101 protein-coding genes and 8 pseudogenes (2 of these 109 running past the window's edge) are annotated in these 114,835 nt (G+C 59.7%); 68 read left to right on the top strand and 41 right to left on the bottom strand.

What is annotated here, in order from left to right; all coding sequences use genetic code 11:
• The 5 genes and pseudogenes from ATY80_RS02165 to ATY80_RS02135 all read left to right on the top strand — a co-directional run.
• On the top strand, positions 1-446 hold the 3' portion of the coding sequence (locus ATY80_RS02165) for a LacI family DNA-binding transcriptional regulator (RefSeq protein ID WP_088690838.1). The gene continues 580 nt to the left of window position 1, outside the view; the window shows 446 of its 1,026 coding nt (coding positions 581-1,026); the start codon falls outside the window, past its left edge; it ends in the stop codon at positions 444-446.
• Between the two features lie 45 nt (positions 447-491).
• Positions 492-953: an RbsD/FucU domain-containing protein gene (locus ATY80_RS02160; protein ID WP_088690837.1), complete on the top strand. Its 462-nt coding sequence runs from the start codon at positions 492-494 to the stop codon at positions 951-953.
• A complete protein-coding gene (locus ATY80_RS02155) occupies positions 950-1,879 on the top strand; it encodes a ribokinase (RefSeq protein ID WP_088690836.1) in 930 nt (309 codons plus the stop codon). Before ATY80_RS02160 ends, ATY80_RS02155 begins: the two co-directional genes overlap by 4 nt.
• Before the next feature lie 679 nt (positions 1,880-2,558).
• Positions 2,559-3,419, top strand: a complete 861-nt coding sequence (locus tag ATY80_RS29370) for a hypothetical protein (RefSeq protein WP_245306739.1) — start codon at positions 2,559-2,561, stop codon at positions 3,417-3,419.
• A 750-nt stretch (positions 3,420-4,169) separates the two neighbouring features.
• Positions 4,170-4,367, top strand: a pseudogene (locus ATY80_RS02135) (L-idonate 5-dehydrogenase); the annotation flags it as partial.
• A gap of 46 nt (positions 4,368-4,413) precedes the next feature.
• Here ATY80_RS02135 and ATY80_RS02130 read toward each other — a convergent pair.
• Positions 4,414-5,295, bottom strand: coding sequence for a LysR family transcriptional regulator (locus ATY80_RS02130; protein ID WP_088690835.1), 882 nt, complete (start codon positions 5,293-5,295; stop codon positions 4,414-4,416).
• Between the two features lie 95 nt (positions 5,296-5,390).
• On the opposite strand from ATY80_RS02130, the gene ATY80_RS02125 reads away from it, so the two are divergent.
• From ATY80_RS02125 to ATY80_RS02115, 3 genes are all read left to right on the top strand, one after another.
• Positions 5,391-6,059, top strand: coding sequence for a DsbA family protein (locus ATY80_RS02125; protein ID WP_088690834.1), 669 nt, complete (start codon positions 5,391-5,393; stop codon positions 6,057-6,059).
• Positions 6,060-6,087: 28 nt separating this feature from the next.
• Positions 6,088-6,693, top strand: a complete 606-nt coding sequence (locus tag ATY80_RS02120) for an NAD(P)-dependent oxidoreductase (protein WP_088690833.1) — start codon at positions 6,088-6,090, stop codon at positions 6,691-6,693.
• A gap of 118 nt (positions 6,694-6,811) precedes the next feature.
• Positions 6,812-7,717 carry an MBL fold metallo-hydrolase gene (locus ATY80_RS02115; protein WP_088690832.1) on the top strand — a complete coding sequence of 302 codons (906 nt, stop codon included), beginning with the start codon at positions 6,812-6,814 and terminating at the stop codon, positions 7,715-7,717.
• Positions 7,718-8,445: 728 nt separating this feature from the next.
• Here ATY80_RS02115 and ATY80_RS02110 read toward each other — a convergent pair.
• Positions 8,446-9,474, bottom strand: coding sequence for a LacI family DNA-binding transcriptional regulator (locus ATY80_RS02110; RefSeq protein WP_088690831.1), 1,029 nt, complete (start codon positions 9,472-9,474; stop codon positions 8,446-8,448).
• Positions 9,475-9,684: 210 nt separating this feature from the next.
• Here ATY80_RS02110 and ATY80_RS02105 point away from each other — a divergent pair, with 210 nt between their 5' ends.
• The 6 genes from ATY80_RS02105 to ATY80_RS29360 all read left to right on the top strand — a co-directional run bounded on the left by ATY80_RS02105 (position 9,685) and on the right by ATY80_RS29360 (position 14,865).
• On the top strand, positions 9,685-10,824 hold the full coding sequence (locus tag ATY80_RS02105; RefSeq protein ID WP_088690830.1) for a sugar ABC transporter substrate-binding protein: 1,140 nt from the start codon (positions 9,685-9,687) through the stop codon (positions 10,822-10,824).
• Positions 10,825-10,904: 80 nt separating this feature from the next.
• Positions 10,905-12,443 (top strand): sugar ABC transporter ATP-binding protein, encoded by a 1,539-nt coding sequence (locus ATY80_RS02100; RefSeq protein ID WP_088690829.1) that lies wholly within the window; start codon positions 10,905-10,907, stop codon positions 12,441-12,443.
• Complete coding sequence (locus ATY80_RS02095; protein WP_088690828.1) at positions 12,440-13,435, top strand: ABC transporter permease; 996 nt, start codon at positions 12,440-12,442, stop codon at positions 13,433-13,435. The genes ATY80_RS02100 and ATY80_RS02095 overlap by 4 nt, the downstream gene beginning before the upstream one ends.
• Positions 13,432-14,412 (top strand): ABC transporter permease, encoded by a 981-nt coding sequence (locus tag ATY80_RS02090; RefSeq protein ID WP_088690827.1) that lies wholly within the window; start codon positions 13,432-13,434, stop codon positions 14,410-14,412. The genes ATY80_RS02095 and ATY80_RS02090 overlap by 4 nt, the downstream gene beginning before the upstream one ends.
• Before the next feature lie 43 nt (positions 14,413-14,455).
• On the top strand, positions 14,456-14,725 hold the full coding sequence (locus ATY80_RS29365) for a DUF1275 family protein (RefSeq protein WP_245306738.1): 270 nt from the start codon (positions 14,456-14,458) through the stop codon (positions 14,723-14,725).
• A complete protein-coding gene (locus ATY80_RS29360; RefSeq protein ID WP_245306737.1) occupies positions 14,722-14,865 on the top strand; it encodes a hypothetical protein in 144 nt (47 codons plus the stop codon). The genes ATY80_RS29365 and ATY80_RS29360 overlap by 4 nt, the downstream gene beginning before the upstream one ends.
• Before the next feature lie 570 nt (positions 14,866-15,435).
• Here the strand turns inward: ATY80_RS29360 and ATY80_RS02080 are convergent.
• The gene (locus ATY80_RS02080) at positions 15,436-15,741 is read right to left on the bottom strand and encodes a hypothetical protein (protein ID WP_088690826.1); all 306 of its coding nucleotides are present in this window, start codon (positions 15,739-15,741) and stop codon (positions 15,436-15,438) included.
• Between the two features lie 539 nt (positions 15,742-16,280).
• On the opposite strand from ATY80_RS02080, the gene ATY80_RS02075 reads away from it, so the two are divergent.
• The 3 genes from ATY80_RS02075 (at position 16,281) to ATY80_RS02065 (ending at position 20,003) form a co-directional block, all read left to right on the top strand.
• Entirely contained in the window at positions 16,281-18,389 is a 2,109-nt protein-coding gene (locus ATY80_RS02075; RefSeq protein WP_088690825.1) for a carboxy terminal-processing peptidase, read from the top strand.
• Between the two features lie 23 nt (positions 18,390-18,412).
• A complete protein-coding gene (locus tag ATY80_RS02070) occupies positions 18,413-19,312 on the top strand; it encodes a transcriptional regulator (protein ID WP_245306736.1) in 900 nt (299 codons plus the stop codon).
• Between the two features lie 190 nt (positions 19,313-19,502).
• Positions 19,503-20,003: a hypothetical protein gene (locus ATY80_RS02065; RefSeq protein ID WP_141105532.1), complete on the top strand. Its 501-nt coding sequence runs from the start codon at positions 19,503-19,505 to the stop codon at positions 20,001-20,003.
• Positions 20,004-20,106: 103 nt separating this feature from the next.
• Here the strand turns inward: ATY80_RS02065 and ATY80_RS02060 are convergent, their stop codons facing one another.
• From ATY80_RS02060 to ATY80_RS02050, 3 genes are all read right to left on the bottom strand, one after another.
• Positions 20,107-20,343, bottom strand: coding sequence for a hypothetical protein (locus ATY80_RS02060; RefSeq protein ID WP_088690822.1), 237 nt, complete (start codon positions 20,341-20,343; stop codon positions 20,107-20,109).
• A 61-nt stretch (positions 20,344-20,404) separates the two neighbouring features.
• On the bottom strand, positions 20,405-22,033 hold the full coding sequence (groL, locus tag ATY80_RS02055; protein ID WP_088690821.1) for a chaperonin GroEL: 1,629 nt from the start codon (positions 22,031-22,033) through the stop codon (positions 20,405-20,407).
• Between the two features lie 43 nt (positions 22,034-22,076).
• Complete coding sequence (locus tag ATY80_RS02050) at positions 22,077-22,391, bottom strand: co-chaperone GroES (protein ID WP_088690820.1); 315 nt, start codon at positions 22,389-22,391, stop codon at positions 22,077-22,079.
• A 480-nt stretch (positions 22,392-22,871) separates the two neighbouring features.
• Here ATY80_RS02050 and ATY80_RS02045 point away from each other — a divergent pair, with 480 nt between their 5' ends.
• The gene (locus ATY80_RS02045; RefSeq protein ID WP_088690819.1) at positions 22,872-23,327 is read left to right on the top strand and encodes a hypothetical protein; all 456 of its coding nucleotides are present in this window, start codon (positions 22,872-22,874) and stop codon (positions 23,325-23,327) included.
• Positions 23,328-23,604: 277 nt separating this feature from the next.
• Here ATY80_RS02045 and ATY80_RS02040 read toward each other — a convergent pair whose 3' ends face one another.
• Positions 23,605-24,570 (bottom strand): DUF6328 family protein, encoded by a 966-nt coding sequence (locus ATY80_RS02040; protein WP_280950661.1) that lies wholly within the window; start codon positions 24,568-24,570, stop codon positions 23,605-23,607.
• A 615-nt stretch (positions 24,571-25,185) separates the two neighbouring features.
• Positions 25,186-25,389, bottom strand: coding sequence for a hypothetical protein (locus tag ATY80_RS02035; protein ID WP_088690817.1), 204 nt, complete (start codon positions 25,387-25,389; stop codon positions 25,186-25,188).
• Between the two features lie 378 nt (positions 25,390-25,767).
• On the opposite strand from ATY80_RS02035, the gene ATY80_RS02030 reads away from it, so the two are divergent.
• From ATY80_RS02030 to ATY80_RS02010, 5 genes are all read left to right on the top strand, one after another.
• Positions 25,768-26,856 (top strand): dienelactone hydrolase, encoded by a 1,089-nt coding sequence (locus ATY80_RS02030; RefSeq protein ID WP_088690816.1) that lies wholly within the window; start codon positions 25,768-25,770, stop codon positions 26,854-26,856.
• 77 nt (positions 26,857-26,933) lie between these two features.
• Positions 26,934-28,022: an IS5 family transposase gene (locus tag ATY80_RS02025; RefSeq protein ID WP_088690815.1), complete on the top strand. Its 1,089-nt coding sequence runs from the start codon at positions 26,934-26,936 to the stop codon at positions 28,020-28,022.
• A complete protein-coding gene (locus tag ATY80_RS02020; protein WP_088690814.1) occupies positions 28,022-28,366 on the top strand; it encodes a hypothetical protein in 345 nt (114 codons plus the stop codon). The genes ATY80_RS02025 and ATY80_RS02020 overlap by 1 nt, the downstream gene beginning before the upstream one ends.
• Positions 28,367-28,760: 394 nt before the next feature.
• Positions 28,761-29,717 (top strand): SDR family oxidoreductase, encoded by a 957-nt coding sequence (locus tag ATY80_RS02015; protein ID WP_088690813.1) that lies wholly within the window; start codon positions 28,761-28,763, stop codon positions 29,715-29,717.
• A gap of 181 nt (positions 29,718-29,898) precedes the next feature.
• Positions 29,899-30,084: a DUF3008 family protein gene (locus ATY80_RS02010; protein WP_088690812.1), complete on the top strand. Its 186-nt coding sequence runs from the start codon at positions 29,899-29,901 to the stop codon at positions 30,082-30,084.
• A 170-nt stretch (positions 30,085-30,254) separates the two neighbouring features.
• Here ATY80_RS02010 and ATY80_RS02005 read toward each other — a convergent pair whose 3' ends face one another.
• Positions 30,255-30,458 (bottom strand): DUF2735 domain-containing protein, encoded by a 204-nt coding sequence (locus tag ATY80_RS02005; protein ID WP_088690811.1) that lies wholly within the window; start codon positions 30,456-30,458, stop codon positions 30,255-30,257.
• Positions 30,459-30,948: 490 nt separating this feature from the next.
• On the opposite strand from ATY80_RS02005, the gene ATY80_RS02000 reads away from it, so the two are divergent.
• The 6 genes from ATY80_RS02000 to ATY80_RS01980 all read left to right on the top strand — a co-directional run bounded on the left by ATY80_RS02000 (position 30,949) and on the right by ATY80_RS01980 (position 36,778).
• Positions 30,949-31,989 carry a glutamine synthetase beta-grasp domain-containing protein gene (locus tag ATY80_RS02000; RefSeq protein WP_088690810.1) on the top strand — a complete coding sequence of 347 codons (1,041 nt, stop codon included), beginning with the start codon at positions 30,949-30,951 and terminating at the stop codon, positions 31,987-31,989.
• A gap of 236 nt (positions 31,990-32,225) precedes the next feature.
• On the top strand, positions 32,226-34,172 hold the full coding sequence (locus ATY80_RS01995; protein WP_088690809.1) for a tetratricopeptide repeat protein: 1,947 nt from the start codon (positions 32,226-32,228) through the stop codon (positions 34,170-34,172).
• Positions 34,173-34,297: 125 nt separating this feature from the next.
• Complete coding sequence (locus ATY80_RS29960) at positions 34,298-34,429, top strand: hypothetical protein (RefSeq protein WP_280950660.1); 132 nt, start codon at positions 34,298-34,300, stop codon at positions 34,427-34,429.
• 11 nt (positions 34,430-34,440) lie between these two features.
• Positions 34,441-35,700 carry a YcaO-like family protein gene (locus ATY80_RS01990; protein WP_088690808.1) on the top strand — a complete coding sequence of 420 codons (1,260 nt, stop codon included), beginning with the start codon at positions 34,441-34,443 and terminating at the stop codon, positions 35,698-35,700.
• Positions 35,697-36,443, top strand: a complete 747-nt coding sequence (locus tag ATY80_RS01985; RefSeq protein ID WP_088690807.1) for a TfuA-like protein — start codon at positions 35,697-35,699, stop codon at positions 36,441-36,443. Before ATY80_RS01990 ends, ATY80_RS01985 begins: the two co-directional genes overlap by 4 nt.
• A gap of 65 nt (positions 36,444-36,508) precedes the next feature.
• Positions 36,509-36,778, top strand: coding sequence for a hypothetical protein (locus ATY80_RS01980; protein ID WP_088690806.1), 270 nt, complete (start codon positions 36,509-36,511; stop codon positions 36,776-36,778).
• Between the two features lie 30 nt (positions 36,779-36,808).
• Here the strand turns inward: ATY80_RS01980 and ATY80_RS01975 are convergent, their stop codons facing one another.
• Entirely contained in the window at positions 36,809-37,201 is a 393-nt protein-coding gene (locus ATY80_RS01975; RefSeq protein WP_088690805.1) for a helix-turn-helix transcriptional regulator, read from the bottom strand.
• 238 nt (positions 37,202-37,439) lie between these two features.
• On the opposite strand from ATY80_RS01975, the gene ATY80_RS01970 reads away from it, so the two are divergent.
• The 5 genes from ATY80_RS01970 (at position 37,440) to ATY80_RS01950 (ending at position 45,303) form a co-directional block, all read left to right on the top strand.
• Positions 37,440-38,507, top strand: coding sequence for an HlyD family efflux transporter periplasmic adaptor subunit (locus ATY80_RS01970; protein WP_088690804.1), 1,068 nt, complete (start codon positions 37,440-37,442; stop codon positions 38,505-38,507).
• A complete protein-coding gene (gene rbbA, locus ATY80_RS01965; protein WP_088690803.1) occupies positions 38,504-41,275 on the top strand; it encodes a ribosome-associated ATPase/putative transporter RbbA in 2,772 nt (923 codons plus the stop codon). Before ATY80_RS01970 ends, rbbA begins: the two co-directional genes overlap by 4 nt.
• Positions 41,276-41,277: 2 nt before the next feature.
• The gene (locus ATY80_RS01960; RefSeq protein ID WP_088690802.1) at positions 41,278-42,390 is read left to right on the top strand and encodes an ABC transporter permease; all 1,113 of its coding nucleotides are present in this window, start codon (positions 41,278-41,280) and stop codon (positions 42,388-42,390) included.
• A 109-nt stretch (positions 42,391-42,499) separates the two neighbouring features.
• Positions 42,500-43,375: a hypothetical protein gene (locus ATY80_RS01955; RefSeq protein WP_088690801.1), complete on the top strand. Its 876-nt coding sequence runs from the start codon at positions 42,500-42,502 to the stop codon at positions 43,373-43,375.
• A 248-nt stretch (positions 43,376-43,623) separates the two neighbouring features.
• On the top strand, positions 43,624-45,303 hold the full coding sequence (locus ATY80_RS01950; RefSeq protein WP_088690800.1) for a glycoside hydrolase family 3 N-terminal domain-containing protein: 1,680 nt from the start codon (positions 43,624-43,626) through the stop codon (positions 45,301-45,303).
• A 293-nt stretch (positions 45,304-45,596) separates the two neighbouring features.
• On the opposite strand, the gene ATY80_RS01945 is transcribed toward ATY80_RS01950, so the two are convergent.
• The 5 genes from ATY80_RS01945 to ATY80_RS01925 all read right to left on the bottom strand — a co-directional run bounded on the left by ATY80_RS01945 (position 45,597) and on the right by ATY80_RS01925 (position 51,764).
• Positions 45,597-46,667 carry an LLM class flavin-dependent oxidoreductase gene (locus tag ATY80_RS01945; RefSeq protein ID WP_088690799.1) on the bottom strand — a complete coding sequence of 357 codons (1,071 nt, stop codon included), beginning with the start codon at positions 46,665-46,667 and terminating at the stop codon, positions 45,597-45,599.
• 66 nt (positions 46,668-46,733) lie between these two features.
• Complete coding sequence (locus tag ATY80_RS01940; RefSeq protein WP_088690798.1) at positions 46,734-47,888, bottom strand: acyl-CoA dehydrogenase family protein; 1,155 nt, start codon at positions 47,886-47,888, stop codon at positions 46,734-46,736.
• Between the two features lie 19 nt (positions 47,889-47,907).
• A complete protein-coding gene (locus ATY80_RS01935) occupies positions 47,908-48,945 on the bottom strand; it encodes an ABC transporter substrate-binding protein (RefSeq protein WP_088690797.1) in 1,038 nt (345 codons plus the stop codon).
• A 9-nt stretch (positions 48,946-48,954) separates the two neighbouring features.
• The gene (locus ATY80_RS01930) at positions 48,955-50,133 is read right to left on the bottom strand and encodes an LLM class flavin-dependent oxidoreductase (protein ID WP_088690796.1); all 1,179 of its coding nucleotides are present in this window, start codon (positions 50,131-50,133) and stop codon (positions 48,955-48,957) included.
• Positions 50,134-50,156: 23 nt separating this feature from the next.
• A complete protein-coding gene (locus ATY80_RS01925; RefSeq protein WP_088690795.1) occupies positions 50,157-51,764 on the bottom strand; it encodes an ABC transporter substrate-binding protein in 1,608 nt (535 codons plus the stop codon).
• Between the two features lie 274 nt (positions 51,765-52,038).
• On the opposite strand from ATY80_RS01925, the gene ATY80_RS01920 reads away from it, so the two are divergent.
• From ATY80_RS01920 to ATY80_RS29350, 9 genes are all read left to right on the top strand, one after another.
• Positions 52,039-53,028, top strand: coding sequence for an ABC transporter permease (locus ATY80_RS01920; RefSeq protein WP_088690794.1), 990 nt, complete (start codon positions 52,039-52,041; stop codon positions 53,026-53,028).
• Positions 53,025-54,029, top strand: a complete 1,005-nt coding sequence (locus ATY80_RS01915; RefSeq protein ID WP_088690793.1) for an ABC transporter permease — start codon at positions 53,025-53,027, stop codon at positions 54,027-54,029. Before ATY80_RS01920 ends, ATY80_RS01915 begins: the two co-directional genes overlap by 4 nt.
• Positions 54,029-55,021, top strand: coding sequence for an ABC transporter ATP-binding protein (locus tag ATY80_RS01910; protein WP_088690792.1), 993 nt, complete (start codon positions 54,029-54,031; stop codon positions 55,019-55,021). The genes ATY80_RS01915 and ATY80_RS01910 overlap by 1 nt, the downstream gene beginning before the upstream one ends.
• Positions 55,002-55,937 carry an oligopeptide/dipeptide ABC transporter ATP-binding protein gene (locus tag ATY80_RS01905; protein ID WP_088690791.1) on the top strand — a complete coding sequence of 312 codons (936 nt, stop codon included), beginning with the start codon at positions 55,002-55,004 and terminating at the stop codon, positions 55,935-55,937. The genes ATY80_RS01910 and ATY80_RS01905 overlap by 20 nt, the downstream gene beginning before the upstream one ends.
• 14 nt (positions 55,938-55,951) lie before the next feature.
• Positions 55,952-57,010 (top strand): aldo/keto reductase, encoded by a 1,059-nt coding sequence (locus ATY80_RS01900; protein WP_088690790.1) that lies wholly within the window; start codon positions 55,952-55,954, stop codon positions 57,008-57,010.
• Between the two features lie 80 nt (positions 57,011-57,090).
• Positions 57,091-58,332 carry an acyl-CoA dehydrogenase family protein gene (locus ATY80_RS01895; RefSeq protein ID WP_088690789.1) on the top strand — a complete coding sequence of 414 codons (1,242 nt, stop codon included), beginning with the start codon at positions 57,091-57,093 and terminating at the stop codon, positions 58,330-58,332.
• A gap of 33 nt (positions 58,333-58,365) precedes the next feature.
• Positions 58,366-59,160 carry an amidohydrolase family protein gene (locus ATY80_RS01890; RefSeq protein WP_245306735.1) on the top strand — a complete coding sequence of 265 codons (795 nt, stop codon included), beginning with the start codon at positions 58,366-58,368 and terminating at the stop codon, positions 59,158-59,160.
• Positions 59,161-59,392: 232 nt separating this feature from the next.
• Entirely contained in the window at positions 59,393-60,214 is an 822-nt protein-coding gene (locus tag ATY80_RS29355) for an FAD/NAD(P)-binding protein (RefSeq protein WP_245306734.1), read from the top strand.
• Complete coding sequence (locus ATY80_RS29350; protein WP_245306733.1) at positions 60,157-60,807, top strand: hypothetical protein; 651 nt, start codon at positions 60,157-60,159, stop codon at positions 60,805-60,807. The genes ATY80_RS29355 and ATY80_RS29350 overlap by 58 nt, the downstream gene beginning before the upstream one ends.
• A gap of 68 nt (positions 60,808-60,875) precedes the next feature.
• Here the strand turns inward: ATY80_RS29350 and ATY80_RS01880 are convergent, their stop codons facing one another.
• Positions 60,876-62,492 carry an ABC transporter substrate-binding protein gene (locus ATY80_RS01880; RefSeq protein WP_088690788.1) on the bottom strand — a complete coding sequence of 539 codons (1,617 nt, stop codon included), beginning with the start codon at positions 62,490-62,492 and terminating at the stop codon, positions 60,876-60,878.
• A 295-nt stretch (positions 62,493-62,787) separates the two neighbouring features.
• On the opposite strand from ATY80_RS01880, the gene ATY80_RS01875 reads away from it, so the two are divergent.
• Positions 62,788-63,798, top strand: coding sequence for a LysR substrate-binding domain-containing protein (locus ATY80_RS01875; protein WP_088690787.1), 1,011 nt, complete (start codon positions 62,788-62,790; stop codon positions 63,796-63,798).
• Positions 63,799-63,822: 24 nt separating this feature from the next.
• On the opposite strand, the pseudogene ATY80_RS01870 reads toward ATY80_RS01875, so the two are convergent.
• The 6 genes and pseudogenes from ATY80_RS01870 to ATY80_RS01845 all read right to left on the bottom strand — a co-directional run bounded on the left by ATY80_RS01870 (position 63,823) and on the right by ATY80_RS01845 (position 70,149).
• Positions 63,823-64,670, bottom strand: a pseudogene (locus ATY80_RS01870) (NADPH-dependent oxidoreductase).
• Positions 64,671-64,691: 21 nt separating this feature from the next.
• The gene (locus ATY80_RS01865; protein ID WP_088690786.1) at positions 64,692-66,017 is read right to left on the bottom strand and encodes an LLM class flavin-dependent oxidoreductase; all 1,326 of its coding nucleotides are present in this window, start codon (positions 66,015-66,017) and stop codon (positions 64,692-64,694) included.
• Positions 66,014-67,234: an acyl-CoA dehydrogenase family protein gene (locus ATY80_RS01860; RefSeq protein ID WP_088690785.1), complete on the bottom strand. Its 1,221-nt coding sequence runs from the start codon at positions 67,232-67,234 to the stop codon at positions 66,014-66,016. The genes ATY80_RS01865 and ATY80_RS01860 overlap by 4 nt, the downstream gene beginning before the upstream one ends.
• A 13-nt stretch (positions 67,235-67,247) precedes the next feature.
• On the bottom strand, positions 67,248-67,589 hold the full coding sequence (locus ATY80_RS01855) for a DUF3088 domain-containing protein (RefSeq protein WP_088690784.1): 342 nt from the start codon (positions 67,587-67,589) through the stop codon (positions 67,248-67,250).
• A 10-nt stretch (positions 67,590-67,599) separates the two neighbouring features.
• Positions 67,600-68,958, bottom strand: a complete 1,359-nt coding sequence (locus tag ATY80_RS01850; RefSeq protein WP_088690783.1) for an LLM class flavin-dependent oxidoreductase — start codon at positions 68,956-68,958, stop codon at positions 67,600-67,602.
• Between the two features lie 12 nt (positions 68,959-68,970).
• Positions 68,971-70,149: an acyl-CoA dehydrogenase family protein gene (locus ATY80_RS01845; protein WP_088690782.1), complete on the bottom strand. Its 1,179-nt coding sequence runs from the start codon at positions 70,147-70,149 to the stop codon at positions 68,971-68,973.
• Between the two features lie 350 nt (positions 70,150-70,499).
• Between ATY80_RS01845 and ATY80_RS01840 the strand changes: the two genes are divergently transcribed.
• From ATY80_RS01840 to ATY80_RS01830, 4 genes and pseudogenes are all read left to right on the top strand, one after another.
• Positions 70,500-72,098, top strand: coding sequence for an ABC transporter substrate-binding protein (locus tag ATY80_RS01840; RefSeq protein ID WP_088690781.1), 1,599 nt, complete (start codon positions 70,500-70,502; stop codon positions 72,096-72,098).
• A gap of 18 nt (positions 72,099-72,116) precedes the next feature.
• Positions 72,117-72,236, top strand: a pseudogene (locus tag ATY80_RS29955) (thiosulfate sulfurtransferase); the annotation flags it as partial.
• Between the two features lie 404 nt (positions 72,237-72,640).
• On the top strand, positions 72,641-72,895 hold the full coding sequence (locus tag ATY80_RS01835; RefSeq protein WP_088690780.1) for a plasmid stabilization protein: 255 nt from the start codon (positions 72,641-72,643) through the stop codon (positions 72,893-72,895).
• The gene (locus ATY80_RS01830) at positions 72,892-73,311 is read left to right on the top strand and encodes a type II toxin-antitoxin system VapC family toxin (protein WP_088690779.1); all 420 of its coding nucleotides are present in this window, start codon (positions 72,892-72,894) and stop codon (positions 73,309-73,311) included. The genes ATY80_RS01835 and ATY80_RS01830 overlap by 4 nt, the downstream gene beginning before the upstream one ends.
• A 565-nt stretch (positions 73,312-73,876) precedes the next feature.
• Here ATY80_RS01830 and ugpC (ATY80_RS29950) read toward each other — a convergent pair.
• Positions 73,877-74,945 (bottom strand): annotated as a pseudogene (gene ugpC, locus ATY80_RS29950) (sn-glycerol-3-phosphate ABC transporter ATP-binding protein UgpC).
• Here ugpC (ATY80_RS29950) and ATY80_RS01820 point away from each other — a divergent pair.
• Positions 74,886-75,875: a type IV toxin-antitoxin system AbiEi family antitoxin gene (locus ATY80_RS01820; protein WP_245306732.1), complete on the top strand. Its 990-nt coding sequence runs from the start codon at positions 74,886-74,888 to the stop codon at positions 75,873-75,875. The pseudogene ugpC (ATY80_RS29950) and the gene ATY80_RS01820 overlap by 60 nt on opposite strands.
• Positions 75,872-76,738: a nucleotidyl transferase AbiEii/AbiGii toxin family protein gene (locus ATY80_RS01815; protein WP_088690777.1), complete on the top strand. Its 867-nt coding sequence runs from the start codon at positions 75,872-75,874 to the stop codon at positions 76,736-76,738. Before ATY80_RS01820 ends, ATY80_RS01815 begins: the two co-directional genes overlap by 4 nt.
• Positions 76,739-77,515: 777 nt before the next feature.
• Here ATY80_RS01815 and ATY80_RS29335 read toward each other — a convergent pair.
• Positions 77,516-77,710 (bottom strand): annotated as a pseudogene (locus tag ATY80_RS29335) (N-acetyltransferase); the annotation flags it as partial.
• A gap of 699 nt (positions 77,711-78,409) precedes the next feature.
• Between ATY80_RS29335 and nadA the strand changes: the two are divergent.
• The 4 genes from nadA (at position 78,410) to ATY80_RS01785 (ending at position 82,649) form a co-directional block, all read left to right on the top strand.
• A complete protein-coding gene (nadA, locus tag ATY80_RS01800) occupies positions 78,410-79,381 on the top strand; it encodes a quinolinate synthase NadA (RefSeq protein ID WP_088691461.1) in 972 nt (323 codons plus the stop codon).
• Positions 79,378-80,916 carry an L-aspartate oxidase gene (locus tag ATY80_RS01795; RefSeq protein ID WP_088690775.1) on the top strand — a complete coding sequence of 513 codons (1,539 nt, stop codon included), beginning with the start codon at positions 79,378-79,380 and terminating at the stop codon, positions 80,914-80,916. The genes nadA and ATY80_RS01795 overlap by 4 nt, the downstream gene beginning before the upstream one ends.
• A gap of 1 nt (position 80,917) precedes the next feature.
• A complete protein-coding gene (nadC, locus tag ATY80_RS01790; protein WP_189637062.1) occupies positions 80,918-81,769 on the top strand; it encodes a carboxylating nicotinate-nucleotide diphosphorylase in 852 nt (283 codons plus the stop codon).
• Between the two features lie 67 nt (positions 81,770-81,836).
• Positions 81,837-82,649 carry a PhnD/SsuA/transferrin family substrate-binding protein gene (locus tag ATY80_RS01785; RefSeq protein ID WP_088690774.1) on the top strand — a complete coding sequence of 271 codons (813 nt, stop codon included), beginning with the start codon at positions 81,837-81,839 and terminating at the stop codon, positions 82,647-82,649.
• Positions 82,650-82,690: 41 nt separating this feature from the next.
• On the opposite strand, the gene hutC is transcribed toward ATY80_RS01785, so the two are convergent.
• Positions 82,691-83,437, bottom strand: coding sequence for a histidine utilization repressor (hutC, locus tag ATY80_RS01780; protein ID WP_088690773.1), 747 nt, complete (start codon positions 83,435-83,437; stop codon positions 82,691-82,693).
• Between the two features lie 190 nt (positions 83,438-83,627).
• On the opposite strand from hutC, the gene ATY80_RS01775 reads away from it, so the two are divergent.
• From ATY80_RS01775 to solA, 6 genes are all read left to right on the top strand, one after another.
• The gene (locus ATY80_RS01775; protein WP_088690772.1) at positions 83,628-84,470 is read left to right on the top strand and encodes a transporter substrate-binding domain-containing protein; all 843 of its coding nucleotides are present in this window, start codon (positions 83,628-83,630) and stop codon (positions 84,468-84,470) included.
• A gap of 99 nt (positions 84,471-84,569) precedes the next feature.
• A complete protein-coding gene (locus tag ATY80_RS01770; protein ID WP_088690771.1) occupies positions 84,570-85,295 on the top strand; it encodes an ABC transporter permease subunit in 726 nt (241 codons plus the stop codon).
• A 10-nt stretch (positions 85,296-85,305) separates the two neighbouring features.
• Complete coding sequence (locus ATY80_RS01765; RefSeq protein ID WP_088690770.1) at positions 85,306-86,010, top strand: ABC transporter permease subunit; 705 nt, start codon at positions 85,306-85,308, stop codon at positions 86,008-86,010.
• A gap of 28 nt (positions 86,011-86,038) precedes the next feature.
• Positions 86,039-86,815, top strand: coding sequence for an ATP-binding cassette domain-containing protein (locus ATY80_RS01760; protein WP_088690769.1), 777 nt, complete (start codon positions 86,039-86,041; stop codon positions 86,813-86,815).
• Positions 86,812-88,305, top strand: a complete 1,494-nt coding sequence (hutH, locus tag ATY80_RS01755; protein ID WP_088690768.1) for a histidine ammonia-lyase — start codon at positions 86,812-86,814, stop codon at positions 88,303-88,305. The genes ATY80_RS01760 and hutH overlap by 4 nt, the downstream gene beginning before the upstream one ends.
• Before the next feature lie 9 nt (positions 88,306-88,314).
• On the top strand, positions 88,315-89,502 hold the full coding sequence (solA, locus tag ATY80_RS01750; protein ID WP_088690767.1) for an N-methyl-L-tryptophan oxidase: 1,188 nt from the start codon (positions 88,315-88,317) through the stop codon (positions 89,500-89,502).
• Here solA and ugpC (ATY80_RS01745) read toward each other — a convergent pair.
• The 6 genes from ugpC (ATY80_RS01745) to ATY80_RS01720 form a co-directional block, all read right to left on the bottom strand.
• Positions 89,480-90,547, bottom strand: a complete 1,068-nt coding sequence (gene ugpC, locus ATY80_RS01745; RefSeq protein ID WP_088690766.1) for a sn-glycerol-3-phosphate ABC transporter ATP-binding protein UgpC — start codon at positions 90,545-90,547, stop codon at positions 89,480-89,482. The genes solA and ugpC (ATY80_RS01745) overlap by 23 nt on opposite strands.
• The gene (locus ATY80_RS01740; RefSeq protein WP_088690765.1) at positions 90,544-91,473 is read right to left on the bottom strand and encodes a PfkB family carbohydrate kinase; all 930 of its coding nucleotides are present in this window, start codon (positions 91,471-91,473) and stop codon (positions 90,544-90,546) included. The genes ugpC (ATY80_RS01745) and ATY80_RS01740 overlap by 4 nt, the downstream gene beginning before the upstream one ends.
• Positions 91,473-92,495, bottom strand: a complete 1,023-nt coding sequence (locus tag ATY80_RS01735) for an SIS domain-containing protein (RefSeq protein ID WP_088690764.1) — start codon at positions 92,493-92,495, stop codon at positions 91,473-91,475. Before ATY80_RS01735 ends, ATY80_RS01740 begins: the two co-directional genes overlap by 1 nt.
• Complete coding sequence (locus ATY80_RS01730) at positions 92,492-93,337, bottom strand: carbohydrate ABC transporter permease (protein WP_088690763.1); 846 nt, start codon at positions 93,335-93,337, stop codon at positions 92,492-92,494. Before ATY80_RS01730 ends, ATY80_RS01735 begins: the two co-directional genes overlap by 4 nt.
• Positions 93,337-94,221 carry a sugar ABC transporter permease gene (locus ATY80_RS01725; RefSeq protein ID WP_088690762.1) on the bottom strand — a complete coding sequence of 295 codons (885 nt, stop codon included), beginning with the start codon at positions 94,219-94,221 and terminating at the stop codon, positions 93,337-93,339. Before ATY80_RS01725 ends, ATY80_RS01730 begins: the two co-directional genes overlap by 1 nt.
• Positions 94,222-94,294: 73 nt before the next feature.
• Complete coding sequence (locus ATY80_RS01720) at positions 94,295-95,533, bottom strand: extracellular solute-binding protein (protein ID WP_088690761.1); 1,239 nt, start codon at positions 95,531-95,533, stop codon at positions 94,295-94,297.
• A gap of 221 nt (positions 95,534-95,754) precedes the next feature.
• Here ATY80_RS01720 and ATY80_RS01715 point away from each other — a divergent pair, with 221 nt between their 5' ends.
• Positions 95,755-96,960 carry an ROK family transcriptional regulator gene (locus ATY80_RS01715; RefSeq protein WP_088690760.1) on the top strand — a complete coding sequence of 402 codons (1,206 nt, stop codon included), beginning with the start codon at positions 95,755-95,757 and terminating at the stop codon, positions 96,958-96,960.
• A 6-nt stretch (positions 96,961-96,966) separates the two neighbouring features.
• On the opposite strand, the gene ATY80_RS01710 is transcribed toward ATY80_RS01715, so the two are convergent.
• The 4 genes from ATY80_RS01710 to ATY80_RS01695 form a co-directional block, all read right to left on the bottom strand.
• Positions 96,967-97,455 carry a cupin domain-containing protein gene (locus tag ATY80_RS01710; protein WP_088690759.1) on the bottom strand — a complete coding sequence of 163 codons (489 nt, stop codon included), beginning with the start codon at positions 97,453-97,455 and terminating at the stop codon, positions 96,967-96,969.
• Between the two features lie 52 nt (positions 97,456-97,507).
• Positions 97,508-97,840, bottom strand: coding sequence for a chaperone modulator CbpM (locus tag ATY80_RS01705; protein WP_088690758.1), 333 nt, complete (start codon positions 97,838-97,840; stop codon positions 97,508-97,510).
• Between the two features lie 2 nt (positions 97,841-97,842).
• Positions 97,843-98,757, bottom strand: coding sequence for a DnaJ C-terminal domain-containing protein (locus tag ATY80_RS01700; protein ID WP_088690757.1), 915 nt, complete (start codon positions 98,755-98,757; stop codon positions 97,843-97,845).
• Between the two features lie 333 nt (positions 98,758-99,090).
• Positions 99,091-99,597: a hypothetical protein gene (locus tag ATY80_RS01695; protein ID WP_088690756.1), complete on the bottom strand. Its 507-nt coding sequence runs from the start codon at positions 99,595-99,597 to the stop codon at positions 99,091-99,093.
• A 400-nt stretch (positions 99,598-99,997) separates the two neighbouring features.
• Between ATY80_RS01695 and ATY80_RS01690 the strand changes: the two genes are divergently transcribed.
• The 3 genes from ATY80_RS01690 (at position 99,998) to ATY80_RS01680 (ending at position 103,607) form a co-directional block, all read left to right on the top strand.
• A complete protein-coding gene (locus tag ATY80_RS01690) occupies positions 99,998-101,140 on the top strand; it encodes a TRAP transporter substrate-binding protein (protein ID WP_088690755.1) in 1,143 nt (380 codons plus the stop codon).
• A gap of 122 nt (positions 101,141-101,262) precedes the next feature.
• Entirely contained in the window at positions 101,263-101,871 is a 609-nt protein-coding gene (locus tag ATY80_RS01685) for a TRAP transporter small permease subunit (RefSeq protein ID WP_245306762.1), read from the top strand.
• Positions 101,868-103,607: a TRAP transporter large permease subunit gene (locus tag ATY80_RS01680; protein ID WP_088690753.1), complete on the top strand. Its 1,740-nt coding sequence runs from the start codon at positions 101,868-101,870 to the stop codon at positions 103,605-103,607. The genes ATY80_RS01685 and ATY80_RS01680 overlap by 4 nt, the downstream gene beginning before the upstream one ends.
• 107 nt (positions 103,608-103,714) lie before the next feature.
• Here the strand turns inward: ATY80_RS01680 and ATY80_RS01675 are convergent, their stop codons facing one another.
• Positions 103,715-105,652, bottom strand: coding sequence for a mechanosensitive ion channel family protein (locus tag ATY80_RS01675; RefSeq protein WP_088690752.1), 1,938 nt, complete (start codon positions 105,650-105,652; stop codon positions 103,715-103,717).
• Between the two features lie 62 nt (positions 105,653-105,714).
• Positions 105,715-106,002, bottom strand: a pseudogene (locus ATY80_RS01670) (alpha/beta hydrolase); the annotation flags it as partial.
• Between the two features lie 946 nt (positions 106,003-106,948).
• Between ATY80_RS01670 and ATY80_RS01660 the strand changes: the two are divergent.
• The gene (locus tag ATY80_RS01660) at positions 106,949-107,794 is read left to right on the top strand and encodes a methyltransferase domain-containing protein (RefSeq protein WP_088690750.1); all 846 of its coding nucleotides are present in this window, start codon (positions 106,949-106,951) and stop codon (positions 107,792-107,794) included.
• A 387-nt stretch (positions 107,795-108,181) separates the two neighbouring features.
• Positions 108,182-109,165: a L,D-transpeptidase gene (locus ATY80_RS01655; protein ID WP_088690749.1), complete on the top strand. Its 984-nt coding sequence runs from the start codon at positions 108,182-108,184 to the stop codon at positions 109,163-109,165.
• A gap of 153 nt (positions 109,166-109,318) precedes the next feature.
• On the opposite strand, the gene ATY80_RS01650 is transcribed toward ATY80_RS01655, so the two are convergent.
• Complete coding sequence (locus ATY80_RS01650; protein WP_088690748.1) at positions 109,319-109,543, bottom strand: hypothetical protein; 225 nt, start codon at positions 109,541-109,543, stop codon at positions 109,319-109,321.
• A gap of 324 nt (positions 109,544-109,867) precedes the next feature.
• Between ATY80_RS01650 and ATY80_RS01645 the strand changes: the two genes are divergently transcribed.
• Complete coding sequence (locus tag ATY80_RS01645; protein ID WP_088690747.1) at positions 109,868-111,274, top strand: adenylate/guanylate cyclase domain-containing protein; 1,407 nt, start codon at positions 109,868-109,870, stop codon at positions 111,272-111,274.
• Positions 111,275-111,393: 119 nt separating this feature from the next.
• Here ATY80_RS01645 and ATY80_RS01640 read toward each other — a convergent pair whose 3' ends face one another.
• Positions 111,394-111,546, bottom strand: a complete 153-nt coding sequence (locus ATY80_RS01640) for a hypothetical protein (protein WP_088690746.1) — start codon at positions 111,544-111,546, stop codon at positions 111,394-111,396.
• An 830-nt stretch (positions 111,547-112,376) separates the two neighbouring features.
• Here ATY80_RS01640 and ATY80_RS01635 point away from each other — a divergent pair.
• Positions 112,377-113,147 carry a glucose 1-dehydrogenase gene (locus ATY80_RS01635; RefSeq protein WP_088691459.1) on the top strand — a complete coding sequence of 257 codons (771 nt, stop codon included), beginning with the start codon at positions 112,377-112,379 and terminating at the stop codon, positions 113,145-113,147.
• A gap of 461 nt (positions 113,148-113,608) precedes the next feature.
• Here ATY80_RS01635 and ATY80_RS01630 read toward each other — a convergent pair.
• Positions 113,609-113,791 (bottom strand): annotated as a pseudogene (locus ATY80_RS01630) (transposase); the annotation flags it as partial.
• Between the two features lie 311 nt (positions 113,792-114,102).
• Positions 114,103-114,835 (bottom strand): annotated as a pseudogene (locus ATY80_RS01625) (IS110 family transposase) (it continues 428 nt past the right edge of the window).

Genomic DNA, 114,835 nt, shown 5'->3' with positions numbered 1-114,835 from the left:
AGGGCTTCGTGAGCAAAATCGCGCGCTTTGGCAAGATTGGCGAACCCGTTGAACTCGAAATCGTTCATGGCAAATTCGATTACGATTCCGGTGAACGAATTGCTCGCGAGCTGCTCTCGCGCCCGACGCTCGGTCGTCCAACGGCGATTGCGGCTGCCAGCGACCAGCAGGCTATCGGCGCGCTACGCGCTGCCCGGGACCTGAAGATTGACGTGCCGCGAAAGCTCTCGGTTACGGGTTTTGACGACATCTCGCTCGCCAATCTTGTCGTGCCGCGGCTGACGACAATACGCCAGCCGGCCGATATGCTGGCACGCCGTGCGGTTGGTCTGCTCCTTGATGAACCCCCGGGCAGCGGAGACGAAATGGTTGACGGTTCACTGATTGTACGCGGTTCGAGCGGGCCATGCCCCCAACTGAAGACTGTTGTCAGCCATACAAATTGAAGCACACAGCCGGTTTTCCGGCTATCAGGAAAGGATGGAAAATCAATGCTTAAGGGAATTCGGGCCGAACTCAACGGCGACATTCTTCAAGCGCTTTGCAAGATGGGACACGGCGACTATCTCGTCATTTCCGACATGAACTTTCCATCGGAATCGATAGCCCGCGAGACCCGCCTGGGTAAGCTGCTGACCATGGAAAACATCCCCGCGCCTCAGGCGGTTGATGCGATCCTTTCCGTCTTGCCCCTCGACACGCCGATCCAGCCTTCGGTGGGGCGCATGGAAGTGATCGGCAAGCCGCATGAAATTCCGTCGATCCAACAGGAGGTCCAAGCCATTGTCGACCGTGTGGAAGCCAAGCCTTCGCCCATGTATCCAATCGAACGGATGGCATTTTATGACATCGCCAAGAAGGCCTATTGCGTCATTGCAACGGGCGAGCTGCGGTTCTACGGATGCTTCCTCCTAACCAAAGGCGTCATTCCAGCGGAGGAGGTCGTCAGATGAGCGAAAAAAGCGGAATTGTCATTCTGGGCATTTTTGCCGCTGACACTGCCTACAAGGCCAAGCGCCTGCCCCACATCGCCGAGACGCTGATGGGATCTGGTTTCACACTCGGCCCGGGAGGCAAGGGCTCCAACCAAGCGATTGCCGCGGCCAGGGCCGGCGGCAAGGTGACGTTCATTTCGCGTGTCGGCAATGACCCGTTCGGTGAGATGGCCCTTGCTGCTTATAAGGCGGCGGGCCTCAAAGCGAATGTTGTGAAAATGGAGGGCGTTTCCACGGGCGCCGCTTTCATCTTTGTCGACGAAGTGAGCGGCGATAATGCAATCATTGTCGTGCCTGGTGCGGCGGGGCTGATCGGCATCGAAGATGTCGACGCGAGCCGGGGCGAGATCGAAGGTGCGGCCATTTTCATGACGCAGCTCGAACAGCCGCTCGATGCGGCCATGCATGGCCTGTCGATAGCAAAAAAGGCAGGTGTCACGACGATTTTCAACCCAGCACCCGCCCACACCATTCCGGACAGCATCTATGGCTTATGCGATTTCATCGTACCGAACGAGGTGGAAGCAGCCGAACTGGTGGGCCATGCGATCGAAAGCGATGAACAAGCGCGCGCGGCCGCCGACATCCTTGTAAAGCGTGGCGCGCGTGCAGCTATCATCACGCTCGGCGCACGCGGCGCGCTCTATCACACGGCGGGACAGAGCGAATTCGTACCTGCATTCTCGGCGGGCAATCCCATCGACACAACTGGCGCCGGAGACGCGTTTCTGGGCGGCTTTGCGACGGCGACCTCAGAAGGACATGCGGCGGTCGCGGCCATCCGTTTCGGCTGCGCGACTGCAGCGATCGCCGTAACCCGGCAGGGCACAGCCCCCGCCATGCCGTCGCGCGCGGAGATCGAGGCTTTGCTGCGCTACGCATGAATGAACCTAGCAGGCCTGATCGATCGCTGTCCAATCGATGCGGCCATTCAGGATCGGTGGCGGCTTACAGTAGATGAGCAAGCGGGCGCGGACGTTGTCCAGCACCCGCTTCGATGTGATCGGCATGCAGCTCGCCGAATTCCGGGTTTTTTTGATGAAGTGGCGTGATGAAAGGTCTTGTTTGGGCACGTTCCATTGTTTCTGCACCAGAGCGAGCGGGAATAGGGCCGGCTTTAACAAGTCATGTATCGAAGAGAAAAATTTACCGGAATGCTCCTTCGCCGGCCATGGCGCGTTAAGGAGGTCTGGAAACAGATCATATCTCTTAGAAAGATCTGCTGGGGTATCAATTTGTTTGACTAAATCGACATCTGAAGATACGGATGCGCGAACTGAAGGTCGGCACGATCGTGAGGACGGACGGCGTTCAAGGCCACCGAAGCGGGCGTCCTGCGTGCTCCGGTTCTTGTTACCGGGCAGACCGAAGCGGTACTTATCGACTCGAGCTTCAGCTTTTTAGACGGTAAGCTTGTCGTTCATGCCATCAGGGCCAGCGGCAAGCACCTGACCACAATCTATATCACCACGAACGATCCCGACTACTACTTCGGCCTCGCCACCCGTCCATCAGGCCTTTCCGGATGCTCGCATCCTTGCTGCTTCCGACACCGTCGCACTGATGAGGAAGAAGGCTGAAGGCAAGATCAAGACCTGGTCGCCTGTTCTGGGCGACAACGGTCCGAAGTCGGTCTCCGATCTCATTTTCCCGGAAGCGAGCGACATCAACACGCTGTCAGTTGATGGCGAGAAGCTGGAAATCATCACCGCGCCCGGCCTCAAGGATCGCGGTCGCTATATCTGGGTTCCATCGCTCCACGCCGTGTTCGGCGGTGTGGCGGTCTTCGGCGGCATGTATCCCTGGGTCGTCGATCTTCCGACAGTCGAGGAACGAAACGCTTGGCGCGCGGCGCTTGACGACATCCTCGCTCGCAAGCCCAAGATCGTTGTCCCGGGTCACACCACGTCCACATGGCCGACGGATGCTTCCAGCGTCAGCTACACCCGTGATTACCTGATCGCATTTGACGCCGAGGCAGCCAAGGCCGCAGCCTCAAAGGCATTGATCGCCGCTATGGAGAAACTTTATCCAAACGCTGCCCATGCCGATTTCGCTGGAACTGGGTGCGAAAGTCGCCAAGGGCGAAATGACCTGGGGTCAGTGAAAAGAGCGGCGAACGGCGTGGCCGCGAGGTTGGCTCGCTCGGCGGCCGGCGGCCGGAAGATATTCTGCCGCCGAACACAGATCGGAGCGGCATCGAATTACTCGGGAGTGCCCGAGCAATTCGATTGGACGTCGCTACAGATCGCTTCGGCGTCGCCTCTTCTTAGGCGATTTCAGGCTTTTCAAGTGTCGGGACGCTCTCCAACATCTGAAAGCCGGCGCACTCTAACACGCGCGCTCAAGGGCAGTTTCGATAGAAGGGCGAGGTCATCATTACCGCAAATCATAAATCAGAGTTGCGAATTACGGCCAATATGACTCTGCCGAAAATGATTGTGGCTCGTCCTCCGGCTGCCCATCTGACGGCGTCGAGGACGCCTTCACTCGCGGAACTCCATTGAAACGGCTGGGGAAAATAAACATCGCAGGTGCTGCTGCGCTAATGATAACGGTGCTCCCGGACAGTTGACCAGGTTTGCGCCGGCTGCAGCTGGCGGCAAAGTCATCAGATGCAAAAGCTGTGATCTTCAATGACCCGCTATTCCTATGATGTCCGAAGTCGTTGATGTTAAGAAGATTCTTGCCCGCCGAACGGCGGTTCGTATCCCTCAACTGCTCAGACAGATTGGATTGATACGAAACGCTTTGCGATCAACGCGCGCGCCAAAGTACGGCAGTCTCAAGATCGCCTTCCGTCATTTCGTTCGGAGCGGCGTCGGCATCCGATTGCGCCATGTACCCTCATTGCGGACACGCTCGATGAGCCGGACGGACCTGCAATTGAGTTGTCCTTTCAGCTGTTCATGTTGAGCAAGATTGGCTCCAGTGATTTTCCCAGCGACGTCAATTCGTACACGACCCGCGGAGAAGTCTCAGCGTATGCCGTGCGTGTCACGATGCCGTTTTCTTCAAACCGCTTCAGCCGGTGCGTAAGCGTATGAGCGCTGACGCTTTTCAAACTCCTCATTCCCGTGAAACGCAGCGGGCGCGCAGAAGCTCTCGAATTATGAGGGTGGCCCAAGGGCCGTCCAAGAGAAGTAGAAAACGAATATTGCAAGCCGATTGACCGTGTTCGTCAAGGAAATCGAGATGAAGGGCACCTTCCGCTTCCACGAGGAATTCGGCCTCGCCGTCGACCTGATCGTCAAGCGCCGCGTCGACCTCATACCGCTGCTCACAGCCATCTTCCCCATCAACGACGCCCTCAAGGCCTTCGAAACTGCAGCCGACAGAGCAAAATCAATGAAGGTACAATTGGCTTTCTGATGAGATCATCCTGCGACCTGGCGGGCGCAATCTGAGCTCGAAGGTCCTATTCGTCCGGTAGCCGCGCTTCCAAGAAATCGATAAGCGCCCGTGCTGCCATCGGGAGATGCCTTCGGGAAACATAGAGAGCATAGATTCCAAGGGTGCTCGGCTCCCACTCCGGCAAGACAACCGCCAGCCTACCCGCATCAACCTCCTGATCGGCGGCGAAACATGGAAGCATCGCGATGCCCAGGCCGGACAGCGCGGCACGTCGGAGCGCGACGGCGTCGTTGGTCTGGAAAGCTCCCCCCACAGCAACGACGAGCTGCGTCCCGAGATTCTTCAGCGACCATTCCGCTCCGCCAAGGCGGGTGTAGGTGAGACACCTATGGCCGTCGAGATCCTCCGGTCCTGATGGAGTTCCGAATTCCTTAAGATAACCTGGTGACGCGTAGAGCCGCGACGGGCACTGTCCCAGCCTTTTCGCGATCAGGGATGGGTCGAGGTGGTTGGCGATCCGTATCGCCACATCGATGCGATCCTGCACCAGGTCGACCGCCCGATCGGAAACCTGCAAATCGACTTTGATGCGCGGATAGACGTCCGCAAATTCGGAAAGAAGCGGGACGAGCTGTGCTTCGGCGAGGATGCTCGGTGCCGTCACCCGAAGGGGACCGTGCGGAGTATCGGCATGCTTGGCGACCTCCGTCACCGCGTCGGCAACGCGGACGATTTCCTTACACAACTCGAGAACGCGTTCACCGGCGGACGTCAAGCTGAGCTGTCGCGTGGTGCGGTGGAGAAGCCGGGTTCCCGACCAGTCTTCGATGCACGCTATATAACGCGACGCCATCGCTCGAGACATGCCGAGCTCCTCGGCCGCGCCGGAAGCGCTTCCGCGCTCGATGGTCTTCAACAGAACTTTTGAAGCGATTATCCGGTCCATCTATTTGCTCGATCCATGCAACATTGTGTGGACCATAGTGACGTTTATCTTTGAACTCTGCAACATTACATTCTCCTCAACACAAGGAGATCGCAGTGACCACCGACATCGAACTTCAATATTTTTTCGACCCTTTCTGCGGCTGGTGCTACGCAAGCGCACCAGCACTCGCTGGCCTCGCCGATAAGTTCGCAGACAAGCTCAAGATGCGCCCGTCCGGATTGTTCGTCGGCGGGCGGCCGATCTCGTCGATCGCTGACCACGCCTGGCGCAACGACCAGCGGATCCAGAGCCTGACGGGGCAGCGTTTTTCCGAAGAATACCTTCGGAACGTCCTGCTGGCCCCAAACGGGATCTTCGATTCAGGGCCTGCCACGCTTGCGCTCACCGCCCTTGGCGAAAGTGATATGACGATCGAGCCTCGTTTCCTGCATGCCGTTCAGATTGCTCGCTATGTCGAAGGGCGTGACACGTCCAATCCGCATGAGGTCGCGAAGGTTACTGCTCGGGTAGCCGCAGAGCACGGCATCGAACTGACCGCCGAGACGTTCGACGAAAGGCTTCGGAGCGACGCCGATCTGAGGGAGCGCACGCTGAAGCGCATGGAAGATAGCCAGCGTCAAATGAACATCCTCGGCATTCGCGGAGTTCCGCAACTCGTCGCGATCGTCAACGGCAAGCCCCATGTCCTCAATGGCGAGGATCTCTATCACGGTCCGGCGCGCGTCGTTGCAACGCTCGACGAGCTCTCTGCAGCCGCCTGAACCATCCATCCCAACTAGGAGTACCATCATGAAAATTGCTCTTGTCGGAGCTTCCGGCCAGGCCGGCTCCCGCATCCTGTCCGAATTGTCCGCTCGCGGCCACATCGTCACGGCAATTGCCCGAGATCCGTCCAGGGTCGCATCGCTGCCGAACGTTGCCGCCGCCGCAGGCGATATCGGTGCACCTGAAGCTCTAGCAGAGATTCTCAATGGTCATGACGCGGTCATCAGTTCGGTGCATTTCTCCGCCAGTCCGGACAAGCTGATCGGCGCCGTCAAGGCCTCCGGCGTTCGTCGCTACTATGTGGTGGGTGGGGCAGGCAGCCTTGAAGTCGCTCCGGGCGTCCTCCTCGTGAACACGCCGCAATTCCCCGAAATCTACAAATCCGAAGCGCAGGGCGGCGTCGACTATCTTAACAAGCTCAAGGGCGAAAACGATCTCGACTGGACCTTCCTGTCGCCTTCGGCCGCATTCGTCCCCGGCGATCGGAGCGGCACCTTCCGCCTCGGCAAGGACGAACTGCTGACGAACCAACACGGCAGCAGCATTTCCTTCGAGGACTTCGCCGTTGCACTGGTTGACGAGATCGAAGCTCCGGCCCACGTCAGGCAGCGGTTCACCGTCGGTTACTAATTCAATCTTCCAAAAATGAATCTTCAGCTCCAGCGGTGCCGACATCATTCGGGTGTCGGCTGCGCCTCTCTGCCTTAAGCCCAGAGTTGCCCCTTTCCACAAACCTCGGAAATCTACGATGATCAACAGACGCACCACGCTCAAAACGATCGCCACAGCAGCCGCTATCCTGATCCCTCTCGCCACATCCGGTGTCGCGGAAGAGAAGTCTCCCCTGTCATGGACGGCGTTCAAGGCCACCGAAGCGGGCTTCCTGCGCGCTCCGGTTCTTGTTACCGGGCAGACCGAAGCGGTACTCATCGACTCGAGCTTCAGCTTTTTAGACGGTAAGCTTGTCGCTGATGCCATCAGGGCCAGCGGCAAGCACCTGACCACAATCTATATCACCACGAACGATCCCGACTACTACTTCGGCCTCGCACCCGTCCATCAGGCCTTTCCGGATGCTCGCATCCTTGCTGCTTCCGACACCGTCGCACTGATGAGGAAGAAGGCTGAAGGGAAGATCGAGACCTGGTCGCCTGTTCTGGGCGACAACGGTCCGAAGTCGGTCTCCGATCTCATTTTCCCGGAAGCGAGCGACATCAACACGCTGTCAGTTGATGGCGAGAAGCTCGAAATCGTTACGGCGCCGGGTGTCAAGGATCGCGGTCGCTATATCTGGGTTCCATCGCTCCACGCCGTGTTCGGCGGTGTGGCGGTCTTCGGCGGGATGTATCCCTGGGTCGCCGATCTTCCGACAGTCGAGGAACGAAAGGCTTGGCGCGCGGCGCTTGACGACATCCTCGCTCGCAAGCCCAAGATCGTTGTCCCGGGTCACACCACGTCCACATGGCCGACGGATGCTTCCGGCGTCAGCTACACGCGCGATTACCTGATCGCATTTGACGCCGAGGCAGCCAAGGCCGCAGACTCAAAGGCATTGATCGCCGCTATGGAGAAACTTTATCCAAACGCTGCCATGCCGATTTCGCTGGAACTGGGTGCGAAAGTCGCCAAGGGCGAAATGACCTGGGGTCAGTGAAGAGGGCGGTGAACTCGCGGCTGGGCGGCGCATCCGTGAGCAGGCAGGCCAATGCGCCGCCGCATGAGGCGGCGCAATCCGAGGCGCGCGCAGACCTCGCTCAATGGTTGGCAAAATGGGAGGGGTTGAGGAAACAATCGAGGAGACGCTGACCGTTGACCGGGCGAGTGCAAGCGCCGTCAGTCCGGAGAGTTCGTTCTGGCACGAGCCCAGAACCAAGTGGCGCAGCAGTTCGCTTTGTTTCTTGAGCGCATTCCCTGAGGAAGCATGCTCTATGTGCCGCACCTGTCGCCGCTTCGCTCGACCAGGCACCGCTCCACCGAACCCCGAAGCGGGTTTTGGCCCATGCGGTTACGATCACATTGCGCAGCTCGCCACGGCAGGCTTGGGTGAAATCGGCAGGGCCCGGCGCGCCCGTTTCTCCAAGGAGCGTCCTCATGGAGCGGTTGCGCTTCTCCTCCGTCACATTGCCGCTCTTGCGATAGGGCGCAGATCAGGCCAATGGACAAGCACGCGTAAGGGAGCTGTCGGCCGTTGAAACAATAGGCTTTCGCCGCTTCGCGCCGAACTTTCAGATTTTCTCCCTTCCGACTGATGACCGGATCTGCGTCCTATCGGGAGCGTCCTTGCGCCCCTCCCTTCATCCCGAGGACGTGCGGGCAGGTCCTTCGGGCCAAAGGAAGGCTGGGCCGGCGATCCTGGTTAAGCATCGAAGCGTCTCCTGACGATTAAGGCAGGTTCGGTCGACGGCCATCGACAGACGTGCTTTCGCGTGGAACGAGGGCAAATCCCAGGTTGATTTGGTGGACGCCCTGCCGCGTGGATGCATCGAGCGCCGTGAGAACCTTCTCAGCCGCCAGCATGCCGGTTTCATAGCGACGAGTGGCAATCGAGGAGAGGGAAGGGGCTGCACAAGCTGAGAACTCGAGGTCATGAAAGCCAATGATCGAAATGTCATCGGGCACGCGCAGGCGGCGCTTTCTGCACTCCTGCATAGCGCCGAGCGCCAGGTTGTCGTCTGTACAAAAAACTGCCTCGGGAAGATCTCCGCGCTCGTACATCCCAGCGAAAAGCTCGGATCCGAGTGCTACGGAGCTGTGGCGAGGTCTGCTGGCAATCATGTCCAGGCTTTTTAATCCAACCTCGTCCATTGCCTCGTGATAGCCATCAAGCCGCGACTGAGCACGGTGATCGAGATTGCCGGTCAGGAAGGCGATTTTTTGAAATCCTCGGTCGATGAGATGGCGGGTCGCAATGTGACCGGCGCGTTCCTGTGACATGCCAATGTTGAGATTGATTGGATCGTCGGACAATTCAAATGTCTCGACGATTGGAAGGTGGGCCTGCTTCAGAAGCTGGCGCGATAGCGGGGTATGGTGAATTCCCGCAATAACGATGGCTTCCACCCGCTGGCCAAGCAATGCCTTGATTGCGTTCTCCTCCTCGGCTTCCGAGTATCGGCTGTTGACGACAATGACTTGGAAGCCTGCGGGTATCAGAACCTCATGCAGAGCAAAGAGATACTCCGCAAAAATGACATTATAAAGCGTTGGCACAATCACGCCTATGGTGTGGGTGCGGGAGGACGCCAATCTGCTCGCCGCAACATTCGGCACATAGCCCAGAATTTCAATGGCGTTGTTGACACGCAGTCTCAACGCTTCCGAGACAGATCCGGGTTTTCGCAATACCCGCGACACTGTAATCGGGCTGACACCCGCCAGGCTTGCAACGTCGTCCAGCGTTATTCGGCGCATCGAAGCATTATCCAGTAAAGAAGAAAGAACAAATTCTGCAGTCGTATTAACAGATACTCTATAATTGACAGCGCTACCAAATAAACTTTGACAGCGCTATCATGTGTGTTAACTTTTCGGCTGTGCCGCAAAGGAGGGGAGCCTTTGGGACCGAGCATACCAATCAGAATATTGGAAGGCGGCTTGGACCGCCCGAGGAGGAGAGCATCCATGCTTAGAGATGTGAAACGGAAATCTGCGCGCATAGCTGCAGTTTCAGCGCCCATGCTTGCGCTTGCATGCAGTGCTGCCTATGCCGAACCGAAAATCGTTACAGGCCCCGCGGCAGATCCGGGCTGCATGACGCCCTGGGCCTCCGATACGCAGTTTCTGCAATATCCAAAGAAGGAAGGCCCATATCGCATTGCGCTGGCCAACGGCTACATCGCCAACACTTGGCGCATCCAGATGGTGCAGACGGCGAAGGCCTACGCGTCCCAGCCGGACGTCAAGGCAGTGCTGAAGGAGTTCAAAGTCGTCTCCACGGGCGAGGACGTCCCGGCGCAGATTTCAGCTATCAACAACTTCATAGACGCGGGCTACGATGCAATCGTCGTCAACGCTCAGAACCCGACGGCCTTCGGTCCCGTGATCAAACGCGCCAAGGAAGCCGGCGTTGTCCTGGTCGCATTCGACAATACCTTGGACACGAAGGACGCGATCAACGTCAACGTCGACCAAAAGGGCCTCGGCGTTACCTGGGCCGAGTGGCTCGTCAAACACCTGCCGAACGGCGGCAAGATTTTGGAAGTGAGAGGTGTCGCGGGCACATCTGTTGATACTGACCGTCATAACGGCATCAAGGAAACCCTTGCCGCCGCAGGCAAGAAATTCGACGTGACCGAGGTCGTTGGCAAATGGGACGATGGTGTTGCCCAAAAAGCGACCGCTGACGCTATCGCAACAAACGGTCCGTTTGACGGTATCACCGCACAAGGCGGTGATACCGGCGTAGTTCAGGCGATGATGGATGCGAAACATCCATTTGTGCCCTTTGGCGGCGAGACGGAAAATGGTTTCCGCAAGCTATGTGCTGCCCACGCAGCCGAGGGTCTGGTGTGCTCATCGGCGGGAACTGGTCCAGCCCAGGTCGCTGTTGCTATCAAGACGGCGATCGCTGCCCTCCAGGGGCAGGTGGTTCCTCAGGCCGTCAAGCTGCCGACGGCACTTGTATCGCACCCGGACTTCAAGAAGGATCAGGACTACTATCCGGATCAGTCAGACAATTTTTTCGTAGGCAACTCCTTCCCCACGTGCGGGATCAATTTCACCGCCCAGGAGATCATGGGGCAGACCAAGGAAAACCAATAGCGGCAAAGCGCCCGGGCATTGACTGTGGGGGTTGCGGCGCCCACAGTCTGAGGTTGAATGCACCTGATGGGAGGTTGGGCGTGATCTTGTCAGAACCGCTGTTGCGCATCGAGGGCATGGCCAAGCGCTATGACGGCGTCATCGCCCTCAAGGAAGCCAATATCGCTATCCGACCCGGCGCGATTCACGCCGTGCTCGGTGAAAACGGCGCCGGAAAATCGACACTTATCAAAATCATGGCAGGTGTCATTGCGCCCGACGAGGGTCGAATGTTTCTGGATGGGAAGGATGTGTCCTTCTCATCGCCTGCGGCGGCAACTGCGGCGGGGGTCGTATCGGTCTTTCAGGAATTGTCACTTATTCCTGACCTGTCGGTTGCCGACAACATCGTCATCAGCAATCCGCCGCAGCGTTTTGGCATGATCGACCGGCGTGCCCAAAGACGGATCGCCGAGGAGGCCCTGGCACGGGCCGGCGCTTCCGACATTCATCCGTCGTCGCTGGTCAAAGACCTTCCGCTTTCCCGTCGGCAGATGGTCGAGATTGCAAAGGGCCTCGCCCGCAGACCTCGGTTGATGATCCTGGACGAGGCGACATCCGCCCTGACGAAGTCCGACGTCGAGAAGATCTTCGGTGTTTTGAAGCGTCTGCGATCGGAGGGACTGGCGCTAGTCTACATCTCGCATCGCATGCACGAGATTGCAGAACTTGCAGACGATTGCACAGTGTTCCGCAACGGGCGCAGCATTGAATCCTATCCGGCAGGCACAAAGACCGACACACAAGTCGTCGAACTGATGATCGGACGGGAATATAAGAGCGTGTTTCCAGCCAAACCGGGTCTTGACGAAGCCATGGCTCCAATTCTTTCCTGCCGTGGCCTTTCCTGGAGCGACCGTTTGACTGACATCGCATTCGATGCCCGCGCGGGTGAAATAGTTGGCGTAGGCGGCCTGGACGGGCAGGGTCAGCGGGAACTCTTGCTGGCGCTGTTCGGCGTACTTCGCGATGTGAAGGGTGACGTGCGGATAAACGGTCGCAGCGTGCATTTGACCAGCCCCAAAAGGGCGAAATCCGGCTCCACTTCCATTGCACTCATTCCGGAGGATCGAAAGACCGAGGGGTTGATGCTGCCGATGACCGTGCGCGAGAACCTCTCGATTGCTGCACTCGGCAGCGTCTCACGCAACGGTATCATCGATCGCCGCGCGGAAACCGCTCGTATCGGCGAACTCCTCAAACTTCTTTCGATCAAGGCGGCGTCCGTCGACATGCCAGTCGCGAGCCTGTCCGGAGGGAACCAGCAGAAGGTCGTAATTGCGAAATGGCTGATGAACCGACCGCAGATCATTCTCCTGAACGATCCCACACGCGGCATCGACGTCGGCACCAAACAGGAAATCTACCAGTTGCTGCGAAATCTTGCTGATTGTGGCGCAGCTATCATCTTTTATTCCACCGACTACGACGAATTGATCGGCTGTTGCGATCGCGTGCTTGTCATGTACGACGGCACCGTCGTTCGCACGCTTGAGGGCGATGATATCAATGAACGCGAGCTGATCGGGAGTGCTTTGAATATCGCCGCCCAGCCGAATGGCCGGAGGATAGCGCAGTGACAACAGGGACTCGCGACGAATGGCACTTCTGGTATGAACGGCACAAGGGGACGCTGCTGGCCGCCGCACTCTTTGTTATCATGTTCGTGATCTATGTCGCCAACCATCCGGCGGGCTTTACTGCCAATGTCGTACAGACTGCATCCAATAAAGCGACTTTATTGGCATTCGTTGCAATGGCGCAGTGTCTTGTCGTCATCACTGCCGGGATCGACCTTTCGGCGGGCATGATCTTGGTGCTGTGCAACTGCCTCGCGTCCTGGTTGGTCGTCGGAACGCCGCTACAGACGGGTTTCGGCATTGGGGTCGTTCTTGCCGCAGGGCTGGCAAGTGGCACCTTGAACGGCCTGATAATCATATTCGGGAGACTTCAGCCAATCGTCACGACGATTGCTACGAGTGCAATCTTTTTTGGATTGGCGTTGCTGCTGCGCCCAACGCCAGGCGGCTCGATCAACGAGACGCTTGCTGACGTGTTTACCGCGAAGGCCTTTGGAATAATCCCTACGAGCTTGGTCGTTCTTGCCGCCACGATCCTTCTGATCTGGGTTCCATTCTCCAGATCGGTGTATGGTCGCGCTGCCTATGCGGCAGGCTCCGCAGAAAATGCGGCTTACATGTCCGGTATGCCGCTAAAACGGGCGAAGCTCGCCGCTTACGCACTTGCCGGGCTTCTTTCAGCCATGGGCGGGCTTTATCTCACTTTCTTCTCCTATACCGGCGAAGCGGCCTTCGCGAGTGGAAATGCCTACACGCTGTACTCGATTGCTGCGGTCGTCCTTGGCGGTGTGTCGCTGACGGGCGGCAAGGGCAGCGCTGTCGGAGCCGTGTTCGGGGCACTTGCGTTCCGCACCATCGGCGACCTGCTTTTCGTCTTCGATCTCGATCCTCTCTGGCAACCCTTGTTTCAGGGTGTCGTGCTTATGCTGGCGATTGGAGTCGGCGCTATCGGGCTGGCGCGGGTGCGCAACCGTCTGGAATGGTTCCAATGAACGAGGATGCGTCGAGCATGCGACAATCGATCGTTACCGTCCGTCTGCGGGGAAGGGATCCTGCTGTGGCAATCGCCTTCGGCTGCATTCTGCTCCTGCTGTTGGGCGGATCTGTCTATTCCTCAAATTTCTTGTCGCCGGACTATCTGTTGCAACAATTGAAGGTCGCATCGTTCCTTGGCGTGATCGCGACAGGTACGATGATGGTCATCTTGCTCGGGCAGATCGACCTTTCTATTCCATGGACAGTGACTGCCGGCGCCATGATGGCGTGCGCCGCGACAGCCTATGGAACCAGCGGCTCGCTTCTTGCCATTCCTTTTGGAATTGCCTGCGGCGCGGCAATTGGTCTCGTCAATGGAGTTGCCGTCGCCTATCTGCGCATTCCCTCAATGATCATCACGCTTGCGACCAATGCCGTCGTGCAAGGGCTGATGGTGATCTACACGGGCGGGTTCTCACCACAGGATTCGGCCTCTCCAGCGATGCGCCTCCTCGCAACGGGCTACACGATCCCATCTGTCCCCAACGGCGTCGCGGTTTGGCTCGTGGTCGGCATTCTCGCCGTGTTCCTGCTAACGAGAACAACCTTCGGCCGCTCGCTCTACGCGATTGGAAATCGGGAACGAGCCGCCTATATGTCGGGCATCGACACCCGGCGCATCACCTTGCTCGTCTTCGTGATTGCGGGATCGCTCAGCGCGCTTGGTGGCGTATTGCTGGCCGGTTATGCATCGAAGGCTTCCCAGTCAATGGGTGACGCGTATTTGCTGCCATCAATCGCAGCTGTTGTTTTGGGCGGAACCCATGTCCTCGGTGGAAAGGGATCCTACCTTGGAACAGTTGCGGGTGTGATCCTGATTACGCTGCTGCAGTCAATCCTCTCAGTCATGCAGATTGAAGAAGCCGGCCGCCAGTTGATCTACGGAGTAGTCATCATAAGCATGCTGCTACTCTACGGCCGACAGAAAACCTAAATGCAAGGCTGGTTTTGCATCGGCAATGCTGCCGGCGGTCAAGTTGCTATTGCTGGCCGCTGTTGCCGTCTATGCGCTCTACCATTGTCCGTTTGACGCAAGCGAGAGTCTCGTGACGCTGATCGTCGGTATGACGCTCGTCTCGGCAATGGCGATTCAGAACGCAGTTCTTGGGGCACACTTTCCGGAGGCGCCGCCCGCGACGCTGATGACGGGGACGACGACGCAGATCATGCTTGACCTGGCGGATCTCCTTGCAGGTGCGAAGGGCGAACAGTCTATGAGGCCGCATCCGCGTGCATCAAACGGATGATCGTCGCAGTCATCGCCTTCGCCACTGGCTGCGCGCTAGGGCCACTCGCCTTCGTCGTGGCGCCGACCGTGGCCTTGGTCGTGCCCGCTGTCGCCGCTGCGGCGGGACTATCCTTCACCCCGCCCGTGTCCGAGGGCTAAAGGACTAGGTGGCTGGGCTTCGACACAAACAAGGAGGAACGGAATCTACACGTTCATGGTCGGCGAGAGGAAAAGGATGCTCGCATTCGGTCGGAACCTTGCGTCTCCCGACAAGTTCTTCTTTGTGAAAAAACGTGAGCGCCGAGCCTATGATTGAGAAAGTTGCAACTCCCGGAAAGCGCGAGCCAAGAGCGCAGCCCGTCCGCCGTTCTTCCACAAAGGATCCGGCGCCGCAGTCCGATCAATGTGAGCATCCACCCCGGGACACAAGAGACGCGCCGGCACCAAACCCGAATGGCGAGCCCATCGATGCCCCTCGTCGCGCCGAAGCTACCCGGCTCTCCGTGCATCAAGCTTGAGCCGTGACTATCGACATTTGGAGGTTCCCGCTCGAGCCACATCACGGCGGCTCATCAGCATTCGGATCCTTGTCGGGGGGCCCGACCACTGTGTTACTACCGTTGACAACAACGCTTGTGGCAGCCATCGACATGCACTCGACGTGATCGCGGAAATCATAGTACCCAGTCGTGGCTGGATATCACCTCCGCGAAATGGCGAGGCGAGTTCTTAAATACCCGACCCGTCGAGTTCTTGGGCGTCATCACCCTCCCAGGGAGAGGGCATTGAGGTGCGATTGAGATTAGCCGAAGGCATCGGCATCCAGCACTTCAATTCCGCCTCGGCGTATTCGACAATGCGCCCGGGCGATGAGTCAGAAGCGCGCCAGCCTTCTGCACCGAACTGATCGCCGTTCGACCAATACGCCAGGTCAACTTCTGCCGCACCCTGTTCGGACGGACGGATCGTGACGAGGATCCGACTTCCGTCTTTCGGCGCGCTTCCCATATGGCGCCAGCGGTCTGGCTCGTCCATCATTTTCCTCCTGCCCATTTAACAGGGTTCAAGTGTCACCTCACCATCGAAAACGGTCAACCCAAACTTTGCTGGACCGATGCGCTGTCGATGAACCGCCCGAGACGAGCCGTTTGCGGGTCTGGCGGTGCATCCTTCCTTTTTTGTCGCGTATCGGCAGAGGGCAGGGGAGAACGCGACCGGCTCTGAACCTTCGGCATGACATTGCGGTTCGCCGCCCATCGAGCCTGTTAGTGATCATCAAGCAAGGCGATCGGCCCTGGCTTTGAGAGCATCGCACCACAGAGGTCATCTTTTTTGCTGCGGCATGTAACCAGGACAGCGAGAACGAAATCATCTTGTAATGATCGTTCGCGCGATGGCGTTCGACAGCCGTTCGGGCCGGGATGGCAGTCTTTGGGTTGGTCCTGCTTGTCGGACGAAACGAATTCTCATGCATAGGAATTGGCGCGCATGATCGATCCGGTTGCCAAAAAACCATAATTGCTTCACCAAGATCCTATATCGACACTCCGCATTAAGAATTGGATCAACACTGAATGCGCATACCATACGTCTTACTTGGTGCATTTCTTGCACTCGTACCGTCCGCACATGCTGAGGTCGCGTCGCCGCCGCTTTTGGCGCCGCAAAAGCAACAGGCACAAGCGGCTCAGTTGAGTGCACAATTTCTCACGCGGTTCAGCTATAAGCCCATTCCACTCGATGATGCCTTGTCGGCGAGGATCATGGATCGGTTCATCAAGTCGCTTGATCCGGACCGCGTGCTCTTTTTGCAGGCGGACATCGACAGGTTCATGGCGGACCGCAGCGCGATCGATGATGGGATCGCTCGAGAGGACCTGAAGATCCCGTTTGCGATCTTCAACGTTTATGAGAAGCGTGTTGCCGACCGTATGAAATACGCCCGCGACCTGCTTAAACAGGACGTCGATTTCGGGGTGCAGGAAACCTATTCCGTGCTGCGCGACAAAGCTCCTTGGCCACAATCGGAAGCGGAGAGCAATGAACTGTGGCGCAAGCGTGTCAAAAGCGACTGGCTGCGGTTGAAACTGGGCGGCAAAACCGACGCCGCCATCCGCGATACGCTCGACAAACGTTACGCAAATGCTCTCGAGCGCATTTACAAGTACAAAAGCGACGACGTTTTCCAGTCCTTCATGGATGCCTATACTAACTCGATCGACCCGCATACGGACTATTTCGGCGCGAATGCTTCGGCCGATTTCAATATCGCGATGAAACTTTCGCTGTTTGGCATCGGTGCGGTCCTGCAGGAGCGTGACGACTACACGACGATCCGTGAGCTCGTGCCTGGTGGACCGGCGCAGCTGTCCGGAAAGCTGTCGGTTGGAGACCGCATTACCGGCGTCGGACAGGGCAAGAATGGAGCAATCAAAGACGTGGTGGGCACGCGCCTGGATGAAGTCGTCCAATTGATTAGAGGAAAAAAAGGCTCTCTCGTGCGCTTGGACATCCTGCCGGCGGATGCTGGAGCAGATGGCACCCATCGCGTTATCAGCCTGGTGCGCGATAAGATCAGCCTCGAAAAACAGGCCGCCAGCAAGGTCGTGCTGCCCGTGAAACTCGGCGATGCGACCCGGAAAATCGGGGTGATTACCCTGCCGGCATTCTATGAGGATTTTGAAGCCAAGCACAGAGGAGACAAAGACTACAAAAGCGCAAGCAGCGATGTCGCCAGGCTTTTAAATGAGCTGAAGCAAGAAGGGGTGGACGGCGTTCTCATTGATCTGCGCAACAATGGCGGCGGTTCATTGGACGAGGCGATTGATATGACCGGCCTGTTCATCGGTCATGGCCCGGTCGTTCAGCAACGCGGCAGCGACGGTAAGGTGACCGTGAGAAGTGCTGATTTTTCAGCGCCTGTCTGGGCTGGTCCCCTTGGCGTTCTGATCAATCGCGGGTCGGCCTCGGCTTCGGAGATTTTTGCTGCAGCAATCCAGGATTACGGTCGAGGTGTGGTTGTCGGTGAACCCAGTTTCGGCAAGGGTACCGTTCAAACCGTCGTCGATCTTGATCAGATGGTTCGTAACAGCAAGCCCGAATTTGGCGAGCTGAAAGTGACCATCGCCCAATTTTTCAGAATCAATGGCGGTACGACGCAACTGCGCGGCGTGACCCCTGATATCAACTTGCCGGGACTTTCGGATCCGACACATTTTGGTGAGACAAGTTATGACAACGCTCTGCCCTGGGCACAGATCAAGCCGGCGAATTATGTGCCCGCTGGTACCGTAACGACGCTGCTGCCGGCACTGCAAAGCCGCCATGACTCGCGGGTTGCGAAAGACCCGGACTTCCAGCGTCTCGTAGATGACATTGCCGACCTGAAGGCGCGGCGTGAGAAGGGGGTTGTCTCTCTCAATGAAGCCGAACGTCGCAAGGAATTGACTGCTCGAGAAAATGAACTCAAGCAAGCAAGCGATGGCGAGAATGCTGATGAAGACGACGGTCTGGAGGCAAACGAGCGCAGCCTGAGCGCTGATCTTGCCATTGAAAGCGCCCGCAAGAAGGCAAAAGACGTTTTGCTGGATGAAGCCGGTGCAATTCTGGCCGATGAGGCGGACTTGTCCGAAGGAAGGCTAAAGGCAGCCACAAAACAAGTAGGCGGCTCGGAGGGAAAATAGTCGTATTCGAACCGCACGAGAGCTTGCGCAACTGCTTTTGCTATTTGTACCTGCGTGATTTTATCACAAACAGGGTGGCAATGGGGCATTCATGCAATTACGGGCCCTCCACTGCCAATATTCTCATCCAAGCGCCATCTCTGTGGCATCCCTCTCGACTGACCCCGCTGACAAGGCTATTGGCAAGGACAAGCAACAATGCGTCTGGTCGGCATCACCTCCCTCGGCAAGTTCAAGGTTCTGACAACATGAGAAAGCCACAACGAAACTTCGTTGTTGAATTGAAATCCGGTCGTCGGCGGCCGACATCGAAACCGATCTCGATCTGGGGCAATCTGGATCTCAAAGCTGTTTCGGCGGCGATCAGTGCTGACATCGGCGCTGGCGCGGGTGATCAGATTGCAGACAGTGCAATTTCTTCAGCGCCGGTGGGGCCCAAGCAAAAGCCCTTATTGACAACGCCACTCGAGCAGCCAACATCGGTGTTGGCACCACAGGAGGGATTTATGGCCAACGAAACCAATGCAACGGTCAATAGCGAGCCGGTGATCAGCGATACTGCAATAGTGGCGGAGCAAAAAAAGCAGCGTGCACCGCGCACCAAGAAGGCGGCGCCGGAGACGGCAACTGCCGATATCAAGGTCGAAACCCTGCCAGCCGCTGCACCACCAAAGCGGGGCAGGCCGGCGCGGACTGACAAAACCACGCCGATGGCCGCTGATGTCGCAGGCAAAGCGAAGCGGGTTGGCAAGACGCGCGCTGCAAAGACCACCCCTGCCGCTAAGACTGCACCGATCTCGGCTGCGGACGACATGGCAGAGCTGGTCCGCCTGGAGGAGGAAAACCAGATGCTGCGCAAGTCGCTTGCACAAAAGCTTCGCCAGGAAAACGCGGATCTGCGCAAGCGCCTCGGTCTTGGCTGACGATTTTGCCTGACTGGCAGCCTGCAAGCGGATCGGCTATCGGCGACCGTATTTAATCCTGCTCCCTGGGCTATAGACATCGGCGGCGATCGGAGCGCGGCCGATGCATTTCCAAGGGCTGTTCGACGGCAGGGAGCAAACGCGAGGTTGAGGAAAGATGGTGGCGTCCCCTTGGAAATTTCTCGTTGGGTTGACGAGGCGACATGGCAAGGACAATGATGGCGCAGCCATCACGGACACATCTGAAACGCCGATAGCCAATGATACGCGGGTGCCGGCTCCCCTGCAGCCGCGAGCCGCATCGTCGCCGGCCGCCGACGCCGCACGGGACGCCGCCGACCCGAGCAACCTGCATTCAAACACCTCTGACGATGGTTCCGATCTTGCTAAGGTCGTCGAAGAACCGGTTGGTGCGAACAAGATCGATGATCTCGCCCCGACGACGGGCCTCGGCTTGCAACCCGAGCCTGTCTCGGTTTCGGAGGCCACGAGGTCGCGCAAGGCGCGTGCGCTGCGTAAGAGAGATGCTTCTACCGAGATCCAATCGGCGACGCCCTCGACGGCTCCTGCCGTATCCAACGACTTTCTAACTCTCGATGACGAGATCCGGCAACTGCGCAGCCAGTTGGCGAAGAAAGTTCAACTTCAAAACGACCAGCTGCGAAAGATGCTGGAGCGATTTGAGCGTTAGCCAGCGAGAACAAACATCCAGGCGAAGATCGATCCGGTAAAGCAAGGAACGGCGAAGGCCTCGACAAGGGCACGCGCGCCAGACAACTCATACTGTGAAGCTATCACCGCTCGATCGGTTCGAAGAGGCCACGCGCTACCTCGACCATCGACTGCAGGTGCTTGGGGTCGCGAACACCTTGTCGGTAAAGCGAGATGATGAGGCTGGCTATCAATTCGGCTTCGTCGCTGTCCTTTGTCACCTGATGATCGGTTCTGATCTCGTCGAAAACGCGCTGGCAGGTTTCGAGATCGCGGGAGTCCAGCGGTACCTGCGATCGGTTCATGATCGTTGGAACCATCCTAATTTCCTCCGAAAAGGCCCGCCCGGGTCGGGGCGGGCCAGTATCGAACGATCTTAATTTAGAAGTCCATGCCGGGACTGGTTGGCATTGGCGAGGCACCATCCTTCTTGGGCTTCTCGGCGATCATTGCCTCCGTCGTGACAAGAAGACCAGCAATGGATGAAGCATCCTGAAGCGCGGTGCGAACGACCTTGGCCGGGTCGATAACGCCCTGTGCAAAGAGGTCACCATATTGACCTGTCTGAGCGTTCCAGCCGTAGGAGAATTCGCTTATCTCGCGCAGTTTGCCGACGATGACGGAGCCTTCCGCTCCAGCATTTTCGGCAATCTGGCGTACCGGCGCCTCGATCGCGCGACGAACGATATCGATGCCGACGCGCTGATCGCTATTGTCGGTCTTAAGGTCGTCGAGCGCCTTGATGGAGCGTAGCAGTGCCACGCCGCCACCGGGCAGGATGCCTTCCTCGACCGCTGCGCGGGTTGCATGAAGCGCGTCATCGACGCGGTCTTTCTTTTCCTTCACTTCGACTTCGGTCGAGCCGCCGACGCGGATGACGGCAACGCCACCAGCGAGCTTGGCAAGACGCTCCTGCAGCTTTTCGCGGTCGTAATCGGAGGTGGTCTCTTCGATCTGAGCCTTGATCTGCGCAACGCGACCGGAGATTTCGGATTTGGAGCCAGAACCGTCGACGATGGTGGTGTTCTCCTTCTCGACCGAAACCTTCTTGGCGCGACCAAGCATGTTGAGCGTGACATTTTCAAGCTTGATGCCGAGGTCTTCGGAGATGACCGTCCCCCCCGTGAGGATGGCGATGTCTTCAAGCATGGCCTTGCGGCGATCGCCGAAGCCCGGAGCCTTGACAGCAGCAATCTTCAAGCCGCCGCGCAGCTTGTTGACGACGAGCGTAGCAAGAGCTTCGCCTTCGACGTCTTCAGCGATGATGAGGAGCGGCTTGCCGGTCTGAACGACAGCTTCGAGAACCGGCAGCATAGCCTGCAGGTTCGAGAGCTTCTTCTCATGAATGAGGATATAAGGATCCTCGAACTCGACCCGCATCTTGTCCGCATTGGTGACGAAGTACGGGCTGAGATAGCCGCGGTCGAACTGCATGCCTTCGACGACTTCGAGTTCGGTTTCAGCGGTCTTGGCTTCTTCGACGGTGATAACGCCTTCATTGCCGACCTTTTCCATGGCTTCCGCTAGGAAACGGCCGATTTCGGCATCGCCATTGGCCGAGATCGTACCGACCTGCGCAATCTCGGAGTTGTTGGAGATCCTGCGGGCGTTAGCCTTCAGTTCGGCGACGATGGCGCCAACAGCGAGGTCGATACCGCGCTTCAGGTCCATCGGGTTCATGCCGGAGGCAACCGCCTTGGCGCCTTCCTTGACAATGGACTGAGCGAGGACCGTCGCTGTGGTTGTTCCATCGCCGGCAATGTCGCTGGTCTTCGAAGCAACTTCGCGGACCATCTGGGCGCCCATGTTTTCGAACTTGTCTTCCAGCTCGATTTCCTTGGCGACCGAAACGCCGTCCTTGGTGATGCGCGGAGCGCCGAAGGACTTGTCGATGATGACATTGCGGCCCTTGGGGCCGAGCGTTACCTTCACGGCGTTGGCGAGAATGTCGACGCCACGCAGCAGCTTTTCACGGGCTTCAGTATTGAATTTGACATCTTTCGCAGCCATTTTTCACTCCTGTTTGACGACTTGATTGATAGCGGAGAGCCACTCAGGCGGCTCTCTTTTGTTCTGTCGAGCCTTCGATAATGCCCATGACATCGCTTTCTTTCATGATCAGCAAATCCTCGCCGTTGATCTTGATCTCGGTGCCAGACCATTTTCCGAACAGAATGCGGTCGCCAACGTTGACATCGAGCGCCTGGATGTGGCCGGTGTCGTTGCGCGCGCCAGGGCCAACGGCAATCACCTGACCCTCCTGCGGCTTTTCCTTGGCTGTGTCGGGAATGATGATCCCGCCCCTGGTCTTTTCTTCGGAATCGATCCGGCGAACGAGAATGCGGTCGTGAAGCGGTCGGAACGACATGTTTCCTCCATGAACAAACAATGTTGACACCATCGCCCGAGCGGATCATCAGCCCGGGCGGCTGCAAGGCCTCGCGAGCGCCTCGCGCGAATGATCTGGTCTTGCGATTTTTCAATTTCAAGAGGATTGCAAGAAAAAATTAGCACTCACCTAGCTGGACTGCTAAAGCGCTGAAAATCAACATCAAATAAACGAACGCTGCCTCACAGACACTCCGAACATGGCCTCGTGGTCGGACGTGCAATGAAAAGACGCCGAGTTGCTCAGCTTTTTCATGGCAGTTGTTTCCGCCGGAGCTTGGAGCAGCGGTCTGGCAGCCCCGTGTGGCGATGCAGCACGCCTCCAAATTGCTTTCATCGTTCAGTCGATCCTTACCGCGCCAGCCGTCCTGGTCCACCCGAGAGTCTCGAGGCCGATCTGCTGGGATGACGTGGAACTGAACGGCCATCATGCAGTTATTCAACAAACGGAGGCAACGCGATGTCCAATGTTTCGAGAGCCGGCGGCGAGGACCCTAACAATGCTACGAGTGGGACAACCTTTGGCAGATCAGTTGAGAGCCAAGGCCAAAGGCATGACGCCGCGGCTGCGGCATTCGAAGGCTCTGAAGGGGAATTGCTGAATATCTACCGTCTTGAGCCGCTCGCGGCGCCGGATGATCCAAGATGGGGAAATGCTACCAACCATGGCATCGTCGTCGTTGCAGCCCGCACCGCCGGGGACGCTCGCATCGTCGCAGCAACTCGTGAGCTCGATTTCATGGAAGTGGACGCAGCGCCCGCAGAAGACGTTACGACGTCTAATGCCAGTGCCTTTCGCGACGATAAGCTATATTCGGTCGTGGAAATCGATAGAGGCAGGCGTGACGTCAAACGCAGCGTGCTCGAAGGAACCGTTTCGGTCAATACGATCCTGCCGGTCCAGACTGATTTTTAGCCCAAACCGCGTGATGTCTGTCGTGCGAAAAGGGATAACCGAGCGAAAGCCGGTCGAGCACTCCCGAAGCCGATCGCATCGACTGCTGCGCGAACAATTGCCGCAGAGACGGTTTTCTTTCGTTGCTGAGTGGCAAACCGCGAAATCTGCCGCTCGCGCTGGCAAAATCCATTCCCGTGAGGATGCGACTGTTTTCGAATTTGCAGATCATCGGGGCCTGCATGCGCGACGGTGCGGGAATTCGAAAAAGACGATCGCCGCGGCTGCAATGCGTCTCTCATTTCCATAGGGCGCCGTCACGTCGAACACGTGTCCACCAGGGCCAGAGATGCCAGAATCCGATCAGCATGAGAGCGCAGGCCGCTGCCACAATATTCGCAATGATAGGGCGTTGGGTAACCTTCCCGATCACGACGTGAATATCAGCTGCTAAACCCAAGGCTAGAAAAACGGTGGCGGCAAGCAGGAATCGGCTCGCGACATGATAAAACTCCGCCACCTCAGTGCCGTCGTAAACGATACGATGGTATGCTGCGGGTGTCACCAAAAGCATGGTCGCAAGCGCGACCGTACCAAGCGCGACGCAATGAAGCGCTTTCGCTGACGCGTTAAGGTCGGCAAACCCACTCGTCAGTACGATTGCAAGCTGGAAACCCAGCAATGCCTGGGCACCGGGCAATACCACGCGCGCTTCCGTTAACACATAATCGATCTTGGCGGCAGTCGATGTCTTTTCGTCGAAAGTAGCCATAGCGGAATCTCCATTGCCGTTGCGAAGCAGTCTTGGCCCGTACCACAACCCCACTGCTATCAGGCTCCCAAGCGTGCCGGCTGCAACCCCCGCCCTGATGCCAAGGCCGCGGCTTATGGCAACGCCAATGTCTAAACCGAGTGCAACGGCAAATGGGGCAAGCAGCAACAGCGACAGCCGTGTGACGAAACTGTTGAAATCCCGCGTCGCTTCTCCGCGCTCTACAATCCGATGACGCGCGCTCGGTGTAATCAGAAGCCCAATGATCACGACCATGACACATAAGACGATGACTTCGATCCCTTTCTCCAGCCGGCTCAGATTGGAAAACGCGTCTTGAAACGGCGCCTGGAACTGGAAGCCGAGCAGGATTTGCGCGCCGAGCATCAGCATTCGCAACTCGTCGAGAGCTGTCTTCGTTCTATCGGCCAGAGACACCTGCTCGACCTTTCTCTTAGCGCAAGCTGATCGACCGCTTCGTGCATTGTTCATGCATGGTAACCCGTCACTCCAAACGAAGGTTCCTTGCTAGCCTCGTATTCCAAGGCGAAACCTCGCGCGAGGCGTGGCGCCCCCATTGTCGAAATCAAACCGGTCCAGCGACGTGTATGTCTGCGCAATCGAACGCCAGCCAGCGGCGCTGTTTCAATGTGTGATGGCCTGGCTGGTGGGGCAGGGCAGCGAACGTCTGCCCAAGTCGCATGCCCGGAACGCGCTTGAGGAGGCGCTCGTGCCGAAGGGCACGCGATCAGCCTAAATTAAACCATTGGCAAGAGCGATGGACAGGCACTCCTGGACGACCCCAAACCATCTTCCATTCTTTCGATCGCAAGGGACCCGAGCGCGCTCGGGTCTATTTTGTTGCTAACAGAGGCGAGAATAGCGTCGCATCGCGGGCTACCATGGCGCAAATTTCGAGGCAATCCGCCTTTTGATCCCGAGATGACGCTGACGCCGCCCTTTCGTCTGGGGTATCCGGCTGGTTTGTGAAGGGTTCTTCCTTTAAAAGGGACGCGACAATGAGAACGTTTCCGACGGCCGCTTGCGGGTGCCGCAGCCGCGGCTTCAACACACCGGCTCTTGCCGGTCGTGGCTGCCCGCAACACGTCAATGCAAGGTCATCGCTCGCGCGGGCACTGCTATCTCCTCGGCTGCGAGGCCATCGAGTGCGACCACCACCTCATCAAGGGACCAACCGGCACTCAGGGCGTGATCGACCAACGTCTGAAATTCGCTTCCTAAATACGCTTTGCAGTCTTCAAGACGGTCTGACGAGATAACAATACCGCGCGGATCTAGCATTTTGTTCATCGCCTCATCCTTTCTCAAACATAACAGGAGTGTTAGGTCGATTGTTCCAGGTGAGCCTTTTGAGCGGATTTACAAGATTGCGGCCGCGCACGCGCCAGTATCAATGCAGAGAGGACAAGCTAACGACCCGGCGGTTAACACGACAAAATGCGAAAGCTTGGGGCAGTGCTGAGCAACATCAGACGATGTTGACGCAGGACTTTTGCCGTGCGTGGGCGGCCCACACGAGCGTCCATTTCAAACACAAACATTTTTTTAAACATTAATGCACGTAACGTTCTAAATCGTGATCCTGGACGTTCGAAATCACGATCTAGGGCGCGCATCGCTTTCCAGTTCGACACAGGTTCCAACACAACCCCGAGCGTGAGGAGCGTCATGCAAGTATTGGTCAAAATCGCTGCAACCTTCTGCGCCAGCGTTCTTTCACTCACCATAGCGCAGCATTCAGCCGCAGCAAGTGCATTCGTCGGCGTACGGCAGATCACAGCGCCCTCCAAGGAGCGAGGCACTGAACTTCCAGTGACCGTTTGGTATCCGGCCGAAGCTGGTGGCAGGCCTGTCACGCTCGGCGAGAGTCGGTTCTTTTACGGAACTGACGCCATGCTCGACGCCCCTATCGCGCACGGACGATATCCCATTATCTTGCTATCTCACGGCGCTGGTTTAGGGGGAACGCCCCTAGCGATGAGTTGGATTGCAACGCCCTTAGCAAAGCACGGGTTCATCGTGGCAGCACCTGTTCATTTCGGGAACGCAGGGGCTAACAAGTCGGCAGCCGAAACGATGAAACTTTGGCTACGGCCTGCCGATATCAGCGCAACGCTCGACGCGCTGGAAAAGCAGCCGCTTTTCGAAGATCACCTTGACGCGGGAAAGACCGGTGTGCTTGGGCTTTCGATGGGCGGCAATACAGCCTTGGCCTTGGCTGGTGGTCGTATCGATCCAATCCGTCTGGCGAGCTATTGTGACAACGACGCTCTCAATCCTTCACTTTGCGGATGGATAAAGCAAAGTGGCGTTGACCTTCATGCCATGGACATGAAACTTGCTGATCGCGACAACGAGGACAAGCGGATCGAGTTTGCTATGGCAATCGACCCCGCCCCAGTAGATGTTTTTAAGACAGGACCATTTTCTAAGGTTTCCATCCCCGTCGAGATCGTAAACCTGGGCCAACCTGGCGCGATCCCCCCGACCGTGCTCGCCTCAGGAATCGCAAGAGCCATCCCGGGGGGCATGTATTCGGCGATAAGGAATGCAAGCCATTACAGCATGTTCGGAGTGTGCAAGCCGGGTGTGTCGGAAATAGCCAAATCCGAAGATATCGACGAACCCATTTGTTCCGATGGCGATGGGCATTCGCGCCTCGAAATCCACGAGGAATTGATCAATTTGGCCATTGAGGCTTTTGACCATAGACTGAAGAACGGCGCGCTGGTGGCACGGTTTCCTCAAACGCCCTAGCCAGGCTGCTGAAAAAGACCCTGGCGCACAGACTCTTGTCGTGATTCACTCGCTTCATGGCGATTTGGAGCTGATGGATGCGCGGCGGCGATGTAAGGACGGAACTCTTCAGCTATGTCGATCTGGAGGATCGTGTTCGAAAAGATCATCCTCTACGGGCCATCCGGCAGATCGTCAACGAAGCGCTCGTTTCACTGGAACGAGATTTTGCGGCGCTTTATTCACCGATCGGACGGCCGTCGATCGCGCCTGAAAAGCTTCTACGTGCCATGCTTTTGCAGGCCTTCTATTCGATCCGTTCAGAGCGACTGCTGATGGAACGGTTGGAATACGATCTTCTCTTCCGCTGGTTCGTCGACATCGGCATTGACGATCGCTCTTGGGACCATTCGGTGTTTTCGAAGAACCGCGACCGGTTGCTTGAAGGTGACATCGCTGCAAAGTTCCTGGGTGCAATCCTATCTCAGCCCAAGGTAAAGCGGCTGCTGTCAACGGACCACTTCTCGGTCGATGGCACGCTGATCGAAGCCTGGGCGTCGATCAAGAGCTTCAAGCCGAAGGGAGGTTCGGGTGAATCACCGTCGGATGCCGGCGGTCGGAATGTGGAAGCCGACTTCCATGGCGAAAAGCGTTCCAACGAGACGCATGCTTCAACGACCGATCCGGATGCAAAGCTATATAGGAAGGGAAAAGGCAAGGAGGCCAAGCTGTGCTTCATGGGGCATGGGCTGATGGAAAACCGCCATGGCCTGCTAGTGAATGCCTATTTGACAGAGGCCAGCGGTTATGCCGAACGCATCGCGGCTCTTCACATGGTCGAACCTTTCTGCAGCCGGCCACAGGCAATCACGCTGGGTGCCGACAAGGCCTATGACACCAAAGACTTCGTCAAAGATTTGCGGTCGATGAAGGTGACGCCGCATGTGGCGCAGAACGTCAATGGTCGCCGCTCGGCCATTGATGGGCGCACGACGCGCCATTCGCGCTATGGGGTCAGTCTGCGCATCCGCAAGCGCATCGAGGAGGCGTTCGGCTGGATCAAGACCGTCGCGGGGCAGGACAAGACGAAGTTCCGCGGCCGCGACCGCGTCGGATGGGCCTTCACCTTCACGGCCGCCGCCTATAATCTGGTGCGGCTTCCGAAGCTCATGACGGAGACAGGCTGATGGCCAGAATATCTCCCTTCGCCAAGGCTTTCGCCGGTCGTTGGCGCATCGTCGAGACGGACAACTGGGACAACGACGTCCTCGATCTCGTCGAAGAGGCGCATCTGACATTCCACGGCGCGTCAGACGGCGAAATCGCCTTCGTCGCGCTCAAGGGCTTCCTCGATGTCCGCTACGGCACACGCGACGGATCAGCCTGTGCAGAGTTCTCATGGGAGGGACAAGACGAGAGCGACCCGGTTTGTGGTCGCGGATGGGCAGCTCTCGGCTCCGCCGGACGCCTTGTCGGGCACTTCTACGTCCACAACGGAGAAGATTCAGGCTTCGTCTGCGAACGCGACTGACTTCTTCAACAGCCTGCTAGTGAATGCAGTCGCTGTGCATTGTCTGAGGGGCGTGCTCGGGAAGCCGAGTTCGGGTTGCAAACCTCACTCTGCAGTCCGTTACGGCAATAGGTTCGTCCGCGAAGGACCTCCAAAATGTCTGGCGCTTCTGACGCCACTTAACGCCGATCACCTCAAACAGCAGTGGCTTGATCTTTCGAGAATGGTGACCGCGTCTGGTCTCCAGCAGCGATGATGCTTGGATTGTCACGTTCGTTACTCACGAGGAAGCGGTTCCATCACAAGAGCGGCTTTCCTCTTTACCTCCCTCTTGCGCCGCACATTCGCAAATGCTCGGGCGCGGCAAACTTTTCGCGCGGTTCGGAGTTCTACCTTCTCAACCAAGGAGGAAGACATGTCATCGAAAGCCACCGCTCAGAAGCAGCGAGAGATCCAGAAGGAAGTCGAACACGCCGACAGGAATGCAAAACCAAAGCCGTCCGGAGCAATGCAGGCCGGAGCCCGTCGCTATCCGGAGCCACCATTGCCGAAAATCCATCAAGACAAACCAGGCTCGCAAGCCGATCTTCCCTTAGCCCCAATGTGCGATGCGCCGTTCTATAAGGGATCGGAGAAGCTGATGAACAAGGTTGCACTCATCACCGGCGGAGATTCCGGCATTGGACGATCAGTGGCGATCCTGTTTGCCCGCGAGGGGGCTGATATTGCCATCGTGCACCTCGACGAAGCTGAAGACGCCGAACAAACCAGAGCTGCAATCGCAAAGGAGGGACGCAAGTGCTTGATTATCCGCGGCGACGTCAAGGATCCCGCCTTTTGCCGGACGGCCGTTGAGAAGACCGTGATGCAATTCGGGCATCTCGACATCCTCGTCAACAACGCCGCCTTTCAGGTTCATACCCAGAGCATCGAAAATCTTCGCGACGAGCACTTCGATGAGACCCTGAAGACGAACTTATATGGCTATTTCTACATGGCAAAAGCGGCCATCTCGCATCTCAAGAATGGCTCCGCGATCATCAACACGGGTTCGGTTACAGGTCTCGACGGATCCAAGGATTTGCTCGATTACGCCATGACAAAAGGCGGCATTCACGCGTTTACGCGATCACTTGCAGCCCAGCTTGTGCCGCGCGGTATTCGCGTCAACGCCGTCGCGCCAGGGCCGGTGTGGACGCCGCTCAATCCTTCAGACAAGGAGGCCGGGGATGTGGAGAAATTCGGATCTCAAACGGCAATGAAGCGCCCCGCGCAGCCTGAAGAGATCGCCCCGGCATACGTGTTTTTCGCATCACCACAAATGTCGAGTTACATCACCGGCGAGATCCTGCCAATCGTTGGCGGATATTGATGCCGCGCGCACGACGCGTCCACTGGTTGCTCTGATCCTGCCCTGGCCACAGGAGCTTGGAGGTAACGGCAGTCCTGGTCGGGCAGAAGGCACCTTTTGCGTGCTCGTGAGCCGGGCAGCCGAAGCAGGAACTTTGTCGCCTGCGAACCGTTTCCTGTTCCCGAGATGAGGAGAAGGCAAGATGCCAGCAAAATCCAAAGCGCAGCAAAAAGCCGCCGGAGCCGCCCTTGCGGCAAAGCGTGGTCAGATGTCAAAGAGCAGGCTGAAGGGAGCATCCAAGGAGATGGTCGACAGCATGAGTGAAAAACAGCTCGAGGAGTTTGCCTCGACAAAACGCAAGGGAAAGCCAGACCGGGCCTCAAGCTGACGTTCTGATTTTAAAGGCGGCCAAAGCCCTTGGCCATGCGCCGCCCACATTTTTCGCAATCCTGATCGATGAGCCAGCGATACAGCAGGCGCTGTGCGCCGCCGGTCGTGTGTTCCCTCGCATAGGACGTCCCAAGCCCCGCCATCAGGCAGCGGCAGCTTCACAAGACATCAATCAACGACGCGGGGCGTGAACTTTGGCAGTGTTGGCTCTGCGGTTTCATTGATCGCCTCGTCGTGGTACCAGCAGCTTTCATAGACTGAAGGGATCAAATCCCGTTCAATGTCGACTGCAGGACGTCGCTCCGTCGTGGAAAAGCGCTTTGCCGGAAACGCGTAAACTGTTGCGGTCTCATGGTTCACACCAATGGCCATGGAAAGCCTCCTTGCTCGTCGACGCCCGAGAACGTTGAAGCGACTATAGCAGACATGCACAGTTATTGCGCGATCTGATTGAAAAAAGTGCACGATTTGTTGGAATTGTGAGCATTCGAATCTGCTCGCATTTAAATCAGGCTTTCAAAATGTTGAAAGTGTAATCAATTGCATAGAAATCAGACAATTGTGTCGTGCTGCGAAAAAATGTTTGGATCGCCGCCACCCCTGAACGACAGCGGCAGAATGCACGCTGCGCCATTGTCGTCGGCATCTAACTGCTTGACTCCTCTGTCAGTTCGCTACGCGCTCTTCTCTCAAGAGGCAAGCTCGGTGGACCGGATTGCCGAGTGATCTCGATCGGCTTCACTCGCGGTACCCAAACTGGCACGCCGCGTGCATGTGATTAGGCATCCCTTCGCGGGCTGCTCGCCAAAACGGTCGGTTCGCTTGAGGATTTGCTCACGATTTATGTTTGAGAGACTCGCAAATGACCAAGTATAAGCTCGAGTACATCTGGCTCGATGGGTACACCCCGGTACCAAATCTCCGCGGCAAGACGCAGATCAAGGAATTCGACGCTTTTCCGACGCTCGAGCAGCTGCCGCTGTGGGGCTTCGACGGTTCCTCCACGATGCAGGCAGAAGGCCGCAGCTCTGACTGCGTGCTGAAGCCGGTCGCGATCTATCCGGATCCGGCGCGCACGAACGGCGTTCTTGTCATGTGCGAAGTCATGATGCCCGATGGCGTCACTCCGCATTCGTCGAACAGCCGCGCCACCATCCTTGACGACGAAGATGCCTGGTTTGGCTTCGAACAGGAATACTTTTTCTACGAGAACGGTCGTCCGCTTGGCTTCCCGGAAACCGGCTATCCGGCTCCGCAGGGCCCGTACTATACCGGCGTGGGCTACAAGAATGTCGGCTCGATCGCTCGCGAGATCGTCGAAGAGCACCTCGACCTGTGCCTTGCGGCCGGCATCAACCATGAAGGCATCAACGCCGAAGTGGCCAAGGGTCAGTGGGAGTTCCAGATTTTCGGCAAGGGTTCCAAGCGCGCGGCCGACCAGATCTGGATGGCTCGCTATCTGCTCCTGCGCCTCTGCGAAAAGTATGGAATCGACATCGAATTCCACTGCAAGCCGCTCGGTGACACCGACTGGAACGGCTCCGGAATGCACTGCAACTTCTCGACCAAGTTCATGCGCGAAGTTGGCGGCAAGGCCTATTTCGAGGCGCTGATGGCCCAGTTCGATAAGAACTTGCAGGCTCACATCGACGTCTATGGCCCTGACAACCACCTACGCCTGACAGGCAAGCATGAGACGGCCCCGTGGAACAAGTTCTCCTATGGTGTTGCTGACCGTGGTGCTTCGATCCGTGTACCGCACTCCTTCGTCAAGAACGACTATCGCGGTTACCTGGAAGATCGTCGCCCGAACTCACAGGGTTGCCCCTACCAGATCGCTTCCCAGGTTCTGAAGACGATCTCTGAAGTCCCGACCGCTGGATTTGCTTCGGCTGCTGCATAAGCGTCTGAGCTGCATTCTGCAAAATGGCGTCGATCGGAAGATCGGCGCCATTTGTTTTTTGGTGACTTCAGCAGAGGTGGATGGACCGGAAGAACATTTCCGGGCGGTGGCGTTTCGGTAAGTTCCTTGCGAAAATCATCTACCGGTTGATAAATTCAACCGAACACGCATAATCCTTTTGCGTTGCCATTGTTTGCCCCTATACTTGACTTGGATCTTATAATCGCGAGCTGCTCGTGACAGGCAAACAGAACCGTCTTCTCCGTCTACTTGGAACGCCCGCGCTTTTTGCCGAGGGCGGCGAGATCGTCTTGCCGGAGAAGGCTTACGGGTTACTTGCTTTCCTCGTAACTGCACCGCAATACACGATGGAGCGGGAGATCCTGCGGGCAATCCTGTGGCAGTCCGATCAATCCAAACAACGAGCCGGCAGCCTGCGCCAGCTTCTGGCGCGAATTGACCGCAGCGTCCCCGACAGCCTGCCACGTCTGGTCAAGGCGACGAATACCCACGTCATTTTCAACCATGATGACTGGGACGCAGACGTGCTGGTTCTTCACGATACTGCGCCGCCCCTGGCGCGACCAGAGTGGGCGCTGCTTCGCGGCGATCTTGTCGAGGGTTTCAAGGCTCCGACGATTGAGGCCGAAGAGAGGATTGTCGTCGAGCGTCAGCGCATCGAGCAACGCCGCGAGGCACATATCGTCGCGCTACTGGACACGCCGGAGAAACGGACGTCTGACGACATCCTGATGCTTGCAGGCTCGCTGCTTGAAGCCGACGCTGCGAACGAAGTCGCCTGCCGGGCGCTGATGCGACGACATGTGGATGCCGGCGATCTCGCCGCTGCTCGCCAGGTGTATTTGCGTTGCCGCAATGAGCTGAAAGCAGAATATGGCGCAGAGCCGGCTGCCCAGACCCTGGCTTTGGCGCAGGAACTCGGCATCATTTCACCTGCCTCGCTTCAAGGGCCGTTGAAGATCGTCCCGGGCAACATACCCACTGATCCGGTCGGTCAACCGCGGGTGCTCATTCTGCCGCCAGACACGATCTTGTCTGATCCGGTGCTGCAGCGCGTGGGAAGAGCACTTTTGGAAGAGGTCACGATCGGGTTGAGCCAGCAGCGCGGCTTCAAGGTGATTGCCGCGCACACGAGCCTGGAAATCGTCAATCGCAGTCTCACTGGCGATGCCATCGTGCCGACGCCCCCCGAGCTGCGGTTCGACTACACTGTCTATGTCACCATCCATGGTCGTGAGGACGACATCTACTCGACGTGCCGACTGACGAAGACCTCGACGGCGGAGGTGCTCTGGGCGATCGATCTGCCGCTTGCCATGCAGAAGGTCAATCAGTCCTTTGCTCAGCTTGCGCGACGTATTGTGATGACGCTTGCCGATACCATCGAGCGGCGCGAGCTTCTCGATATGACGCATGACGTCAATCCATCGGCCTATCGCTTGTACCTCGAGGGAAAGCGCCTGGTTTCGAAGACCGATCTGCAGCATCTGCGCCAGGCGCGCAAGTGGTTCAAATCGGCGCTCTCCCGCCACGACAGGTTTTCATCGGCTCACGCTGGAATGGCCCGCGTGCTCGGTATGGAGTGGCTCGTGCGCGGGATGAAGGATACGCAGTTGCTGGAGGAGGCGGACCGCTCCGCCTGGCTTGCACGCGACAGCGACCCCAACAGTGGCAGGGCAATGCGCGAACTGGGCTTCGTCGCTCTCTATCGCCGCCGCTTCGACGATAGTCTCGACTTTTTTGCCGAAGCGCAGATGCTGAACCCGAATGATGCCGACATTCTCGCCGATCATGCTGATGCCTTGCTGCATGATGGTCAAAGTGATCGGGCGCTGGAGTTGAGCCTGGCAGCGCTGAAGCTCAATCCTTTGCCTCCTGACTATTATTACTGGAACCTCGGTGGTATCCATTTCGTCCAGGAAAACTACGCAAAGGCGATCGAGGTCCTGGATCGCGTCAAGGATCGTCCTGCAACCTCTAGGCTTCTTGCTGCATCTCACGCGAAGAACGGTGACTTGAAAACTGCGTCCCGATACGCCTCAATCGTGCTTGAGAATTTTCCCGATTTCCGCACGGATGACGTCTGGCAATTCGTGCCGGACCGCAACCCCGACGACACGCGTCAGCTGATTGACGGTCTTCGGATGGCAGGATTGTCCTGAAGCGTTACACCTGCGGCGCTTTAAGGGCGCCCTTAGCACGGATCTTGGTCACGCCGAAATAACGCCCGTTGAGGCATGCTTCTCCTGTCCGCAGCATGACGCTGCTTCCAGCAGGAGATGACACAATGACGACCACCCAGATCAAGCCAGTCGCAGTCCGCCTTTCCGCTGCCGCCCAGGCCGTTCTTAAGCAGGAAGCCATCCAGCTTGACACGAACGCCACGGCAAACATCGTTCATGCGCTGAAGTTTCGTTGAGGCCGAAGCGAATGTCTGTTCAGACCGCACTCGAGCGCCTGGCGCAAGATCTCAGCTTGTCATCGGCCAGCATCAACAGCTATCACGACCGTTCACTGACGCCTGGACAGACATTCGCGGCCATCAAGCCCTATTTCAAGGAACTCGGCATTACGCGGGTGGGATTGCTCACCGCGCTCGACCTGATCGAGATCCCCGTTGCTTTCGCGACGCGTCCGAACAGCTACACGCTTTCCGTTTTTCAGGGAAAAGGCATCGACGAAGAGGCCGCAATGACCTCGGCCGCGATGGAAGCCGTCGAGACGCGCATTGCGGAAATCCAGCCAGGCGACCTGGTGATGTCGACGCTGGAGGGGATGAGGGCCGAGCATGCGCCGATCATCGACCTCGAGTCGGTCGCCCGATGTGTTCCCTCGGAGATCGGGTCGCAGCCGATCGCCTGGAGCGAGGGCCTTGACATCATGTCCGGGCGCCCTGTTTTCGTGCCGTGGCCGCTTGTCGGTCTTGATCATCGGGGCGTGCGCCCCTCCGGATTCGAGCAATCGAGCGATGGTCTTGCATCCGGAAATCGGCCGGCGGAAGCTGTGCTTCACGGACTTTGCGAGCTCGTCGAACGTGATGCCTGGGCGCTGACGCAATTGCGTCCATACGAGCAGCTGCGTGGCGCCCGGATCGACCCGGCCGCCTTCGGCGATGCCGTCGTGGATATCATCGTCGATCGCATCAAGCGCGCTGGAATGCGTCTCCTCCTGCTCGACATGACGACCGATATTGCCGTTCCCAGTTTTCTCGCCGTAATCATTCCCGATCACCTTGGGGAGCGCGTGGATGCTCGCTGGACCCATGTTTGCGGAGGATGCGGATGCCACCCCGATCCTGTCCGCGCAGCGCTGCGCGCCATCACCGAGGCAGCACAGAGCCGTTTGACCGCGATCGCCGGTAGCCGCGACGATTTTTCCCCGCGTTTATACCAGAGGCTCGACAAGGGAGGGCCGATGCAGGACCTCATCAATCTTTGCGACGAAGTGCCCGTCGCGCCCATGTTCTCTTTCGACGCGGCGCCGCGCAGCATCCAGGAAAATATCAGCAACGTCCTCGAACGCCTCAAGGCGAGAGGTGTCGATCAGGTGGTGGCTGTGCCGCTTGCCCATCCACGCCTGCCGGTTTCGGTCGTCCGCATGATCGTTCCGGGCCTCGAGGTAGATGTCAGTGGCGAGTTCATCCAACTCGGACTGCGCGCCGTCAACGCCATGCAGGGGAAAATGCAATGAAGGTCATATTTGCAGGCCCAAGCTTCGGCGCCGATATTGGCAGGCTTCGGCACGAGAACCCGTTTATCGCGTTTCGCAGCCCGGCAGCGCGCGGTGATATACTGCAGGCTGTGCAGCAGGGCGCTCGGGCGATCGGGATTGTCGATGGTTACTTTGGCGAAGTACCATCCGTATGGCACAAGGAAATCCTCTATGCATTGGAGCACAATGTCGTCGTTGCAGGCGGCGCCAGCATGGGCGCGCTGCGCGCTGCCGAATGCGCAGCGTTCGGGATGGTCGGCCTGGGTTCGATCTATGAGGACTATGCGGAAGGTCGCCTGATCGACGATGAAGCTGTGGCGCTTGTGCATGCGCCGGAAGAACTCGGCTGGTTGCCGTTGTCGATCCCTTGGGTCGACTTTCAGCCGACGGTCGATGGCCTGTACCGGCAGGGCGCCCTCTCGCTTGCTGAACACAAGATGCTGTTGCTTGCCGGTCGTGCGCTCCACTTTTCAGAGCGCACCTATCAAAGGGCCGTGGAGAGCTGTGCATTTGTCGGCGAGGGTCGCGCGAACACGATCCTGCGGCTGATCCGCGCCAGAAGGATCGAGCGCAAGCGTCAGGATGCCGAACGCGTCCTCGAGTATTTGCAGGAGGTGGAGTTTGCCGATCAAGAGCGTGACTGGGGCTTCGCCGCCACCTCTCATTGGGAGCACTTGCGGGCGGAAGTCACGACAGCCGTTACGCCTGTAACGCTCGAGTAACGCCCGACCCGAATGATGGGAATCGTTGAAGCTTGGAAGGCTCATCAACAGAGAAGGCGACGGCAATGAACATTCTGACGAGGGACGAGGGAACGGGTAGCGAGTACGCCAGGATCTTCCGGTTGCTCTCTGCCGCGAAAGATGAGGCCCAGAAGCTCAAGCTGCACAATCTGCTGCACTTGACCAATATGGCACTCCTGCAGGTGGTGATCGATTGGGACGGCATCGACCCTGAACGCGAGCTTGATGCCAACCTCGAAAAGCTGATCGGCAAGAAGACGCAGGTCGCAATGAAGGATGCCAGCGAGAACCTCGTGCTTCTCGACTGCCATTGACGCTCGGACCGCCGATCTGCGATCACGGAGCTATTCGGTTTCGCCCAATTCCATGCCGGCAATTGCCTGCACGAGCTTTACGATCTTCTTGCGAACCTGTTCATTTTTGATCGACAGGAATGCGGCGTTAAGCATTACGCCGTCGCGGGAAACAACGAATTCCTCGCTGGGCGTCGGATTGTCGTTGGCGATGCCGGGTTGGACGTCCTCGAAGAACGATCGGACATCGACATCGAGCGCGCCGGCGATCTCAACAAGCATGCTCGCGGAAACGCGGTTCGATCCCTTTTCGTATTTTTGAATCTGTTGAAACGTGACGCCGACCCGATCGCCAAGCTCGGTCTGCGATACCTTGCGCATCAAACGCTTTATGCGGATCGTCTTTCCGACGTGAACATCAACTGCATGGGGTCCATCTTTCATGGTTCTCTCCTTCCAAAGCGGGTTGTTGCGCGACTATTATGCTAGCGATCAACCTAACGGAGATAATTGAACGGATCAATTGTGTTGTTCCGTTTTTATTTTGTGTCGAGTGGATCGCTCAAGGTATTGAAGAAGCGGCCATCCACAAGATTCGTGATGATTTTAACGTCAAAACACTGTTATTGTTGTGATCAACCATAGATCGTGACTGCTATTCGAATAAATTTGAGAGGTCAGCATGTCGGCAAAGAAGAATTGGCTTTTCATTGCCTTGCTCGCCATTTTGGTCGTCGGTGGTTACTACGCATGGCAGACATTCTCGAACGGGGGCCTGCCTGATGGTATTGCCAGCGGCAATGGGCGCATTGAAGCGACCGAAATCGACATCTCGACAAAGACTGCAGGCCGCATTCAGGACATTGTCGTCAATGAGGGTGATTTCGTCGCAGCCGGCCAAGTGCTTGCCCGAATGGACACCGAGCAGCTCGAAGCGCGACGCCGTCAGGGCCAGGCGCAGTTGCGCCGGGCCGTCATCGGAGTTGACACCGCAAACAGTCTTGTCAAACAACGTGAAGCAGAGCACGCCGCGGCCATCGCCGTCGTTGCTCAGCGCGAGGCGGAGGCCGACGCGGCGCAGACCAAGCTCGCGCGGTCGGAGCAATTGCGCAAGAGCAACACGATTTCGCAGCAGATTCTGGATGACGATCGCGCCGCTGCCCAAGGAGCAAAGGCTGCGGTTGCGGCAGCCCAGGCGCAGCTTGCCGCCGCAGAGGCCGCCATCACTTCTGCGAAGGCGCAGGTGGTTGACGCGGAAGCTGCCGTCGATGCCACGGAGGCCGAGATCGAAAGCATCGAGGCCGACATCGCCGACAGCGTCCTGAAGTCGCCGCGTGAGGGCCGTGTGCAATATAAGGTGGCGCAGCCGGGCGAAGTCCTTGCAGCAGGTGGACGGGTGCTCAACATCGTCGACTTGAGTGATGTCTACATGACGTTCTTCTTGCCGACAGACCAAGCGGGGCGCGTGGCGATGGGGGCAGAGGTACGGCTGGTGCTTGATGCGGCACCGAAATATATCATACCGGCCAGCGTGACCTTTGTTGCAGACGTCGCCCAGTTCACGCCTAAGACCGTCGAGACGCAGGAAGAACGCACCAAGCTGATGTTCAGGATCAAGGCCCGGATCCCGCCGGACCTGCTGCGCAAATATGTTCAGTTCGTCAAGACGGGCCTCCCGGGCATGGCCTATGTCCAGCTTGACCCCAAGGCGGAGTGGCCCGACCATATTTCCGGGCCGGTGCTGCAATGAGTGGCGAGCCAACCGGCGCGACAGATCGCCCGGTCGCCCGCATCGCGGGCGTCAGCCTTGCCTACGGAAAAACAAAGGCGCTTGACAACATAACGCTCGAGTTGCCGGTGAACCGCATGATTGGCTTGATCGGTCCCGATGGCGTTGGCAAGTCGAGCCTTCTTTCTCTGATCGCAGGTGCGCGTGTTATCCAGACAGGGACGGTTGAGGTCCTCGGCGGCAATATTGCCGATGTGACACATCGCAGCATAACCGCCCCGAAGATCGCCTACATGCCGCAGGGGCTCGGCAAGAACCTTTACCCCACACTGTCGGTTTTCGAGAACGTCGACTTCTTTGCCAGGCTCTTTGGTCAGGCAAAGAAGGAGCGGGAGGCGCGCATTGCAGGACTACTGAAGGGGACAGAGCTCAGCTCCTTTGCCGATCGGCCGGCCGGCAAGTTGTCTGGGGGAATGAAGCAAAAACTCAGTCTTTGCTGTGCGCTGATCCATGACCCCGATTTGCTCATTCTCGATGAGCCGACGACCGGCGTCGATCCTCTGTCGCGGCGCCAGTTCTGGGAGCTGATCGACAGCATTCGGCAGGCTCGCCCGCACATGAGCGTCGTTGTTGCAACGGCCTATATGGAGGAAGCAGCGCGTTTTGACTGGCTGGTCGCGATGGATGGTGGCAGGATCCTGGCAACTGGAACGCCGGCCGAGCTCATGAAGGCCACCGCAACGGCTAATCTCGATGCGGCCTTCATCGCGCTTCTTCCCGAGGAGAAGCGCGCCGGACACAGCGCTGTTGAAATGCCACCGCGCGCGGTTGGCGCGCAAGACGAGATCGCGATAGAGGCCAGCCATCTGACGATGCGCTTTGGCAGCTTCACAGCCGTCGATGACGTCAGTTTTCGCATAGCGCGAGGCGAGATATTCGGGTTCCTGGGCTCGAACGGCTGCGGCAAGACGACGACGATGAAAATGCTGACGGGCCTTCTGCCGGCAAGCGAAGGAACGGCGCATCTCTTCGGTCGCGAGGTCGAACCACAAGATATCGAGATCCGTCGTCGCGTCGGCTATATGTCGCAGGCTTTTTCCCTCTATACCGAGTTGACGGTTCGCCAAAACCTCGACCTTCATGCGCGCCTGTTCAGCATGGACCCACAGATGATACCGGTTCGCATTGAGGAAACCATGCAGCGGTTCGATCTGAGCGATGTCATGGACGCCTTGCCCGATGCCCTGCCGCTCGGCATACGCCAGCGCCTGTCGCTGGCAGTGGCAATGATCCATTCCCCAGATATTCTGATCCTTGACGAGCCGACGTCAGGCGTCGACCCTGTCGCCCGTGACAATTTCTGGCAGATCCTGTCGGATCTGTCGCGAAACGAGAATGTTACGATTTTCGTCTCGACCCATTTCATGAACGAGGCGGCCCTGTGTGATCGGATATCGTTGATGCATGCCGGAAAGGTGCTTGTGAGCGATGCACCTGGCGCGCTTGTGAAAGCGCGTTTGGCGACCAGCCTCGAAGAGGCCTTCATCGCCTATCTCGAAGATGCGATCGCAGACAGGCAGTCAGCGCCTGCAAGCTTTGCTGCTGCGAATGTCAAAGCGGACGAAGCTGCGGAAAAGCAAGAGTCCGGTAGGCCAGGGCGGATCTTCGATTTTCGAAGGATGTTCGCCTACACTCGCCGTGAGGCGCTTGAACTGAGACGCGATCCCATTCGTGCGACGCTGGCGATCCTCGGGAGTGTCATCCTCATGTTCGTCATTGGCTACGGCATCAACATGGATGTCGAGAACCTCACCTTCGCCGTCCTTGACCGCGACGATACGACGATCAGCCAGGACTATATCCTGCAGATATCCGGTTCGCGCTACTTCGATGAACGGTCGCCGATCATCGACTATGCGGATATGGATCGCCGGATGAGGTCGGGGGAACTCAGCCTCGCCATCGAGATCCCGCCGGGCTTCGGCAGGGACGTCTCGCGTGGCCATAGCGTCGAGATCGGGGCCTGGATCGATGGCGCCATGCCGAGCCGGGCCGAAACAGTTCGCGGTTACGTCGAGGGAATGCACGCTGAATGGCTTGCACGCAAAGCGCGCGAGCGCGCCAGCGTGGCAGCGACCGCTGCAAATTTCCACCTGGATGTGCGCTACCGCTACAATCCCGACGTGCAAAGCCTTGTTGCCATGGTGCCCGGTGTCATTCCCCTCCTGCTGATGATGATCCCCGCAATGCTTGCCGGCGTTAGCGTCGTGCGTGAAAAGGAACTCGGCTCCATCATCAATTTTTACGTGACGCCGGTTACGCGCATCGAATTCCTGTTTGGCAAGCAATTGCCCTATATCGGGCTTGCGATGCTGAACTTCTTCATGTTGACAGCTTTCGCTGTGTTCATCTTTCGCGTCCCCTTCACGGGCAGCTTTTTGACTTTTGCCCTTGCCGCGCTGATCTATGTGACGATAACGACCGGTATGGGGTTGCTGATCTCAGCCTTCATGAACAGTCAGATAGCAGCGATTTTCGGGACTGCTCTGATAACCCTTATTCCCGCCGTGCAATACTCGGGCATGATCGATCCCGTATCATCGCTCCAAGGGCTCGGCGCCTTCATCGGTAAGATTTATCCTGCCGCCCATTTTGTCACAATTTCGCGTGGCACCTTTTCCAAGGCATTGGGCTTTGACGACCTGGTCGGCTCCTTCGTACCGTTGCTGATTGCCGCCCCGGTGGTGATGGGCCTGGGGGCAGTGCTTTTGAAAAAACAGGCGAATTAACCATGCGTCCAGCCAGTGTTTATCGACTGGGGATCAAGGAGCTCTGGGGCGTCGCACGCGATCCGATGCTCCTCGTTCTGATTATCTATTCCTTCACCCTATCAATTTACACGGCGTCGAACTCTCTGCCTGAAACGCTGAACCGGGCTGCCATCGCCATTGTGGATGAAGATCAGTCGCCACTTTCCGCTCGCATCATAACAGCATTCTATCCGCCCTACTTCGTTGTTCCGAATGTCATTGCGCTCTCGCAGGTCGATCGCCGCATGGATGCCGGGCTGGATACATTCGCACTTGTCATTCCACCGAATTTCCAAAGGGATGTCCTTGCCGGCAGATCGCCGAGTATTCAGCTGAACATCGATGCGACACGGATATCCCAGGCCTTTACGGGGGGAGGCTACGTTCAGTCGATCGTCTCGGGCGAGGTTAACGAGTTCGTCAACCGACATCGCGGCGGTGATCCGGTACCGGTGGCATTGACGCTGCGATCGCGGTTCAATCCCGAGTTGGACAAGAGCTGGTTCGGCTCGATCAACAATGTCATTTCTTCAATCACGATGCTTTCGATCATCCTGACCGGTGCGGCGCTGATCCGCGAGCGTGAACATGGCACGATCGAGCATCTGCTCGTCATGCCCATCACGCCGCTGGAGATCATGCTGAGCAAGATATGGTCGATGGGCCTGATTGTCGTTGCCGCCTCCACTTTTTCTCTAATTGTTATCGTTCAGGGGCTGCTCGAAGTGCCGATCGAAGGCTCCTTTGTGCTCTTTGTGATCGGGACCACGCTTGTCGTGTTTGCCACCAATTGTCTCGGCATTTTCCTTGCAACGGTCGCAGGCTCGATGCCGCAGTTCGGCCTGCTCCTGATGTTGGTGCTGATCCCCCTTCAGTTGCTCTCCGGTGGAACGACGCCGCGCGAAAGCATGCCGGAGATAATCCAGAACATCATGCTGGCAGCGCCAAATACCCACTTCGTGATCTTGTCGCAGGCCGTTTTATTCCGCGGGGCTGGCCTTGCCGTGGTTTGGCCACAGCTTGCGGCACTTGCGACGATTGGCGCCATCTTCTTCTATCTTGCACTGCGTCGCTTCAGGCAGTTCCTGCGCTAGACGGATCAATCACCGGTGAACTTGAAGCATATTCGTGCCTGGCCGTTCTTCCTCAAGTCTATCCGTTGTGTCAGAGATTGCCTGTCTGACAACAGGAGGCGTATTTTTCTTGACGATCGGGTTTGCGCATGCCGAATTGATAGCCGTGCTCGTGGCAGTAACGGGCGGCGAACCGCGTGTGATGACGATCCGGTCCGGAGAGGCCTTGCCGTCTGGTCCGTTCGAAATGGGTCATCGCACCTTGCAGAGCGGGCTGCGTGAATGGGTTCAGGAGCAAACAGGCCATCCGGTCGGCTACCTCGAGCAGCTCTATACCTTCGCCGATCGCGACCGAAATACCGAGATCCTTGGCGGCAGGACGATCTCCATCAGTTATCTCGGTCTGGTGCGGGAGCAGGCCGCAAGGGGGGCGGGCGGGCCTGCCTGGCATGGCTGGTACAGCTATTTTCCCTGGGAGGACTGGCGCGCCGGGCGCCCCGCCGTCCTAGACGATATCGTTGCGCATCTGGTCGCCTGGACAAAGCGCGACCGCGTTCGTCAGGAGGAGCGGTTGCGCCGAGTGAACTTCGCTTTTGGAAGCGGTGAGCTCGCCTGGAACGAAGACCTGGTGCTGCAGCGCTATGAAATCCTCTACGAGGCCGGTCTCGTAAAAGAGGCGGGCTGCCCACCGGAGGTAAATTGCGGTCGGCCGATGTTTGCCGATCATCGGCGCATTCTTGCGACTGGCATTGCTCGATTGCGGGCGAAAATCAAATATCGGCCCGTCGTCTTCGAGTTGATGCCGGCAAGCTTTACCTTGCTGCAATTGCAGCGCAGTGTTGAGGCGCTCGCCGGCTTGACACTCCATAAGCAGAATTTCCGACGGTTGATCGAGCAGCAGGAACTGGTCGAGGAAACTGGCGATACGACCAGCGAAACGGGCGGCCGCCCCGCAAAGCTGTTCCGCTATCGAAGTGAAGATCGCGAATACGAGTCACAAATCTAGATCCGATCTGGTGACGACTGCGATTTAACCCGTATTTGTGTCATTTCGAGCCCTGGCGCGAACGCTCGACCCTAGCGACTGAACCGCTCAAAGTATTGTTACGGCGTGCAAGAGCGCGAAAGCGCGCTTGAGCAGCTCGCGAGCAAGCGTTGCCTTCTGCGTCAAGTGAGTGGATAGTTGCTTGCCTGGAGGCATGAATTCAGGCGCACACGTACCATCATCACTGAGCTTTGCCAACGAGGGGACCTGTGACGATTTACGATGAACTTCGCAAGCCACCGTTCAGCCTTGATGACGCCGCGATCGCCTGGGTGCGTGATGTTTATGCATCGCTCGACCTCGACGACAAAATCGGCCAGCTCTTCACCCTGGTCATGATTGGGACGGATGAAGAGGAGTTCAAGCGTGTCGGTCAGTTGAGGCCAGGTGGCGTCACCCGGTTTTTCACGCCTGACCTCGACTTCGAACGGCGCGTCATCTCGGACCTGGTCGCCAGAAGCAAAGTGCCACCGATCATCAGCGCGGATCTGGAAGGAAGCCGCCATTCCTTCGCTTTCGGCACTCCGGTGCTCGGACAACTTGGTCTCGCCGCCGTCGACGACATAGAGGCGACCGAGAAAAGTTCACAAATCCTTGCCCGCGAGGGTCGGGCAATGGGAGTGCGGTGGTCGTTCACGCCGGTCATCGACATCAATGCCGCCTTCCGATCAGCGATCGTCGGCACGCGCTCTTACGGTTCCGATGTCGACAGAATTGAGCGCCACGCCGTCGCCCATGTTCGCGGCCTCCAGCAAAATGGAATTGCCGCCACCGCCAAGCACTGGCCGGGCGAAGGCTACGACGACCGTGATCAGCATCTTGTCACGACCGTCAATCCACTCTCGATGGACCAATGGGGAGAAACCTTCGGACGACTTTACAAACGGCTGATCGGCGAGGGCGTGCTGGCCGTGATGAGTGCGCATATTTCGCTGCCGGCTTACGTCCGGTCCAAGATCCCTGATGCTGGCCTTGAAGCTTTCCGCCCGGCCTCGGTTTCGCGATTGCTGAACATCGATCTGCTGCGCAATCAGCTGGGCTTCAATGGCATCATTGTCTCTGACGCCACTCCAATGGGTGGCCTGTCGGCCTGGGGCCATCACACGCAGACCATGCCTGATATCATCGCGAATGGCTGTGACATGATCCTCTTCAGCGACGCGCCGCAGGAGGATATGGCAGCGGTCAGGTCCGCTGTCGTCGATGGGCGAATAACGCCTGAGCGACTAGAGGAGGCGGTTCTTCGCGTGCTGGCTCTCAAAGCGCACCTCAAACTCTTTCAGCCATCGGACGTCCTGCCCGACGCTGCGCAAGCGCGCGGCCTGCTTGCGCATCCTGACAGCGTTGCGGCTTCGAGGTCGTACATCGCTCGCTCACCCACGCTCGTGAAGGATGTTCACAGCATCTTTCCGCTTGATCCGGCCAAGTCAAAACGCGTGCTGTTGGTCGATGGAGGTATCGTCCATCCGCTCATGCAGCAGCCACCGAAATTCGTGCTGCCGGAGCTCCTGACGAAAGAGGGATTTGAAGTCACGATCGACCGACCGGACATCGTGCCGAGCCCTGACGATTTCGATCTGGTGATTTACGCGCTGGGCGACGAATCGCTACTCGTGCGAGGCCGGATTTTTGTTGATTGGCATCGAATGGGAGGCGGGGGTCTGTTCAAGGCCATGTACCGACCCTGGACGAATATTCCCTCGGTGATGATCTCATTTGGCCATCCATATCATCTTTACGACGCACCACGCATACCAGCCTATATCAACGCCTACTCGACCATGGACGCCGTGCAGCAGGCCGTTGTGGACTGCATGCTCGGGCGCATGCCTTTCCTTGGCACGAACCCGGTGGATCCATTTTGCGGCCTTGAAGACGCGCGCTATTGAAGCGTAAGGCTCACCCGGTCAAACTCACCGCAGGACGGTTGCCTCTCCTTGGAAGGTGAAGCAATGTGTTGCAAAGGCGCGGGTTCGGCGCGTCGATCGTGCGGCGCCCGAAATCGGACGAGCGATCGGAATCTTGCGTTGAGCCTTTGCTCGACGCGGCAGCGGCGCGCGCCCTTGATCAAAACTGCTCATAACCTGAAGCCGTAGGTTTAAATCCTGACCCCGCAACCCAGTGGCCGTACTCGCGAGACATAGCTTAATCGGGCCGTCGGCAGATGGCCCCGCCGGGAAGCTCAATTGACCAGGTGAGGCAGCAGCTGGTTGCCCTGACGCTTGATCTCAGTGAGGTAAGGCGTGTCGGAGAGCACGAAGTGCGTGATGCCCAGATCCTGGTATTTGCGCAGGGAGCGGGCAACGTCCGCGGCCGAGCCGACCAGCCAGGTCGTGCCGGCGCCGCCGCCGCCGAATTTGCCGGGTGCGGTATAGAGGTTGTCGTCAAGGACATCGCCGGCTCGGTGCAGATCGAGCAGGCGCTGTTGTCCGACCGCGACGGCTCTGCGGTGATCGCTCCACCCAGCGCCGCCGCCCTTTGCCATTTGCGCAACCTTTGCCTCGGCATCGGCCCAGGCCTGCTCCGTGGTGTCGCGCACCAGCGTCGTGATCCGCAGGCCGAACTCCAGGGGCGGGAGATCGCGGTCCAGATCCCGGCTTAGCACCTTCAGGCGTTCGATCCGCTCGCGAACCCCATCCAATGTCTCGCCCCAGAAAAGTTGAACATCGGCCTCGGTCGCCGCCACTCTCTCCGCGGCTTGCGAGGCGCCGCCGAAATAAAGCTTCGGGTGACGCCGATCGCCGCGGCTCTCAATGCGTGGCACGACCGTAGACTCGCTGACACGAAAATGCTCACCACGGTAGCTGACATTTTCTTCGGTCCAGAGCCTGCGAACCAGCCGCATGAATTCTTTGGTGCGGGCGTAACGCTGCGCTTGATCTCCCTCCTCATCGCCATAGGCGGCAAGGTTGTCGAGACCGGACACGATGTTGACGCGCACGCGCCCGCCCGTCAGGTGATCGAGGGTAGCGACGGCCGAGGCAACGTTCGCTGGTCGCCAGTAGCCCGGGCGAATTGCGATCAGCGGCTCGAAGCTCGTCGTGCATGCCGCGAGCGCGGCAGCAACAGTGAACGTGTCGGGCCTTCCCCATCCCGTTCCGATGAGCGCGCCTTTCCAACCATGCTCTTCAAGTGCCTTGGCATGTTCCGTCAAAGTCGCCAGGCTGTTGTGGTTTTCAGCCACTGAATCGCCGCGGTGGCCCGCTCTGATGTCATTGGGTATGTACCAGAGAAACTCACTGTTTTTGCTCATGTCTTGCCTGCACGTGGAATGACGGGGCGAAACGCAAGGCCGTCGGTGACCAAGCGTCCCGAATTGCTAGTGGGATGCAACGCGGCTGAGCGCATTGCGCGCGGCAATCGATCTGATCATATGGCTCTGGGGTGCATGCGAACGCGCGGTTATCGCGTCGCGATGATGGCGCTCGAGTTGAAAATCACGGCTGAGGCCGGGATTTCCGGCGAGGTCGAGGGCGAGGCTGGTGATCGCGACGGCATTGTCGATGACGACATGGCGGACATGCATGCCATCCATTCCCACGACCCTGCCGGCATCGACGTCTTCGCCGAGCGAGCGCAGCAGTCGGGCGTTGGTCGCAAGCCGGACTTCGATTTCTCCGAGGCCATCCTGAATGCGGGGAACGGTCGATAGCGGCGCGCCGAGGCTTGCCGGCGTGTGGTGGGCGGCGAAGGCGAGGACGCGGTCACGGGCGGCAAGCGCCACGCCATGGTAGACCGCTCCGATCAGCGAGAAGAAGAAGGCCGTTGCATGTTCTTCGCGACGAAGGGGCTCGGAGGCGAGTTGGGCTTCGATGATGTCTTCGAGCGGGATGACGACGTCGTCGAGGATGACATCGTCGCTCGCCGTCGCATGCATGCCGGCGGCGTTCCATGCCTTTTCGATGCGCAAGCCGGGGCTGTCGGTGGGAACGAGGAAGGAAGCCAAGCGGGGTTCTGCTTCATCCGTCAGTGCCAGCAGTGACACCCACTTGAGCACGGGTATGCCGGTCACGTAGCTCTTGTGACCGCTGATGCGCCAGGTGTCGCCGTCGCGGCGCGCGATGGTCTCGGGCAGTGCGCCGTGCGCGGGGGAGCCGATGCGCGGCTCGGCCTGGGCGGCGTTGATCAAGGCAGGGCCGAGCCGGTTGGCCGTCAGCACGCGCTCGGCGAGATGGGCGGGCCACCTGGCGAAGCGGCGCAGGCTGTAGTGGCTGTTGTAGTGCATGGCGAGCACAAGCGCGGTCGAGGGTTCGCCGCGCGCGATCTCGCTGATCACGGCTTGTGCCTCGGCAAGACCGCCACCATGGCCGCCATGTTCAGGCGCCGTTACCAGCCCAAGCAGCCCGGCATCGAAGAGACGCGTGAAATTCTCGAATGGGAAGTCTCCTGTTGCGTCATAGTGGGCGGCGCGTTCGGCGAAATCCACGGCGAGCCGCCGCGCTTTGTCGACCGGATCGATCTTTTCCTGAAGCATAATGTTCGGGTCTCCCGGTTCAGGCCACGGCGCGCTGGTCGAAAGCGTCGATATGACGGCGGTCGACCCAGTGCGCGATGTCAAAGTCGGCGGCGAGGAAGCCGAAGTCGCGCAGGAAGTCCTTGTAGTGGCCGATTGCGTCCACCAGCTCTGGCTGCAGGCCAAGGCCGAGGTGCTTGTGGATGTCAGGACCATTGGCGGCGAGAACCTGCTCTTCGGTGGCACCCGCCTCGCGCGCGACGAAACGCCTCGTTTCTTCAGGATGGGCCTCGGCCCAGGCACTTGCCTTGAAGATCGAGTCCAGCAGGCGCGCGACGAGATCCGGCCGCTCGTCGGCCAGCAGCTCGTCCACCGTCAGCACGCGAGGCGAGCCGGAATTGATGCGGATCTTCGGATCGGGGTGGAAGCCGAACTCGGCCACTTCAACGGCACCAATCAGGTTGGCGACATTGATCCCCGCCGTGCCTTTCACGTAGATGGCGTCGACGTCGCCGCGAATAAGCGCGGCGACTTCCTCGCCATAGGCCTGTCGGCGCTTCAGGCCGAAGAGGGACGGACCTTCCTGTGTCGACAGCACGGAATCCGAAAGCGCGATGTCGACGATCTCGACGTCGTCGAGCGCCAGGCCTTCGAGCGAGAGGGCGGAAACGAGCCCCTTGAGAGCCGTGGCGCGCATGAAGTCGACGATGCCCTCGGGGCGGCGGGCGATGCCGAAGCGGCGCCCCTTCAGGTCCTTCGTGGTCTTGATGGCGGTTTCCGGCAGGGTGATGATCGCCTGGAATTCGTCGGTCCAGGTGATGCCGACCAGCCGCGTCTTGCGGCCTTCGGAGCGGGCACGGATTGGCGGCACGTTGCCGCCATGGCGGAACGACCAGTCGAGCGTGTGGTTGAAATGGCTCTGACGAATGTTGCGATCGGGGGAGTCGATGATCGACTTCAGCGTCACGCCCTCCTTGCGGAAGTTTTCCTCGAGGTAGCCGAGCTGCGCGGCAAGCCCGACGGGCGTCGGCACCGGGCAGCGCGTGTACCAGATTTCGGAAATGTCATTGCTTGTCATGGCGTTCTCCTAGTGGCGCAGGCCGGCTTGCTTCATCAGCGGCAGGACGTCCGAGCCGAAGAATTCAAGATCGTCGCGGAAGTCGAAGAAGCTGAGCTGCAGGCCATCGACGCCGGCCTCCCTCAACTTGACGAACTGATCGACGACCTGCTCGGGCGAACCGATGACGCGAATATTGCCGCCGATGGCACGGTAAGGATCCTGCGGATCACGGCCCTTCCAGGCTTGAGCATCCGAGTTCAGCGACTGGAATCCCTGCGGCGAACGCTGGTCGGCATGGGCGACAATGCGGTTGGCAAGCTCCCAGGCCTCCTTCTCCGTCGGCCGGCAGATCACCATCGGGTTCAGCAGCGTACGCACGGTGCGGCCGACGCCGATGGCCGCGTCCTTGACGCGCTTCGCATGCGCCGGAAGCGATTCCAGCGCGCTGTCGATGTCGGCGCCCGTCGGGCTGGTGATGAAGACGATATCGGAGTAACGGCCGGCAAAGGCGATGCCGGCATCCGAACCGGTGGCGTTGACGAGGATCGGGCGGCCGAAATTGGGCTTCGGCGTGACGAAGCCGCCACCGAGCTTCCAGCTGCTTTCACCTTCGAATGAGAAGTTCTCGCTGTCGCTCCACAGGCGCTGGACGACCTCGAGGAATTCGGCCGCCAGTTCATACCGCTTGTCGTGCTCGATGCGCGGCCAGCCGAACATCTCGTGTTCGACCGCCCGGTGGCCGGTGACCACGTTGATGCCCCAGCGCCCGCCGGTGATATGGTCGAGCGTTGCGCCGAACTTCGCCAGATGCAGCGGATGCCATGGGCCATAAAGCACATGCATGGTCGAGATCAGCATGATCTTCTTTGTGAGGCCGGCCAGCGCCGCCGTCGAGACGAAGCTGTCGAGCGCCTGCCCGTCGAAGACGCCGCCATAGCCGCCCTTGGGCAGCCATTGCGACAGGGCGAAGACGAGATCGAAGCCGAGTTCCTCGGCCTTCATTGTCAGGGCCTTGTTGTAGTCGAAACGCCAGTCGGTCGATCGCTCCAGCGTCGATTGCGTCCAGCCGCCGGCCTGGATCGGCAGGAAGAGGCCGAGAAGCACGGGCTGTTTCAGCGCCTGGGACAGCGGGCTTTCCGGGAAATCGGTCGGGGCGGCGAATTTCGGCAGGCCGACGATCGAGCCGGGACGATGTTGAATGGACATGATTATGCTCCCGTTGGTCTTGCTCAGGACGCTGCGACGTAGGCAAAGGCGAGGCTGCCCGCGATGCCTTCGCCGCCGATCGTGTGGTCGGAGATCCGCTGGTTGTAGATCGTTAGTTCCGGCTGGCTGACGATGTCGATCGCCGGAACGTCCTCGACGAGGATTTGCTGGATCTGGCGCCACTGCTCGACACGCTTCGCCGGATCGACCTCGATGGCGGCTGCCTCGAGCAGTTCGTCGACCTTGGGGTTGCTGTAGGCAGCCCCGTTCGAGAAGGGGACGCCGGGCTTGAAGTTCTTGCTCCAGTAGAGGCGCTGCACGCCAACTGTCGGATCGAAGAGGTTGCTCATGCCCTCGAAGGCGAAGTCGAAGTCGCGGTCGGTGTAGATGCGCTTCGTATAGGTCGCGAAATCCTGGCTGCGAACGGTGGCGTCGATGCCGACCTTGGCGAGTGCCTGGCGGATATACTCGGAGCCGCGCGGATAGGTCTCGCCGCTCGGCACGTAGTCGAGATTGATGCGCGCGCGGATGCCATCGGCACCGCGCGTGTAGCCCGCCTCGTCGAGAAGCTTCCCGGCGGCGGCAAGATCGATCGGATAGGTCTTGAGATCCGGCACGTACCATTTGGCAAGATTGGGATTGATCGGTCCGGGGATCGCGGCGCCGTAGCCGTAATTGATGGTATTGAGGATGACGTTGCGGTCGATCACATGGGCAAAGGCGCGGCGCACCCGCACATCCTTGAAGAAGGGGCGCTCGAGGTTGAACTCGATGCGGCTGACGCCGTTCTGGTATTGATAGCCCTTGGTTTCGAAAGCGAGCCCTTCGGCGCTCTGCAGCCGTTCGAGGTCGCTGAGCGGCACAGGCGTCGAGGGCGCGAGATCGATTTCGCCGGTCTCGATCGCGATTGAGCGAGCGGCGGCATCCGGGATGAAGCGGATGATCAGCTGGTCGAGATAGGGGCGGGGCTGGTCCCAATAATCGGGGTTGCGCTCGTAGACGATATGGCTGCCACGCACCCACTCCTTGAATTTGAAGGGGCCGGTTCCGATCGGCGCCAGATTGGCCGGGTTCTCCGCGACCTTGGTGCCCTCATAGATATGACGCGGCACGATTGGCGTTTCGGAGGCGGCAAGCGCGGTGATCAGATAGGGCGCCGGCTTGGAGAGCTTCAGGATGGCCGTCTGCGCGTCGGGGGTTTCGACGTCGACGAGATTGAGGAAGGTGTTGCGGCCGCGCGGGTGCACTTCCTTCAGGGTCTTGATCGAGAAGGCGACGTCGGCGGACGTGAAGGCCTGTCCGTCATGCCATTTCACGCCGTCCCGCAGCTTGAAGGTATAGGTGAGGCCATCGGGGCTGACGGTCCATTCCTTGGCCAGCAGCGGCTTCGGATTGAGTTCGAAGTCGTAGGTGAGCAGCCCTTCCGTCGTCTTCGGCGAGACGTAGACCGCGTTATACGCGGTGTGGGCGATCGTCGTCAGGACTGGCGGCTCGGCCGCAAGCAGAAGCGTTGCCGTGCCGCCGCGTGTTGCGGTTGCTGCAAAGGCCGGAAGCCCTGCCGTTGCGGTGACGCCGAGCGCGACCGAGGCCAGGAGAAAGCTGCGGCGCGTGGGTGCGGGAAATAGTGACATCTTGTTCAACCCTCATGATCCAGGGGCCGTCGCGGCCCGCTTCAGTGCCATTCCGCCGATCGATCCTGCCTTAGAGATTTTTGCCCCTTCATCGCTATGAAGGGGCATGAACTTCTAACAAGTCGCGATATGCGGTATCATGTTTCTAAAAGGTCGCTAGGAAGCGATGTGGTTGGAATTATTTACCAATATGGATTTGACAAAACCCACAGAATTAGTCAACTACTAAGCGACGGAACGAGGTGAAATCTTTTCGGATCGCGAGGTAGGGGACATGTCGGCTTACAGGCGGATCGGTCGAACGATCATCAGGACGATCATTCAGGCCGTGCCTACAATGCTTGGGATCGTCATCCTCAATTTCTTCCTGTTGAAACTGGCACCCGGCGATGCCGCCGACGTTATGGCGGCGGAATCGGGTTCGGCTACGGTCGAGACCATGGCGGCGCTGCGCGAGCGTTTCGGGCTCGATAATCCGATCCTGGTGCAGCTCGCCAATTACCTCAATAACCTCGCGCATTTCAGTCTCGGCTTTTCGCCGCGCTATGGCATGTCCGTCGCCGATCTGATCGGCCAGCGCCTCCCGGGTACGCTTCTGCTCATGCTTGCGGCATTGACCATTGCAATTGCGGTCGGGTTGCTTCTCGGCTCGCTGATGGCGACCTTCTCCGGACGCCTGCCGGATCGCATCATCTCGGTGATTTCGCTGCTTTTCTATTCGATCCCCGGCTTCTGGATCGGCCTGATGCTGATCCTGCTCTTCTCGGTCAAGCTTGGCTGGCTGCCGAGTGGCGGCGACAGCACGATCGGCTCACGGCTGACGGGTGTCCCGGCGTTGCTCGACAGAGCGCGTTACATGGTGCTGCCGGCAACCTCGCTCGCGCTCTTTTATCTCGCGATCTATGCCCGGCTGACGCGCGCCTCGATGCTGGAGGTGAAGTCGCAGGATTTCGTGCGCACCGCACGCGCCAAGGGTGTCTCGCCCTTCGTGCTGACCACCCGGCACGTGCTTCGCAATGCTCTCATCCCGATCACCACCATGGCCGGCATGCACTTCGGCGGGATGCTCGGCGGCGCGGTCGTGGTCGAGACCGTCTATAGCTGGCCGGGCCTCGGGCGCCTTGCCTTCGAAGCCGTCATGGCGCGCGATTTCAGCGTGCTGCTCGGCATCCTTTTGCTTTCATCCTTCCTCGTGATCGTCGCCAACGCGGCCGTCGACCTGCTGCAGGCCTGGATCGATCCCCGAATTGGAGCAAGCCGATGAACAGTCAGAAACTTGGAACACTGGCCGGCCGGGCGATCGACTTCGCGCCGCAGGCAAAGGCAGAGACCGCCCAGCCAGCCCCGGAAGCGCCAAAGCAGCCGCGCTGGACACATATTCACGCGCCCGATGTGCGCGCCTCGGTTTCGGGGACGGCATGGCGCGGCGTGCGCCGGGAGCTGAAGGTCTTCCTCGCCAATTACAACGCATTGTTCGGCACGGCGATCCTGCTTCTGGTCGCGCTGTCTGCGCTATTCGCACCACTTCTCTTCCCGGGCGATCCGCTCGAGATGGTGGCGCGACCCTTCCTCTGGCCCGGCCAGAACCCTGCCTATCCGCTCGGCACGGATTCCATGGGACGTAACGTGCTGGCCGGCATCGTGCATGGCGCGCGGATCTCGCTGACGGTTGGGCTGGCGGCCACCGCGCTCGGGCTGACGGCGGGGATCGCGATCGGCGCCGTGGCCGGATATTTCGGCGGCCTGATCGACGATATCCTCGTCAAGTTCATCGAGATATTCCAGACCATTCCGAGCTTCGTGCTGCTCGTCGTCCTCGTGGCGATCGCCCAGCCGACGACGGCAACCGTGACCATTGCCATCGCGATCGTCTCCTGGCCGACGGTGGCGCGGCTGACGCGTGCCGAATTCCGGGCGATCCGTGAGAAGGACTATGTGCAGGCCGCCCGCAGCCTCGGCTTCGGCCACACACGCATCATCTTCCGCGAGATCCTTCCCAATGCGCTGCCGCCGCTGATCGTCACCTCGTCGGTGATGGTGGCAAGCGCGATCCTGATGGAATCGGCACTCTCCTTCATGGGCCTGGGCGATCCCAACCGCGTCTCCTGGGGCTCGATGATCGGCGCTGGCCGCGATGTCATCCGCACCGCCTGGTACCTGACGGCGCTGCCGGGTCTGGCGATCGTCTTCAGCGTGCTCTCGCTCAACCTGATTGGCGATGGCCTGAACGACGCGCTGAACCCGCGCTTTTCGGAGGATCGCTGATGGCCAGGCTTCTTGAGGTTTCCGACTTTTCGGTGCGCTTCGCGTCCGGCGAACCGGTGAAGGGCGTGAGTTTCTCGGCCAATCCGGGCGAGATGCTCGCGATCGTCGGGGAATCCGGCTCCGGCAAGTCGCTGACGGCGCTTGGCCTGATGGGGTTGCTGCCGCGGCACGCAAAGGCAGGCGGTCAGATCCGTTTTGACGGGCGCGATCTGGTCGGCCTCCCGGAACGGGAGCTGCGCCGCATCCGCGGCCGCGATATCGCTATGATCTTTCAGGAGCCGATGACATCCCTCAATCCGGTGTTGACGATCGGCGATCAGATCATCGAGGTGCTGCGCATCCATGAGGACCTGCGCCGGCGCCAGGCGCGGGAGCGCGCCATCGCGCTGCTCGACCTCGTCAGCATTCCCGAGGCGCGCCGCCGCATCGACGAATATCCGCACCAGCTCTCCGGCGGCATGCGCCAGCGCGTGATGATCGCGATCGCGGTCGCCTGCAATCCGAAACTGCTGATCGCGGACGAAGCAACGACGGCGCTCGACGTGACGATCCAGGCGCAGGTCCTGCAGCTGCTCGATAACCTTCGCGTGCAGCTGAACATGGCCGTCATCCTGATTACCCATGATCTCGGCATCGTCGCGCAATGGGCCGATCGCGTCGTCGTCATGTATGCCGGGCGCAAGATCGAGGAGGGGCTTCCGGGCGAGGTGTTCGAGAAGCCGTATCATCCCTACACGAACGGCCTCCTGTCGGCATCGCCGCGCCTCAAGGCCGATTACCACTACCGTGACGGGCCGCTCTCCGAGATTCCGGGCTCAATCGTTTCGGCGGCCGGCGAGAAGGGCTGTTCGTTCCGCCCGCGCTGTCCGGTCGCGCGGCCATCCTGCGCCTCCGTGGTGCCGCAACTCATCGCACTGGCGGCCGGTCGGCAGGTGGCGTGCCCCCATGTTCCAGCCATTGCGGAGAAGGCCCATGTCGCTGCTGTCGGTTGACCGGCTCTCGACCCATTACGCCGGAGCTGCAGGCACGGTGCGCGCCGTCGATGGCGTGTCGCTTGAGATCGCCGAAGGCGAGACCGTGGCGCTGGTCGGTGAATCCGGTTGTGGCAAGTCCACGCTCGGCAAATCGCTGGTGCGGCTTGTCGATCCGTCGTCGGGGAACGTGACCTTCAAGGGCAGGGACGTTACCGCCATGGCGGGGCGCGAACTGAAATCGGTCCGGCGCAGCATCCAGATGATCTTCCAGGATCCCTTCGCCTCGCTCAATCCGAGGCAGACGATCCGCACCATCCTGACGGCACCTCTCGCGGTCCATGGCATCGGCGAGCGCAAGCAGCGCGAGGCGATCGCGGCTCAGATGGTGGCCCATGTCGGCCTCCCGGCGGATTCGCTCGATCGCTACCCGCACGAGTTCTCCGGCGGCCAACGCCAGCGCATCGGCATCGCCCGTGCACTGATCCTGCAGCCGGAACTGGTCATCTGCGACGAGCCCGTCTCGGCGCTCGACCTGTCTATCCAGGCGCAGATCCTCAACCTGCTGGTCGAGATGAAGACGGAGCTGTCGCTATCCTATCTCTTCATTTCGCACGACCTCTCCGTCGTGCGCTATTTCGCCGACCGGGTGCTCGTCATGTATCTCGGCCGCATCGTCGAGAGCGCGCCGACGAGCGAGCTCTGGAAGGGCGCCAAGCATCCCTACACGCAGGCGCTGCTTGCAGCCGTGCCGGATCCGTCGCGGCGCAAGCAGGCGGTGCCGATCACAGGCGATCTGCCGAGCCCGCACAATCCGCCGTCCAGCTGCCGTTTCCATACGCGCTGTCCGCTCGCCACCGATATCTGCCGGGCCGAAGACCCGGCGTTCCGCCAGTTCGGCAACGGCCATGCCGCCGCCTGCCATCACGCTCAGTAAGAAGGAAGAATACAATGGTCGATTATCGCTATCTCGGGCGCAGCGCGCTCAAGGTGTCACCGCTCAGCCTGGGAACCATGATGTTCGGTGGGCCGACGCCTGACGACGTCGCGTTCCGCATCATCGACAAGGCGCGCGAGCAGGGGATCAATTTCATCGATACGGCCGATGTCTATCACGACGGCAAGTCGGAAGAGGTTGTCGGCAAGGGCATCAAGGCGCATCGCGATCACTGGGTGCTGGCGACGAAGTTCGTCAACTCGCACAAGAAGGGTCCGAACCTCGGCGGTCATTCGCGCAAGTGGGTGATCGAGACCGTGGAGAATTCGCTGCGTCGCCTCAACACTGAGTATATCGACATTCTCTATTTTCACCGGGCCGTCTTCGATGCACCGCTGGAAGAGCCGGTGCGCGCGATCGCCGACCTGATCCGCGCCGGCAAGCTGCGCTATTTCGGCGTCTCCAATTTCCGCGGCTGGCGCATTGCCGAGATCGCACAGCTTGCCGATGAACTCGGGATCGACCGCCCGGTGGCGAGCCAGCCGCTCTACAACATCGTCAACCGCACTGCGGAGGCGGAGCAGCTGCCGGCCGCCCACCACTACGGTCTCGGTGTCGTTTCCTACTCGCCGCTCGCACGTGGCGTGCTGACCGGCAAGTATGAGCCGGGCAAGGAACCCGCCGCCGATACCCGCGCCGGTCGCGGCGACAAGCGTATCCTAGAGACCGAATGGCGTCCGGAATCGATTGCGATCGCCAGCGAGATCGCCTCGCACGCCGCCCGCAAGGGGATTTCGCCGACCGAGTTCGCGCTCGCCTGGGTGCTGAACAACAAGCTGATCTCGGCGGCGATCACCGGACCACGCACGGAAGAGCATTGGGACAGCTATATCCGCGCGCTCGACGTCAAGCTCGACGCCGAGGACGAGGCGCTGGTCGACCGGCTGGTCACAACCGGCCACCCGTCGACCCCCGGCTTCAACGATCCGAGCCATCCGGTCGAAGGCCGCGTGCCGCGCAGCGCGGCAGCTGGCGCCGACAATGTCGTGCCGCTGACGCGCGCCGTCGCCTGATCATGACCTCTTGATCACAAGACAGGGACCCGCGGTGCGGCGGGTCCCATCATCTCTTTCCCGGCCGAGAAGGGTCCCGCATGCCGAATACCGCTCCTTCAGCACTGTCCGCCACGCCCACGCAAGAGGGCGGTGAGCTCTCGACGCTGCTCGCGAAGATCCCTGATCTGGCGGCGGAAATCGCGAAGGAGGCGGCCAAGCGGGATCTAGAGCGCGAGCTTCCCTTCGAGGCCTTCCGCCAGTTCAAGGAAGCGGGGCTTGGCGCGCTGCGTATTCCGGTCGCGCTCGGAGGCCCCGGCGGATCTGTTGCCGATTACATCGAAACCATCATGGCGATCGGGGCTGCGGATTCGAACATCGCGCATGCGCTGCGCAGCCATTTCAACTTCACCGAAACCCTTATTCTGACGCCCAATACGGCGATCGATCGCACGCAGCTCGGGCGGGTTCTGTCGGGCAAGCTTTTCGGCGGTGCGCATACCGAACAGGGCACGAAGCGCCCCGGCGAAGTAACGACGCGGTTGACGAAATCAGGCGATCATTACCGCCTCAACGGCCGCAAATGGTATGCGACCGGTACGGCATTCTCGGACTTCGCCTCCTTCAGCGCGAAGAACGACGACGGCGAGTTCGTGAGTGTCCTGCTGCCTGTCGATCGTCCCGGCATCTCCATTCTCGACGACTGGGACGGCATGGGTCAGCGGTTGACCGCAAGCGGTGGCGTTCTCCTCGAAAATGTTGAAGTGCTGCCGCATGAAATCTCCACGCGCGGGCTCAACACGCTGGTCGGTCGCCACACCTCGACCTTGCGGCAGCTCCACCTCGCGGCCTCGATGGCGGGTGCCGTGCGTGGCGCGCTGGCCGAAGGGACGGACTATGTGCGCCGGCAGGCGCGCTCGGCGGCCCATAGCGCGGCCGAGACCGCCAATGCCGATCCCTTCGTGCAAAAGATTCTCGGCGAGATCGCCGCCGGCTCCTTTGCCGTCGATACGCTCATCCGCGAAAGCGCCCGTGCGCTCGACAGGACGGCGGCGGCATTCGGCGCGGGCGATCCGCAGGCGCTCGAGCCCGCGCTGATCGAGAGCGCGCTGACGACGGCGCGCACGCAGATCGTCGCCTCGCAAATCGCGCTTGCCGCCGCCACGAACATCTTCGAACTCGGCGGCGGTTCCGCGACGTCGCGCCACCTCAATCTCGACCGGCACTGGCGCAACATCCGCACGGTGCTCAACCACAACCCGCTGCTGCACAAGGCGCGCGTGGTCGGCGACTTCTACATCAACGGAACCACGACGCACCTGGAGGAAGGTAAGGTCTTCTAAAGCCTGCCGCGCAGCGATCGTCACGGAGTTACCATGAGCAGGCTCGATATCGTCGATTTCCATACACATTTCCTGCCGAAGGGCTGGGAAGTGTACCACGCGCCCGGTCGCCCGCTCGATCCGCTATGGGCACGGATCGGCACGAAGATCTCCGATCTCGATGCGCTGATCGCCGATAGTGATGCGGCTGGTATCGCGCTGCGAGTCATTGGCGTTGCCCATTCCATGGTCGCTGGGCCCGATGCGGATCTCGGCTCCGTGACCCGGCGGCTGAATGACGATCTCGCGGCGACGGTTGCGCGCCGTCCGGATCGCCTCTTCGCCTTGGCGACCGTGGATGCATTCGGCGGTGAGGCAGCCGCGGCCGAGGCGCGGCGCGCCATCATCGAACTCAACCTGTCCGGTCTGTTTCTCGACAGCGCAAAGGGCGACAGGCTGATCGAAGCGCCGGAAGCGCGGCCTGTGCTGCGGGTCGCCGCGGAGCTCGGCGTTCCCGTCTTCCTGCATCCGATCAATCCCGAGCCGCTTGCGACGCAGCTATCAGGCCTCGGCAGGCTTGGCACCCGCCTGAGCCGCGGCACGATCAACGCCGCCGCCGCGATCTCGCTGGTGACATCAGGCGTTTTCGAGGAGCTGCCGGAGCTTCGGGTCGTCATTACCGCTCTCGGGGTTTCGGCGCTTGCGCTGACCGGTCCCTTCGGCGAACTGCCGTCCATTTTCACCGATGCGCCGGCCGGCAAGCGGCGCCATCTCTACATCGACATCATGCCATCCGAGGCGCGCTTCATCCGCTTCGTGACCGGCCTCCTGGCGCCGATCATGTTCTGACCGGCAGTGACTGGCCGATCCTCGGACACGATCCGACACAGGACGGACTGGCAGCAGCCTTTAAGGCGGCCGGATTGAGCGAGCATGAGGCAGAGCTGATTGCCAGCCGCAATGCCCTTGAACTGCTGAAAGGTCATCGCCACGCCCGCAACCGGCTGATTGATAAGCGGCGTCCGCCCGTTCCACGTCAGGCATAGCACGCCCCATCGACACCGGTGGGAAAGGAGGCTCATTGCGCATTGATCGTATTCCGCATCACTCCATCGCCATCGTCGGGGGCGGCTTTGCCGGCGCGGCGACCGCGCTCAAGCTGCTTGATCGCACCGAGGTGCCGCTGGCGATCACCATCATCGAACGGCGCGAGGAGCTCGGTCGCGGCATTGCCTACAGCACGCCGGAGCCGGTCCATCTCGTCAACGGACCGGCGGAGATCTTCTCCCTCCATCCCGAAGACCCGGACCATCTTTCGCGTTGGCTGGTCGAGCACGGCCTCGCCAATGGCTGGACGCCGCCCGCCGAGGTGGGCTCAAGCAGTCCGCCGCGCTATCTCTACGGAACCTATGTTCGCGACGAACTCGCGCGTGCGGTGGCCAATGCGCGACTTGGCTCGACGTTGCGGCATATCCGGTCGTCGGCATCTGCACTTGTCGCCGCGCCGAGCCGAATCCGGATCACCATCACCGACGGTGCTGTCGTCGAGGCCGACGAGGCCATTCTGGCCCTTGGCGCCTTCCAGCCTCGGCTGTCGGAAGCCGAATCCCAGCTTGCCGGCCATCCGCGCTTCGCGGCCAATCCGTGGGACACGCGCGCGCTCGATCGGCTGGTCGATTGCGACGAAATCCTGCTGATCGGTTCCAGCCTGTCGATGGTCGATGCCATCGCCAGCATGGAGGCGAGGGGCTATCGCGGCGCTACCGCGCCATATCGCGTCGTGGCCAGTTCGTGGAAGGGCGCAGGACCGTCGAGGCGGCGCGCGACTTTCTGGCCGATGGCCCATTGCCGGCGACCACGCGCGAGCTGCTGTCACGCGTCAAGGCGGAACGGCGGGCGATAGCGGCTGGCGGTGCGGACTGGCAGGGCCTGCCGCTGGCGATCCGTCCGCATATTCTGTCGCTGTGGCAGGGTGCCAGCGATCGCGAGCGGCTGCGGTTCACCAGGCATCTCAGGGCCTTCTGGGACGTGACCGCGCACCGCTCGGCGCCGGAGAGCCACCAGATCGTCGAGAGCGTCATTTCTGAAGGTCGGCTGAAGCATGGCCGCGCCCGCATCCTCGGATTTGCCGCCGAGGATGGCGATATCACCGCCAGCCTAAAGACGGGGGCGGACGTCGAGACGGTGTCGTTCGACGGCGTGATCGATTGCCGGGGGCATCAGCTGCATGACTGGCGCCGGATATCCGATCCCTTCGTGAAGAGCCTGCTCGCAAGCGGCGAAGTTCGTCCTCACAGCACCGGTTACGGCATCGATGCGACCCCCGCCGGCGACCTCATCAACGAGGAAGGCCGTGTTCATCGCAATCTCAGCGCCATCGGGCATCCGCTGCGCGGCGTTGCGTGGGAATCAAGCTCGATCACCGAGCAGCGCGCCCAGGCGATTGCGCTTGCCGACCGCATCCTCGCGAAATTCACGCCAATCCGCGTCGCCTGATCTCATCGCGCAGAGCAGAAAGGGGCGCCTCGCGGCGCCCCTTTCCTGTGCAGGTCCGCCGCCGCACCTCAGCCTTCGCCGTCCTTGATGTAGGTATCAGCGAAGTTGGACTGCACGCCCTCGGCCCCGATCGTATGGTTCTTGACCCGCTTGTTGAACACGGTGACGTTTTCGAGCGCAATCAGGTTCACGACAGGCACTTCATCGGCAATGATCTTCTGGAAGGCGAAGAACTGCTCCTTGCGTTTCGCATCGTCGATCTCGACGGATGCGGCTTCGAGTAGCTCGTCCACCTCCGGGTTGGCATAGTGGCTGGCGTTCGAGAAGGGCAGGCCGAGCTTGAAGTTCTTCGACCAATAGATGCGCTGCACCCCGAGCGTCGGATCGAACTGGTTGCCGAGATATTCCGCCGTCACGTCGAAGGCGCGGTCGGTGTAGACCTTCTTGATGTAGGTGGAGAAATCGTAGGAATCTATCGTGGCGTTGATGCCGATGCGCGTCAGGTTCTGCTTCAGGTATTCGGCAACCCGCTTGAAGCCTTCATTGTAGGAATTGTGGGTGAGCCGCAGGTTGAAGCGTAGGCCGTCAGCGCCGCGCTTGTAGCCGGCCTCGTCGAGCAACTGTTCAGCGGCCTTCAGATCGAAAGCGTAGGGCTTGATCGAGGTGTCGAGATAGCGCGGCAGGAAGGTGCTGATCGGGGTCGGCGACACATGGCCATAGCCGTACCAGACGGTGTTCAGGATGACGTCGAGGTCGATCGCATGGGCGATGGCGCGACGGACACGGACGTCCTTCAGATACTCGTTGTCGAGATTGAAGATGAGCTGCGTCTGGTCGCCCTTGGTCTCGTAGCCGCGGGAATCGACAGCGATATTCGGGAGCGCCTTGACGCGTTCCAGATCGCTCAACGGGATCGGATTGTCGCCGCCGATATCGAATTCGCCGGTTTCGAAGCCGGCAGCACGGGCCGCGCCATCAGGCACGAAACGCACGATGACCTGGTCGAGATAGGGTTTGCCGGCATCCCAGTAATCAGGGTTGCGATCCAGGATGATGTGCGATCCGCGCACCCACTCCTTGAAGACGAACGGCCCCGTGCCGATCGGGGCGCTACCGTTCGGATTGGTCGGCACGTCCGCGATCGCAACGCCGTCATAGACGTGCTTGGGCACGATCGGCGATTCCGCCCCGTAAAGCGCGCTGAGGAGATAGGGGGCCGGCTTGGAAAGCCGGATCACGGCGGTCAGCGGGTCCGGCGTTTCGACCTTGGTCACGTTGGCGAAGGTGCCGCGGCCACGCGGGTGGACCTGCTTCAGAAGCTCGATGGAATAGGCGACGTCATCCGATGCGAAGGGCTTGCCGTCATGCCACTTCACGTTCGGGCGAAGCTTGAAGGTGTAGCTCAACCCATCGTCGCTGATCGACCATTCCGTGGCGAGCTGCGGCTTCGGCGTCAGATCGAAATCATAGGTCAGGAGGCCTTCGGTGATCTTCGGGCTGACTTTCTGGGTGCCGCCAGCCGTGTGGGCGAGCGTCAGGATCGTCGGCGGCTCCGGCTCGACGATGAAATTTAGCGTGCCGCCTTTTGTCGGTGCCGCAGTCTCGGCGAAGGCGCTGAGCGGCAGGAATGCGGTGAGGCCCGTCGCGGCGAGAAGTTTGTTGAGTTGGCGTCTGCTGATATCCATGAATACCCCTGAATTGCGATGGACGGCTCAATCGAAGCGTCGTCGCCGGCATCATCGGGCAGCGTGGCGCAAAACCGGAAGAATGTTTTTCTGCCTGTCCGGAAAAGGAAAACTTCGCATTGGGGGGCGGCGGCAGGCGCTGAGCACTGTAATCTACTAAAAATATAGACAAATAACAAAAATGAGTTTTTGCGTCTCCGATCAAGGTTCGCGGCGCAAGAAAATGTTCCGTCGGCAGCGCGGGAAGGAAAGGCGGTTCTCGTCTTCATGGGGAGGTTTGTGGTGCAATCGTCTCATGAGCACTTTTGCCGACTCTCGCAGAAAAGCAATCCAGCCGACGCTTGCGCGACTGCCGCCGCTGACATCGCTGCGGGCCTTCGTCGCGACGGCGCGACATCTGAATTTCGTTCGCGCCGCCGAAGAGCTGCATGTAACCTCGGCAGCGGTCGGTCAACAGATTCGCCTGCTGGAGGACTACCTCGGTCAGGCGCTTTTCGACCGTGTCCGTGGCCAATTGCACCTGACGCCCGCCGGGCTGGCCCTGGTGCCTGGATTGACCGGCGCCTTCGACGCCGTTCTCGCCGCCATGGCCCAATTCGTTCAAAGCGACCATGAACAGCCAATCTGCATCTCGGTCGCCCCGTCCTTTGCCAGCAAATGGCTCATCCCGCGGCTGGACGCGCTGCGGCGGGCGGCTCCCGGGCTGCAGGTGCTTGTCGATGCGTCGACCCAGCTGACCAACCTCGATGCCGGCGACGCCGATTGCGTGATCCGCTATGGAAGCGGACCGTATCCGGGGCTTATCGTCGATCATCTCTTTTCCGAGGCCGTGCTGCCGGTCTGCAGCCCGGAATTTGCCGATACGCATGGGCTGTGGGGCAGGCCGGAGACGATCGAAGATGTGCCGCTACTGCACGAGGAGGGAGCCGAGCATGATCAGTCGTGCCCGGACTGGGGCGGATGGCTGCGTGCTGCCGGGCTAACCCATCGTCTGTCGCAGGGCGGGTTCCGGCTCAATCAATCGTCTCTTGTCCTCGATGCCGCGCTGGCAGGACAGGGTCTGGGGCTCGGCAAGATCCGGCTGGCGGAAGCCGACATCCGTTCCGGACGGCTGGTCAGCCCCTTCGGCGTCCCGCAGCCGGTCAGCTCCTCCTACTTTTTCGCCACCACGGCGCATACGGCGCGGCTGATGCGCGTCGATCTGTTTCGCGAGTGGCTGCTTGCCGAGGCACGCGCCCTGCAGACGATGGACGAGATCATCGCACGCCGCATCGAGCCGGCCGCCGACATGATGGCGGCCGAGTAACTCATTCCTGGAAGCTCAGTCGCTCTATTTGAGCGGGAAACCTAGTTTGCGCGCCGCCGCGGCCAGCACATGCCGACCCTTCAGCGCCTCGACTGTGCCGATGCGATTGCGCACCTGATCCGTCCAGTCAATCGCCGGCATCGCTTGTTGCGCCTGGAAGCTTCTCAGCGCCCTGTTGTAGCCGGCAAGATCGCGTGTGCGTGCGTCATCCGCATATTGCTCGCGGTGCAGAACCGTCGACTGCGGTAGCGCGGCTTCACGTCGGTGGGCTGCGCCGGGTCGGGAACGCCGACCGTCAGGCCGAAAACCGGGAAGACGCCTTTCGGCAAGGCGAGTTCCCGTGCAACGGTCTCCGGATCGTTGCGGATCGCACCGATGTAGCAGGTTCCGAGCCCGAGCGATTCAAAGGCAACGACCGCGTTCTGCGCAGCGAGCGCCGCGTCGATCACGCCAAGCAGAAAGCTCTCGATATAGTCGAGGCCGTCTCCCGAGGAGCCGCCTTCCGCAGCGATCGCACGGGGCCGGGCAAGGTCCGCGAGCCACACGAGCAGGAGAGGGGCCTGCGCGATCTGGCGCTGGCTGCCGGCAATGGCGTTCAGCCTGTTTCGACGTTCGGTGTCTTCAACGGCAACGACGCTCCATGCCTGCAGATTGGACGAGCTGGCGGCCGACTGCGCGGCGGCAACCGCGAGTTCGACAGCGGCGTGCGGAATCGGATCTGGCAGATAGCTGCGCACGCTGCAGTGAGAAAGCAGCGTATCAATCGTCTCGTTCCATTCGCTGCCGAGGTGCTGCGCCTGGCGATAGCGCTGGGCGGCGAGGGCCGCCAGCCGATCATTATCGGTTGCCTTTGCAGCAAGGGATGGCGTCACGGGATCGTCCTTTCCGTGTCGTCATTCCGCCGCGCTGGCGTAGGGGTTGTGGGGCCGCGACAGGCCGAGGTGGTCGCGCAGTGTGTGGCCGGTGTATTCGCGCCGGAAGAGGCCGCGCCGACGCAGGATCGGAACCACTTCGTCGACGAAGACCTCAAGGCCATGCGGCAGCACGTCCGGCATGAGATTGAAACCATCGGCCGCGCCGGCGCTGAACCAGGTCTCGATGTCATCGGCAATGGCGGCAGGCGTACCGACGATCGTGCGATGCCCGGTTCCGCCATCGAGCGCCCGCATCAGGCCGCGAACGGTCAAACCCTGGTGCCGCGCCAGCGCTAGCGTCGCGCGGAAGAACGTATGCCCGCCGTCGGCCGGCAGCGGGATGTCGTCAAGGAGCGGCTTGTCGAGCTCGAGCCGATTAGGATCGACCTGCAGGACACCCGCAAGCCGGGCGAGGCTGTATTCCAGCGGGATCAGGTCTCGCAGTTCTTCCTGCCTCTGTCTGGCCTCCGCCTCGGTGCTGCCGATGATGGTGGCGAGGCCCGCGAGAACGAGGATGCTATTTTCCCGCCGCCCATAACGGGCCGCGCGACGGCGCAGGTCCCTGGCGTAATCCAGGGATTCCTCGAAGGATTGCGAAGCTGAGAAGACGGCTTCGGCATGCTCGGCGGCGAGCTCGCGTCCGTCGTCCGACCCGCCTGCCTGCACGACAACAGGGTGTCCCTGCGGAGGGCGCGGAATATTGTGCGGCCCATGCACCGTAAAGTGCTTGCCACTGTGGGCGATTGCGTGAACGCGGCCGGGATCGACGAAGCGGCCCGTCGCGACATCGCCGACGAAAGCCTCTTCCTCCCAGCTGTCCCAGAGCGCCTTGACGACGGCGGCGAACTCGCCGGCGCGTTCATAGCGGCTTGCATGCGCTACGGGCTTTTCGAGGCCGAAGTTTCTGCTTTGTGCCAGGTCCGCGCTGGTGACGATGTTCCAGCCCGCGCGCCCGCCGCTGGCATGATCGAGCGTCGCGAAGCGCCGCGCGATATTGTAGGGCTCGTTGTAGGTGGTGGAGGCCGTGCCGATCAGCCCTATGCGGTCGGTGTTGGCCGCGACCAAGGCCAGAACGATGGTCGGCTCCAGCGAAGTCAGCGGCCGGAAGTCGATGCGGTCCGATATGGCCGCCTGATCGGCAAGGAAGACGGCGTCGAAGGTGCCGCGTTCGGCGATCTTCGCCACCTTGATGTAGTGGTTGATGTCGAAGAAGGCGCGAGGATCGCTGCCTTCCATTCGCCAGGCGGCGGGGGAAAAGCCGGAATGCAGGATGTTGATGTTGAGATGAAGCTGTCGCCAGCTCATTGGAAAACACCCGGCTCGGGGTAATCGCCGGTCAGGAACCATGAACCGACATTGCGGGTCTTGTACTCGGCCGGATTGTGAAGCGTGTGGATACGGACGTTGCGCCAGAAGCGATCGAAGCCATGGGGGCGCACTGCGGAGCGGGCTCCCATGACTTCGAATATTTCGCTGGTGACCTCGAGCGCAACCTTGCCGGCCAGCACATTGGCCGAGGCGACCGCGATTGCCGTGGCGCCGCGCTCCTCGGCCGTCAGCGCCGGGCCCTTGGCATAGGCGGCGTCGATACTGGTGGCGGCACGGTCGGCGAGCGCGGTGGCAGCTTGCACCTTGGTCCAGAGTTCGCCGTATTGCCGCTTGATCCACGGATCGTCGGCATGGCGCTCGACGCCCGAATAGATCCAGGGGCGGGATTTCGTGATGGTGTAGTCGCGCGCGGCGATAAACGCGCCCTGGGCGCTGCCGATGAAGACATTGAGAAGAACGCTCTGCTGTTGCTGGGGTATCAGCAGCGCAGCCGGATCCTTGGGCCGCTCCGACAGGACTTCGTCATCCGTGATCGCGACATCCTTGTAGAAGACGCGGCCGCTGCCGGTCTGCCGCTGGCCGATACCATCCCAGTCGTGGGCGATCGCGATGCCGGGCCGGTTTGCGGGGATATAGGCGAAGCTGCGCGCGTAAGTCTCCTCGTCCTCCCAGGCGACCATCACGTAGTCGGCGACGTGGGAACCGGAGGCGAAAGGCCGGTAGCCGTTCAACAGAACGCCGCCTTCGACCTTCCTGCCGAAGAGGCTCTTGGAGAAGCTGTTCGTCGTGTTGCCCCAGAACCACCGGCCCTCGGCCGATTGCCGCAGGATCGCGGCCGATCGTTCGTCGTTACCACTCGTCAGGGCATTCTGGATCGGGCTGAAGTGATAGCCGAAGAGATGGCCGAGCGAACCGTCGACCTTGGCGAATTCGCGCACGATCCGTAGTGCCGTTGAGTAGGGCTGTCCCTCGCCACCGAACTCCCTGGGAATGAGGAGGTTGACGAGACCGCTCTCCTTCAGCAGCCGGACCTGCTCGGCGGGACCCCCGCCTCTTTGATCCCGCTCGACGGCGTCGGTCGCGAAGATGTCGCGAAGTTCGACGGCTTTGGCGAGATAGGGGTCGGTTCGGTCCGGCTTGAATAGCACGGGCGGCAATGCGGCTGGTTCGAAGCCTGCGGGCTTTACGGTCATCGTCGTTCCTCCGTCAGTCGTGCAGTCGCGGGAAGCCATGTCGCTCGGCGAGCAGCTCGAGGATGCGGCTGGTCTTCGAGACGAAGCGCTTGCCTTTCCAGTCCGCGGCATCGGGTGGCGGGTTGGAGGCGAGTACCAGCACCGGCAGGGACTGGTTCTCTTCGCCCACCGCCTCGATCACGCGTGTCCGCGGACGAGGGAAGGGAACGCGGTGAATGTCGAGCCGGTTCGCCAGCTCGGGGAAGCTCGAAAGCAGTCCCTCGATCGCGTTGCAATGAGGGCAGACGAAGGTCTGGCCGGGCTGTTTCGGATCCGAAAAGCCGGGGGCGACGAGAAAAAGAGTGTCGCGGCTCATGTGTTTCCCCTCACTCGGCCGCGACCGCGCCGCCGCGGGCGGCGAGGCTGTTTTCGGGGCGCTTAAGGCCAAGGTTCTCGCGCAGCGTCGTGCCTTCATATTCGTGGCGGAAGAGACCGCGCCGGCGCAGTTCCGGCACCACGAGCTCGATGAAATCGGAAAGCCCGCCCGGCATGATCGGCGACATGATGTTGAAGCCGTCGGCGCCGTAGTTCTCGAAGCGCTCCTCGAGTTGATCGGCGATATCGTCAGGCGTGCCGACGACCTGCCAATGGCCGCGCGCGCCGGCAATGCGCAGATAGAGCTGGCGGATCGTCAGGTTTTCGCGCCGAGCGAGATCCAGAACCAGCGCCTGCCGGCTCTTGCCGGCATTCGTCGCGGGCGGATTTTCGGGCACCGGACCATCGAGCGGATAATCCCTGAGGTCGACGCCCGACAGCTGCGAGATCAGGTTCAGGCCGACCTCGGGCTGGATGAGTTCCTGAAGGGATTCGAACTTCTCCTCGGCTTCCGATCGCGTGCGGGCGACAACAGGGAAAATGCCGGGAAGGATCTTCAGGTCGTCACGCGAGCGTCCGTATTTGGCAAGCCGTCCCTTGACGTCGGCATAGAAGCCGGTCGCTTCGCCGAGCGTGATCTGGGCGGCGAAGATGGCTTCCGCGGTGCGGGCGGCAAGCTCCTTGCCGGGCTCGGAGGCACCGGCCTGAACGACAACAGGCCTGCCCTGTGGCGAGCGTGGAATATTAAGCGGCCCGCGCACGTTGAAGTGCCGGCCGCTGTGGTTGAGCCGGTGCAGCTTGGCCGGATCGAAGTACCGGCCGCTCTCGCGGTCCCGAAGAAAGGCATCGTCGTCCCAGCTGTCCCAGAGGCCGAGCACGACATCGGCGAATTCCTCCGCCCGTTCATAGCGGTCGGAATGAAGGATCTGCGTTTCATGGCCGAAATTGAAGGCGGCGTCGGGATCCGACGACGTAACCAGATTCCAGCCGGCCCGGCCGCCGCTCAGCCGGTCGAGAGAGGCAAATTGGCGGGCGAGATTGTAGGGATCGGAGTAGCTGGTGGAGGCCGTGGCGATCAGCCCGATATTGCGGGTGACGGATGACAGCGCCGAGAGGAGGGTAATCGGCTCAAACGGGTATACACCGCTGTGGGCCTTGCGGCTTGCCGCCTCGACATCCTTGATGCGCGCGGCAACGCCATCGGCGAAGAAGATCGTGTCGAACTTCGCCGCTTCGGCGAGCTTGGCGAGTTCCAGATAGTTCTCGAACTCGGTGCCGACAGAAGCCTTCGGATGGCGCCATGCGGCGACATGGTGCCCGGTAAAGAGCAGAAATGCGCCGAGCTTGATCTTGTCCTTGCGTTTCGCCATTTGCGGTTCCTTTTAGCGATAGATGGCCGGCACGGGGAAGTCGCCGGTCAGCAGCCATGTGCCGACGGTGCGCTTCTTGTACTCGGCGGGATTGTGGAGCGTGTGGGTCCGGACATTGCGCCAGAAGCGGTCGAAGCCGTTGGCCGTGGTCGCCGAGCGCGCGCCCATGACCTCGAAGACCTCGCTGGAAATGGCAAGCCCGACCTCGCCGGCATAGACATTGGCGGTCGCGATATCGATCGCAGCCGCACCGCGTTCCGTGGCGGTCAGCGAAGGTCCCTCGGCGTAGGCGGCATCAAGGCTGCGAGCCGCCTTGTCCGCGAGCTCGGTTGCCGCGAGCGTGCGGATATAAAGGTCGCCATACTGGCGTTTGATCCAGGGGTCGTCGATGTGCCGCTCGACGCCGGAGTAGATCCATGGCCGCGAACTCGTCGTCGTATAGTCACGGCCTTCTTCCAGTATGCCCTGCGCGCTGCCGACGAAGACATTGAGGAGGACGCTCTGCTGGAAGAGCGAGGTCAGGGAGGAGTAGGGCGTCAGCGGCACGTCGGGCGCGCTGATCAGCTCGTCATCCAGAACCTCGAGGTTGACGAAGCGCACGGTGCCGCTTCCGGTCTGCCGTTGTCCGATGCCGTCCCAGTCATTCTCGATGACGATGCCGTCGCGGTCGGCCGGGACGGCGGCGGTCAGTCGCGCGCCCTCGGCATTCTCCCAGGAGATCTGGATATAGTCGGCAATATGCGTGCCCGAGGAGAACGGGCGGCTGCCGTTGATGATCCAGCCCCCGGCGGTTCTTTCGCCGCTCGATGTTTTCGACAAGGCGTTTCCGGAATTGCTCCAGATCCAGTTACCGGCCGCCGAGCCGGTCAGCCACTTTTCTTTCTGCGCGGCCGAGCCGCGAAACAGGATGAGGTTGAGCGGCAGGTAATGATACCCGAAGAGATGGGCGAGCGATCCGTCCGTCTTGGCGAATTCCCTGACGATGCGCAGGATCGTCAGCCATGAGGCGCCTTGGCCACCATACTCCCTGGCGATCTGTGCGGACGGCAGTCCGCTTGCCTTCAGGAGCCTGATCTGCTCGACGGGTCTGCCGCCCTCTTTGTCTCTCTCGACGGCATCGAGATGAAACGCCTGGCGCAGCGCGGCGGCCTTTGCCAGAAGCGTGTCGTCTGCATCTGTTTCGAACGGCATATCGCCTCCCGGAAATGACGGTAAAGGGGCCGTGCGCCCCGGTATTTCCCGTCAACGGTTGGCTGGCCGGCCGTTCAAGTCCAGAAATATCTGCTTGATTTTACGGAAAGAAATTCTTTCGCCGGTGCGCGCGATTCCTGTGTTTCGTCGGCGTGCCCATCGACGAAATATCATCCTGCCAAAGCATGGACAATGAGCAGCGGTTCCTTTGTATCGCATTGGTCGCGAACGATCGTTCGGACGCAATTATTCTTTCCCGGACGAGAAGAAACTTTGACTTCGCCTTTTCGGACGCAGCACGGAAGCTCCCCCTCAGCGGACCACAATCCAACCCGAGAGGAGCTCTTCGCGTGTCCATCAACCGTCGCAGTTTCAACCAGCTGATGTTGCTTGCAAGCGCAAGCACCTTGCTCCCGTCGATCTCCTTTGGACAGAGCGCCGTGCCGGCGACAGGCGGCACCTTGAACTGGCTCTACCGGGTAGATCCCGGCAACGCACTTTTTGCCATCAACACGTCGTCGGGCACCGGTCAGGCGATCGGCCCCAAGATCGTCGAGGGTCTGCTCACCTTCGACCTCGATGTCAGGCCGCAGCCGCTTCTCGCAACGGAATGGTCGATTTCCGATGACAATCTTCGATACACCTTCAAGCTCCGCAAGGGCGTGAAGTGGCATGACGGCAAGGACTTAACCTCCGATGACGTCGCCTTTTCGATCTTCCGGCTGAAGGAAGCCCATCCGCGCGGCCGCATCACCTACCAGAACGTGGTGGCGGTCGAGACGCCGGATCCACTGACCGCAGTTATCGTGCTGTCGAAGCCAGCTCCCTTCCTGCTCTCAGCTCAGTCGAGCTCGGAATCGCCGATCGTGCCGAAGCACATCTTCGAGGAGCTGGCGCCGGGCGACGGACAGACGCTGCAGACAGCGATCGGCACCGGCCCCTTCAAGCTGACGGAATGGGTGGCCGGCAGCCATCTGATCTTCGAACGAAACCCCGACTATTGGGATGCAGGCAAGCCCTATCTCGATCGCATCATCCTGCGCGTCGTTATCGATCCGGCCGCCCGCTCGGCGGCGCTTGAAACGGGCGAAGCCGATATCGGCGACAATCCGGTGCCGCTTGCCGATCTCGACCGGCTGAAGCAGGTCCCCAATCTCATCGTTGACACCACCACCTATGCCTATTCCGGCCCCCAGCAGCAGTTGTTCTTCAACTACGACAATCCGCTGTTTGCCAAGCGCGAGGTGAGGCTTGCCATCGCCCAGGCGATCAACCTGCAGGAAATCGTCGACGTCGCGCTCTATGGCTACGCGCAGGTGTCGCCGAGCCCGGTCAGCACGGCCTTGCCGCAGTGGTATGACAACAGCGTCGTGGCGCATCCCTTCGATCCGGCTGCTGCCGAGAAGCTGCTCGATGAGGCAGGCTATCCGCGCAAGGCCGACGGCAAGCGCTTCGATCTGAGGCTCACCTACAATTCCTACCTGCCGCAAGGCTATGCCGATGTGCTGAAGAGTCAGCTGGAAAAGATCGGCGTCGGCATCGAGATCAAGAAATACGACCTGCCGACCTTCCTGAAGACCGTCTACACGGACCGCGCCTTCGATCTGGTCGTGGAGTCGCTCTCCAACACCTTCGATCCGTCGCTCGGCATCCAGCGCGCCTATTGGAGCAAGAACTTCAAGATCGGTCTGCCGTTCTCGAATGCCAGCCACTATTCGAACGCCAAGGCGGATGCGCTGCTCGAGGCGGCCGCGATCGAGCCGGATGAGAAGAAGCGCTGGGAAGTGTGGAGCAAGTTCCAGCACCTCATCCACGACGAGGTGGCCTCCGTGGACCTCGTCGCCGCCGGCGCCCAGATCGTCGCCAACAGGCGGGTGAAGAACTACGTCACGGGATCGCAGGGGCTCAACTGGAGCTTTGGCGACTTGTGGCTCGATCCGAACGCTTGATGTCGAGGAGCAGAAAACATGACTAGATATCTGATAGACAAGGCCACATTGATCGACTGGCTGGGCGACGGGCTGGAACTGGCGGTGCTTGATATCCGGCCGACAGAAGACGTCGGCTACGCTTCACCGCTGTTTGCGAATGAGACCTAGGCGACGGCGCGTCACTGTCGGAGCGCTCCGAAAGGGGCTGATTGGATCGGCCGAAAGCAGCCCTTGCCGGACTGACGATCGTTTGGATCCAGACGGTGCGGTACCCATTACTCCTGGAGGCTTGTTGATCTCTTCAATAGTCCTAAACGGCCAGGGCGCCGGATTCATTTGTCCGCGGAAGGTCGAAATCATCAGGGGCTTTAGCCAGTTGAGTCTTTTTCTATATTTGTCCGTTATAAATGGTCTCATAACTTGGTCGATGGTCCGAACCCGCTTCAAGGCGGGAGACCTGAACAAACGTGTTTTTTCCTCCTCGTATTGAACCTCTTGAAAATTGATATCATTCTGCATACTTTGATATCAAACCTATCCTTTCCATGGAGGTGATATCAATGCCGGCAGTCACCATTCGGAATCTTTCTGACGAAACACATCGTGCCTTGCGGGTGCGAGCGGCCCATCATGGTCGAAGCACAGAGGCCGAGATCCGTGACATTATCGAAGCTGCTGTTCGTCCCTCTGAACGTGTTAAGCTCGGCACCTTACTGATGGCCATTGGTCGCGACGCTGAGTTTTCGGACAGCGACGTTGAAGCCCTGCAGAAAAGTCGCGACAAGACGCCTGCTGAACCGATGACCTTCGAATGATCTTGCTTGACACCAACATTATATCCGAGCCTTGGAAACCGGCTCCTGATGAGGCAGTGGTCGCCTGGTTGGACGCCCAAGCCATCGAGACGCTATTCCTATCCGCAATAACGATTGCTGAACTTCGGTTCGGAATTGCTGCCATGCCCCCGGGGAAACGGCAAACCATCTTTCGCGACCGCCTTGAGGGCGAAGTGCTCCCTCACTTTTCCGAGCGCATCCTGCCCTTCAATCTGGCGACTTCACAGTTCTACTCGGAACTGATGTCTCGCGCTCGAGGATCTGGGAAGGCGATTGGCACGGCTGATGGCTACATTGCAGCCACAGCAGTGGCAAACGGCCTCGCGGTCGCAACTCGCGACACGAGCCCGTTCGAGACCGCCGGGTTGAAAGTGATTAATCCCTGGTCCCGATAACGACAGTATGGATCTAGGTGTCGTAGGTTCGTGTCGTTTCAAGGCGTAGGATTACCCCTAAGAAAAAATTGCACTTACCCCGGCGAGGCCAGGGGCCTACGCATTTTGCTGGTCACAATGTGCTCTCGCAGAGGAGGGGTGAAGGGAGGTGGGGTGTTCGTCCACCCTTGGTCACTGATGCTGGAATTTCCGCAGGGGCAGCGCGATCAAGGATGTTATGGCCACCGTTGCGTTTTCGAACATCTGCTAATTGAGAGAAACGGCAATTTCAGATCGTATGGTCTGCAGCACGCGCCATCGCATCGCACTGCAGCATCCGGTATCGCGTGCTGGCGTCCCACCCACCTGTCAAACGCCGCCAAGTGCAGGTGCCGGAGCGCCTATAACTGCAGAGGTTCAGCGCCCGAATGAAGGCCGTATCGCAGCCGAGCATATTCTACAGATACCATTGCCCATCAGCCGCAGCAGCCTGGTCTGCTCCGACGAGACGATACAAGCGTTGACGACATTCACCATGGATCCGATCGCGACGGATATCGCTTCCAATGGGTGTTCACGGCGAGAATCAGGCGCTGAGACGCTGCTGCGTCTGCTGGTCGAAGAAATGTACCTTCGAGGTTTCGAAGGAAAGTTTCACCCGCTGTTCCGGGGCAAGGGCGACACGCTCGCGCACCACCCAGGTCAATTCCCTGCCCGTCGACTTCCACTGCGACATGAGTTTCCGAACCCGTCGGCTCGACCACCTTGACCACGGCATCGACGCGGTCTCGCCGCCAAAGGCAATGTCTTCGGGACGGATGCCGAGCGTCAGCGGCCGGTTGGCGGAATGGGCCGGAGCGCGTAAGAGTTTCATGCGCGAACCGCCGTTCAGCGCCAGCGCCGGGCTGCCGACATCGGCGATGGTGCCTTCGAGGAAATTCATGGCGGGGGAGCCGAGGAAGCCGGCGACGAAGATGTTGCGCGGCTTGTCGTAAAGTTCGAGCGGGCTGCCGATCTGCTCGACGCGGCCGCTATGCAGCACGACGATCTTATCGGCCATGGTCATGGCTTCGATCTGATCGTGGGTGACATAGACGATCGTGGTCTTCAGGCGCTGGTGCAGCGCCTTGATCTCGGCGCGCATCTTCACGCGCAGCTTGGCATCGAGGTTGGAAAGCGGCTCGTCGAACAGGAAGACTTTCGGATCACGGACGATGGCTCGGCCCATGGCGACGCGCTGGCGCTGGCCGCCGGAAAGCTGCGCCGGCTTGCGGTCGAGCAGCGGCTGCAGGCCGAGGATAGCCCCGGCCTCGCCGACCTTCTTCTCGATCTCCGGCCGCTTGGCGCCGGCAAGCTCCAGCGCGAAGCCCATGTTCTGGGAGACCGTCATCTGAGGATAGAGGGCGTAGTTCTGGAAGACCATCGCAATGTCGCGATCCTTGGGCTGCAGATTGTTCACCACCCGCCCGTCGATGCTGATCTCACCGCTGGTAATGTCCTCGAGCCGGCGATCATGCGCAGCAATGTGGATTTGCCGCAGCCGGAGGGACCGACGAGGATGGTGAATTCGCCATCGGCGATCTCGACGCGACGCCGTGGATGATATCGACAGCGCCGAAGGACTTCATGACGTTTCTGATGCTCAAGCCAGACATTTGCGATCCCTCCGACAAAGTTACGTGGTCAAGCCCGGCGCTGTGCCAGCGTCCTCGCCAATCATATGCAAAACCGCTATGATTTTGTGCGATTTCGCGTATGATTGGCGGATGCCATCTCTGGACGACTACATTGAAAAGAAGCTGATAAGCGGGTACTCGACGTTCACCCGCGAGGAGGCTTTGGCTGAACTGCCTCTTAGCCAGGACGCTTTCACCGCAGCATTGACGCGGCAAATATCCAAAAAGAAGTTAGCCAACCCAAGGCATGGATTTTACATCATCCTCCGGCCCGAGGATAGGATTGCTGGCGCTCCGGATCCCGCACGCTGGATCGGCCCCCTAATGAAATATCTGGGCCTCGACTACCGGATATCCCTCTTACGCGCGGCCGCGATGCACGGCTCCTCGCACCAGGCCGCGATGGTGTTTCAAGTTGTCGTCCCCCAGCAGTTCCGATCAATCGTGATCGGGCGCCATCGAATCCAGTTCATTTATTTGGCGCCTGCCATCTTTAGCGCAACCAACCACAAGGAATGGCTGACGTCACTGAAAACAGATGCCGGCTACGCTCAAGCCGCAGGCGTTGAGCTAACCCTCCTCGACTGCATCCGTTACTTCAAGCGCGCCACCGGTATTAGCGGTGTCGCGCAAATTGCAAAGGACATTGGCGACCGCGCAAGTCCGAAGAAGCTGGCATCCATTGCGCAGCACTTCGAAAATACGTCCGTGCGACGTCTCGGCTATTTGCTCGATCTGTCGCACCACAAGAAACAGGCTGACGCATTGCAACCATTCGCCCAGCAAACCGACAAGTATACGCCACTCGACCCATCAGTGAGGCCTCTGATCGAGGGACTTTCCTTCTCCGAAACAAGAGATGAGCGGTGGCGTCTCGACATCAATGAAACCGTGGAGATCGACTTTTGATCCCGAAAGCGCATCTGACAGCCTGGGCTAAGCAGGCACCATGGCCGGATTCTCGACAGATCGAACAAGATCTCATTATTTCGCGCGCGCTCTGTGACCTCTTTTCGGCACCGAAGCTCCAGGGCAAAATCGCCTTCCGAGGTGGCACGGCAATCAACAAACTGCTTTTCAAGCGGCCCTTGCGCTATTCGGAAGATATCGATTTGGTTCAGATCACGGCCGAACCAATTGGGCCTACGATCGATGCAATCCGCGACGCTCTTTCATGGCTGGGGAAGTTCAAAAGAGAGCAGGCGGGTCATTCGACCCACCTTATCTTCCGCTTCGCGCCGGAGGCGGAGCCTGAAGCGCCGCTCAAGCTAAAGGTGGAGATCAATACACGTGAGCACAAATCGTTGTTTGGGACTCACGCGTACCCGTTCAAGGTAGAAAATGAGTGGTTCGCCGGCACCGCGGATATCGTATCCTATGACAAGGAGGAGTTGTTTGGCACAAAGCTCAGGGCCCTCCTGCAGCGGCGAAAGAACCGCGATCTCTTTGATCTACATGAAGGCTGGCGCGAGCTTTCTCTCGACGCGGGACGGCTCGTGGCTGCTTTCGAGCACTACCTTTCGCTCGAGGAGAATGTAATCACGCGCGCGAACGCTGAGCAACGAATGCTTGAAAAGCTGACAAAAAGCCTGATGGAGGACATCGCGCCCTTGCTTCCCCCGGGCGTGGAGTTCACGGACGAGGATGCCATTCATGCATTCGGCGTGATTTGGAACGATGTCCTGCCCCTGCTTAAAGGTGAGCCATGGAAATCGTCGGAGAAGGCGATAGAGCAGCTTCGAGCGAAGAAATTCCCTAAGCTTCTGCTTTAGCCGATAGATTCCTAAACCATGAGCGCCGTCATCGTGCCGCTGATGAGCGGGTCCGCGGTTCGTATCCTTTCAAGGCGAGAGATTCGTACTGGGTTCACATCTACAGCCTAAGCCGCTAGCCTCGGTACAGGCCTTTCGACCAATCGCAGGAATCGTTGGTTTTGAGCCCCAACCACCGAAACTTGAATATTTTGCCATTCAAGCCGCCGATGCATCGCACCGATGGGAACCGGCCCTTCGGGTTTCGTTCTGCAGGCGATGATGTGGTTTTGACCATCGCGGGTCTGGCGACCTTCGATGTGAGAGCGATTTTGTCATTTGATCGAACGAAAATGCCGATCTCGTTAAGCTTATTCCCTGTTGAAGAAAGCTTGCGGAGGAATAGGGAGGCCACCCCAGCTTCCGTCCCGATTGCGCAACGACGATAACTGGACCGATCCTGCGCCGCTGCGCCGCGGCGTCGGGGCGGCGGCCGGGATCATCGATATTGAAATTTTCTGGCTTAGGAACGCTGTATGTAAGCCTTGACGCAGTGCGGCGACGATCACAGAGGTGCGTCCGCTTTAGATGGTTGAACCTACAAAAATCGCAACTTGAGGCAAGACAATCCGATGGTGCCAGCGATCATCATCAACCAGCCCAGCACCGTGATGACGACGCCAGTTCATCTGCTAGCTGTTATCCAGGTTGACGATCGTCAGGCCGGCAGGCACCGAGAGGAAACCGGATAGGCGGGGAACCGTATCGGGCGGCTGCCCCGTGTCGATCAAGAAATCGAGGGATCACGGCCGTCGGCGCAAGACCATGATATCCGACCACCTGGCCGGCCTCGTGGACGACGAGAACGGCCGCGAAGCCCTTTTGCTGATTGGAGAGCGCGCGTCTCCACCAATGATCGAGCATGGATTTGTCGCAGGAAAAATCGCAAACGTCATGCGCGCAGGTGAGCGGTTCGGGAGCCGATAGTGACACGTCTCATCGCTTCTCCACTTAGCCGGGCTCCCAACGCGCGGGCCAGACGCTTGCTCCCCACCCCAGCTTTCTCAGCCTCCGCATCGCTGTCACCTGTTACTGTCGACAGGGGCGTGCTTTTGCACGTCGCCCCACAGGTGCAGCCCGCTGGCTAGCGCTTCTCGCAAGTCGATGGAAGAAAGTGGATCGATAGGAGTTGATCTGGGCAGCGAGCAGGCGAGTTTCGCGCCCGTGCGGCCTACGCATCCGTCGACTGTTGAGAAGTGTGCGCAGGGCACCACCAGATGGGGATCAGCATCCACGAACGCGCCTGTCTTACCCGAGATTTCCAACAAGAGTCTGCCGAGGATTCACGAGCTGACGATACAGACGCGCCGAATACGGCCTTGCTCAGCAGTGGCGACAAGCCGAGGCAAATGGAATGAAGGGTCCATCAGGTGCGCAGTCGTCGGCTAATCGGAATGGAGGGCACGCGCAGCAAGACCCCATGTGATGCAGAACGAATTGGCCGCGATGCTGCAAGAAGGCGTCGGAGCCGAAGCGGCGAGCTTCCGCTGGCTAATGATCTGTTATCTTATGACGTTTTGAGGTCGGCGAGGTGTCTGTTAACCACCGCTCTTCTGCAATTGACATATGCTCATTTTGAGGATAACAATGGCGCCCTATTATGCTCAATTTGAGTATAAACAGGAGTCGGCCATGAATCACCGCGTTTCCGCGTCCTCCCTTTACGAGCGCGTTCGCCGCGTCATTCCCAAAGCGGAGTGGATATCGTTCGAAGATGACGTCGAGGCGATCCTTGAACTGAAGCGGCAGCGCAACGCCGTTATTCTCGCGCACAATTATCAGACGCCCGAGATATTCCACGGGGTTGCCGATATCGTCGGTGACAGTCTGGCGCTGGCGCGCAAGGCTGTCGACGTCGAGGCTGACATCATCGTGCTTGCCGGGGTGCATTTCATGGCCGAAACGGCCAAGCTCCTCAATCCGGGCAAGACGGTGCTCATCCCGGATATGGGTGCGGGATGCTCGTTGGCCGATTCGATCACGCCGCAGGATGTGGCGTTGCTGCGCCAAGCACACCCAGGCGTGCCAATCATCACCTATGTGAATACGTCGGCGGCCGTGAAGGCGGCGTCAGACATTTGCTGCACGTCAGGAAACGCCAAACAGGTAGTCGAGTCGCTCGGCGTGCCGAGGGTGCTAATGATCCCCGACGAGTATCTTGCCCAAAATGTAGCGCGCGAAACGACAGTCGAGGTGCTTGCCTGGCATGGCCATTGCGAAGTCCACGAACTGTTTAGCGCCGATGACGTCAGGCAACTGCGCGAGAATTATCCGGGCGTCACGGTGCTGGCACATCCCGAATGTCCGCCGGATGTCGTCGCCGAGGCGGATTTTGCCGGATCGACCGCGGTGATGTCCGATTTCGTCGGACATGAGCGTCCAGCACGCGTCGTTCTCTTGACCGAGTGTTCGATGAGCGACAACGTTGCAGTCCATCATCCCGATGTCGAGTTCATCCGACCCTGCAATCTTTGTCCGCACATGAAGCGGATCACGCTTGCCAACATCCGCGCTGCGCTGGAGGAAAATCGCCACGAGGTCACGGTTGATCCTGACGTTGCCGTTGCCGCGCGCAGGGCCGTCGAACGAATGCTTGCGATATGACCGAGCCTCTCGACGCCTTGAGTGGGCAGGTTGTCGTCGTTGGAAGCGGGCTTGCCGGACTGATGACGGCATTGGTACTTGCGCCGCAGCCTGTCGTGCTCGTTACCCGCGGTGCGATCGGGGCGCAGACCTCGAGCGCATGGGCGCAAGGCGGAATTGCGGCATGTGTCGGTGATGATGACAGCGTTCAATCGCACCTTTCCGATACGCTTGCTGCCGGTGACGGATTGTGCAACGCCCAGGCGGCTTTTGAGATTGTCGCCGAGGGCCCGGCCGTCATTGCCGCCTTGGAGCACGCCGGAGTGGCTTTCGATAAAGACAGCCAAGGAAGGCTCGCACTCGGTCTGGAGGCGGCGCACTCGTGCCGTCGCATCGTACACGCATCGGGTGACGGATCTGGTGCTGCAATCGTCGCTGCTCTCGTGCGAGCGGTTGCAAACACGCCTTCGATTACGGTCGTCGATGCAACCGAGGTGCGCTCGCTTCTGATCCACGACGACCGTGTCAGCGGCCTTATCCTTTCCAGAAAAGGGCAGGTCGCAGCCATCATGACCGACAGGGTAGTGCTGGCGACGGGCGGGATTGGCGGGCTCTACGATGCCACGACCAATCCGATGTCGAATTTCGGTCAGGGGCTCGCGCTGGCGGCGAGGGCAGGGGCACGGCTTGCCGACATGGAATTCGTTCAATTTCATCCGACCGGCCTCGATTCCGCCCGCCGCCCGCTGGCGCTCGTCAGCGAGGCGGTGCGTGGCGAGGGCGCCACCCTCGTCAACGACAGGGGCGAACGCTTCATGTCGGGCATTGATGGACGAGAACTGGCCCCACGCGACGTTGTTGCGCGCGCCATCAGTGCCGAGCTTTCGCTCGGACGACGTGTCTTCCTGGACGCGCGCCACGCGCTTGGCGCCAGGTTTGCAGTTAGATTTCCGACGATCCATGCTTTATGCCATGAGGCCGGCATCGACCCGGCAATCGATCTCATCCCGGTGCGACCTGCCGTTCACTACCACATGGGTGGCGTTGCGACGGACCTGACGGGACGCAGCTCGGTCCCTGGCCTCTGGGTCGTTGGCGAGGCGGCATCGAGCGGACTGCACGGCGCCAATCGACTGGCCAGCAACTCGTTGCTTGAGGCGGCGGTCCTCGGCATGCGGGCGGCCCGTGATATTGCCGCAACTGCGGCGGGCTCTCTTCGCCCGGTCCCGAGGATACAGTCTGTCTGCGCGCCTGATGCCTCGTTCGTGCGCTCGATCGTGTCGCGCCATCTCGGCGTGCTACGGAATGCTGGAGCTCTGCGAGGGGCGATGGCCGCGCTGTTGCCGCTTGCAGAATCCGATGGACCTTGCGCCGATCCGGCCATTGTTGGCTTGACAATTGCCGTATTTGCAATGCTGCGCAAGGAAAGCCGGGGCGCGCATGCACGCACAGACTTTCCATTGGCACTTCCGGTTGCCGAACGCCGTTTCATGACACTCGCCGACGTTTTGGATGCCGCCCATACCCACACCCATTCTTTTGCCCGGAGTGCCTGACATGCCCCTTGCTGCATTGCCACGTCTTATTATCGAACCGCTGGTTCGTGCTGCTCTGCTTGAAGACCTCGGCCTTGCAGGTGACGTCACCTCGGCCGCGGTGATCCCGGCAGATCATCGTTCGTCCTTGATCATGGTGGCGCGGCAGCCTGGCGTTGTTGCCGGTCTTGACGCCGCCGAACTCGCTTTCCAGCTGATCGAACCGGCAATCACGGTAACCCGTCACAAGGCCGACGGATCGCACGTCGGACCAGGCGACACCATCGCGACCATAACCGGGCCGTCGCGTGGCTTGCTGACGGGGGAGCGCACCGCACTCAATTTTCTCGGACATCTGTCCGGCATTGCGACGGTGACAGCGAGTCTGGTCGAGGCCATCAAGGAAACGAGAGCATCGATTGCCTGCACCCGCAAGACGACCCCGGGGCTACGGGCCTTGGAAAAATACGCCGTCCGCGCCGGCGGCGGCATGAACCATCGCTTCGCACTTCATGATGCCGTCCTGATCAAGGACAATCACGTGGCGATTGCCGGGGGCGTGGCAGAGGCGATCGGCCGGGCGCGCGCCAGTGTCGGGCATATGGTCAAGATCGAGGTCGAAGTGGATACGCTTGAGCAACTGCGAGAGGCGATAAAGCATGGCGTCGATGCAGTCCTGCTCGACAATATGACGCCGGATCAATTGCGCGAGGCAGTCGCAATCGTCAATGGGCGCGCAATCACCGAGGCCTCCGGGCGGGTAACGCCGGCAACCGTTGCAGCAATCGCAGCCTCAGGTGTCGATCTCGTGTCGGTTGGCTGGTGCACGCACAGTGCTCCGACGCTGGATATCGGGCTCGATGTGCAAGGCTGACCGAGATCATTGGCAATTCGTCGGCGCGTGACTATGGTCGCGGCGCGTGAACGTAGAGTCTTGGAAAATGCGACTTGCCAGCCTGTCGATGTATGTCGATCCTCAGCCGTTGATGGACGCAACCGCTGAGTTGTGGCGCTATATCAGCAACTACCTGCGACACGAGGCCGGGCTGTCTGGTGTGCCGGCGGAACTCGACCGCTCACTGCCTTATGACGAGGCGTGGCTGCATCCAGATCTCATTCTTGCGCAGAGCTGCGGCTATCCCTATGCGAAGCGGCTGCGCGGTTCCGTTCGCCTCGTGGCGACGCCGACTTACAACCTGCCTGGCTGCGACGGTCCACTGATGCGCAGCTTCATTGTCGTTCACAACGGCGCCTCCGCTCGATCGCTTGCCGATCTTCGCGACCTGACAGCCGCAGTCAACAACCACGAGAGCAATTCGGGCAGCAATTTCTTCCGCGCTGAGATAGCCCCGCGCGCTCAGGGCGGGCGCTTCTTTTCCAAAGTGATCGAGACCGGCGGTCATGCCGCCAGCATCACTGCGGTTGCCGAAGGCAGCGCCGATGTTGCCGCAATCGATTGTGTGACCTTTGGCAACATACGCCGCTTTGAGCCCGAAAGGCTTTCCAACCTGCGCATACTTGCCGAGACGACCAGCGGCCCGGGCCTGCCCTTCGTCACCTCCAGCGGGTCATCAGATGAAGAGGTCGAGCAATTGCAAAACGCGCTTCAGGCGGCGATCAGCGATCCGTCGTTGGCTTTGGTTCGCGATAGGCTTGCTCTCTCCGGTTTTGCCACCCTTGCGGATGCCGACTATGAGCCTCTTTTGGCATTGGAGCGTCAGGCCGCCGCGCTCGGCTATGCCCGGATCGGCTAGGAACCGCAAAACAGACCGATTGTTCCATATACAACTTGCGCCTATTCCTCAAAGACCTTACCGGTGCGCGCCTCAAGTCGGTAGCGGTTGCCGGGGTAAACAAGGCGTGCTGTGGAGACGACGTGGCGCCCCGACCAGGTCCGACGACGAATCGAAAGGCACGGCTCGTTCTTGAGGATGGTCAATAGCTTGCATTCCCATGACTGCGGCATGGCTGCTTCGACGATATGTTCGGAACCGCTGAGCGGTGCGGCCGCCGTCAGGTAGGCATTCGGTGTCAGGGAAGCGAAATCCTGCGCCAGGTAGTCGGGAGCTGCTGCCGGATTGACGAAACGATCCTCGATCTGCACCGGTACGCCATTTTCACTGTGCACGATCAGAGAGTGAAAGACAGGTGCGCCGATATCAAGCTCCAGCGCGTCCGCCGTCTCGGGGGAGGCGGCTTCCCGGGCTAGAACTACCACCGCAGCCTCGTGCGCGTGACCGCGCTCGGCGATCTCTTCGGCGATGTTGCGCACTTCGAAGAGCGCGGAGTAGCCCTTGCGTTCGGCGACAAAGGAGCCAACGCCCTGAATGCGCACCAGTTCGCCCTCGCTTGCCAATTCCCGCAGCGCCCGGTTGGCGGTCATCTTGCTGACCCCGAGCTCGGTGACCAGTTCGTTTTCGGAAGGCACGCGATGCTTCGGAGGCCACTCGCCGCTATGGATCCGGTCCAGTATCATCTGCTTGACACCGGCATAGAGCGGTGCGGTATCGTGGTCCCGCTTCATCTCGCTTGGACGCTTCATTGCTCATTCCTTTTGCAACTGCGGAATCCGCTCGATAAGTAGACTTTCCTCTTGCATAACACAAAATTTCCCATATGGTACCCTATACAACCTCTCGAAAGATCGACCAGCGAGGTCGGCATCGGGCAAGCCGGCGAAGACCGGTGTCGGACCGATAAGGTCAATCGTCACTTCAGAGGAGATAGTACAAATGAGATCAAGCGCGCTTCTTCTTTCCGGCGCCTTTGTGCTTTGTGCCTTCGCTGCTCCCGTTGCAGCCAAGGACTGGAAGACTGCCACGATTACACTTGAGGGTGCCTACGCACCCTGGAACATGACGAATGCCGACGGTACGCTCGGCGGCTTCGAACCAGAGCTTGCGAAGGTTCTGTGCGAACGCGCCAAGATCGAATGCAAGCTCGTCGCTTCCGACTGGGACGGCATGATCCCGGCACTCAATGCCGGCAAGTTCGATGTCATCATGGATGCCCTGTCCATCACCGACGACCGCAAGAAGGTGATCGGCTTCACGATCCCCTACGCTGCGACGCCGGCAGCCTTTGCCACAGCCAAGGACAGCCCGCTTGCCAATGCAGCCGGCACCGGCGCAACGATCAAGATGACGCCAGGCCAGACCGGGGTTAAGGAAATCGATGCGCTGAAGGAATCCTTCAAGGGCAAGACGATTGGCATTCAGGCCGCCACCGTCTATGCGAAATTCGTCTACGACAATTTCGGCGATATTGCAGAAATCCGCGAATACAAGACCGGTGCTGACCGCGATCTCGATCTGCAGAACGGTCGCATCGATTTGGGCTTCGACGATGCTGTCTACTTTGCCAATGCGTTCCAGTCCGCAAATGACACGCTGGCCTTTACAGGCCCTGAAATCGTAGGCTCGATCTGGGGCGAGGGTGAAGGTCTAGGCGTCCGTCAGGCCGATACAGATCTTCGCGACAAGTTCAACGAGGCGATCAAGTCCGCGCTCGCTGACGGCACCGTCAAGAACCTGTCGATGAAGTGGTTCAAGGTCGACGTCAGCCCGCAGAACTGACGTCGGGCGCAGGCCGGACGTCCGGTCTCCGGCTTCAATGCCGGGGACCGCATGCTATTCTGACACTGCCGAGACAGCGGCGGGCGCGGGGAACATGATATGGCAACACTGGAACTGATTGGATTCGGCTCGTCCGGATGGGGCGCGCTGCTTTTGCTCGCCGCACTGATGACGCTTTGCGTGACCGCAAGCGCACTTGCGATCGGCGCCGTGCTTGGAGCGATAATTTCAGCAGCCAAGCTGTCCGGCAAGGCGTGGCTCGTTGCACTCGGCAACGTCTACACGACCGTCTTTCGCGGCGTGCCGGAACTGCTGATCATCTACCTCATCTATTTCGGAGGCTCGTCTGCCGTCACCTCGATCGGCAAGGCAATGGGCTATGAGGGTTTCCTCGGGCTGCCCTCGTTTCTGGCCGGCGCACTGGCCGTGGGTATCATCTCCGGCGCCTATCAGGCGGAAGTTTTCCGCGGAGCCTACCTTGCCATTTCCAAGGGCGAATTGGAGGCGGCATCGGCGATCGGCATGCATCATGGTCTCAGGTTTCGCCGGATCATCATCCCGCAGGTGCTGCGTTTTGCGATTCCCGGCCTCGGCAATGTCTGGCAGCTTAGCCTCAAGGATTCGGCGCTGATCTCGGTAACGGGCCTGGCGGAGTTGATGCGCACCAGTCAGGTCGCCGCCGGTTCGACGCGACAGTATTTTCTGTTCTTCATCGTCGGCGGCATCCTGTACCTAATACTGACGAGCCTTTCTGACCGGGTCTTCAACGGCGCCGAGCGGCGCGCCAATCGCAGCATGCCGAGCGCGGCAATGGGAAAGGCGTGAGGTAGCAACGATGGATCTCGTTTTTCTCGCCCAAACGATGACGACCTTGCTCAAGGCTGTGCCAATGACCTTGGCACTGTTTTCCCTATCGGTCTTTTTTGGTGGTCTTCTGGCGCTCCTGATCGTCTGGATGCGCGTAGGCGGCAACCCGGTTCTATCTGCGATCGCCAAGGGATACGTCTTCGTCTTTCGTGGTTCTCCGCTGCTCATCCAGATGTTTCTTGTCTTCTACGGGCTCGGTCAGTTCGGCTTCATCCGCTATTCGTTCCTTTGGCCGTTCCTGCGTGAACCATTCGTTTGCGCGGTGCTGTCTCTGGCGCTCTGCACGGCCGGCTACTCGGCCGAGATCTTCCGTGGTGGCATTCGCGCGGTCTCACCGCGCGAGATCGAGGCCGCTCGTTCGATCGGTATGTCAGGCGCGCTGCTCGTGCGTCGCATCCTGGCGCCGATCGCCTTCCGACATGCGCTTCCCGCCTATTCCACCGAAATCGTCCTGATGATGAAATCAACGGCGCTCGCAAGTCTGGTCACCGTGTGGGAAGTGACCGGTGTGGCGCAGCGCCTGATCTCGCAAACATATCGCACGATGGAAGTGTTTCTGTGTGCGGCCATCATCTACCTCGTTCTCAACTTCATCATTCTGCAGGCGATGTCCCTGCTTGAATATTCGCTCTCTCGACACCGCCGTGCGATCCCGCCGGCGTTGAAAGCCTGAGAGCCGAACGGACAAGATTGGAGCTTTCATGCCAGGCGTTACCCGGCTTTCCGTCCGCAATATCCGAAAGAGCTTCGGCACGCATGAGGTCCTGCGCGGTATCTCGCTCGATGCCCAAGATGGCGACGTCATCTCCCTGCTTGGGGCATCCGGCTCCGGAAAGTCGACCTTCCTGCGTTGCATCAACCTCTTGGAGACGGCAACGGACGGCGAGATCTGGGTGGATGGAGAACAGATCCGGATGATCCACAAGGGCGGTGTGAGCCGGCCTGCGAGCCAGAAGCAGGTCGACCACATCCGCTCGGAGCTCGGCATGGTCTTCCAGTCCTTCAATCTCTGGTCACACATGACGATCCTGCAGAACGTGATCGAGGGACCCGTTCATGTGTTAAAGCGTCCGCGTGGCGAATGTATCGCGGAGGCCGAGGTGCTTTTGGAAAAGGTCGGCATAGCCGACAAGCGCCATGCCTATCCGGCACACCTGTCGGGAGGCCAGCAGCAGCGTGCCGCAATCGCCCGCGCACTCGCGATGAAACCGAAGGTCATGCTGTTCGACGAGCCGACTTCGGCGCTCGACCCCGAACTTGTCGGCGAGGTGTTGCGTGTCATGCGGGCGCTTGCCGAAGAGGGGATGACCATGCTGGTCGTCACGCACGAGATGAGCTTTGCTCGCAATGTCTCCAACCGGGTTGTCTTCATGAAGGAAGGCCTGGTCGAGAGCAGCGGTGCTCCCGACGAGATGTTTGGTGGCGGCGCCTCGCCCGCCTTCCGCCAGTTCATCGGCCATTTCGGAAGCACACAATGACGGTCACCATCGACACGCGGATCGGCTGGCATGAGGTGGCGCGCGTGGCAAGCGGGGAGACACTTGCACTTTCTAAGCCGGCATGGGCGCGCGTCGACAATGCTAGCCGAATCGTCGAGCGGATCGTCGAAACCGGCATGCGTGCCTACGGTATCAATACCGGTGTCGGGGCGCTTTCCGATACGGTGGTCGATCGCCCCGCCCAAAGCCGATTGTCGCGCAATATCATCTTGAGCCATGCATGCGGTGTCGGCGAGCTGTTGGCGGCGCGCGAGGTGCGAGCGATCATGGCTGCGCAAATCGCCAATTTTGCCCACGGCCATTCCGGCGTGCGCGCGGACATTATCCGCCATCTCATCACATTTCTTGAACAGGATTGCGTGCCGGATATCCCATCAAAAGGCTCAGTCGGCTACCTGACGCATAATGCCCACACTGCGCTCGTCCTCATCGGCGCCGGAACCGCTTCAGTGGCTGGCAAGCGCATGAGCGGTGGCGAGGCACTCAGTGCGATCGGTCTGTTGCCACTCGTACTGGGCGCGAAGGAGGGATTGAGCCTTGTCAATGGCACGGCCTGTGCAACAGGTCTGGCGAGCGTCGCATTGGCGCGAGCCAGCCGCCTGCTCGACTGGGCTGATGCGGTCGCCGCCCTGACGCTGGAGGCGGCCGGATGCCAGATGGCGGCTTTTGACGAAGCGGTCTTGGCACTGCGCCCATCGCGCGGTATCGCTTCCGTCGGAGCATCTTTGAGGCGGCGCCTGGATGGTAGCGGTCTGATCGCGGCAGCGCTTGGAAAGCGCATGCAGGATGCGCTGAGCCTGCGTTCGGTGCCGCATGCGCATGGGGCAGCCCGCGATGTCTTTGACATTGCCTCTGATGTTGTCGATCGCGAGCTTGCCTCGGTCACCGACAATCCGGCGGTCTCAGGCACCCCCGAACATCCTGTCGTCTCGTCGGAGGCTCACGCCGTCGCTCCCTTGCTTTCGCAAGCCTCAGACAGCCTGGCGATCGCCCTTGCGCAGATATCGGCGATCAGCGAGCGTCGCGTGGACCGCCTCGTCAATCCTCTGGTCAGCGGCTTGCCACCGTTTCTGGCGAGCGACGCCGGCAGTCATTCCGGCTTCATGATCGCGCAATACACCGCAGCGGCGCTCTGCAACGAGAACCGCAGGCTCGCTGCACCAGCCTCCACCGATGGTGGCCTCACCTCCGGCCTGCAGGAGGACTTTCTTGCCCATCCGACGGCGGCGGCAAACAAGCTTTTGTCCGTGATCGACAATGCCGAGTATATTGTCGCAATCGAGTTGATGGCCGCAGCCCAGGCGCACGACTTTCTTGCATCAACGGCTGACCGCGCCGGGGGGACGGACGCAATTCACCGCGCCGTGCGCCACGTCGTTGCCCATTATGACGACGATCGTCCTCTTGCCGGCGACATAGAGGCACTTTTAACCTTCATCCGTCATGAAGCGCCGCCGGAACTGATGTGAGTATCAGACATGACAGCTGAATTTGACGTCGCCGTCATCGGGCTTGGCGCCATGGGCAGCGCGGCACTCTCCTATCTTTCGGCACGCGGCGCCAGGACGATCGGGATCGATGCCTATTTTCCGGCCCATGTGCTCGGCTCCTCGCATGGAGACAGCCGCCTCATTCGGCTCGGTTATTTCGAGGATCCATCCTATGTGCCGCTGCTGCAGCGTGCCTATCGCAACTGGCGCGCTTTGGAGGCCCGGCTTCACGCAGACATATTGACGATCACCGGCGTCCTGCAAATTGGCGCCGAAGATAGCAAGATCGTTGCCGGAACGCGCGCATCCTGCAAGTTGCATCAATTGAAGCACGACGTGCTGGACAAAGCTGAGATGGCGCGTCGGTTTCCTGCCTTTCAGCTGGACAAAGGCGAGATCGCTGTCCTCGATCCCCAGGGCGGCTATCTCAGACCCGAGGCTGCGGTCATGAGCTATCTCAAGCTGGCCGCCGAGGACGGTGCTGTTCTTCACTTCGGCGAGCATGTCACCGCTATTGAACCGGGTGACGCTGGCGTGACGATCCGCTCTGCGCTTAGCCAGTATCGCGCCAGGAAAGTCGTGGTCGCGACCGGTTCCTGGATTGGCGAACTCGTTCCGCAATTGAAAGAGCATGCTGTCCCGATCCGCCAGGTCGTTGCCTGGTATCAGCCGCGCGACGGGTTTTTGACCGGCCCGCAGCGCATGCCTTGCTTCCTGAGGGATGAGGGGGAAGAAGGCTCCTACTTCGGCTTCCCGGCGATCGGCGTCGATGGCGTCAAGGTCGGCCGGCATGCGCATTTCCGCGAGCCGATCGATCCCTGCAAGCCCAATCCGGCGGTCAACGATGCCGACACGGCACTGCTCGACAACTTTATTGCCAAGCGCGTGCCGGCGGCCGCCGGGCTGCGCGTCAACGCGGTGACATGCCGCTATACCATGCTGCCGAGCGAAGATTTCCTGCTCGACCTTGCACCCGGCAATCCGAACGTGGTGGTCGCCTCGCCTTGCTCAGGGCATGGTTTCAAGTTCACAAGCGTGGTTGGCGAAATCCTCGCCGATCTGGCACTGGAGGGTCAAACAAGCTTGCCGATCGCCGCCTTCTCCTTCGACGCCATGAACCGTTTCGTCGCTGCTCGCAGGCCGTCTGACTTCGCTATAGGCGCAATCCGCTCTTAGCATCGAAGAGGTGAATTGCCGCCCGGTCGAAAGAAAGCGTCAAAGGTTGGCCATTGTCCAAAGCCGTGCGCGGCGGCAGGCTGGCCATAATCCGTTGCGTGCCGGCAATAGCAGTGACAACAAGCTCCGGGCCGGTCAATTCGGCGACCTCGCACTTCGCCGCGATCGTAAGCCCGCCCGAGCCAAGGCGAAATGCTTCTGGCCGTAGGCCTGCGATCAGTTTCTGCCCATCTTGGGGTCGGGTTTCAAGTTCATCCGGCAGCGGCAGCACGGTGTCGTTTCCGTCGATCTGAACTTTACCCCCGCGAGCCGTCACGTTCAAAAGGTTCATCGGCGGCGCACCGACAAAGGTGGCGACATAAAGGGTCGCCGGCTTGTCGTAAATCTTAGATGGCGTGCCAAGCTGTTCGATCCGTCCATCCTTCATGACGGCGATGCGGGTGGCAAGTGTCATCGCCTCGATCTGGTCATGCGTGACGTAGACGACGGTTGTTTTAAGCATCTGATGCAGGCGCTTCAGCTCGGTGCGCATCTCCATGCGCAGCTTCGCATCAAGATTGGAAAGCGGTTCGTCGAAGAGGAAGACTTCCGGCTTGCGCACGAGTGCGCGACCGATTGCGACGCGCTGGCGCTGGCCGCCTGACAGCTGGCTCGGTTTGCGCTCGAGCAAGCTTTCGATCTGCAGCAGTTTGGCCGCATCGCGTACCGCCTGGTCGCGCTCGGCGGCGGGAACCTTGCGCATCTCCAGGCCAAAACCGATATTTCGGTGGACGGTCAGGTTCGGATAAAGCGCATAAGACTGAAAGACCATGGCGATGTCGCGATCCTTCGGGTGCACGCCAAGGACGGAGCGCCCGCCGATGAAAACGTCGCCGCTTGTTGCCTCGGCCAGTCCAGCGATGATGTTGAGCAGTGTCGACTTTCCGCAGCCCGACGAGCCGAGGAGCACGAGAAATTCGCCGCTTTCGAGCGCAATATCGATGCCCTTCAACGTTTCGACATCGCCGTATGTCTTGCGGATATTGACGATTTCAAGCGCACTCATTGAGCAGTTTCCTTGGATGCTGATGGTTCGCCGTAGCTGCGGGGAAGGGTGGAAATGGCCCGCGAGGCGACTACGGTGCCCGCCTTCAGGCAGGCGGCGAGCGGCTCCTCTTTTGCCAAGGCAGCAAGAAAGCCGGCATTGAAGACGTCACCGGCGCCGATCGTGTCGACGACCTTGACCGAGGGAGCCGCAACCTGGATGCATTGACCGTCAGCGCCGATCGCAAGCGCCCCATCCGGACCGCGTTTGACAACGACGATTGCGCCATCAGGCATATGCGATCGGATCTCGGCTGCTGCTGTGGCGGGGTCGTCGAGGCCGGCAAACATGGTGGTTTCCACCTCGTTGAGAAGGGCGATTGCGCAGCGAGACAGCCAGCGTCGCGTGGCATCACAGTTCTTGGTCGTCCAGCCGTCGAGAGGCCAGCCTGTATCGAGTGCAACCGAAATTTCTTGCCGGTCCGCCCAGTCGAAGAAAGCGTCGTATTCGCGTGTCAGATCGTCCGTCAGGAATGAGCCGCAGAGCAATGCATAGCCACCTGACAGCTTCGTGCCGTCAAGAGCGGCCAAGACGTCACCCAGGCTGAAGCGCGGCAGGTGCCCGCGGGTGGTGAAGAAGGTACGTTCTCCATCGGGGTGCGTTATGCCGACGGACAGTGTCGTTTGTTCCGGGCGCACCGGCCAGTTTGCGGCACGCTCGGCGAAAGCCTCGCTCAGCCATCGGCCAAACTGGTCGTTGCCGACATTGGCTGCAATCTCGAACGGGACGCCGAGGCCGTTCCAGGCAAGCGCGCTGTTGCCGGCAGCTCCACCCACGCGCAGTTCATCATGGTCGACGATGATCTCGGTACCAGCCGTCGGCCAGGGGGCCGCGGGACCGAGAATGAGGTCGACATTGACGTTTCCGATAACGGCAAGCGGACGCATCATTCGCTCCGGGTGATCTTTGTCGAGCGCAGGGGTGTGCCTGCGTTTTCGACCCGCGCCTCGGCAAAGGCAACCATCAGGCGCTGGGCGACAGGCAGCATTGCGAAGATCGCGGCAAGACCCGAGGCCGGCTTGAAGCCGATGGTAACCGCACCGGCGACAGGCGTTTTGCCCGATGCATCGAAGATGACGACCGCAGCACCGGTTTCTACGGCCGATACCGCCATAGCGGTGACCAGGTCGGCCGTGCTGTCTTGCCCTTTGAACAGAATGACACCGATTTCCTGGCCAAGCATCTCCATCGGTCCGTGTCGCAGCTGGCCACCCTCCAGCGAAAAGCAAGGGCGACGGGACAGTTCCGTCAGGCCAAGCGCCAGTGCTTCGGCAAGGCCCTGCAAGCGCCTCCCCGAGGTAACCACTGTCGCTACGCCATCGAGAGGGGCTAGAGCGGCATCGATACTTGGCGTTTCGGGACAGGACAGAGCGGCAAGCGCGGCTGCAGGATCCTCGCCAAGCGCTGCCAGCACGGCCAGGTGCAGGGCAAAGGAGACGGTGAGGCTGCGGGTGGCGGCAAATGCCAGCTCGGTCCCCCCAGCTCCTATCAGCGAAGGGGCCGTGCGCGCCAGAAACGATCCTGCTTCCAGCGTCAGTCCGAACGTGTCAGAGCCTGGCCGTGTCTCATTGAACCAGCGTATCACCTCAGCACTTTCGCCGGATTGCGACGTCACGAGAACGGTTCGTCCTTCAAGTGAAAGTGGCTGCCCCAATTGTTCTGAAAGTGGGAGAGCGATCGCATCGATGCCGCGGGCGCGGTAAAGCGGTTCGACCGTGCGACCGACTGCATGAGATCCGCCCATGCCGAGAAGGAGAAGGCGACCGGTCTTCTTCAACGATGCCGCAATGGCCTGAGCTGTTTTCTTGGCGCTGTCGTAAGATGCCAGGGCGTCGGCATGCTGGCGCGCCATTTCCCTGTCGATGGCCATCAGGCCGGCTGGTCGTGTGATTTCCATAGTCCTTGTCATCCCTTGACGCCGCCACTTGTAAGCCCTGAAATCAGGGCCCGCTGCATGACGAGACCAACCAGCACCGGGGGCAGGGCGGCAAGCACACCGGCGGTTGCGATCAATCCGTAATCGGAGACACGGCCACCGGCGAGGTCGGCAATGGCAACCGTGAGTGTCTTGGCGCGCTGATCGGAGGTGAAGAGCAGCGCATAGAAGAATTCATCCCACCCGAGGAGGAAGGCAAACAGCGCCGAGGTTGCGACGACCGGCATGGCGAGCGGCAGGGTGATGATTTTCCAGGTCTGGAACAGGCCCGCGCCGTCGATCATGGCTGCCGCTTCGATTTCCTTCGGAATGGAGTCGAAGCCGGATTTCATCAGCCACGTCGTGAAGGGCGCGAGGATGGTCAGATAGACGAGGGCAAGCCCAAAGACGTTGTTCAGCATGCCGAGATAGGCCAGGCCCATATAGAGCGGCACGGCAAGGGCGACCGGCGGCAGCATATAGGTGGCAATGACCATTGATAGCGACCAGCCGACCGAAGGGGTCCGCGACACCGCCCAACCGGCCGGAATGGCCAGCGCGATCGCCGCAATCGTCGCCATGCCGGCAACCTCGATGCTATTCCTGAGCGACGAGGTAAAGGCGGCGCCTGCGCTGTTTTCCACGGTTGAGAGCAGTGTGGCGTAACGCGAAAAATCAGCTGACTGTGGCCACCAGCGTAGCGGCTTGGCGGCCAGATCGGCTGCCGGCGAAATGCTCATGATGAAGAGCCACAGAATGGGCGCCAGAATGACGGCGCCAAGGAGGAAAGCGCAAGCATAGATGAAGACTGAGAAGGTCGGGCTCTTCCGTTCCATCAGGCAGCACTCCCTGCGCTCTTGCGCACCAAAGCGGCATAGGCAACTGCAAGCAGCGTTACCAGTAAGGTGACGATCAAGGCCAATGAGGCGCCGGAACCGGCGCGCTGAAAGGAAAACGCTTCCTGATAGACCAGGATAGACAGCGTCCTCGTGCTGTTGGCGGGGCCGCCACGGGTCATGACCCAGATGATGTCGAAGACCTTGAAGGCCTCGATGGTGCGCAACACCAGCGCCACCATCAGCGGACCGGCGAGATAGGGCAGGATCACGAAGCGAAATCGCGCGAATGCACCGGCGCCATCGACCAGAGACGCAGCCATGACGTCACGCGGAACTGCTTGCAGGGCAGCAAGGGCAATGAGGGCCACAAGCGGGAAGTTTTTCCAGCAATCTGCAACGATCAGAGCGGCAAGCGCAGTCCCTGGTTCACCGAGCCATGAGCGATAGGCGTCGATCAGGCCGATTTGCGTCAGCGCTGCATTGAGCGCGCCGTATTCCGGATTGTAGATCAGCCGCCACAGCGTCGCGTTTACTACTGTCGGCAGCGCCCAGGGGAGGATCATCAACGCGCGCAACACCGTGCGGCCACGAAAATCCTGGTTGAGGAGAAGTGCCGCAAGCACGCCGATCACCATTTCGGCAGCAACCGAAATGATCGCGAACCAGCCGGTGATAATCAAGGTTCGCTGAAAATTCAAACCTGAGATCATCCTCACATAGTTGTCGATCCCGACAAAACTGCCGGCGGTACCGACAAGCTTGGCGTCGGTGAAGGATAGGCCGACGGTGTCGACCAGCGGCCACCCGATGACGGCAATCATTACGACAAGCAGCGGCAACATCAAAAGCCACGCGCGGGCCGTCATCCAGGTGCCGGACATAAGGCGCCCTCTCATTTCATCGGATTGTCGAAGTGGGGCCAGGCGGCAATCGCCGTCTGGCCGGCTCTATTGCCTAAAGGCCGCTGTTTTCGGCAGCCGTCTTCAGGGCATCTTCCGGCGAGGCCTGGCCAAGCAGGGATTCCTGGATCGCCTGCTGCAAAGCCGTCGAAAGCTCCTGATACTTCGGTGTCGTGGGGCGAGGATACATCGCTGCGAGGCCGACCTTGGCTGCAGCAATCAGTTCCTCCTGGCCCTTGGTCACCGCCGGGTCCTCGTAGGAAGAGGCCCAGATCGGCAGGCTGAGCTTGGCGTACTGGTTCTGCGTTGCCTGCGAGGTCATGAAGGCGATGTATTTCCAAGCCTCTTCCGGATGCTTGCTGGCGGTCGTGACGCCAAGGCCCATCGAGCCGTTGACCGCCGATGCCTCGCTCTTGCCCGCCACGCCGGGAGCCGGGACGACGCCGATCTTGCCTGCGACCTTGCTGTCCTTCGGATCATTCGCCATGTTGTACATGTAGGTCCAGTTCAACGCAAAAGCGGCATCGCCGTTTTCGAAGACCTTACGCACATCCTCTTCCAGGAATTCCTTGGAGTTCGGGTTGGTTAGGCCGGATTTGTAGCTGGATACCATGTAGTTCAGCGCGTTTAGACCACCGCCATTCTGGAAAGCGGGCTTGCCGTCCTTCAAAAAATCGCCCTTGTATGCGCTAACGAGTGTTGCGTAGTCGCAAATGGCGGCTTCGGCCTGCGACCAGCTCCAGGCGATCGGCGTTGCAAGAAGACCCTTGTCCTTGATCGTCTTTGCCTGCTCGCTCAGCTCGTCCCACGTCTTTGGCGGCGCCTTGATGCCAGCTTTTTCAAGGATTTCCTTGTTGTAGAAAAGATACTTGGTGTCCAGGATCCACGGCATGCCGTAATATTTGCCGTCATACTGGACCGTGGTCCATGCGCCAGGCAGGACGCCCTTCCTCATCTCATCGGTAATGCGTGAGGAGACGTCGACCAGGACCTTGTTGGTTGCGTATTCGGCCGGCCAGATGACGTCGAAGAGGACGACGTCATAGCCACCGCCCGAACCCTGCGCGAGGACAGTCTTGTCATGCAAGCCCTCATAAGGGACGAATTCCAGATTGACCTTGACGTCCGGGTTCGCCTTTGAGAAGGCATCGGTCATGGCGCGGACGTCGGCTTCGCTATAGGCCGCCTGCGCCATGAACAGCGCATTGATCGTGGTCTCGGCAAAGGCGTGCGACGCAAAGGATGCACCGATCAACGCCGCGCCGAGCAGCGTCTTGTGTAAGGTTTTCAACATTCCAGCCTCCAGTTTTTTGACATTCACCCGTTTTCCAAGGGCGGCTTTCGCCGCCATCAGTTGTAAAAAAGGCGCCGGTGAGCCAGCAGCCAGTCTCAGAGCGTCGTCAGAGCCGTTTCCCGGCTCCTTTCGTTCCCTGGAACTCTTCGGTTCCTTATTAAGTCAATTGTCTTGACTTATTTCTTCTTCAATCTTCTACTGCTGTCAAGAGGGAATTCGGAATGAACGACACGCGCCCGATACGGGCAAAGAGCGGCACCAATCACGAAGGCACCAGCGCCCACAACAGGCGGGTGATGATGGATGCCCTGAGGATGAACGGAGCGCTCTCGCGAGCAGACCTGGCGCGTGCCACGAAGCTCACCAAGCAGACCGTGTCGAACATCATCGACGAACTCGAACAGGAAGGCCTGGTCACCGCGCAACAGGCTGTCCGCAAGGGCAGGGGGCAGCCGTCGACACCTTATCGGCTGGTGCCGGAAGGGGCGTTTGCGATCGGTTTGCAGATCGACCGTCATGTAACCCGGGCGATCGCCGTCGATCTTGTCGGCAATGTCCTGACCCGGGCAGAGGCCAACCTGCCAGCCGACGGGCCTTCACGCGGTGCAGGGGTTATTCTGGGGCTGATTGAGACGGTTCGCCGCGATCTTGCCGGGCTTGTCGCTCAATCGGAGCGGCGGCTGGTTGGTTTGGGTGTTGCAATGCCTGGCCCGTTCGGGATCGAGACCGCTGGCGACGATCCCTGGATGATGGCCGCATGGCAGACGTTTCCCCTCAAGGAAACGCTCGCGGCAGGCACCGGGCTTGGCGTTCGCCTGCAGAACGACGCGGCAGCATGTGCCACGGCAGAGCGCATGGTCGGTGCTGCCCATGGGCTTGACCATGCCGTCTGCCTCTATCTTGGTTACGGCATCGGTGCCGGTCTGATCCTCGGCGGGGAACTTTACAGCGGCGCCAATGGCAACGCCGGCGAAATCGGCATGGCCCTGCTTTCGGCAAGCGGCAGCCCGACGCCGCTTGAACATCGCGCCTCGCTTGCTTCGCTCTACCAGCATCTGGCGATCGATCCGTCAGATCCCGACCTCTATCAGATGCTCAACGAACTGGCGCTGAAGGATGATGCGAGAATAAAGAGCTGGATCGAGGAGGCGGTCATGGATCTGCGCTGGAGCGTGCATCTCATCGAATCGATCTTTGATCCCCAGACCGTGATACTCTGTGGTGGTGCGCCGGAGGCCCTGGCGCGACGTCTGGTCGAGGCGATGCACCCGTTGGCGCCGTCGATCGCCGATCGCAACGACCGCGTCATTCCTCGCCTTCAGCTTGGCATCACCGATCCCTGGGCCGTTGCCCTTGGCGCCGCCGCCGACCCGATCAGCCGCGCCTTCGATCCGAGCTTTGCCGCCATTCTCAAGGGCTCGCTCTGAGGGCGGTTAGGACCGATGGATCGGGTCGATCCATGCGACGTCCTCCGGCCGTTCGACCGGTTCGATATCGAGATTGACGACCACCGGCTCCTGACCTGATCGTATGACGACGCATTCCAGTGTCTCGTCGCGGCTGGCATTGATTTCCTGATGCGGGACGTAGGGCGGCACATAGATGAAATCCCCGGGGCCGGCTTCCGCCGCAAATTCGAGATGTTCGCCCCAGCGCATGCGCGCCCTTCCCGCCACCACATAGATGATGCTTTCGAGATCACCGTGGTGGTGGGCGCCTGTCTTCGCATTCGCATGGATGGTAACGGTACCGGCCCATATCTTCTCGGCCCCGGCACGTGCGTGATTGATCGCCGTCGCCCGGTTCATGCCCGGTGTCTGCGCGGTATTGGGGTCGAGCGAATTGCCCGGAATGACCTTTACGCCATGCTCGCGCCAGTCGGTCCGATGGCTGTGGTCGTGATCCTGCTGTTTCTCGGTCATTTTTCATCTCCGTCAGGCAATCAGGTCCGGCGATGGCGCTTACGGCTATCGGCTAGAGGCCGTGGATGCCACAGAGCTCATCGAGCTTGCCGCGCAGCCTGCGCTTCACCTCCTCGTCCTGCTCCTCCATGGCCGCGAGCATTTCCCGAAGCGTTCCACGCAGCCCATGGATCTGATCTATCAGATCCATGATGAGGTCGACGCCGGCGTCGTTGACGCCCATGTCCCGCGTCAGATCGAGGATGAGCTGCGCGCGGGCCACATCGGTATCGCGAAAATTGCGAGCGCCGTCACGCATCTGTGGCAATAGCCATCCCTGTTCGACCCAGACCTCAAGCACCCTCACATCGATCTTCAGGAAACGGCGAAATTCAAGATCATCCATGGCTATTCTCCCATGTCCTTTCTCGGATCTTGCTGTTTGCCAGCCGCCCAGCCGGTCATGAAATCGCTCAGTTGCTGATCGGGTGCGTCCGGCAGCACGACTTTCAGCGAGATGTAGATGTCGCCAGCGCCGCCGCCTTTCTTCGCAACGCCCTTGCCCTTCAGGCGCAGGATCTTCCCGGTGTTCGAGTGCGGCGGCAATGTAAGGTTGACAGGACCCGAGGGCGTCGGCGCACGCACCCTGCCACCGAGCACCGCCTCTGCGAGTGTAATCGGCAGATCAAAGCGAATGTCGTCGCCATCACGAATATAGAAGCGATGCGAGCGCACGCGAATTTCGACAAGCGCATCTCCGGATGGACCGCCGCCGATGCCGGGCTCGCCTTTGCCTCGAAGCCTGAGCGTCTGGCCGTCACGCGTTCCCGGTGGGATCTGCAGGTCGAGCGCCGGCCCATCCGGCAAGCGGATCTGCGTTTTCGTGCCGTTGATGGCGCCAAGGAAATCCACCTCCATCGAGTAATGGCGGTCCTGGCCTTGTGCGCGAAATTCACCGCCGCGTGCCCGTCGCGAAAAGAAGCTCGAGAAGATGTCGTCGCTGTCGCCAAAATCGGCAAAACCCGCACTGTTGTGGTAAGGATTGCCGGCGTTGGCAGCTGAGGCATAGTCGCGATAGTAGTGGCGCTGCTGCTGCTCGGCGCCGCTCATGTCGATCTCGCCGCGATCGAAGCGTCCGCGTTTTTCCTCGTCGCTCAAAAGTTCGTAGGCGGCGGAAATCTCTTTGAATCGCTCTTCTGTCTTCTTATCGCCAGGGTTGAGATCAGGGTGGAGTTTCTTGGCGAGCTTACGAAATGCGCTTTGAATCTCTTTCTGCGTGGCGTCTTTGTTCACGCCGAGAAGCTCGTATGGATCGCGGCTCATGCATGTCTCCGGTTCAGCCGGCAAAAATCACCGGCATTTTTTCATCTATATAGGTTTGCACCGCGGCTAGGACGAGAGGTTGTATTAGCGGGTTGCGGAATGATCAAATTCAACGCGTACGGAGCTGAATGACCTGATGCCTGATAGCAACATGCGCTCGTTGCCAGGCTACGCCCTCATCCACGAGTCGTCGAAGGGTTGAACCTGGTCGAGATGGCCTTGTCTTCGGGTTGACGATCGTCCTGATGTTAGTCGGCTTCCTCAAACCAACGCCGCCACAGGCTTCGGTTCGGCAAGTGGTGTAGGGATAGTCTTCGAGGGCTAAAACGTCGCCTAGTCACGCTGCAGGTTGATCTCGCTAGTCACCACTTGCTGGCCGGATGCCGGGTCCTGGTCGACCGTTCGGATCCGGATCGCGTTGGCATCGACACGCTGGATGGTCATGTTGGCGCTTCGGTCGCCGTTTATAACCTTTGACCAGCGTACCGCGAGATTGATGGCATCGCCGCGTCGGCTTCCATGAAGGCCAGATACGCCTCCTGACGGGCCGACGTAGCTGCCGGCATATTGAGTACCGCTAACGATTATATTGGCCGACACCGGTCTTGTAATGACGATCATCCCGCGGCACGTACCCTTCATCGAAAGCGCCTCGCCATTCGCCTGTGTCTTGAAACTGCAACTGAGGTTGATCGGGGACGAGGCGGTCGTGCGCTTCATCATGCCTCCGCCCGTCCACTCGCCGGAAAGCGACTGGAGAAAAGGAGCCTCATCGGCATATGCGCCTGCGCTGACAAGGCAGAAAAGCGCGGTCACCCCCGCACGTTGGCAGCACTTCATGACGTCCTCCCACGGAGATGATCAAGAATGCCTCAGAATGCCTCAAAGTTCCTCTCGGGCGTCGAGATCAGCCAAAATGTCCTGAAGTGATGCCCGAACGCAAGTGATTTCGCCAAACTCTTTCATGAAGGCCCAACTTCAACGAGCGACGCTCATCGGTTCACACCGTCAGCCATCACGAGTTCCGGGCAAAACAGGTCGATACGCTCGTCGTCCAGACCGCATCCACCAGCCGGATCGGCCTCCATTGCCTTGGATCCGCCGCCAATTTTGCAAGCGATCGGCGAGCTTTGCTTAGGGCTTACGCGGGAGTATCATCAGGCACTAAAACACAGGCTTATGAGCAGGATATGGAAAAAACCGCATCGGGCTTTGAGGCCCGTGCTTTTGGGAGGAAAAGATGAGACCGACATCCCAAGTCAAGACAAAGACCTCGCGTCGCAAATTCTTAAGCGGCGCAGTCGTGGCCGGGGGGGCGATGGTCGCAGCTCCCAGCGTCGTCGCGGCGCAGGGGCCAGTCAACATGCGTTGGCAAAGCACCTGGCCGTCGAAGGACATCTTTCACGAATTCGCGCTTGATTTCGCAAAAAAGGTCACTGACATGACCGGCGGCGATCTCAAAATAGAAGTGCTGCCGGCAGGTGCAGTGGTGCCGGCCTTCGGTCTGCTCGACGCTGTCTCCAAAGGAACGCTCGATGGCGGGCATGGCGTGGTTTCCTACCATTATGGCAAGCAGGCGGCCCTTGCGCTGTGGGGATCGGGACCAGGCTTTGCTATGGATGCCAACATGTTGCTCGCCTGGCACAAATATGGCGGTGGCAAGCAGATACTCGAAAAGCTTTATCAATCGATCGGGGCGAATGTCGTTTCGTTCCTCTACGGCCCTATGCCGACACAGCCGCTCGGTTGGTTCAAGAAGCCGGTGGCCCAGATCGAGGATTTCCAGGGATTGAAATTTCGCACCGTCGGCATCTCCATTGATGTCTTCACCGGCCTCGGTGCCGCGGTCAACGCCCTGCCAGGTGGCGAAATCGTCGCGGCATTGGACCGCGGGCTGTTGGACGCGGCCGAATTCAACAACGCTTCGTCCGATCGGGCCCTCGGCTTTCCCGACGTCTCCAAAATCTGCATGTTGCAGAGCTTTCACCAGAATGCCGAGCAGTTCGAGGTGCTGTTCAACAAGACGAAATACGATGCTTTGCCCGATCAGATGAAGGCGATCGTCTCCAACGCAACAGAGGCAGCTTCCCAGGACATGCACTGGAAGGCGATCGACCGCTATTCCAAAGACTATTTCGAGATGCAGACGGTCGACAAGGTCAAGTTCTACAAGACGCCGGAGGCGATCCTCAAAAGGCAACTGGAAATCTACGACGAGGTTGTGAAGAAGAAGGCGGCGGAGAACCCGTTGTTTAAGGAGGTCATCGAGTCCCAGATCGCCTTTGCAGATCGCGCAACGCGTTGGGAGCAGGACACCCTTGTCAACCGCCGGATAGCCTTCGATCACTACTTCGGCCGCAATGGAGTTGCGAAGGACCTATGACATCATCGCTGGTCAGCGATGATGTTTCTTGACGAAGATGGTCGGCGATCTCGGGGGCAGCCGTGGGCGTTCAGCAGTTTCTCATCAGGGTCGACGCGATCAGCATATGGGTCGGCAAAGCCATGGCCTGGCTGATCATCGCGCTGATGACGCTCGTGTGCACCGAAGTGTTCAAGCGCTACATCATGAACATGCCGACGGCGTGGATATTCGACGCCACCAACATGTTGTACGGCACCCTGTTCATGTTGGCCGGAGCCTATGCGCTGGCACAAAACGCTCATGTCCGCGGCGATTTTCTCTACAGCTCGTTGCGCCCTCGAATTCAGGCGACCCTCGATCTCATTCTTTATATCCTGTTCTTCCTGCCCGGCGTCGCCGCGCTCATCTATGCCGGTTATGACTATGCGGCGCTATCCTGGCGGATCGGCGAGCATTCGACGGTTACAGCCGAAGGCCCGCCGATCTATTATTTCAAGACCGTTATTCCGATAGCGGGCGCGCTCGTCATGCTTCAGGGGCTGGCCGAGATCACGCGTTGCATCGTCTGCCTGAGAACCGGCCAATGGCCCGCCCGCCTCAAGGATGTGGAAGAGATTGACGTCGTCGCCGAGCAGCTTGCCCACAGCGAGCATGTAGATGCGCAGACACGCGACGCCGCGATCGGGCGTGCTCAGGATATCGACAGGGCGGCCCGGCAACGGGCTCGGGATGGAGACATCAAGACGTGAGCGATCCCTTCCTTGGACTGACGATGCTGGCTCTCATCGTGGTCGTTATCGTGATGGGGTTCCCGACAGCCTTCACGCTGATGGGGCTTGGCATGCTCTTCGGCTTTTATGCATTCTACAATCCGGCCGAGCACTGGATCGACAATCGCGTCTTTGACCTGATGGTCCAGCGCACCTATGGCGCGATGACCAATGACGTGCTCGTTTCCATCCCGCTTTTCGTGCTGATGGGCTACGTGATGGAGCGCGGTGCGTTGGTCGATAAGATGTTCTACAGCATCCAGCTTTCTTTCCGGCGGGTACCCGCCTCACTCGCCGTCGCGACGCTGATCATATGCACCTTCTGGGGGATCGCCAGCGGCCTCGTCGGCGCTGTCGTCGTTTTGATGGGCGTTATCGCGATGAGCCCGATGCTGCGCGCCGGCTATGACGTCAAGCTTGCCTCCGGAGTGATCACTGCCGGGGGAACATTGGGGATTTTGATCCCGCCATCGGTGATGATCATCGTCTACGCCGCCGTCGCGGGACAATCGGTCGTCAAGCTCTATGCCGCCACGATGTTTCCGGGCTTCTTCCTGGCGCTTCTCTATCTCTTCTACGTTCTTTCCTGGGCGATGATCAGCCCGAAGATCGCGCCAGCCTTGCCGGAGGAGCAGACGAGGGTTCCGGTGGAAGCCTGGATGCGGCGCTTTCAGGTGCTCTATTCGAACAACATGCTCGTCGGGCTTTTTCGCGCGTTAATCTCGCCATCAAAGGCAATGGCGATCGAGACGGGCAATGGACCGCTAACCTTTTGGAAGCTAGTCAAGAATGCCTGTGCCGCGCTCGTGCCGTTCTGCCTGACGGCCTCCACCCTGGCTCTTGTTTGGTGGTATGTCGTCATCCACCCGCAGGCATCGACGACGCTAGCGCCTGAAGGGCTGGAAGAGCTCGGCGAACCCGCAGCCGATGCCGGCCCGGCGGTGGTAGACGGGCCGTCAACCAGTTTCTACCTGACATTCGGCATCATTGCTCTCATCGCGGCGGCGGTACTTGTACGCTACTACAGGAAAATGAATGCCGAGCGGCTGCAGGTTGTAAAGCTACTGGCTTCGTCCGTCATGCCGCTCGCGATCCTGACGATCGTCGTGCTTGCGGTCATCTTGTTCGGCATCACGACGGCCACCGAATCTGCTGCGGTCGGCGCCGCCGGAGCCTTCCTTCTGGCATTCCAGGCTCGGACGCTCAATTGGAAACGCACAAAAGAGGCGGTGTTCCTGACTGCGAAGACCACGGCGATGGTCTGCTGGCTCTTCGTCGGCTCGGCACTCTTTTCCGCCGTGTTCGCCATTCTCGGCGGCCAGGCGCTTATCGAGCAGTGGGTGCTGGCGCTCGATATGACGCCCGTGCAGTTCATGATCCTGTCGCAGGCGATCATCTTCATTCTTGGCTGGCCACTCGAATGGACCGAAATCATTATCATTTTCGTCCCGATCTTCCTGCCAATGCTCAGGCACTTCAACATTGATCCGATACTTTGGGGCGTGCTCGTCTTCGTCAATTTGCAGGCGGCGTTCCTGTCGCCGCCCGTTGCTATGTCGGCATATTACCTTAAGGGCGTTGCGCCCCCTCACGTCACCTTGAACCAGATCTTCGCGGGGATGATGCCATACATGCTGATCGTCATTCTTTGCATGGTAATCATGTATTTCTGGCCGGGTCTGACCCTATGGCTCCCACGCTACCTGTACGGATGAAAAAGGCTCGTCCGCATCATGACCAAGCCACAGGGCGTTGCCGCCCGTGTTGGCCCGCAGTGCTTCCGTCTTGCTGTCGCATCGCAACAGGCCCATTTCTCGCGCGTTCACTTCACCAGGGTCGCGGAGCTGGCCTGCTGCGCGCGGATCGCTTGGGCGGCGGCGGCGCCACCATCCTTGTCATCCCCTCCGACCTGCACCGTTGGTTGAGCGAAAGCGATCCCGTTTGCCAGGAACACCTCGCGAATCTTGGCGTAGGCCTTGCGGCGGATGTAGGTCTGCATGCCTGGAACCGTGGTCATGGCAAAGCTCAAGACTATCCCGTAGTCGCCAAACTCCTCGACACCTTTCATTTTCAAGGGCTCGATGAAAAGTTTTCCGAGTTCCGGATCATCCTTCAGCTCGGCCCCGATCTTTTTGGTCAGCTTGCGTGCCTTTTCTATATCCGTGGCGAAACCGACCGTGATCCTGAACTTGTCGATGACCCAGTCGCGGCTCATGTTCTCGACAGCTCCCAGCTCGCCAAACGGAACCGTGAACACCGGCCCTCGATGATGACGAAGGCGTACCGATCGCAGGCTGAAACCCTCCACGGTCCCTTTATAGTCCTTGGCCTGAATATATTCCCCGACGCGGAAGGCGTCGTCGAGCATATAGAACACTCCGCTGATCACATCCTTGACGAGCGTCTGCGAGCCAAAACCGATGGCGACGCCAAAAATCCCAGCTCCCGCGATCAACGGCCCGATCTGCACGCCCATCTGTGCCAGCACGATCAAACCCGCCATCACCGCTACAATGACAGCCAACGCATTGCGAAAGATCGGAAGAAGCGTGCGGAACCGCGCACGTCGGGCCGCGTCGGCCGGCGCAAGCGACGTGGTATCGCTCGCCCCTTGCAACGTTCGGTCGATCCAGCCTCTGGCCAGTTGCCAAAGCAAGTCCGCCACCACTAGGATCAGAACGCTTTTCAGGCCGCCATAGAACAAGGCGACGATGATCGGATCGCGCTGACCCAACGTGTCCGGATTGAGATGCCAAACAAGCGCCAGCCATCCGACCGCGAGTGCGATAACCGCAGCCCGTGCACCCCGGACGATCAAGACACCACGCAGGCTGCCGGGATCAGGGGTGAAGGACGCTGCCGCGCGTCCAACGGCATTGAGTATCGCCGGCAGCACGAGCACGTAGATGCCGATCCAAAAAAGGCCTCTCATGTCGAGACACCAGATGACCCACAACAGGACGAGGAAAGCCGCCACGGCCGCTTTCCACGGTCGAGGTCGCTGTGATGTAGCCCACACAGCCTCGATCGCGAAAAGCAGTCCGACAACCGAAAAGCAGTAGCTGAGCGCGGCCGAGACGAGCGGTGGGACGCCAAGGGCCTCTCCGGCGGCTGCCGTGGCAACGGCGAAGCAAACAATCCCGATGAGGATCGTCAACCGTGCGCGCAAAGACGCCCGGATACCGGCGGCGGATAGAAATGTGAGCGCCAGGCGAAACAGGATGAATGCGCCGAGGTAGGCAAGCAAAGTGACACGGGCGAGAGGCGGCCATTCCACCGCGAAGAATACGATCGCCATGGCGCCTGCGAAAATGCCAACCGGGGCCAGCCGGCCATGGAGGGTCGCGCTGGGCGCAGCCAGTCTGCGATACAGTCCCTCGGCGAGCAGGCCGAGCGCGACCAGCCCGCCAAATATGATGAAGACCGGTGCATAGCCCCTGCTTGTGGCATCGTGCCGTGCGCGGGTCGCGGCCGCTCCCACTTCCGTCGGGATTGAAGGTATCGCAGCCAGAATTTCGCTGACGCGCGCGCGCGCGGCGGCTTCCCATTTGGCCAGATGCGAGGTCCCCGTCGATGCAGCAGCGCTCGCCCCGGATGCGCCGGTCTCTTTTCGGCTGTTGAGCCACGCCTGCACATCGGGGTCCTGCAGGAGGCGCACGAGTTCGTCGATCTTCGCTTGTGGGACCACAGTCGTCGGGGTTTGCGCTAAGGCATTGAAGGCCAAGAAGAGACTGGCGACGAAAGACAGAAACCATTTCATGCTGAATCTCCTGCTGCGTCAGTTGTTGCTGCTTCAGATCGTTTCGTCGGCCGGCCGTGGCCATCCTGGGACACGAAGATCGTAAACTTTGGATGTGCTTTGCCGATCTCCACATACTGCTTGGCGAAGACCTGGATATTGATATCTTGAGAGGTGAGGATCACATTGTGAATCTTCGAATTCACGTGGCCATCACGTATCCTCATTTGTCGGAGCGATTCCATGGCGAGCCCGGTTCTCATCGAGCGACCCAAAATGGTGGCCAGCATGCGCAGAGCGTGCTCTAGGCCGGTGCGCGAATAATTCGTGCTTTCCTTGCCGTACTGGCAGGCTGTGATCTCTGCTCTCGACGCAACAAGCATCTCGACATTGGACCTTGGGGGAACCGAATCCGAGACTGGCACCGCCGTCATCATCACGCCGTTCGGGTGTCCGTAACTTATCAGGAGAAGGAGAAGAAAAGGGACATTACGTTTTATCATGCATTCCAGCTATCGCTTAGGAGAGGGCTCTTCAAAGCTGAACGCTAGCACGTGGCCTGCCGTGTGGCCTGTAACATCACGTAATATCTGTGCGCCTGCATGCCGCCTGGTGCCGAATTGTTACGCCGGTTGGCTATACGAGACGATGCTTGCGACGGCGGCCTTGCCCGGCAACGTCTTCGAACTCGCTCGCGGCTGCCCGCAATTTTCGGAGGCATCATTGACGGCAACTTTGCGCCACTGCGAGTGGTCAGGTGATCGAATGTACACATCCAATCCGGCCCTTAATCCGCACCACGGAACCTCGGCCATGTTCGCCACGATTATCATAAGCACAAAGTCCACTTCCTCGGTGGCATAATAGCACTGCTGGATTTCCACGGTCGACGCGAACTCGCGCTTGGCTCGATCTTGTCCGCCATCTCGCTGATGACCTCGACTTCAACGAAGATCGTAATGGAGTGTCCAGCGAGGCGGGATCGACGGTGGCCACGTTTGGCCTGGATGTCGCCGGCCTGTCATCATCTTCATCCGACGCTGGACGGCTGGAGATCGAAGGAAGTTCCATCAGAGCTGCACGGCCACAACTCTTGGACATTTTATCATTCCTGGCCATTGTGCGATGGGATGGCTGCTTGGGACCGAGAAGCGAGCAGCGCTTGTTCCTCAAATCACCATTTGGCGGCATGACGGTGTGTTCTCGATCTGGGCAGCGTGCATCCTGTGGCCACCTCAATTTGATTGTAACTTGGTCCACACGGTTCATAGTGGGCAATCCGATGAGGGAATTTCAATCACTGAGGGAGGGACGGGCATGCCTGGAAGCTTCGATGAGATCCGCGATCAGCAACGCGATACATGGGATCGTTTTTCCACCGGATGGAGGAAATGGGACGAACTGGTCCTTGGCTGGCTTGCCCCGTTTGGTGATGCGATGCTCAGGCTCTCGAACTTGCGCAACGACGCGCATGTGCTTGACGTTGCCGCGGGAACGGGCGAACCCGGGCTCACCGCGGCAGCGATGCTGCCGCATGGGAATGTGACGGTAACGGATCTCTCCGAGCGTATGCTGGCGGTAGCCGCTGAGAATGCGGCTCGCCGGGGCCTGACGAATTTTAAGACCAAAGTCTGCGATGCAAACGCGCTTCCTTTTCCCAATGCAGGTTTCGACAGTATTCTATGCCGGTTCGGCTTCATGTTCTTTCCCGATATGGCACTCGCGGCTCGGGAATTCGCACGCGTGGCAAAGCCTGGCGCGCGCGTTTGCGCGGCCGTGTGGAGTGGACCTGAGAACAATCCCTGGGCAACGACGATCATGTCCGCGATCACTCGGCATGTGGATATACCTGCGTCGCCCCCCGGATCGCCTGGGCTATTTCGTTGCGCCCCGTCTGGGTTGATGCGCGCCACCTTCGAAGAGGCCGGTCTGACAGATCTAAGCGAGGAGGAAGTTTCGTCCATCATGACCCACGAGTCACCGGAAAGATATTGGGATTTCATGACGGACATCGCAGCACCCGTTGTGGCGGGGCTTGCGAGAGCCGACGCAGCGACGCAAGCGCAAATCCGCAACGACGTTCTGGCACTGGCGCGACAGTCAACTCAGGATGGCCAGGTGCAACTTCGTTCAACCGCGACTGTCATTGTCGGAACGCGCTAGACTGTCGCTCGATAATGGCTGATGAAGACGAGAGGTGGAGACTTTGGCGCAGCTGGCGCAGGTTTATCGCTGCAACCGCGGTGCTTGCTTTTCTTGAGATCGCTCGCGCGAGCGCCCTTGGAGATCCCATTTCGGGTCTTTAAGACGTGACTTGCTTGAGCGGGCCTATGTCATCCAGGCTCATCCCGGATGTGAGGCAAGTGCTGCACCAACGTTTCTGACAGGTCATCGAGCGTCGTCGTTTGGCATCTCGGAGAATGTCCCGTTCAGTATTGGCTGACTGCCTTTGAGATCCCGCCTCCAAAATCGACCGGGAGAGGCCCGCCATCCCATCGCCTGAACGATATCGACCCGCAGTCTGGAACAAATTGGCTCGCGTCAGATTTCATGCTCATGAAGAAAGCGATCGCACTCGCGGCCTCACTGGCAGTTGCCCTGGCTGGCGCTACAAGTGCCCGGGAGCTGGAGGCGGCTGTCATCAACGATGCCGCGTTAAACACTATTTCTCTCAGGCCGTCGTCACATGATTCCGTTCGACCGGACCCTGCTATTATCCGTCTCCAGATACTTCTCGATCGCGCCGGGTCCTCTCCCGGTGTAATTGACGGTCACAATGGGGAAAACCTCACCAAGGCGATCGCGGGCTTTGAGGCCATGCAGCACCTACCGATGGATGGAAAGCTGGATCCCGACGTCGTCCAGCGACTTTCAGATCGGCGACCCGTTATCGAGCCGTACGTGATCTCCCCAGATGATGCCAAGGGACTCGTCGATCGCATTTCAAAGGACTACGCCAAACAGGCCAAGATGAAGCGCCTTGCGTACACTGGCGTCGATGAAGAATTGTCAGAGCGGTTTCACATGGATGTCGACCTTCTCAAGGCACTGAATCCCGGCTCAGCATTTTCAGTGGGAGCAACCGTGTTGGTTGCGGCACCTGGCGAGGCGAAGAAAGGGACCGTCAAGCGGATCGAGGCACACAGGCGCGCGGGGCAAGTTCTGGCATTTGCGGAGGACGGATCGCTGCTTGCTGCCTATCCCGCCACTATTGGTAGTGACGAGACTCCATCCCCCTCCGGGAAACACAAAGTCAAGGGCGTCGCACGAATGCCCCCTTATATCTACAATCCAAAAGTGAACTTCCAGCAGGGGACGAACACCAAGCTTCTGAAGCTTCCAAGTGGTCCCAATAATCCTGTGGGAACAGTCTGGATCGATTTGACCGAGCCCACTTATGGAATTCACGGCACGCCAGAGCCCTCCCTCATCGACAAGGTGGGGTCGCATGGATGTGTTCGCCTGACGAACTGGGACGTCGAGGAATTAGCTGCGATGGTCAGGCCGGGGGTCGTTGTCGAGTTTACTGAATAAGTCGCCCGAGGCGCTGCATGAAGTATGATCTTTCCGGCATTCACGTCGACAGGAATTTTGGTGGGCCTTACCGCGGCAGTCGTGATCTCTTCAGTCCTTGCGCCTGGAAGGACGTCCAGATTTATAAACGAGCAGCTTTGCCTCAGCGGCGGGCTACATCGTGTTCGACATCTGCGCGTTCATCGTCACCGGCCACGGGCCAACGAAATTTTCGATCAACATCGTCGCGATGCCTTCCACCGAGCGATGCCCTTGGTCGAAAAGTTCGATTGCTGCACGGTTAAGCAGGGTCGATGCTTGGTCATCCGGATCTATGTCGTAGTACAGGTACCAGTGCTGCACGGCCCTGGAGAGAATGAGAAGATCGGTGTCTTGCATGGCCGTCTCCCTTCGAGAAGGAGGCAAGTAGCGGAGCGCTCGCGGTATTCAATAGCGCGGGTCGCGCGAACAGGCCGTTATCTGCCCCAATTTGGACGAACCAGAAAGCGCCACAGCAAGGTTCACCGAGCCCGAAACGCGAGGGCGGACGGTTCAGGTCCAGCATCCGCGACTGCATACGACCGTGGCAAATTCAGACGATCCAGGTAACGAGATCGGGAACGCGACAAGCCTCCAGGCGTGGAGATTTCCATCAGGAAGTTCCGTGGTATAATCGCTCTGATCGCGTCGTCCGTCGTAGTTACGCGCACAGAGACCTGTCTAATGAGTGAAGTGGACGTGCTTTTTGCCACCCTGCGACAGGCGGCTGACCCGCAGACGGTTGACTGCATCGAAAAGGTCGTCCTGCGTGGGTCGGATCGCGATCTCAATCGCATCAATGCGCTGGCCTTTGCTGATGGGCATCATCTCGATGAAGAGAAAGTGATTGCGGCGCTTCTGCATGCAGCCCGCATAGGCGCATTCGAGATGACCTGGAATGTTCTTTGCCCAGGATGTGGCGGCGTCCTTGACACGGGCACAACTCTCAAAGCCGTCGACCGGGAAATCTACCATTGCGCGCTATGCGCAGCCGGTTACGAGCCAACCCTCGACGAAATGGTCGAGGTAACGTTCACGGTAAGTCCGAGAGTACGCAGGATTGCTGCCCACGAACCCGATCGTCTACCCCCCCTTGAATATTACCGCCAAATCTTTTTCAGCTCTGGCGTCGACCTGCCGGAGAACTTCGAAGAAAGATTTGCCAGTATCTTGTTGGAGATGATCGAGCTGAATCCAGGCGAGAAGGCTTTCGTCTCACTGCAACTGCCAGCGCGATTCGTCATCATCTTCGATGCGGTAACACACTTGGCGCAATTCCTCGACGTGAATGGTGAACCCACCAACGAGCGTCAGAACCTTTCAATGGGCATCAGTTACGGGCATGCACCGAACGAAACGCTTGCCCTTCGCCCCGGAACCCTGCGGCTCACCCTCGAAAACCACACCGATCGCAGAGTGCTACCGAATGTCTGCGTCGCAGGAGACGAGTTGCACGATCTACTGGGTCGCAGGCGACCTTTTCTGACAGCCAAGCGTCTACTGACAAACCAGAGCTTCCGTGACATCTACCGGACCGACACGCTTGACGTCGACCAGCGGCTCAAGATCACAAGCCTGACTTTCCTCTTTACTGACTTGAGAGGCTCGACGGCACTCTACGAGCGGGTCGGAGATCTTGCCGCTTTCGATCTGGTGCGCGCGCATTTCAGGGTTCTTCACGAGATCGTCGCTACGGAGGCGGGAGCAGTCGTCAAGACGATAGGCGATGCCGTAATGGCGACCTTTCCAACTCCGGACCGCGCGGTGGCGGCGGCGCTTCGGATGCGCGACGCGATGCTGCGGTTAAATGCCGAACATGGTAGCGACGATCTTTTGCTGAAGATCGGTATCCATGAGGGACCATGCCTCGCAGTCAACTTGAACGATCGGCAGGACTACTTCGGCCAGACTGTCAACATCGCCTCTCGCGTGCAGGGCCTTGCTGATCCCAATGTGATCCTGACGACGGAGGCGATTGTCGAAGATGCGCAAGTTTCGGAGATCCTGCGAGACAGCGGCATCGCATCAGTCTCCCGAATGGCGGAACTTCACGGCATAGGACGGGAGGTCAGGATTTTCGCCCTATCGTGAGACGGCGTCCTGGCGAGCTTGCGTAGGTCCTGCTAACTGCCACCTTCTTTCCATCGCCAAGCGTTTTTGGAAAATTGCCTCCTCAGGCGACTTTTCGCGGACCCTAAAACAGCCGTTGTTCAGGCATGACGCTTGAAATACTGCACCTCGCGCTCGTGTTTTTCGGCCTCCTCGCGTGATTTGAATGTGCCGAGGTTTCTGCGTTTATGGGTCTTGGGATCAGCCTTGCGCGAATAGAGTCGATACGCGCCGGATTTCAGCTTGCGGATCATTACATCCTCCAAAGAAAGAACTCGAGCGGGGAAAACGCGGAAGTATGATATAGGTTGCGAAGGTCCGGCCTGCGAAGAAGCGTATAGGGGTATCTACTAAAATCGGTAGAGCCCTGGCATGGGCTATTGGCCCGCGAGAGCCTTCAGGTCGGCGACAACATCTGTTGGATTTTTACTTGCCTTCACCAACTTATCCAAGTCGTCGGGCGGGTCTCCCGCTTCTAGCAAGTCGCAACAGGAGCTTGAAGCGCGCCTCTTTCTCGACGCCGCAATGGTGGTTTGGCCGCGAGCAGTGATCGTCGCGTCCACGGACAATGTTGCGACTGCATCCGTAGTTCATCTTCTAAATCCGAGGCGTAAATGATGCCGTTGCATTGAAGTTTCAGGAGTAATGCAAATGCCTCGTATCACGAATGTGGCATCTGCTGCATAATCGAAAAAAAACGCCTGCGTTTCATGACGAACCACGAAGGTTCCCGCTTGCCGTGAAAGAGCGCGGGCCTGGCGCAACTCCATTCATCGACGTGGTCGTCCAAGGACGGCCTCATTCCCGAGGACGAGCTCGCACAAGCCCTCTTTCTCCCTCACGTAGGCGGCGTCACGCGCATTTTTGATCGCGTTATGTAATCAGTTGATTTCAAAGACCGGTTTTAATGTCCCAACTGTTTTTTGCGCGCGCACGCCCAAGTAACGCTGGGTGCTCAATCTCTCTCTGCCGGCCCTTGAATATCGCGATTGGCCCAAGGGACGCCGCTCAGCGTGCATTGAACATCTGGTTTCTGCACGCCGACGCTGCCATAAATAGCGTTTAATCGACGGAGGCCACGATGATGCAGAAGAAGGCGCCGGACTTCAGCCTCGAGGGCAAGGTGACTTTGGTGACGGGAGCAAGCCGGGGCATTGGTCGAGCTTGTGCGCATGCCTGTGCCGCAGCAGGCTCCGACATTGTTTTGGGGGTCCGCGATGTCGCGGCCGCGGTCGGCCTGGTTGCCGAGCTCGAGGGTGCGGGACGAAAGGTTCTCCCTGTCAAACTGGACATTCCCAACAAGGCCCATATCGCACAGGCTGTCGACGCGGCGCTGACGGCCTTCGGCCGGATCGACGTCCTCGTCAACAACGTCGGTGTGGCTCCGGGCAATCTCGCGGAACTCGTTGAGGAGAAGGACCTTGATGAGATACTCGATGTGAACATCAAGGGTACCTTTCTGATGACGCAGGCAGTCGGTCGCCACATGATCATGCGGAATGCGGGCCGGATCATCAACATCAGCTCACAGGCGGGTACTGTGGCACTGCGCGGTGAGGCAATCTATTGCATGAGCAAGGCGGCAATTAATCACCTCACGCGCTGTCTTGCAGCCGAATGGGCACGCTATAATATCACCGTCAATACCGTTTCGCCGACGTTCATCCACACGGATGGTACAGCATCTTTTCTGTCCGACGCCGACAATCGCAACGCCACGATCGGTCACATTCCACTCGGCCGGATCGGTGAAACCGATGATGTGGTGGGTGCCGTTGTCTTCCTTGCATCGCCGGCTGCGAGCCTGATCACCGGCGCGAACCTGCTGGTGGACGGTGGATGGTCAGTCGCCTGAGACGAGGCGCTCCCGCAGTGGCGTAAGTTTTATGCAGACGATAACGACAATTTCCCGGGCATGCCCGCTTCTGTCGCCCTTTTGGGAGGTGGCGCTTTTCAAGTGAACCAGTATGCCCAGGCTTCGCGCTGGCTTGCTTTGTTGCACTGGCAGCTACGGGCCACAGCAATCGAGCCTCCAGAAGAGATCCGGTCGGAGGTTGGAGCTGGCCCATCGGGACCGTGCAACTGGATGCGACCGATGCCCCATGAGGATTGGCTCCTCGGGTACTTGCTCGCTTACGAAAAGTCTGGCCAGCATTCCTGTACTGAGCTTGAGACGGCCTTCAGACTTCAGCCGAACAATACGGACGCTCTTAGCCGGTTATCGTCAACAAGGAAGAGACGTTTGATGCGTACTCCGTCCTTACCGCAGAGAGAAATTCAGCCGCGTACTCGAAAAACGCCCTGCGTTCCTTACCACTCCATCGGCTTCAGCCGGATCGTGCCGCAGGTCGCCTCGGCAAGCCGGGTATGGGCAAGGCCAAGGCGGCGCAGGGCGCAGATCAGGACGTATGCCAGCGAGGCGAACCAGAGCCGCAGTTGATTGGCGTGCATGGTGTGGGCGCTGGTGCGATCGGCGTAGAGATCGAGTTGGCATTCCTCACATGGGGATGTTTGAGTCAAGCAGTAGCGTCACGGTGACATTGGCAGGTTTCCTTGTTTGCGGCATCCATGGTCTGAGCCCGATTGCATGACGCGGCTCGACATCCGAGCCTGATCAACCTCACATCCGGTCGCCGCACGGGACGGCTGCACCAATATCCCGCTTGCGGCGGGCAAGGGCTCAGGAGGGCGGGACCATTCTTGATGTCGGCTTGTGAAGCCAGGAATGCCACCGGTCCGCCCTACCTGGATCCGTCAGGACTGATCAGGCCCTGGGGATGGGAATAGGTCTAACGTTCGGCAGGTGCCAGTCAGCCCGCCTTTATCACTGCCCCTTCGATGACGACGCCGGCATTGACATATTTCCACAGTGCAACGAGCAGCTTGCGGGCGAGCGCGACGATCGTCGTCTTCTTGAGGCGGTCGCCATTCTTGACCCGGTCCTCGAACCACAAGGAGAGCGCCGAGTGCGGTTGATGGCGTAGCCACAGCCAGGCCAGCTGGATCAGCGTCGTGCGTAGCCTTGCATTGCCGGCTTTCGAAACCCCCTGGTCGTAATCGATCGAGCCACTCTGCCAGGGCGTCGGCGCAAGGCCCGCATAGGCGGCAACCTGGCGTCGGTTGCCGAAGTGACGCGACAGCCCCTCCGACCACAGGACGGTGGCGAACTCCGGCCCGATGCCTTTCAGATTGAGCAGCATCGCCGGTGCCGGCGAGACAGCCTCAGCGGCAGCAAGCATGGCATCGCGTTCGGCCTCAACCGCCTTGATCTGCTCGAGCAGCAGCTCGAGCCTGTCAAGTTCCCGGCCGATCTGCATCTTCAGATATGCCGGCAGCGGACGGCCGTCGCCGGTCTTCAGCGCCTGCAGCCGTTTGCGCCGGTCGCGGCGCATCGGCTCGTAGCCTGACACGCCCTGGCTGAAAAGCAGACCCTTGATGCGGTTGGCGTGGCGTACGCGCTCGTTGGTTAATGCCTTGCGCTCACGCGAGATGCGGCGACGGTCCTCCTCCTAGGGCGTCGGCACCTGAAGCATCGCGCACACG

Origin of the sequence: Rhizobium sp. R711, assembly GCF_002211365.1 — a bacterium.
Lineage (GTDB): Bacteria > Pseudomonadota > Alphaproteobacteria > Rhizobiales > Rhizobiaceae > Rhizobium.
Note: the sequence above shows the minus strand (reverse complement) of the source record. Positions and strands in the feature narration are given on the sequence as shown.

Excerpts from the sequence above, each read along its gene's own strand:
- ATY80_RS01700 (WP_088690757.1), bottom strand. The coding sequence starts at position 98,757 with ATGAGCCGCGATCCATACGAGCTTCTCGGCGTGAACAAAGACGCCACG.
- ATY80_RS01925 (WP_088690795.1), bottom strand. The coding sequence starts at position 51,764 with ATGTCACTATTTCCCGCACCCACGCGCCGCAGCTTTCTCCTGGCCTCG.
- ATY80_RS01945 (WP_088690799.1), bottom strand. The coding sequence starts at position 46,667 with ATGAGCAAAAACAGTGAGTTTCTCTGGTACATACCCAATGACATCAGA.
- ATY80_RS01835 (WP_088690780.1), top strand. The coding sequence starts at position 72,641 with ATGCCGGCAGTCACCATTCGGAATCTTTCTGACGAAACACATCGTGCC.
- ATY80_RS02090 (WP_088690827.1), top strand. The coding sequence starts at position 13,432 with ATGAACGAGGATGCGTCGAGCATGCGACAATCGATCGTTACCGTCCGT.
- ATY80_RS01725 (WP_088690762.1), bottom strand. The coding sequence starts at position 94,221 with ATGTCCGGCACCTGGATGACGGCCCGCGCGTGGCTTTTGATGTTGCCG.
- ATY80_RS01960 (WP_088690802.1), top strand. The coding sequence starts at position 41,278 with ATGCGTCCAGCCAGTGTTTATCGACTGGGGATCAAGGAGCTCTGGGGC.
- ATY80_RS01975 (WP_088690805.1), bottom strand. The coding sequence starts at position 37,201 with ATGAAAGATGGACCCCATGCAGTTGATGTTCACGTCGGAAAGACGATC.
- ATY80_RS01655 (WP_088690749.1), top strand. The coding sequence starts at position 108,182 with ATGCTCATGAAGAAAGCGATCGCACTCGCGGCCTCACTGGCAGTTGCC.
- ATY80_RS02000 (WP_088690810.1), top strand. The coding sequence starts at position 30,949 with ATGACCAAGTATAAGCTCGAGTACATCTGGCTCGATGGGTACACCCCG.
- ATY80_RS01860 (WP_088690785.1), bottom strand. The coding sequence starts at position 67,234 with ATGACCGTAAAGCCCGCAGGCTTCGAACCAGCCGCATTGCCGCCCGTG.
- ATY80_RS02015 (WP_088690813.1), top strand. The coding sequence starts at position 28,761 with ATGTCATCGAAAGCCACCGCTCAGAAGCAGCGAGAGATCCAGAAGGAA.
- ATY80_RS02010 (WP_088690812.1), top strand. The coding sequence starts at position 29,899 with ATGCCAGCAAAATCCAAAGCGCAGCAAAAAGCCGCCGGAGCCGCCCTT.
- ATY80_RS01920 (WP_088690794.1), top strand. The coding sequence starts at position 52,039 with ATGTCGGCTTACAGGCGGATCGGTCGAACGATCATCAGGACGATCATT.
- ATY80_RS01695 (WP_088690756.1), bottom strand. The coding sequence starts at position 99,597 with ATGAAGTGCTGCCAACGTGCGGGGGTGACCGCGCTTTTCTGCCTTGTC.
- ATY80_RS01675 (WP_088690752.1), bottom strand. The coding sequence starts at position 105,652 with ATGAAATGGTTTCTGTCTTTCGTCGCCAGTCTCTTCTTGGCCTTCAAT.
- ATY80_RS01705 (WP_088690758.1), bottom strand. The coding sequence starts at position 97,840 with ATGGATGATCTTGAATTTCGCCGTTTCCTGAAGATCGATGTGAGGGTG.
- ATY80_RS01660 (WP_088690750.1), top strand. The coding sequence starts at position 106,949 with ATGCCTGGAAGCTTCGATGAGATCCGCGATCAGCAACGCGATACATGG.
- ATY80_RS01775 (WP_088690772.1), top strand. The coding sequence starts at position 83,628 with ATGAGATCAAGCGCGCTTCTTCTTTCCGGCGCCTTTGTGCTTTGTGCC.
- ATY80_RS01710 (WP_088690759.1), bottom strand. The coding sequence starts at position 97,455 with ATGACCGAGAAACAGCAGGATCACGACCACAGCCATCGGACCGACTGG.
- ATY80_RS02060 (WP_088690822.1), bottom strand. The coding sequence starts at position 20,343 with ATGGTTCCAACGATCATGAACCGATCGCAGGTACCGCTGGACTCCCGC.
- ATY80_RS01770 (WP_088690771.1), top strand. The coding sequence starts at position 84,570 with ATGGCAACACTGGAACTGATTGGATTCGGCTCGTCCGGATGGGGCGCG.
- ATY80_RS02035 (WP_088690817.1), bottom strand. The coding sequence starts at position 25,389 with ATGAACAAAATGCTAGATCCGCGCGGTATTGTTATCTCGTCAGACCGT.
- ATY80_RS01740 (WP_088690765.1), bottom strand. The coding sequence starts at position 91,473 with ATGCGTCCGCTTGCCGTTATCGGAAACGTCAATGTCGACCTCATTCTC.
- hutH (WP_088690768.1), top strand. The coding sequence starts at position 86,812 with ATGACGGTCACCATCGACACGCGGATCGGCTGGCATGAGGTGGCGCGC.
- ATY80_RS02025 (WP_088690815.1), top strand. The coding sequence starts at position 26,934 with ATGCGCGGCGGCGATGTAAGGACGGAACTCTTCAGCTATGTCGATCTG.
- ATY80_RS02115 (WP_088690832.1), top strand. The coding sequence starts at position 6,812 with ATGATCAACAGACGCACCACGCTCAAAACGATCGCCACAGCAGCCGCT.
- ATY80_RS01890 (WP_245306735.1), top strand. The coding sequence starts at position 58,366 with ATGAGCAGGCTCGATATCGTCGATTTCCATACACATTTCCTGCCGAAG.
- ATY80_RS02110 (WP_088690831.1), bottom strand. The coding sequence starts at position 9,474 with ATGCGCCGAATAACGCTGGACGACGTTGCAAGCCTGGCGGGTGTCAGC.
- ATY80_RS01645 (WP_088690747.1), top strand. The coding sequence starts at position 109,868 with ATGAGTGAAGTGGACGTGCTTTTTGCCACCCTGCGACAGGCGGCTGAC.
- groL (WP_088690821.1), bottom strand. The coding sequence starts at position 22,033 with ATGGCTGCGAAAGATGTCAAATTCAATACTGAAGCCCGTGAAAAGCTG.
- ATY80_RS01640 (WP_088690746.1), bottom strand. The coding sequence starts at position 111,546 with ATGATCCGCAAGCTGAAATCCGGCGCGTATCGACTCTATTCGCGCAAG.
- ATY80_RS01690 (WP_088690755.1), top strand. The coding sequence starts at position 99,998 with ATGAGACCGACATCCCAAGTCAAGACAAAGACCTCGCGTCGCAAATTC.
- ATY80_RS02160 (WP_088690837.1), top strand. The coding sequence starts at position 492 with ATGCTTAAGGGAATTCGGGCCGAACTCAACGGCGACATTCTTCAAGCG.
- ATY80_RS01990 (WP_088690808.1), top strand. The coding sequence starts at position 34,441 with ATGTCTGTTCAGACCGCACTCGAGCGCCTGGCGCAAGATCTCAGCTTG.
- ATY80_RS01735 (WP_088690764.1), bottom strand. The coding sequence starts at position 92,495 with ATGACAAGGACTATGGAAATCACACGACCAGCCGGCCTGATGGCCATC.
- ATY80_RS29360 (WP_245306737.1), top strand. The coding sequence starts at position 14,722 with ATGATCGTCGCAGTCATCGCCTTCGCCACTGGCTGCGCGCTAGGGCCA.
- ATY80_RS01905 (WP_088690791.1), top strand. The coding sequence starts at position 55,002 with ATGTCGCTGCTGTCGGTTGACCGGCTCTCGACCCATTACGCCGGAGCT.
- ATY80_RS01935 (WP_088690797.1), bottom strand. The coding sequence starts at position 48,945 with ATGACAAGCAATGACATTTCCGAAATCTGGTACACGCGCTGCCCGGTG.
- ATY80_RS01795 (WP_088690775.1), top strand. The coding sequence starts at position 79,378 with ATGACCGAGCCTCTCGACGCCTTGAGTGGGCAGGTTGTCGTCGTTGGA.
- ATY80_RS02030 (WP_088690816.1), top strand. The coding sequence starts at position 25,768 with ATGCAAGTATTGGTCAAAATCGCTGCAACCTTCTGCGCCAGCGTTCTT.
- ATY80_RS02080 (WP_088690826.1), bottom strand. The coding sequence starts at position 15,741 with ATGGACGAGCCAGACCGCTGGCGCCATATGGGAAGCGCGCCGAAAGAC.
- ATY80_RS01845 (WP_088690782.1), bottom strand. The coding sequence starts at position 70,149 with ATGCCGTTCGAAACAGATGCAGACGACACGCTTCTGGCAAAGGCCGCC.
- ATY80_RS02005 (WP_088690811.1), bottom strand. The coding sequence starts at position 30,458 with ATGGCCATTGGTGTGAACCATGAGACCGCAACAGTTTACGCGTTTCCG.
- nadC (WP_189637062.1), top strand. The coding sequence starts at position 80,918 with ATGCCCCTTGCTGCATTGCCACGTCTTATTATCGAACCGCTGGTTCGT.
- ATY80_RS01685 (WP_245306762.1), top strand. The coding sequence starts at position 101,263 with ATGGCCTGGCTGATCATCGCGCTGATGACGCTCGTGTGCACCGAAGTG.
- nadA (WP_088691461.1), top strand. The coding sequence starts at position 78,410 with ATGAATCACCGCGTTTCCGCGTCCTCCCTTTACGAGCGCGTTCGCCGC.
- ATY80_RS29960 (WP_280950660.1), top strand. The coding sequence starts at position 34,298 with ATGACGACCACCCAGATCAAGCCAGTCGCAGTCCGCCTTTCCGCTGCC.
- rbbA (WP_088690803.1), top strand. The coding sequence starts at position 38,504 with ATGAGTGGCGAGCCAACCGGCGCGACAGATCGCCCGGTCGCCCGCATC.
- ATY80_RS02050 (WP_088690820.1), bottom strand. The coding sequence starts at position 22,391 with ATGTCGTTCCGACCGCTTCACGACCGCATTCTCGTTCGCCGGATCGAT.
- ATY80_RS29370 (WP_245306739.1), top strand. The coding sequence starts at position 2,559 with ATGAGGAAGAAGGCTGAAGGCAAGATCAAGACCTGGTCGCCTGTTCTG.
- ATY80_RS01915 (WP_088690793.1), top strand. The coding sequence starts at position 53,025 with ATGAACAGTCAGAAACTTGGAACACTGGCCGGCCGGGCGATCGACTTC.
- ATY80_RS01635 (WP_088691459.1), top strand. The coding sequence starts at position 112,377 with ATGCAGAAGAAGGCGCCGGACTTCAGCCTCGAGGGCAAGGTGACTTTG.
- ATY80_RS02045 (WP_088690819.1), top strand. The coding sequence starts at position 22,872 with ATGTCCAATGTTTCGAGAGCCGGCGGCGAGGACCCTAACAATGCTACG.
- ATY80_RS01880 (WP_088690788.1), bottom strand. The coding sequence starts at position 62,492 with ATGGATATCAGCAGACGCCAACTCAACAAACTTCTCGCCGCGACGGGC.
- ATY80_RS01910 (WP_088690792.1), top strand. The coding sequence starts at position 54,029 with ATGGCCAGGCTTCTTGAGGTTTCCGACTTTTCGGTGCGCTTCGCGTCC.
- ATY80_RS01875 (WP_088690787.1), top strand. The coding sequence starts at position 62,788 with ATGAGCACTTTTGCCGACTCTCGCAGAAAAGCAATCCAGCCGACGCTT.
- ATY80_RS01830 (WP_088690779.1), top strand. The coding sequence starts at position 72,892 with ATGATCTTGCTTGACACCAACATTATATCCGAGCCTTGGAAACCGGCT.
- ATY80_RS02120 (WP_088690833.1), top strand. The coding sequence starts at position 6,088 with ATGAAAATTGCTCTTGTCGGAGCTTCCGGCCAGGCCGGCTCCCGCATC.
- ATY80_RS01650 (WP_088690748.1), bottom strand. The coding sequence starts at position 109,543 with ATGCAAGACACCGATCTTCTCATTCTCTCCAGGGCCGTGCAGCACTGG.
- hutC (WP_088690773.1), bottom strand. The coding sequence starts at position 83,437 with ATGAAGCGTCCAAGCGAGATGAAGCGGGACCACGATACCGCACCGCTC.
- ATY80_RS02105 (WP_088690830.1), top strand. The coding sequence starts at position 9,685 with ATGCTTAGAGATGTGAAACGGAAATCTGCGCGCATAGCTGCAGTTTCA.
- ATY80_RS01895 (WP_088690789.1), top strand. The coding sequence starts at position 57,091 with ATGCCGAATACCGCTCCTTCAGCACTGTCCGCCACGCCCACGCAAGAG.
- ATY80_RS01980 (WP_088690806.1), top strand. The coding sequence starts at position 36,509 with ATGAACATTCTGACGAGGGACGAGGGAACGGGTAGCGAGTACGCCAGG.
- ATY80_RS02130 (WP_088690835.1), bottom strand. The coding sequence starts at position 5,295 with ATGGACCGGATAATCGCTTCAAAAGTTCTGTTGAAGACCATCGAGCGC.
- solA (WP_088690767.1), top strand. The coding sequence starts at position 88,315 with ATGACAGCTGAATTTGACGTCGCCGTCATCGGGCTTGGCGCCATGGGC.
- ATY80_RS01940 (WP_088690798.1), bottom strand. The coding sequence starts at position 47,888 with ATGCTTCAGGAAAAGATCGATCCGGTCGACAAAGCGCGGCGGCTCGCC.
- ATY80_RS01760 (WP_088690769.1), top strand. The coding sequence starts at position 86,039 with ATGCCAGGCGTTACCCGGCTTTCCGTCCGCAATATCCGAAAGAGCTTC.
- ATY80_RS02020 (WP_088690814.1), top strand. The coding sequence starts at position 28,022 with ATGGCCAGAATATCTCCCTTCGCCAAGGCTTTCGCCGGTCGTTGGCGC.
- ATY80_RS01765 (WP_088690770.1), top strand. The coding sequence starts at position 85,306 with ATGGATCTCGTTTTTCTCGCCCAAACGATGACGACCTTGCTCAAGGCT.
- ATY80_RS01970 (WP_088690804.1), top strand. The coding sequence starts at position 37,440 with ATGTCGGCAAAGAAGAATTGGCTTTTCATTGCCTTGCTCGCCATTTTG.
- ATY80_RS01900 (WP_088690790.1), top strand. The coding sequence starts at position 55,952 with ATGGTCGATTATCGCTATCTCGGGCGCAGCGCGCTCAAGGTGTCACCG.
- ATY80_RS01985 (WP_088690807.1), top strand. The coding sequence starts at position 35,697 with ATGAAGGTCATATTTGCAGGCCCAAGCTTCGGCGCCGATATTGGCAGG.
- ATY80_RS02040 (WP_280950661.1), bottom strand. The coding sequence starts at position 24,570 with ATGAACAATGCACGAAGCGGTCGATCAGCTTGCGCTAAGAGAAAGGTC.
- ATY80_RS01865 (WP_088690786.1), bottom strand. The coding sequence starts at position 66,017 with ATGAGCTGGCGACAGCTTCATCTCAACATCAACATCCTGCATTCCGGC.
- ugpC (WP_088690766.1), bottom strand. The coding sequence starts at position 90,547 with ATGAGTGCGCTTGAAATCGTCAATATCCGCAAGACATACGGCGATGTC.
- ATY80_RS01855 (WP_088690784.1), bottom strand. The coding sequence starts at position 67,589 with ATGAGCCGCGACACTCTTTTTCTCGTCGCCCCCGGCTTTTCGGATCCG.
- ATY80_RS01730 (WP_088690763.1), bottom strand. The coding sequence starts at position 93,337 with ATGGAACGGAAGAGCCCGACCTTCTCAGTCTTCATCTATGCTTGCGCT.
- ATY80_RS02075 (WP_088690825.1), top strand. The coding sequence starts at position 16,281 with ATGCGCATACCATACGTCTTACTTGGTGCATTTCTTGCACTCGTACCG.
- ATY80_RS01720 (WP_088690761.1), bottom strand. The coding sequence starts at position 95,533 with ATGTTGAAAACCTTACACAAGACGCTGCTCGGCGCGGCGTTGATCGGT.
- ATY80_RS02155 (WP_088690836.1), top strand. The coding sequence starts at position 950 with ATGAGCGAAAAAAGCGGAATTGTCATTCTGGGCATTTTTGCCGCTGAC.
- ATY80_RS01850 (WP_088690783.1), bottom strand. The coding sequence starts at position 68,958 with ATGGCGAAACGCAAGGACAAGATCAAGCTCGGCGCATTTCTGCTCTTT.
- ATY80_RS01715 (WP_088690760.1), top strand. The coding sequence starts at position 95,755 with ATGAACGACACGCGCCCGATACGGGCAAAGAGCGGCACCAATCACGAA.
- ATY80_RS01930 (WP_088690796.1), bottom strand. The coding sequence starts at position 50,133 with ATGTCCATTCAACATCGTCCCGGCTCGATCGTCGGCCTGCCGAAATTC.
- ATY80_RS01785 (WP_088690774.1), top strand. The coding sequence starts at position 81,837 with ATGCGACTTGCCAGCCTGTCGATGTATGTCGATCCTCAGCCGTTGATG.